The organism is Candidatus Nitrospira salsa, assembly GCF_965152625.1.
The window spans coordinates 1,295,212-1,384,931 of record NZ_CBCUCO010000004.1 but is presented as its reverse complement, the minus strand read 5'-3'; the positions used below and the strand labels follow the sequence as shown (position 1 = coordinate 1,384,931).

The 89,720-nt window shown below is 47.2% G+C and carries 82 protein-coding genes and 1 tRNA gene; 15 read left to right on the top strand and 68 right to left on the bottom strand.

All coding sequences use genetic code 11. The features are described from left to right. Window positions 1-113: 113 nt before the first annotated feature. The 22 genes from ACWQXP_RS20545 to ACWQXP_RS20440 form a co-directional block, all read right to left on the bottom strand. Window positions 114-1,385, bottom strand: coding sequence for a c-type cytochrome (locus ACWQXP_RS20545; RefSeq protein WP_454064708.1), 1,272 nt, complete (start codon window positions 1,383-1,385; stop codon window positions 114-116). Between the two features lie 120 nt (window positions 1,386-1,505). Further along, the gene (locus tag ACWQXP_RS20540) at window positions 1,506-3,491 is read right to left on the bottom strand and encodes a cytochrome ubiquinol oxidase subunit I (RefSeq protein ID WP_454064707.1); all 1,986 of its coding nucleotides are present in this window, start codon (window positions 3,489-3,491) and stop codon (window positions 1,506-1,508) included. Between the two features lie 623 nt (window positions 3,492-4,114). Then, window positions 4,115-5,017, bottom strand: a complete 903-nt coding sequence (locus ACWQXP_RS20535) for a formylglycine-generating enzyme family protein (RefSeq protein WP_454064706.1) — start codon at window positions 5,015-5,017, stop codon at window positions 4,115-4,117. A 356-nt stretch (window positions 5,018-5,373) separates the two neighbouring features. Further along, window positions 5,374-6,291, bottom strand: coding sequence for a formylglycine-generating enzyme family protein (locus ACWQXP_RS20530; RefSeq protein ID WP_454064705.1), 918 nt, complete (start codon window positions 6,289-6,291; stop codon window positions 5,374-5,376). 65 nt (window positions 6,292-6,356) lie between these two features. Further along, entirely contained in the window at window positions 6,357-6,737 is a 381-nt protein-coding gene (locus ACWQXP_RS20525) for a hypothetical protein (protein ID WP_454064704.1), read from the bottom strand. 46 nt (window positions 6,738-6,783) lie between these two features. Next, complete coding sequence (locus ACWQXP_RS20520; protein ID WP_454064703.1) at window positions 6,784-7,470, bottom strand: DUF3047 domain-containing protein; 687 nt, start codon at window positions 7,468-7,470, stop codon at window positions 6,784-6,786. Next, on the bottom strand, window positions 7,467-9,344 hold the full coding sequence (locus ACWQXP_RS20515) for a cytochrome ubiquinol oxidase subunit I (protein WP_454064702.1): 1,878 nt from the start codon (window positions 9,342-9,344) through the stop codon (window positions 7,467-7,469). The genes ACWQXP_RS20520 and ACWQXP_RS20515 overlap by 4 nt, the downstream gene beginning before the upstream one ends. Window positions 9,345-9,352: 8 nt before the next feature. Continuing rightward, window positions 9,353-10,435 carry a hypothetical protein gene (locus tag ACWQXP_RS20510; protein WP_454064701.1) on the bottom strand — a complete coding sequence of 361 codons (1,083 nt, stop codon included), beginning with the start codon at window positions 10,433-10,435 and terminating at the stop codon, window positions 9,353-9,355. 53 nt (window positions 10,436-10,488) lie between these two features. Continuing rightward, the gene (locus tag ACWQXP_RS20505; RefSeq protein ID WP_454064700.1) at window positions 10,489-10,980 is read right to left on the bottom strand and encodes a PCP reductase family protein; all 492 of its coding nucleotides are present in this window, start codon (window positions 10,978-10,980) and stop codon (window positions 10,489-10,491) included. A gap of 107 nt (window positions 10,981-11,087) precedes the next feature. Further along, complete coding sequence (locus tag ACWQXP_RS20500; protein ID WP_454064699.1) at window positions 11,088-11,804, bottom strand: DUF420 domain-containing protein; 717 nt, start codon at window positions 11,802-11,804, stop codon at window positions 11,088-11,090. Window positions 11,805-11,807: 3 nt separating this feature from the next. Beyond that, window positions 11,808-12,803 (bottom strand): methyltransferase, encoded by a 996-nt coding sequence (locus ACWQXP_RS20495; protein ID WP_454064698.1) that lies wholly within the window; start codon window positions 12,801-12,803, stop codon window positions 11,808-11,810. 796 nt (window positions 12,804-13,599) lie between these two features. Beyond that, complete coding sequence (locus ACWQXP_RS20490) at window positions 13,600-14,415, bottom strand: hypothetical protein (RefSeq protein ID WP_454064697.1); 816 nt, start codon at window positions 14,413-14,415, stop codon at window positions 13,600-13,602. Window positions 14,416-14,717: 302 nt separating this feature from the next. Next, on the bottom strand, window positions 14,718-16,616 hold the full coding sequence (locus tag ACWQXP_RS20485) for a thioredoxin domain-containing protein (RefSeq protein WP_454064696.1): 1,899 nt from the start codon (window positions 16,614-16,616) through the stop codon (window positions 14,718-14,720). A 99-nt stretch (window positions 16,617-16,715) separates the two neighbouring features. Further along, on the bottom strand, window positions 16,716-18,176 hold the full coding sequence (locus tag ACWQXP_RS20480; protein WP_454064695.1) for a HEAT repeat domain-containing protein: 1,461 nt from the start codon (window positions 18,174-18,176) through the stop codon (window positions 16,716-16,718). Window positions 18,177-18,195: 19 nt separating this feature from the next. After that, entirely contained in the window at window positions 18,196-18,702 is a 507-nt protein-coding gene (locus tag ACWQXP_RS20475; protein ID WP_454064694.1) for a hypothetical protein, read from the bottom strand. 157 nt (window positions 18,703-18,859) lie between these two features. Further along, entirely contained in the window at window positions 18,860-19,795 is a 936-nt protein-coding gene (locus ACWQXP_RS20470) for a carboxypeptidase-like regulatory domain-containing protein (RefSeq protein ID WP_454064693.1), read from the bottom strand. A 10-nt stretch (window positions 19,796-19,805) separates the two neighbouring features. Next, the gene (locus ACWQXP_RS20465) at window positions 19,806-20,720 is read right to left on the bottom strand and encodes a carboxypeptidase-like regulatory domain-containing protein (RefSeq protein ID WP_454064692.1); all 915 of its coding nucleotides are present in this window, start codon (window positions 20,718-20,720) and stop codon (window positions 19,806-19,808) included. A 165-nt stretch (window positions 20,721-20,885) separates the two neighbouring features. Beyond that, window positions 20,886-26,030 carry a LysM peptidoglycan-binding domain-containing protein gene (locus ACWQXP_RS20460; protein WP_454064691.1) on the bottom strand — a complete coding sequence of 1,715 codons (5,145 nt, stop codon included), beginning with the start codon at window positions 26,028-26,030 and terminating at the stop codon, window positions 20,886-20,888. A 228-nt stretch (window positions 26,031-26,258) separates the two neighbouring features. Next, window positions 26,259-27,122, bottom strand: a complete 864-nt coding sequence (gene dat, locus ACWQXP_RS20455) for a D-amino-acid transaminase (protein WP_454064690.1) — start codon at window positions 27,120-27,122, stop codon at window positions 26,259-26,261. A 23-nt stretch (window positions 27,123-27,145) separates the two neighbouring features. Continuing rightward, window positions 27,146-27,481 carry a protease inhibitor I42 family protein gene (locus ACWQXP_RS20450; RefSeq protein WP_454064689.1) on the bottom strand — a complete coding sequence of 112 codons (336 nt, stop codon included), beginning with the start codon at window positions 27,479-27,481 and terminating at the stop codon, window positions 27,146-27,148. Between the two features lie 62 nt (window positions 27,482-27,543). After that, entirely contained in the window at window positions 27,544-27,903 is a 360-nt protein-coding gene (gene nirD, locus ACWQXP_RS20445) for a nitrite reductase small subunit NirD (RefSeq protein ID WP_454064688.1), read from the bottom strand. A gap of 49 nt (window positions 27,904-27,952) precedes the next feature. Next, window positions 27,953-28,441 carry a DUF192 domain-containing protein gene (locus ACWQXP_RS20440; RefSeq protein WP_454064687.1) on the bottom strand — a complete coding sequence of 163 codons (489 nt, stop codon included), beginning with the start codon at window positions 28,439-28,441 and terminating at the stop codon, window positions 27,953-27,955. 414 nt (window positions 28,442-28,855) lie between these two features. On the opposite strand from ACWQXP_RS20440, the gene ACWQXP_RS20435 reads away from it, so the two are divergent. Further along, on the top strand, window positions 28,856-29,194 hold the full coding sequence (locus tag ACWQXP_RS20435) for a hypothetical protein (protein WP_454064686.1): 339 nt from the start codon (window positions 28,856-28,858) through the stop codon (window positions 29,192-29,194). Window positions 29,195-29,313: 119 nt separating this feature from the next. Here ACWQXP_RS20435 and ACWQXP_RS20430 read toward each other — a convergent pair whose 3' ends face one another. From ACWQXP_RS20430 to ACWQXP_RS20420, 3 genes are all read right to left on the bottom strand, one after another. Continuing rightward, entirely contained in the window at window positions 29,314-29,808 is a 495-nt protein-coding gene (locus ACWQXP_RS20430; protein ID WP_454064685.1) for a hypothetical protein, read from the bottom strand. A gap of 283 nt (window positions 29,809-30,091) precedes the next feature. Continuing rightward, window positions 30,092-30,598 carry a bifunctional nuclease family protein gene (locus ACWQXP_RS20425; protein WP_454064684.1) on the bottom strand — a complete coding sequence of 169 codons (507 nt, stop codon included), beginning with the start codon at window positions 30,596-30,598 and terminating at the stop codon, window positions 30,092-30,094. A gap of 66 nt (window positions 30,599-30,664) precedes the next feature. Continuing rightward, window positions 30,665-31,303 carry an MBL fold metallo-hydrolase gene (locus ACWQXP_RS20420; RefSeq protein WP_454064683.1) on the bottom strand — a complete coding sequence of 213 codons (639 nt, stop codon included), beginning with the start codon at window positions 31,301-31,303 and terminating at the stop codon, window positions 30,665-30,667. A gap of 206 nt (window positions 31,304-31,509) precedes the next feature. Between ACWQXP_RS20420 and ACWQXP_RS20415 the strand changes: the two genes are divergently transcribed. Next, window positions 31,510-32,343, top strand: coding sequence for a hypothetical protein (locus tag ACWQXP_RS20415; RefSeq protein WP_454064682.1), 834 nt, complete (start codon window positions 31,510-31,512; stop codon window positions 32,341-32,343). A 135-nt stretch (window positions 32,344-32,478) separates the two neighbouring features. Here ACWQXP_RS20415 and ACWQXP_RS20410 read toward each other — a convergent pair whose 3' ends face one another. The 3 genes from ACWQXP_RS20410 to gltB form a co-directional block, all read right to left on the bottom strand. Further along, the gene (locus ACWQXP_RS20410) at window positions 32,479-33,966 is read right to left on the bottom strand and encodes a multinuclear nonheme iron-dependent oxidase (RefSeq protein WP_454064681.1); all 1,488 of its coding nucleotides are present in this window, start codon (window positions 33,964-33,966) and stop codon (window positions 32,479-32,481) included. Between the two features lie 105 nt (window positions 33,967-34,071). After that, window positions 34,072-35,502 (bottom strand): glutamate synthase subunit beta, encoded by a 1,431-nt coding sequence (locus ACWQXP_RS20405; protein ID WP_454064680.1) that lies wholly within the window; start codon window positions 35,500-35,502, stop codon window positions 34,072-34,074. Continuing rightward, on the bottom strand, window positions 35,495-40,048 hold the full coding sequence (gltB, locus tag ACWQXP_RS20400) for a glutamate synthase large subunit (protein ID WP_454064679.1): 4,554 nt from the start codon (window positions 40,046-40,048) through the stop codon (window positions 35,495-35,497). The genes ACWQXP_RS20405 and gltB overlap by 8 nt, the downstream gene beginning before the upstream one ends. Window positions 40,049-40,358: 310 nt before the next feature. Here gltB and ACWQXP_RS20395 point away from each other — a divergent pair, with 310 nt between their 5' ends. After that, complete coding sequence (locus ACWQXP_RS20395) at window positions 40,359-41,366, top strand: polyprenyl synthetase family protein (RefSeq protein ID WP_454064678.1); 1,008 nt, start codon at window positions 40,359-40,361, stop codon at window positions 41,364-41,366. 343 nt (window positions 41,367-41,709) lie between these two features. Then, window positions 41,710-45,258 (top strand): DEAD/DEAH box helicase, encoded by a 3,549-nt coding sequence (locus tag ACWQXP_RS20390; protein WP_454064677.1) that lies wholly within the window; start codon window positions 41,710-41,712, stop codon window positions 45,256-45,258. Between the two features lie 32 nt (window positions 45,259-45,290). Here the strand turns inward: ACWQXP_RS20390 and hepT are convergent, their stop codons facing one another. From hepT to ACWQXP_RS20330, 12 genes are all read right to left on the bottom strand, one after another. Beyond that, entirely contained in the window at window positions 45,291-45,722 is a 432-nt protein-coding gene (gene hepT, locus ACWQXP_RS20385) for a type VII toxin-antitoxin system HepT family RNase toxin (protein WP_454064676.1), read from the bottom strand. After that, window positions 45,715-46,095, bottom strand: coding sequence for a type VII toxin-antitoxin system MntA family adenylyltransferase antitoxin (gene mntA / locus ACWQXP_RS20380; RefSeq protein WP_454064675.1), 381 nt, complete (start codon window positions 46,093-46,095; stop codon window positions 45,715-45,717). The genes hepT and mntA overlap by 8 nt, the downstream gene beginning before the upstream one ends. Before the next feature lie 204 nt (window positions 46,096-46,299). Further along, a complete protein-coding gene (locus tag ACWQXP_RS20375; RefSeq protein WP_454064674.1) occupies window positions 46,300-46,905 on the bottom strand; it encodes a hypothetical protein in 606 nt (201 codons plus the stop codon). A 17-nt stretch (window positions 46,906-46,922) separates the two neighbouring features. Further along, a complete protein-coding gene (locus ACWQXP_RS20370; protein WP_454064673.1) occupies window positions 46,923-47,069 on the bottom strand; it encodes a hypothetical protein in 147 nt (48 codons plus the stop codon). A gap of 83 nt (window positions 47,070-47,152) precedes the next feature. Further along, window positions 47,153-48,229, bottom strand: coding sequence for a hypothetical protein (locus ACWQXP_RS20365; protein WP_454064672.1), 1,077 nt, complete (start codon window positions 48,227-48,229; stop codon window positions 47,153-47,155). Window positions 48,230-48,439: 210 nt separating this feature from the next. Beyond that, complete coding sequence (locus ACWQXP_RS20360; protein ID WP_454064671.1) at window positions 48,440-48,871, bottom strand: hypothetical protein; 432 nt, start codon at window positions 48,869-48,871, stop codon at window positions 48,440-48,442. Window positions 48,872-48,999: 128 nt separating this feature from the next. Then, the gene (locus ACWQXP_RS20355; RefSeq protein ID WP_454064670.1) at window positions 49,000-50,088 is read right to left on the bottom strand and encodes a flippase-like domain-containing protein; all 1,089 of its coding nucleotides are present in this window, start codon (window positions 50,086-50,088) and stop codon (window positions 49,000-49,002) included. Continuing rightward, a complete protein-coding gene (locus ACWQXP_RS20350; protein WP_454064669.1) occupies window positions 49,994-51,463 on the bottom strand; it encodes a CDP-alcohol phosphatidyltransferase family protein in 1,470 nt (489 codons plus the stop codon). The genes ACWQXP_RS20355 and ACWQXP_RS20350 overlap by 95 nt, the downstream gene beginning before the upstream one ends. 102 nt (window positions 51,464-51,565) lie before the next feature. After that, on the bottom strand, window positions 51,566-52,309 hold the full coding sequence (locus ACWQXP_RS20345; RefSeq protein WP_454064668.1) for a phosphocholine cytidylyltransferase family protein: 744 nt from the start codon (window positions 52,307-52,309) through the stop codon (window positions 51,566-51,568). Next, window positions 52,306-53,403, bottom strand: coding sequence for a pyridoxal-phosphate-dependent aminotransferase family protein (locus ACWQXP_RS20340; RefSeq protein WP_454064667.1), 1,098 nt, complete (start codon window positions 53,401-53,403; stop codon window positions 52,306-52,308). Before ACWQXP_RS20340 ends, ACWQXP_RS20345 begins: the two co-directional genes overlap by 4 nt. Before the next feature lie 96 nt (window positions 53,404-53,499). Further along, window positions 53,500-54,090 carry a thiamine pyrophosphate-dependent enzyme gene (locus tag ACWQXP_RS20335; protein WP_454064666.1) on the bottom strand — a complete coding sequence of 197 codons (591 nt, stop codon included), beginning with the start codon at window positions 54,088-54,090 and terminating at the stop codon, window positions 53,500-53,502. Between the two features lie 31 nt (window positions 54,091-54,121). Further along, the gene (locus ACWQXP_RS20330) at window positions 54,122-54,619 is read right to left on the bottom strand and encodes a thiamine pyrophosphate-binding protein (protein WP_454064665.1); all 498 of its coding nucleotides are present in this window, start codon (window positions 54,617-54,619) and stop codon (window positions 54,122-54,124) included. A gap of 272 nt (window positions 54,620-54,891) precedes the next feature. On the opposite strand from ACWQXP_RS20330, the gene queF reads away from it, so the two are divergent. Further along, window positions 54,892-55,293, top strand: coding sequence for a preQ(1) synthase (queF, locus tag ACWQXP_RS20325; protein WP_454064664.1), 402 nt, complete (start codon window positions 54,892-54,894; stop codon window positions 55,291-55,293). A 71-nt stretch (window positions 55,294-55,364) separates the two neighbouring features. On the opposite strand, the gene ACWQXP_RS20320 is transcribed toward queF, so the two are convergent. The 3 genes from ACWQXP_RS20320 to ACWQXP_RS20310 form a co-directional block, all read right to left on the bottom strand. Next, complete coding sequence (locus tag ACWQXP_RS20320; protein ID WP_454064663.1) at window positions 55,365-56,492, bottom strand: DegT/DnrJ/EryC1/StrS family aminotransferase; 1,128 nt, start codon at window positions 56,490-56,492, stop codon at window positions 55,365-55,367. A 122-nt stretch (window positions 56,493-56,614) separates the two neighbouring features. After that, complete coding sequence (locus tag ACWQXP_RS20315) at window positions 56,615-57,037, bottom strand: YqaA family protein (RefSeq protein WP_454064662.1); 423 nt, start codon at window positions 57,035-57,037, stop codon at window positions 56,615-56,617. A gap of 5 nt (window positions 57,038-57,042) precedes the next feature. Next, window positions 57,043-57,279, bottom strand: a complete 237-nt coding sequence (locus ACWQXP_RS20310) for a DUF2835 domain-containing protein (RefSeq protein ID WP_454064661.1) — start codon at window positions 57,277-57,279, stop codon at window positions 57,043-57,045. A 320-nt stretch (window positions 57,280-57,599) separates the two neighbouring features. Between ACWQXP_RS20310 and ACWQXP_RS20305 the strand changes: the two genes are divergently transcribed. Both ACWQXP_RS20305 and ACWQXP_RS20300 read left to right on the top strand, forming a co-directional pair. Then, complete coding sequence (locus ACWQXP_RS20305) at window positions 57,600-58,415, top strand: inositol monophosphatase family protein (RefSeq protein ID WP_454064660.1); 816 nt, start codon at window positions 57,600-57,602, stop codon at window positions 58,413-58,415. Window positions 58,416-58,566: 151 nt separating this feature from the next. After that, window positions 58,567-59,316 carry a TSUP family transporter gene (locus tag ACWQXP_RS20300; protein WP_454064659.1) on the top strand — a complete coding sequence of 250 codons (750 nt, stop codon included), beginning with the start codon at window positions 58,567-58,569 and terminating at the stop codon, window positions 59,314-59,316. Between the two features lie 64 nt (window positions 59,317-59,380). Here the strand turns inward: ACWQXP_RS20300 and ACWQXP_RS20295 are convergent, their stop codons facing one another. Continuing rightward, complete coding sequence (locus ACWQXP_RS20295) at window positions 59,381-59,653, bottom strand: hypothetical protein (RefSeq protein ID WP_454064658.1); 273 nt, start codon at window positions 59,651-59,653, stop codon at window positions 59,381-59,383. Between the two features lie 493 nt (window positions 59,654-60,146). Here ACWQXP_RS20295 and ACWQXP_RS20290 point away from each other — a divergent pair, with 493 nt between their 5' ends. Further along, window positions 60,147-60,425: a peptidylprolyl isomerase gene (locus tag ACWQXP_RS20290; RefSeq protein ID WP_454064657.1), complete on the top strand. Its 279-nt coding sequence runs from the start codon at window positions 60,147-60,149 to the stop codon at window positions 60,423-60,425. 83 nt (window positions 60,426-60,508) lie between these two features. Here the strand turns inward: ACWQXP_RS20290 and ACWQXP_RS20285 are convergent, their stop codons facing one another. Beyond that, the gene (locus ACWQXP_RS20285; protein WP_454064656.1) at window positions 60,509-60,946 is read right to left on the bottom strand and encodes a DUF5069 domain-containing protein; all 438 of its coding nucleotides are present in this window, start codon (window positions 60,944-60,946) and stop codon (window positions 60,509-60,511) included. A gap of 44 nt (window positions 60,947-60,990) precedes the next feature. Beyond that, entirely contained in the window at window positions 60,991-63,201 is a 2,211-nt protein-coding gene (locus ACWQXP_RS20280) for a B12-binding domain-containing radical SAM protein (protein ID WP_454064655.1), read from the bottom strand. Window positions 63,202-63,648: 447 nt separating this feature from the next. Between ACWQXP_RS20280 and ACWQXP_RS20275 the strand changes: the two genes are divergently transcribed. Beyond that, window positions 63,649-64,098 (top strand): response regulator, encoded by a 450-nt coding sequence (locus ACWQXP_RS20275; RefSeq protein WP_454064654.1) that lies wholly within the window; start codon window positions 63,649-63,651, stop codon window positions 64,096-64,098. On the opposite strand, the gene ACWQXP_RS20270 is transcribed toward ACWQXP_RS20275, so the two are convergent. The 4 genes from ACWQXP_RS20270 to ACWQXP_RS20255 all read right to left on the bottom strand — a co-directional run bounded on the left by ACWQXP_RS20270 (window position 64,095) and on the right by ACWQXP_RS20255 (window position 67,808). Continuing rightward, a complete protein-coding gene (locus ACWQXP_RS20270) occupies window positions 64,095-65,294 on the bottom strand; it encodes a THUMP domain-containing class I SAM-dependent RNA methyltransferase (protein ID WP_454064653.1) in 1,200 nt (399 codons plus the stop codon). The two genes, ACWQXP_RS20275 and ACWQXP_RS20270, sit on opposite strands and share 4 nt — an antisense overlap. 52 nt (window positions 65,295-65,346) lie before the next feature. After that, window positions 65,347-65,667 carry a HesB/IscA family protein gene (locus ACWQXP_RS20265; RefSeq protein WP_454064652.1) on the bottom strand — a complete coding sequence of 107 codons (321 nt, stop codon included), beginning with the start codon at window positions 65,665-65,667 and terminating at the stop codon, window positions 65,347-65,349. 143 nt (window positions 65,668-65,810) lie between these two features. Continuing rightward, on the bottom strand, window positions 65,811-66,794 hold the full coding sequence (locus tag ACWQXP_RS20260) for a 2-hydroxyacid dehydrogenase (RefSeq protein ID WP_454064651.1): 984 nt from the start codon (window positions 66,792-66,794) through the stop codon (window positions 65,811-65,813). A gap of 6 nt (window positions 66,795-66,800) precedes the next feature. Then, complete coding sequence (locus tag ACWQXP_RS20255; protein ID WP_454064650.1) at window positions 66,801-67,808, bottom strand: sodium:calcium antiporter; 1,008 nt, start codon at window positions 67,806-67,808, stop codon at window positions 66,801-66,803. A gap of 208 nt (window positions 67,809-68,016) precedes the next feature. Here ACWQXP_RS20255 and ACWQXP_RS20250 point away from each other — a divergent pair, with 208 nt between their 5' ends. Both ACWQXP_RS20250 and ACWQXP_RS20245 read left to right on the top strand, forming a co-directional pair. Then, entirely contained in the window at window positions 68,017-68,169 is a 153-nt protein-coding gene (locus tag ACWQXP_RS20250) for a hypothetical protein (protein WP_454064649.1), read from the top strand. Window positions 68,170-68,450: 281 nt separating this feature from the next. Beyond that, complete coding sequence (locus ACWQXP_RS20245) at window positions 68,451-69,221, top strand: tetratricopeptide repeat protein (protein WP_454064648.1); 771 nt, start codon at window positions 68,451-68,453, stop codon at window positions 69,219-69,221. A gap of 153 nt (window positions 69,222-69,374) precedes the next feature. Here the strand turns inward: ACWQXP_RS20245 and ACWQXP_RS20240 are convergent, their stop codons facing one another. Then, window positions 69,375-70,052, bottom strand: coding sequence for a SprT-like domain-containing protein (locus ACWQXP_RS20240; RefSeq protein ID WP_454064647.1), 678 nt, complete (start codon window positions 70,050-70,052; stop codon window positions 69,375-69,377). Window positions 70,053-70,243: 191 nt separating this feature from the next. Between ACWQXP_RS20240 and tadA the strand changes: the two genes are divergently transcribed. The 4 genes from tadA to ACWQXP_RS20220 all read left to right on the top strand — a co-directional run bounded on the left by tadA (window position 70,244) and on the right by ACWQXP_RS20220 (window position 71,815). Beyond that, window positions 70,244-70,738 (top strand): tRNA adenosine(34) deaminase TadA, encoded by a 495-nt coding sequence (gene tadA, locus ACWQXP_RS20235; RefSeq protein ID WP_454064646.1) that lies wholly within the window; start codon window positions 70,244-70,246, stop codon window positions 70,736-70,738. Between the two features lie 43 nt (window positions 70,739-70,781). Next, window positions 70,782-71,084, top strand: a complete 303-nt coding sequence (locus ACWQXP_RS20230) for a hypothetical protein (RefSeq protein ID WP_454064645.1) — start codon at window positions 70,782-70,784, stop codon at window positions 71,082-71,084. Between the two features lie 237 nt (window positions 71,085-71,321). Continuing rightward, a tRNA-Ser gene (locus ACWQXP_RS20225) sits at window positions 71,322-71,411 on the top strand. Between the two features lie 203 nt (window positions 71,412-71,614). Continuing rightward, window positions 71,615-71,815 (top strand): GIY-YIG nuclease family protein, encoded by a 201-nt coding sequence (locus ACWQXP_RS20220; protein WP_454064750.1) that lies wholly within the window; start codon window positions 71,615-71,617, stop codon window positions 71,813-71,815. Between the two features lie 143 nt (window positions 71,816-71,958). Here the strand turns inward: ACWQXP_RS20220 and ACWQXP_RS20215 are convergent, their stop codons facing one another. From ACWQXP_RS20215 to ACWQXP_RS20135, 17 genes are all read right to left on the bottom strand, one after another. Continuing rightward, a complete protein-coding gene (locus ACWQXP_RS20215; protein ID WP_454064644.1) occupies window positions 71,959-72,372 on the bottom strand; it encodes a CBS domain-containing protein in 414 nt (137 codons plus the stop codon). Window positions 72,373-72,399: 27 nt separating this feature from the next. Then, window positions 72,400-72,672, bottom strand: a complete 273-nt coding sequence (gene nqrM, locus ACWQXP_RS20210) for a (Na+)-NQR maturation NqrM (RefSeq protein ID WP_454064643.1) — start codon at window positions 72,670-72,672, stop codon at window positions 72,400-72,402. Window positions 72,673-72,683: 11 nt separating this feature from the next. After that, a complete protein-coding gene (locus ACWQXP_RS20205) occupies window positions 72,684-73,661 on the bottom strand; it encodes an FAD:protein FMN transferase (RefSeq protein WP_454064642.1) in 978 nt (325 codons plus the stop codon). 194 nt (window positions 73,662-73,855) lie between these two features. Further along, window positions 73,856-75,079: an NADH:ubiquinone reductase (Na(+)-transporting) subunit F gene (gene nqrF / locus ACWQXP_RS20200; RefSeq protein WP_454064641.1), complete on the bottom strand. Its 1,224-nt coding sequence runs from the start codon at window positions 75,077-75,079 to the stop codon at window positions 73,856-73,858. Between the two features lie 30 nt (window positions 75,080-75,109). After that, window positions 75,110-75,718, bottom strand: a complete 609-nt coding sequence (gene nqrE / locus ACWQXP_RS20195; protein ID WP_454064640.1) for an NADH:ubiquinone reductase (Na(+)-transporting) subunit E — start codon at window positions 75,716-75,718, stop codon at window positions 75,110-75,112. Then, window positions 75,718-76,380 (bottom strand): NADH:ubiquinone reductase (Na(+)-transporting) subunit D, encoded by a 663-nt coding sequence (locus ACWQXP_RS20190; RefSeq protein ID WP_454064639.1) that lies wholly within the window; start codon window positions 76,378-76,380, stop codon window positions 75,718-75,720. Before ACWQXP_RS20190 ends, nqrE begins: the two co-directional genes overlap by 1 nt. Further along, window positions 76,377-77,186, bottom strand: coding sequence for a Na(+)-translocating NADH-quinone reductase subunit C (locus tag ACWQXP_RS20185; protein WP_454064638.1), 810 nt, complete (start codon window positions 77,184-77,186; stop codon window positions 76,377-76,379). Before ACWQXP_RS20185 ends, ACWQXP_RS20190 begins: the two co-directional genes overlap by 4 nt. Before the next feature lie 31 nt (window positions 77,187-77,217). Next, a complete protein-coding gene (locus ACWQXP_RS20180; protein WP_454064637.1) occupies window positions 77,218-78,429 on the bottom strand; it encodes an NADH:ubiquinone reductase (Na(+)-transporting) subunit B in 1,212 nt (403 codons plus the stop codon). Beyond that, complete coding sequence (locus ACWQXP_RS20175) at window positions 78,429-79,784, bottom strand: Na(+)-translocating NADH-quinone reductase subunit A (protein ID WP_454064636.1); 1,356 nt, start codon at window positions 79,782-79,784, stop codon at window positions 78,429-78,431. Before ACWQXP_RS20175 ends, ACWQXP_RS20180 begins: the two co-directional genes overlap by 1 nt. A gap of 300 nt (window positions 79,785-80,084) precedes the next feature. Then, window positions 80,085-81,308, bottom strand: a complete 1,224-nt coding sequence (gene coaBC / locus ACWQXP_RS20170; RefSeq protein ID WP_454064635.1) for a bifunctional phosphopantothenoylcysteine decarboxylase/phosphopantothenate--cysteine ligase CoaBC — start codon at window positions 81,306-81,308, stop codon at window positions 80,085-80,087. Window positions 81,309-81,319: 11 nt separating this feature from the next. Beyond that, window positions 81,320-81,688 (bottom strand): DNA-directed RNA polymerase subunit omega, encoded by a 369-nt coding sequence (locus ACWQXP_RS20165; RefSeq protein WP_454064634.1) that lies wholly within the window; start codon window positions 81,686-81,688, stop codon window positions 81,320-81,322. Further along, the gene (gmk, locus tag ACWQXP_RS20160; protein WP_454064749.1) at window positions 81,685-82,338 is read right to left on the bottom strand and encodes a guanylate kinase; all 654 of its coding nucleotides are present in this window, start codon (window positions 82,336-82,338) and stop codon (window positions 81,685-81,687) included. The genes ACWQXP_RS20165 and gmk overlap by 4 nt, the downstream gene beginning before the upstream one ends. A gap of 56 nt (window positions 82,339-82,394) precedes the next feature. Next, window positions 82,395-83,270 carry a YicC/YloC family endoribonuclease gene (locus ACWQXP_RS20155; RefSeq protein ID WP_454064633.1) on the bottom strand — a complete coding sequence of 292 codons (876 nt, stop codon included), beginning with the start codon at window positions 83,268-83,270 and terminating at the stop codon, window positions 82,395-82,397. Next, entirely contained in the window at window positions 83,267-83,926 is a 660-nt protein-coding gene (gene nth, locus ACWQXP_RS20150) for an endonuclease III (RefSeq protein ID WP_454064632.1), read from the bottom strand. Before nth ends, ACWQXP_RS20155 begins: the two co-directional genes overlap by 4 nt. 35 nt (window positions 83,927-83,961) lie before the next feature. Next, complete coding sequence (gene hflX / locus ACWQXP_RS20145; protein ID WP_454064631.1) at window positions 83,962-85,614, bottom strand: GTPase HflX; 1,653 nt, start codon at window positions 85,612-85,614, stop codon at window positions 83,962-83,964. 84 nt (window positions 85,615-85,698) lie between these two features. Continuing rightward, the gene (tsaD, locus tag ACWQXP_RS20140) at window positions 85,699-86,745 is read right to left on the bottom strand and encodes a tRNA (adenosine(37)-N6)-threonylcarbamoyltransferase complex transferase subunit TsaD (RefSeq protein ID WP_454064630.1); all 1,047 of its coding nucleotides are present in this window, start codon (window positions 86,743-86,745) and stop codon (window positions 85,699-85,701) included. Between the two features lie 203 nt (window positions 86,746-86,948). Beyond that, window positions 86,949-89,378 (bottom strand): ATP-dependent Clp protease ATP-binding subunit, encoded by a 2,430-nt coding sequence (locus ACWQXP_RS20135; protein WP_454064629.1) that lies wholly within the window; start codon window positions 89,376-89,378, stop codon window positions 86,949-86,951. Window positions 89,379-89,720: the final 342 nt, after the last annotated feature.

The following is an 89,720-nucleotide window of genomic DNA, read 5'->3' as shown; positions in this document are numbered from 1 at the left end:
CAGCTCGCTGATCATTTGCATCGGCATGTAGCCTTCCACCAGTTTTAGCCAGGTCATTCCTCTTTACTCCTTACATTTAATTTTGAGGGAATCCACCATAATCACCTTATCCACTACTCAACTGGAGGTGGATCTTGTCCCTCTTTAAGTTGGGAAAGATAATTAACAACTTTATTGACAGCCCCAGCACTTAATTTTTTGCCAAAATCTTTTGGCATTTGACCGTCGGGGTAGTCTGTTACGACATAGGCACTAGGATTAAGAATAGATTCCGTAATATATTCTTTTGTGGATGTGGCATTGCCTTTATAGCCAGCGTCCTTAATTCGGTTAGGAGCATTTGTCCCTTCCATCAGCACTGGCCCCACTTTCCCAGTCGCACCTTCAATGCCAGGAATTATATGACAAGCTACACATCCACCTTTCATGAAGATCTCATTAACTGGTTCTTCACCAGTCGCCAAGACTCCTCCTGCTGCTGCACCTGCATCCTCCTCATCATCCGTGGCGGTAATACGATCGCCTTCTGGAATAAATTTTTCGTAGGAAGCAATAATTTCATCATAAGCAGGAGCTTCGAGCCCTTCCCTGATGTACATCCAGGTATCAACTGCTGCTAACTCACCCATAGCAAGAGAAATCGGAGCCTTATGAATGATCGGCATTGGACTTTCTGTATCATTGGAACCTTTTACCCCAAAACCTGGAACCACATAACAATTCGGGCATGCATGAGATTCTGCGATATACTCTTGAGCATTGGTGGCAGTACCAGATCCCTCAAACGATTCCTTTTGTACACTGGGACGAGAGGCCGGATCATTCATGTGATAATTTGGCTCTTCAAGCCGTGTTTTTGCCCTAGCAGGAATATCGAATAAATTTGGGGCTCTTTCACTTAAGAAACCTTTTTGAAAGCCGTGGCAAAGAGGACATTGCCCCTTCCCAATGGCTCCTTGCACTTTACTTTGACCTAATCCGCCGAAGATGATTTTCTCTCCTTCGTCACCAAGTTGCTGCGAAGACATACTTTGGAAATCAAGCTTTACAACCGGTGGAGGAAACCCACCCTCGACCTGAGGAAGCCAATTCCCATAACCTGACAACGCTGCGGCAACAAAAAACATGAATCCGCCAATTTTCATTAATGCGCCAATATTTGCAAAGTACAAACTCATCACGAAGGTGACAGCCGTGATTAACACCAGCGACATCGGCAACACACCAGGATCATCGTTGAAATTGCTTGTATAGTTAGCAATGGCCATGAAAGCCAAAAGCGCACAGAAAATGCCGACAATAGTCTTAAATGTGGCATTCTTCTTCTGCACAGGATCTGAAATTGTTGCTTGAAAGTAAATGATCAAGCATACAAGGAATGCCAAGACTGGCCATCCGAGAGAAAATCCAGCACCAATAAGTTCTAACACCTTAGTTACCCTCCATCAGGAAACCGCCCAGGCTTAAATCCTGGGCGGCGAAATGGATTCATTGAAATTAATTTCTTAGCTTCCTGCTGCTGGTTGCGTGGCAGGGGTCCCAGGTACCGGCTCTTTTACTGGAACTGGAGTAGCCTTCATGCCGAGTGCCCCCAACCAAAAGACAAACATGATTGTGATCCAGAAGAACAACACATTAAATGAGATCACGTTTGCAGCAAAACCAATCGTATGCGTGTAAGCCCAAGGAGAATTGTCACGCATGACCTCATTGACATGCCAGAACAACCTCACAGATGAACGAATGTAACCCATGAGACCCATCATCCATGTAAATGCGGTTGCCAACATGATTAACGCATATTGTGATCTTGGTTGAATCGTTCCCCACTTAATAGGGCCTAATTCTTTAGCCCCTTTCAACATTGCCAGATTCAGTGGCGTCATAAAGAAGAGGCATGACAGAGTACCGGCGACCTGAGGTACCGATAGGCCGATTCGAACATTTGCTGGGATAAAATATCCATAGCATGCGAGCCAGACATTATTAATCTGACCAATCAGGAAGAAACATCCCATAAAGATATTCCCAAACTTCGACCAACTCACCGTAGGAATTTTATTCCCGCGTTGATACCAGATAAAACTGAGAATTGTGGTCATGATAATGGCATTAATGCCACCATTTTTCGCAGACATCACACCATAGTTCCCTAGCACTGGATGCTGCTGACCACCCATAGCCTTCAGCTCAGCAGGCGTCATCACAATCGTGTGGGGCGTAATAAATACCAGCAACCCGACGACGAGAATAAACACAAGATACTTAATGTACCGCTGAAATCGCTCACCTCCAGTCATCCGCCCTAATGCTTGCCAGAGGTAATAATTAGTTGTCAGGAAGAGAATTCCAATCATCGTGGCTTGAATAATAAACAACCAAGCCAAAAGACCTCCCATGAGCGTAATACCCATCTGTTGGCGATACGCATACACCTCTCGCATAAGCCAATATCCGGCAAACGGAAGAGGAATAAGGAATGCGACACCAAGGCTCATCGCGATATAACCCATCCAATCATAATGGGCTCGGTCTTCATCCGTCTTGGCCGAAAGGAATCTATAAGCAGCATAGGCAGCGACAACTCCACCGCCGAAAGCCATGTTTCCGAGAATACGGTGAACGTTAAGAGGATTCCATAAGGCAGTATGAACAACATGCCAAATGTTTCCAAGATAGCGACCCTGCTCATCAACGCCGGCAGGAGACATCATGAACGCAATCCATGAATTCGCCAAGAACATAAGAACGGTTCCAATGACGTTGAGAACCACACTCATGCTGAGATGAATCCACTTCATGACTCCTTCCTTCATTTGATTCCAGCCATAGTAGTAGATGTACAACGTTGCGCTTTCAGCGACAAACAGCAGCGCATAGATGTGCATGACTGGACGGAAAATGCTAGAAAGGTACCCAAAGAAAGCCGGGTAAAGCGTCAGGAAGGTGAAAATGAGAATCCCACCTAAAATGGCAGTCAAGGAATAAGCGGTCAAGCTAATCTTAATAAAGTCATAGGCCAGCTTGTCATACTTTGCAGCCATGGCCTTATCCTTACTCACCATCCCAGCAAACTCAATGCACATACAAAAAATTGGAACGGCGAGCACAAAACTTCCGTAATACAGATGCTGCTGATTCGCAACCCAAAGCAAAACACGGCTTTCAAAATTGTATCGAGGATAAAACGATTCGTTGTCCTCTGTCACGGGAGCGGGCATCCCCACGGCCGGACCTTCGATTTTGTAGTAGACATCACGACCCGTCTCAATCTTTTCTGCTTCTTCACCTTCCTCACCCTCTCCAGCCTCTTTTTGTGCTGCGACTACGTCAGCAGGTGGCCCACCAGCTGCCCCACCGCCACCGCCGGCAGCCAATGCGGGAAGCGCCATGAAGATGGGAAGCAGCAAGAGCCCCACCATCGCAAATAAGGCCGTACCGGCCATCACCTTTTTACCATTACGGGTCATACGACCTGATAGGTGACCCATGACCAACCTCCTTTTAAAATTGAGCAAGTCCTTAATTCCATTTCATGTCTTTCATAAACGTTTAAGTTCATAAAGAAGCACAAGAGAACTTCGACACGACAGACTAAACTAGCAAACACTTACCTGAACATATAGAAGTAGTCGAGACCCTGCGCATCCATGAGAAACCAATCCAAAAACTGGAAATAGACAAAAGAAATTATCAGCGAAACCACCACATAAACTATTTGCATGTCACCCTCCCGTGAAAATCTTTTTAATACTAGAAAAGCTCCTCAACTCCTTGCGACCATTAGCAGGGGCATTGAATTCCTGCAAACCAGTAAAAGAACCAAAAGCTCACAGCGCATGTGACGTAAAAAATTGCTTTTCCGATTTTTGTTTCAACTGAATCACCTGTTGCCATTGTCCCACCTATCGCTAAATGATTTCACCTAGTTTATTCCACTTGACAGCTTCAAGAATGTCATGCTATTCAATTGCCTTTATTTCACTTTTAAAGGAAGATTCCATGCGTACCAATGCAAAAGTGTTCGATATTATAGTTTTGGCGGGGATGGTTGTCAACATTCTGCTCGCTGTCTTTCTGATTCTTTATTACTTCGATTTTCTTTGAAAATTAACTAGATTTTCTCGGTTGAATTTTTGGGATTTCCAGTAATCTCACTCGAACTCACACATCGAAATCCAATCGTTTCATCCCTAAAATCTGGCACCATAAACATCCGACTCGTGATGCGAAGATCGACCCCCCGATTGGTGTATCCTCCGCCGCGCAGCGTTTTATATGTTCGAGAAACTGTAGAGGAATCTGACTCAACAGACTTTGCATACAGTTGCTCTACGTACCAATTCTCTGTCCACTCCATTAAGTTTCCGGCACCATCAAACACCCCAAACACACTTTGATCTTGCGGAAACGATCCGACTGGTGCCGTAAATTCAAAACCATCTTGCGCTCCACCTAAATTGGCCAAATCTTTCCCGAGCTCGTCTCCCCATGGCCACGTTCTCCCATCAGTACCCCGCATCGCCTTTTCCCACTCTGTCTCGGTCGGCAACCGTTTTCCTTTCCATTCACAGTACGCTTTGGCATCAGCCCAAGACACATACGTGACCGGCTGATTCGGCCCTCTCAGATTGGTCATATTTTTTGCGTAACGAGATGGCGGCCCAGGCTTTCGATGTCCTGTACTTTCAACAAACTCGAGATACTGATGATTGGTAATCTCAAATTTATCAATCCAATATGTATCGACATGAACCCTATTTTCCGGTCGTTCATTAAACCCCCCGTTATTCGTTCCTCGAATAAATTCACCAGCGGGAATCTTGACCATGTGATCTTTGATAAGGGTGACGTCTTCTCTTTGAGGCTGAGACGCCTGCTCGGTATTACGAGATGCCAGGAGTGCATCATCGGGATCGGGGGGAGGAGGTTTTGTTCCTTTTAAAATTCCCAGCAATGGCAAACTTGTCAGGAACAAGACCGCAATGAGAAACACAAACTTAAATCGGCCATCCATGAGTTCTATGCCATCCTATAGCGAATCCAAATATGTTCCAGTGGTGTGCTGAGGCCATGAACGTACAACGTCCCACTCGTCTTGTCTGTTCAACCTTTTATTGAGAATTCCTCTGGATACTCGATATTGTGATCATAAATGTCCTCAGTGGATATGATCGTTCATAAGACCAAGCGTAACTGGTGGGCAATCTATCGTTGAAGCTTTATTCTTTTGATGCCACCAATTTTAGATATTCAAGTAGCCCAGCGTGATTACCCACTCCAAACATCAGAGGTTAACTGAAACGGCTATAGCCTGAAGCATCCTGCATCAGATCTTCAAAAAAATCCCACACCTCCAACCTGACTCAAACATCACAGCTGTTTTTTGGGCTGCTCTGGATCTTTGGCACACCGAAAACCCACTGTGGCATCAGACCTCCACATTTTTGCAGAAAATCGCTTGGTCAATCGTGCCCCCACTCGCGACTCTCGCCAAGACCCACCGCGAATGACCTTATAGACATCATCATTGTCCGGTCCAGCCGGATTCCGATACGAAGTTGTCTGGTAGTAGTCCGGAGCATAGTTATCCAAAACCCACTCTGCGACATTGCCCGTCATATCATAGACACCAAAAGGACTTCGGCCCACTTCATAGGAACCAACCGGCGCCAAATACTGATACCCATCTTCTTGGCCATCCACATTAGCATAGTTTTGATCAAACTTCGCTCCCCACGGATATTGACGCTTTCCTTCACCCCGAGCAGCTTTTTCCCATTCAGCCTCTGTCGGTAATCGCTTTCCAGCCCATCGACAATAGGCAACCGCATCATTCCACGTGACAGCCATAACCGGATAGTCAGGACTTTGAAGTTTTGACACTTCATCTTCGAATACAGGGACAATTGGCTTTTGGTACTTGGTCATTTTCAAAAAACGATCATACTCCTTTTGGGTGACTTCTTTTAAGTCAATATAATAGGTATGGAGATATATGGGATGCGCGGGACCCTCATCAGGATCATCCTTATGACTGCCCATGGTAAATGGTCCTTCAGGCACTTCGACCATTTCACGACCTTCCTCACCAACGACAATTTTATACATGGAAAAATCTTGTACTGGGGCAGCTTGCAACACCCTGGCTTTCGCGGGCCCCTTCGAAGCCACTGCTTCCAATTCCGATTTGCTTTTATATGTCTCATACAACAACAGAACGATCATCATGATAAATGACCCAAAGACAAAGATAATCGCACCAATAAGAACTTTATTATTTTCTGGCATTCAATAACCTCAATATGTGCCTGTCCTTTGGATATACAGGAAATCTATGACATTGCTTGTGCATGTTAGACTTCATGTTTTGTCGGCTCTTCTGTTGGGACCGACGATGACGATGCAAGCCGTCGCTTCCGTTCAGCCAGTGAATCAAGAATCATAGAAACCTGAACTCCCAAAAATCCTCCCATCGCAGCCCCAGAGGCTGAGCCAACAGTTACGGCATCAATTCCACCAAGCACCCAAGCCAGCAACCCTCCCAGGATTGATCCGATAAAAATGCTTAAGAAGAAACGACGCCCACCAAACATGCCAACTCCAGCGCCCAGCGTGATACCGATCAGAACAGCAACAGGCAAATACCCGCCTCCCATGAGCATGCCAATCAACGTCCCGACTGTTCCCATGACGAGAGTCCCAATCAAGACATCAATAATTTTTGACTGAGACATACTCACCATCGTCAAGCACTTTCAAGAAAAGCAGTATCCCGGTAGATTATTTTGGATGCACTGCAAGCGACCCAAAATCTACTTCCACTCCAGGACCACCGAGAAGAGAAATTCCCCAAGCTTTCGGAGCAGGTTCATGCTCGTGAATTCCCTTAAAATCTTCATAGACATTAATTCGTTCTTCGACCCATTCTCCAGTCTGTTCAGCTCCGCTCCGGATCACAACTTCAGTTGATCCGAACATGCCCCCTTCTTTCGTGGTCCCAACCGGTTGGCTAACGCTCCATACGTATTTCGTATTCACTGGAATAAACATCAAATCGACATCCAACGAAGGATACACGGCCGCAATAAACTCTGCCCCTTTTTCAACCGAACGAACTCGCCACCGCCAGGTTAAAATCGGATGAGTCTTCGGATCCCAGGACATATTTTTCGTATACACACGCTGGCTCGAATTTTGAGAATTCAAAAACGACATGCCATCTTCCTGACCAATCACATACGTTTCCTGTGCCGTCACCTTACTCCGTTGAGCATCCCACTCTTTAGGAAATCCGTTTTCATCTGGTTGATTGAAGTCTTCGATGAGTATCGACTCAGCATCCGATTGAGCCAACACGCGCTCCGTGGAATCTACAGATAGCACCAATGCTAGCAACATCACACACCACATACCCGAACAAGTCCAGGACGTTCGACTGCTTGCGTTAGGTTCAAACCATTTCCTCATACCGATGTTTCCTCTTGTGAAAGCGTTTGCACGAGCGGAGAGGAAGGAACACGACTCCCTATTCGCTCATCAGCCGTTTGATAATCACGCCGACTGAGCCAGAACATAAAAAAGACTGAAGCCCAGAACAGCAGCATATTGATTGTCACCATTTTGGCCGCAAAACCTATTTCCGGCATATACGCCCATGGAGACGAGTCCGCAAGTAAGTCATTGACATGCCAGCCAAGACGGCCAGCTGAGCGAATATATCCCATCAAACCCATGACCCAGGTAAAGGCCGCGGCTACGCCAAACAACGCCACCATCCCCCGCAAAGAAATCTTGCCCCAAGCAATGGGTCCGATAACTTTCGACCCCCTCAACATCAACTGATTGAGTCCAATACCTCCCAACACCACCATGGCAGTCGTGACACCTTGTGGCATAGACAAGCCAACACGCACGTTGGCAGGAATATAAAATCCATAAATGGCCAGCCATAGAATGTTTGCCATTCCCAGAACAAACAATGCTCCCAAGGCCACGTTTCCCTTCCAGGCCCATGAGACCGTAATCATCCGATTGGCACGTCGATACAATAAATAACTGAGCGCAGTCAGGCAGATCATCAAGTTGATGGCTCCATTTTTGGCAGACATCACTCCAAATTGACCGATGACTGGGTGTTGAGCCGCACCCATGGCCTTCATTTCGCTCGGAGTCATCGCAATCGTATGCGGGGTAAACCAGACAATAAAACAACCCAATAATGCAAAGATAATCCCCTTAAAATATGGATGAAACCGCTCGCCTCCCTTGATTCGTCCCAAGGATTGCCAAATATAATAGTTAATGCCCAAAAATAAGACGCCAACCGTCACCGCTTGAATCACGAACATCCAAGACAACAACCCGCCCATCATCGTACCACCCATTTGTGAGCTGAATTGGAAGACGGCTTTCATCAGCCAATACCCGGCAATCGGCATCGGCAGCAACGCACAGACGACCACCAGCATAAACACATACCCAACCCAGTCATAATACGCACGTTCGTTTTCCGATTTTGTCGTGAGAAAACGATAGGCTGCATACGCCACCACGACAGCACCACCGGACATAATGTCAGCTAAAAAACGATGCGTGTTGAGCGGATTCCATAACGGCGAATGCAAGAGATGCCAGACATTCCCTAAAAACCGGCCATCACTATCAACCCCTGCAGGCCCCATCATGAACGAGGCCCAGGCATTTGCAATAATCAACAGCAGTGCTCCCATCGCATTCACGAGGACTCCAATTGACATGTGCACCCACTTCCTCGCTCGAGACGCCATGTAATCCCAACTATAGTAATACAACAGTAACAGGAACGAGACACCAAAGAAGACACCCGCATAGACTGGCATCATACTCTTGAATGTTGCGCCCATGTACCCCATAAACCCTGGGTACATCGTGATAAAGACCCCCAACATGAGAGCACCCAACAGGGCGGTAAACGATAAGGAGACGACGGCCACCCGCACAATGTCATGCGCCAGCCCATCATAACGACGAGCAGACTCTGGGTCTCGGCGCGCCAGCCCTAGAAACTCCAATAGTACAGCAAAGAGCGGAAGGGCAAGGACAAAACCTCCAAAGTATGTATGCTGTTGAGCCACGACCCATACCAATACACGATTGTTCACATATCGAATATCAGGATACGAGGATTGAAATTCTTTGGCTGCAGGCCCAACGGGATTACCTTCAGTTTGGTAGTAAATGTCTTTTGAATCAACTGTTGTGAAAGAAGATTCAGCATGGACATACTGACTATCACCAATGACTTGCCAGCCCCAAACCGCCAACACCACCACAAGTACAATTTTCAATTCTTGCGAGACCATGAAACTCCTCATCCCACCTTTTCAGGTTGCGTGGTAACACCAACAACGGATGTCGACGTTGTACCGGCGGGTACGACACCCGCCTTACTTAATATGCCCATGACAAATGGACAGCTTTGAATATTCGCAGGAATACCGTGAGAGGTTTCAGCTTCAAGCAGCTGACAGCGTCCCAAATAAAAACTATACCCCGTCATGATGGCTGCGGTTGTTGCGGCGATCAAAAGTTGAGCGATACTCTTGAGCTCTTCATGTTGCACCAAAAACGTGAAGAAGCCAGCTTGCACCAGATAGTAGGTGAGCGCAAACGTCAAACAGGGCCATAGCCAAAACCTCCCTAACGACCACCATCCGCGTTCCTGTATTCCTGAGCGCCAATCGCCAGTCCGGGATTTACCAGCATAAAATGCCACGAGGCCTAAACATGCTGAAAGGATCGATAACACTATGGATTGGGTGAGATCATGCTGTCCCACATAGCCGAATGCCATCAAAAAAAAGGCTGCCCCCATAGAGACCACTGCCGCTCCTCCCGTCCATCGCCCCATCGTCCCTAGCTCTAACTGAACCCAACGCCGAAATGGGGCGCCATCGGGAAACGTGACCACCTTCTGCCCGTGCTGTTCTTTCCATCTCACATACCCCAGCTCAAAGGCATCTCGCGTCACAGAAGAACTTGCAATAATGATGGCCATCATCGCCGGCCCTTCTGGATGAAGAAGGAAATCATAGGCCACATACACTTTTAGCAACATGAGCACGAGAAGGGAGAGCTGAATACCGTAGACCATGCCGATCCAACCGACCACCCAGGCCACACGTCTCAGCCCATCTTCTTGAAGAAAGTTGGCCAGAGTGTCATTTCGTCCCATTCGGTAGGACCACAATGCCGTCAAAGATGCCAGGAAGCCACTAAAAAGAAGGAGGACGAACGGGTTATCCAGTGGGAGAGAAGACTTCAGAAGATGATAGAGACCAAATGCAACCAGCCCTGGAGCAAGCATGACTAATCGCTTTCGCTTTCGAACGGCGGGTTCTGTCACTAACGCGTTAAGTTGCGGAACAACTCTGAGGGCTAACCGATGAAGCATCGTATCTCCGTTTTGCCTTCTTAGACCACGTCTTTATTCACTGACGGCTTTGCTCAGTTTTTGAATGCAGGCTGCGCAGCCCCTAATCCAAAGTAGCGAGCCTTAATTTCTTCCATGAGTGCAACCGTCACTTCAGTCATCCCACGCTCTAACGCTGTTCGTTCAAGCTCAATGCGGGCCATAGCCCGAATAGCAGGCGGTACTCGCTCTAACCGTTTCAGCGTGTCGACACTCCATGCCACGGTGCCCTGGTTTTTGGCTTCGCCAAGAAAATCAAAGGTCACGAGCTTGGTTCCTGTCGTCTGCGCATAACGCTCAACATCGTCGCGATAGAACGGGACAACATACGGAGGCATTCGATCTAACACATGCTGTGCTTCATCAGACCAACAGACTTGACCCAAAAAAGGAGTCACTTCTTTCTGCTCACCTTCAATACCGACATACTCCCCACATGGCACACAAGCAAACCGCGCTAAATAGGTCGTTGCGTCGACTTCATCAACCCCGCAGAGCTCGAGCGTTTTTCCACAATCACATTCCATAGACGCGTCATATCTAGTTAAACAGTGAAAATGAACAAATACGTATAAGGAAACCCTGATTTCTGATCATGAGAGATTGTTGATTTCACGTTTGGGCGCGGAGTGTCTCACCCGATTTTTCCAGGATAGAGAATATACAACATCGCATACGTCACACTTCCAGTCACAAATAAGACGCAATACACCACCATCGTAAACTGACCAAGTACGCGATGCCGTCGTGCTCCATTTGGCCACATTCGTTGAATCGACATTTCAAGAATCATGACGATGCCAATGATCACTAACAGACTGACCCAGACCACCAGCTTCCCCATCCCAAAACGATCGAGCGCGACTAATGTCAATAAATAGGCCGCAACGATTCCCGCTAACACACCTAAGATCCCAAGCATTTTTGTCCAAGCAGTTAGAAGGATTTGCTCTCGAAGTAAGCGCCTAGCTCCGGAGAAAAATTGGGTGCGAAACCCGAGGACGATCATGTACACCGCCATAATCAACCCAATCACAACCAGAATAATGTGAAATGTCAGAATCGGAACAAAAACGGTGTCATACAGCCACTGAGAACCGCCGAACCCTTCCTTGCCTTCAAATGCCAGAACCCCGAGATTTCGGAATAAGTAATAACTGACAAAAAAGGACAACATGGCAATCATCCCGCCAAACATCAACCAATGATGCTTGGTTCCTTCACCTTTTCTGGCCTGCACCCATCCAATGATGAAAAGCGTTGTAAATACGGCTGCCATCAATTGACTGATATCAGCGCCCATCGTCGCATGCGTCCCGACAAAACCAGGTTCCCTCAGCCATTCGGCCATGAACTATATACCTCCATCTTTCTTCTTGGTCCCCTGAACCACCGCACACGGTTCAAGTTCATGGACCTCCTGAAACCCTGCATCCGTCATCCACTGCAAGGCTTCGTGAGTAGTGAAACACTGACCATGTTCAGTATTGACCATAATATGAACCGCAAACGCCGTCGTCCAGGCAGGACTGGTTCCTGTTGGATCCAAAAATCGATCTTTGATGACCAACTGCCCACCATCCGACAAGGCATGATAAATCTTGGCAACCAGCTTGGCATTGACCTCTCCGTCTTGATAGTGAAGGATATCAGACATCAGCGCGACATCATATGTCCCGTCAAAGGAATCGACATGAAAGTTACCCGATGTGGTTCGAATACGATCCTCAAGACCCACTTTCTTAATCACCTTCTCTGTCAAGACTAATGTCTGTGGCAAATCAAAAACTGTCGCGTTCAGTTCGGGATATTCCTCACAACACGCAATCGCATTCGTCCCCGCACCACCTCCAACATCAAGAAGAGTTTTGGCACCATTCAGCTTCATACGTTTCGCCAAGCTTGGCCCGCTTTCTCGGCCAATTCGATGTAAGACGGAAAGTACATTCGCGCCCATATCCGGGTTTGTTTCAAACACATGCTGCGATACGGGTGAGATGCCGGTACGAATCGTCTCTTCAAGTTTCCCCCAGTTTTCCCACTCGGCATCATGCAACAACAAAAGATGACCAACATATTCTTCCTGAGTTTTGACAAGATATCGTTGAGCCACGTCTGTATTTTTGAATACCTCACCCTCTTTCTTCAACACTCGCATTGCCACAAGAGCATTGAGCAACAAAGCCAACGGACGACCCGCAAGGGTTAGATCCCTGGCAAGTTGAGAAGAAGAACAGGGATTTCCATTTAATGAAGAAAAGAGATCAAGCTTTACCGCTGTGAGAAGAATTTTCGTCTCCCAGTAGTAGCCAGACTGGAAGATTTCGGCGAGAGAAAGTTCACGTGACACTCAGAGCCTCAACTGACAAAAGATTCTCCAAAATACTCATAATTCACTGATCTTAACGGCCCCTGACTGACAAACGCAAGTTTGAAACGTTGCGTATGAAAAAGGGAAACATGGTCTTGTGTCTGAACGTTTTTGGCTTGAGAATGATGATGGCGGTCGCAGGTATTTCATGAACATTGATCAACCGAAAAATCTGGAATGCAGCAGAACTCCAACGGAAGATATTCTTACTATTTCAGTCACAGCTCGTATCCCATAAATACACTGTTGACCTCTATACTCGGTAGAGCATCACTACGTTCGATTCATATCGACTGGAACCTTCCCCACGATAACTCAACTTTCACATCACTCATCGACTCCGATTCTTCGTTTGAAACGCTCGACAACATACATGCGGTACGACAAGTGTCCAAAGTACCGACGGCCGGTGTGGGGCCAAGGGGTTCGAACTACAATTCAAGCATTGAAATTTCACGGAAATTGATGGCCGCAGCTAAACATTTCAATGCCTAGAAACTTCCATTTATTCTTTAGAATTGCTCGACAACATGCCTGCTGAAGTGACAAGGATTCGAAGTGTCGACGACCGTTGAGGGCCACGATAATGCGGTTAAGATATCTTCATCTTCCATTGAGATTTGAAGTCCCTCAACAACACGAGCCCTGAGAAGCAATCTAGGATAAGGGAGAGAGGAAACGCAACAAAAATGACCTAGGAACATTCACAAACACAACGAGGGCAACCCGGAAGAACCCGAGTTGCCCTCGTGAGAGGAATCAGAATCTGAAGAACTTACTTTACATCAAAGTTGGCTTCAACGGTTGCGCCATCTTTGACATCAACTTCGATTTCAACGGCTTTTTTACCCATAGCGCTCTTGGCCACGGCAGGGTGCCAAACCAAGAGCTTGTGCTTTCCTGCCGGAACATCTTTAATTTCGAATGTGCCATCAGCACCGCTCGTTGCGTAAAACGGGTTGGTGACGGGAAGAAACCACGATTGCATAAATTCATGTTGATCACATTGCAACCGCACGACTCCGCCTTTTCTGGCCATACGAAGTTTCAGAGTTTTCTGTAATGAATCGCCTTTTTTGGCCAATCCGATGTTAAACAGAGTCGATGACTTCGCACCCAAAACATCAAAGCTATGAGGATTGTGCAATACACCCTCTTTGGACTTTGGATCATCAGGATCAGCATCCTCATTCACGACTTTAAACTGCCCCTTGCTCACCGCAATTCCGGTAAAAGGAAGAAACTCGCATAATTCCGCCGTAACCTCTTCCGCTGGCTCCTTTTTAAACTTCCCCATCCAGGCCTTATCCTTAATATCGCGAACGGCCACAACCGCGTCCTTCAGCCCCTTGCTTCCATCAACTTGAACTTCTTTTAATAAACGAGTATTCCCATCCTCACTTTTGCTTGTATTCTTTTTACAAAACTCCGTGTTAGGAAACTTGGAAAAGGCAAATTCTTTCGGAGCAGGAACTTTTCCGCCAAAAGTGACTTTGCCTTTAATGGTTCCACCGGCTTGCGCAATCATTGGAGCGGCCAATAGGGCGGCTCCGGCAAGGAGACACACAGTAAGAGACTGACGATTCCTCATAATACTTCCTCCTAGTTGAGAATAATTAGTGTGCTAACGAGGGTGGGATTAATACTCGGGGCTGAATGAATCTCCCACGCACCATTATGTTGGACTGTTGAGTGAGCAGGGAAACTGTTGAAACCTCGTTAATGCGTTCACCTTCTTATATACCAAGAAGGAAAAAAACGTGTCAAGATAACTGCCGGCAGCCTCATTGAGATGCCATTTTATAACAATTTGACTTTTCATTACTTTTAGACACAGAAGCCTTTCCCTCCTGTAATAAAAAACATGCAGGTATGCCAGGGACTCACACATGCTTAACTGGCTTGCTTCATAACGTCTTGGTATCGCATGAAAAACTCTGTTGCCTGATGAAACGGCTGAGAACAGATCGTGTCTGTACAAATATAGGCTGTCGATTCTTTTATTCTGGGAAACGTAATATCTCCAATTGTCAACGAATCAACCTTCGGGTCGAGTAATCGAACGATCTTTCCTGGCGCATACAACTTGAGCCCTTCCTCAAAAAGCCGACCTGTTTGCTTATCGCTTCTTGATCCGACGACAACAACATTGACCGGGTATCGAACAAAGCGATCAATGGCCAGACCTGATAATCCTAGCGGAAGTTGATCAGATGAACTCAGTACATACTGAAGCGTTCGCTCCGCGACATCTCGATAGAAAGAATCTTCAGTCACATAGTAGAGGTCAAGTAGCAGCATGACAGCCCTAAGGTTTTCCTTCAACGATTTGTGTGGAAACTTTAACAGCCCCTCAGCGGATGAACGGTCAGGTCGATCATAAAACCCACCTCCCTGCGTATCTTCTAAGAGGGCGACAAAATCCTTGGTTAGTTGTTCGGCCTTTTCGATATAGTCTGTTTTACCTGTTGTCATAGCCGCTTCGACAAGAGCTCCAGCAAACCAGACTTGATCACGAAGAAACCCAAAGTCTTGGGGCTGCCCGTTGACTTCACGATGAGCTATCCCCTTCCCTGCTTCATAGCGATGACGATATAAATGATTGACCATCTTCAACGTGATCGGCAGGAGATTTTGGCTCGGAAACACTTGATGCACCTTCAGAAAACTTTTTAGCATGATCCCATTCCACCCGGTGTAGATGGTCCGATCAACAGAAGGAGTCCCGATCGCTAGACGTCCCTCAATTCCAAGTTTAAAGTACTTCTCACCTTCCATGACCAGACGTTGGGAGCCTGTCATCTCTTTGATATCCGCATCCTGGCTAGCCCAAAACCCTGTCTCCTGAGGATCCATGAGAAAACGCCTGGCATAATGAATGGTCTCTTCAACTACTTCTCGATAGACGATATCGCCCGTTACTTGATAGGCCTCCAGATAGTTTTGAAGATTCATTGCCTGCAAATGCAGCATTTTCTCGAAGTGGGGTTGAGTCCAATTGGCTTTTTCTGCATAACGATAAAAACCTCCCCAGACCGGATCCACGAGTTTTCGCTGTTGCTGTAAAGTCAAGAGCGCCATACGCTTCAATGCGTCATCCTGCGACTGGTGATAACGACCAAAAAGAAAGGTAATGGCATCGGGTTCAAAAAACTTTGGAAAATCCTGAAAACCACCATTCACCTGGTCAAAGTTTTGCTCAATCATCACCCTCATTTGATCCGCCATCTTAGACTGAATCACCGTTGTAGGCTGTGATCGAGCTTTTCTTGCCGCATTGACAGACGCCCAAATATTGGCGGCCTGACTCAATAATGTTTCCTTATTCTCCCGATAGAGTTTCTCTGATTCTTCCAGGGCCTGCTTGAGATCCTCCGGCTCCAAATAGTTCCCTTGAAAGACGATCTCTCCTGTCGGCAACAAAATACTAGTGGTTGGCCATCCTCCATGACGGTACCGCGCTTCGATATCTGGACGTTGGTCCGTATCAACTCGGATGGAAATAAAGCGGGAATTCAATACGGCAACGATCGATGGATCCGAATATGTTGTCTCATCCATGACATGACAGGCATGACACCAGACAGCAGTTAAATCGAGAAGAATAAGGACATCCCGCTCTTGCGCGGCTCGAAACGTTTCTTCCTGCCATGATGCCCACTGAATTTCGGGGGTTTTTCCAGTAGCGGAATACAACCCAGCATTACTGACAGACCGGGACGGTTGACATGACGCACAACTCAACAAGAACAGGATTGAAATGAGTCCATTTGAGAGGAATCGAATAGGCATAACCCAAACGCTACCTGATTCCTACGAGGAATACTACCAAGAGGTTGGAAATTCTTTGCCCACGAAATAGAATGCGGGAAACATAAAAACACCCATCAATTATAATTTGTTGGGATCAGCCAGGATACGAACAATAGCTGCCGCAACTGTCGCACGCACGGCTTCGTCTTGTTCACGCAGAACAAGTTTCAGACGTGGCAGAATATCCCGATCACCAATACGGCCCAACGAACGAGCTGCCATAATTTTTGGCTTCGGTACAGGATCATTCAGCAAAAGAAACAATGTTCCGACCACATCACGGCCATACCCATTCTCTAAAGCCTTGGCAACGCCGGATCGTATACCAGGATTTCGGTCCTGCATTAACACTCTCACAGTTGGAGACACGACACTAAACGGAGTACTAAGTTTGAGTAATGAAGCCACTGCGGCAACCCGGACGCCAGGATTGGCGTCTTCTAACATGTCCGTCAGAGCCGGGATAGCCTTCTCAGCTTTTAAATTTCCAAGGCTCACAGCCGCAACACTTCGAACTGCTGGACTTTTCTCTGTCAGCGCAGTCATTAAAGGCTGAAGGGCCTCTGACATGTGAAGCTTCCCAAGCGAAGACACTGCCGCAGCACGGATAGATGGTTGCTGATCCCGCAATCCTTGCTGAAGAATTTCTATTGCCCGTGCATCACCTAATTCTCCCAAAACCTGATACGCAGCACCCCGCTCATACCCTTCATCCTCGAGTGCACTTTTCTTCACACGTTCCCAATATTCCGGATGTCCAAGTTTAATCATGGCCCCTGCTGCAGCCACTTGAACCACAGCTTGTTCGTCCTTAAGAAATGGCCGTATGAGCGTACGTGCGGCTTGATCACCCGTACGACCTAGCCCCGTTAACACTGTCGCTCGGACTAACCCGGCGTTATCCTCCAGCGCCTGTCTAAATCTCTGAGATTTTCGCCCAGACTCCAACCTCGCCAAGCTTTCCGCTGCCAACGCTCGAACCATTCCCGACTTATCATTCAACCCTTCCTCCATAAACAGAATGATATCTTCCGAACCGATCTCCTTTAAGGCCGTATAGGCTGCACCACGCATTTGCTCACGCATGTCAGCACGTAATGGCAAGATCACAGCAATACACAGCTCTCGTAATAATGGTTCATCTTCTCGACTAGCTTGCGTGACGCCATGTTCATAGGCATCGAGACTTTCGGCCGTCTTCCCAAGTAAAGCTAAACTCAAAATCTCGAGCCGATGGACAGCAGACAGTTCCCGCTCTTCCTCGCTAAATTCGGCAAGAATATCAAGCACTTTTTGAAACTGTAAATTTCTAAAGGCCTCTTGAACTTGTTGCCATTCCGGCTTTGACAACGGTTCCGCAGCCCATAGACGATCCCCAATTATCGGACTCCACACATAAACCACGGCAATAAGAAACAAGAGCCCTATCGAATATCGAGTCATCGATAAGAGAACACCATACGTTAAAGGTTGGCGTTGCTTACCTATCTTTTCGTAACGACAGTCACTTTTCATTTGCGGTGTGTGCTCCATCTGCATCCATCAATTCCTTAGCCAGCTATCCGGTTTCTGACAGCTTGTTTTGTGCTTCAATTTTACGATATCCAAGAGGTGGTTGAAAATAGTAGTCAGGTTGCGTGGAAAGAACCACATGTCGAAACTCTATACGCCAATCTCGATCTTGGCTTACTAGCTTGAGCAGAACTTGCCGTTCAGGATCTACCCATTCATAATATTTTTCACGTTGCCCAGAGGAGGACAAGACTTCGACTTCATATAACTGTGCGGGTTGCGACCCGACTTGTGCATCGCCGATCAACGTCCGCCCGACTTCTCCATCAAGGATCACCGAAACAGGCAACACATCGTTGAGGCCAGACGGCACACTCAAGACAAGACGTCGTTTGGAATAGACATACCAGACTTTGTGTAAATCTAAACGAACAATGGTAACTCCAGCGACACCGAGATCCGTTTTGATTCCACTCCAATGTTCAAGTCGATATCGATCGCCTTTCACGAATAATTGCGCTTTCGATATTTTTCCGTCTTTTCGCCAAACCATTCGTGCCGAAAATTCTATTGAGGACTGAGATGAGTCCCTTACATCCTGAACATGACGTTCAGCTGAATCAACCGAAGAAGGCAAGCCAACACACAAGGCTATCAAGATTAAAGAAAAATAAAGAAAAGCCATTCGCCGGTTGCCGTGTATGACTCATTCATGGACGTTGAAGTTCAAGCAGCGGTTGAATATCGATGGGACGACCCAGCACCGCAGGAGTATATCGCGGTGGAGTTCGGATTTTATGAGCCGTGTGCCGTTCAGTAGGCGCGGGCAGTTCGAATGTAAGCGAGAGGTTTTGTCCAGGCTCAATCACCACAGTTTTGGCAATCACCGCTTTGACACTGGGATGCCACGCTTGCACCCGATACGTTCCTGGGGGAATGTGGTCAATCTCAAAGGTCCCAGTGGCATCTGTAAACGCATAATACGGATTCTCCACGGCAATGGCCCAGCTTTCCATATACGCGTGAAACCCACATTGCATCACAAACGTTTTTCGTCCTTTGCTAAGATCAAATTGCCGGACAAGAGATGTGCTTGGTTTATGATCATGATCGGCATGCATATCTCCCCGATTGTGCCGATGATTAAACGGCAAAGGAGAATTGAATAAAACGCGGGTCCCCTGTTGCTGAGAAGTTTCATAAGCCTGAATATCATGCATGACGGGATCCATATTGATCACTTCGATCCCATGCCCACTTCGTACAATCGTGGTAAATGGTTGAAAGCGACAGTCTCTGGCCTCGACTCGAGGAATAGATATTGAAAACGGCTTCCCAGCCTTGACCTCTTCAAAGAACACGACAACATTTTTCACTTGCCGCTGATCATTCACTAGAAAATCTTGAAGCAAGCGCCACCCATTTCCGGTTGAGATTCTGCCACAATATTCAGGGTCAGGAAATGTAATCAAATTATACGCCTTTGGATCAGGCGGAGGTCCCAACAGCGTCACTACGCCTGAGAGAGACCCTCCGTTTGTCACATCCTTTACTTCATACGCAAAGCCTGGAGGAGCGCCGCCCACACACACAATGCAACTCACAAAGAACGAAACCCATAAACCTTTGAATATAGAATCAGCCATTGTTACCTTCCTAAGGTGTCTGAAGACGAAGAGAGGGAACAATCTCTACGCCTTCTCCCAACAGTTCCAATCCAAAATGTGGATTCTCATGCATTTCGTGAACACTTCTCCTCCCTTTGACGGCCGTATATTCAAAGTTTGTTTCCAACGTCTCATTCGGGGACACCGTAATCTTACGCTCAAGATATTGCTTCATTCCCGCATGCCAAACCGTCAACGTGTAATCTCCAGGAGGAACATCAGAGATTTCAAACTCACCGGGCTCCTTAGTAATGGCATAATACGGATTTTCCACGATCACACCCCATGAAAACATATACGGATGAAAGCCACATTGCATGACAAAGATATTCCGTCCCTTCCGAAGATGTACATTTTCAATCATGGGTTTGCCGGGCATATGTTTGTGACTATTCATCATTCCCAGAACCTTATGAAATGGGTTCATGGGAAGAGGACGATTGAATAACACGCGAGCGCCGCGCTCCCGAGCCGTTTCATATCCCTGAATGTCGTGTTCAATCGGATCCATATTCACGACCGTCAACTCATCTTTTTTCTTGAGGACATTAATGAAGGGAGAAAAGTCACAATCAATCGCTTCGACTCTAACCTTCTTTGTTTCAAATGGCTTCCCTTTCGCAATACCCTTTAAGATCACAACGGCATCCTTTAGCCCACCATCTGGCGAAACAATGAAATCCTCAACAATGCGCCAACCTGTTCCCGTCGAGATTCGACCACAATAGACCGGATCAGGAATTGTCACTAAATTAAAGGCCATCGGTCGAGGCAGTTCTCCTGCCAAGGTCACTTTCCCACGAATTGTTCCGCCATCTTCTACTGAAACTTCTTCATAGGTCCAGGCTGGAGGTGCCCAGAAACCAATAACGAAAAGCCCAATCAGAATTTTCAGCAATCCCATCTCAATCCCCTCCCTCCCACAGCGCAACATTGATCAACATTGATGAATGATAAATATGATGTTCAAAAAATCTTGTCTATCTCTCTACTATACTACACGTAAAAAAGCGGGGAAGCCAAATTTTGGCTCCCCCGCTTTCAAGCGTACCGTATCAAGCAGTAAAGTTTATTTAAATTTTACTGGCTTAATTGCTGCACCTTCCAATGCCTTCGCTTCTTGCATACTACCTTTCTTACCGCTTAAAGGCAGAATACGCTGATCACCTTCAGGTAACACCCGTAAATAACCCCATTGCCCAGACTGGGAATAAGGAAGTCGAGCATTACCATAAATATAATCACCAGGAAGGGCATAGTTACCGCCCGCGGAAGGAACAAACGCATCAATACTCTCTGATCCTGCAAACTCGACAGTACTGATCATATCCGCACCTTCCATAAATGGCTCAATTGGCCACTCATGTTTTTCCAGTGTAAACATCCCGTTTTGTTCACTGCTTGCTCCGAACACATGGATGCGAACAGGGTCACCTGCATGGGACATAATAACTGGCGTTGCAGGATCCTTTGGATCATCAACCTCACAAGGTTGGAACATACGACCCAATGAACACCCCTCTTCTTCACGATACAGATATGGTTCATTTCTATAGTTGATCCCAACAAGCCCTGCGACATTTTGAACATATGGCATGAAGCTGGTTCCGATGATGTTGTCTTCATCCTGGAAGAATAAAGCCACATCCCGATAGTTCTTACGCTTCTCATTACCTTGAATCGTACGGTCCACAATCACATCAGCTGACCACGCATTCTTCAAGGACACGTCAGCCCCTGTCTTCGGATCACGATATTGAGACCCTTTAGGACCAACGATAATGGCACCAAATAATCCATTTCGTGGATTCATGGCCACGTTTCCGAAATCCCATACCAAAGACTGTGTTTCGCCGATAAACGGATCGGCATAGTAGGTATAGGTTCGCTTCTCACCAGGAGCCACAGTTTGCTCCCCTGGGTTATTCCCAAGGTTCAGGCCTTGCGAATCTTTGGGATCAAAGGCTAACCCAAAGGCTGAGAACGAAGCACGGCTTTCCTTCATCTTGTTCGTAAGATTCACCTTAATGCAATCACCCACATTTGCCCGCAACGTGAGCGGCATTGGATGGTAATCACCAGAGACTTTGCTCACCTCTTCTTCTAGAACATAGATTTTCGCATCTGGATTTTGCACTTCTATTTTACGTTCGAAGTCCACTTCAATAGCTTCTTCAACATTCGGGTTAAAGGTCATTGATGGAAAATCAATGGCTGCCACATTAAAGACCTTTTCTGTTGCATCTTTTGGACACACAGGAAGTGGCTTCGGCATCCCTTCCTTGCCATAGGCTTTATTTGGAAGAGGCTGTAAGTCATCTACAGGTTCATCAAGAACTCGAATGAGCCCCCATGAACCTTCAGATAACTTTGAACTTCGACCGTTGAAGTACATGTAATCACCAGCTTGATGGCGAGGCCCTCCGGCTTCAGCCACAACAAGGTCATACCGTTCAGCTATGGTGATATGAATTGAATTCTTTCTATTTGCATCATGCGCATACCGTTCCGTCCAGAACGTGTGCCCAGACACCGTAAATACATTACTTTCGTTCTGCGTTACATCGACCAAACGAAAGACAATCGCATCTCCCAAATAAGCACGAATCATCGGCGTGCTTGGCTCACCATGGACCGTGCTGCTAAAGATTTGCGACATATCCGGATTGTTGGCCAATCGTTGAGCAAATGGCTCAGCGCGGAAGTTAAAAGCGCCACCGGTTGTGTGCGTTCCACCATTCAAGAATGGCATGGGCGTCATTTTAATTTTTTCATTGGGCGGCATAATAAACGATACTGTCCGTCCAGCTTCCAATGCCACTTCAATGGGTTGACCAGGAGGATTCCCAGCCGTCACCACATTCACCGTATGTGGAACCGTATCCATGATATGCACAACCAACTCACGGAAACTTCCAGCTACATCATGTCCGACACGTTCAATGGTATGAATATCTGCTACTGGTCCCGTACGAGTCGGTTTCCCAGTCTTTGGATCATGCCAAGTTGAACCAAACGGTTCGATCAAGAACGTACACACCGCTCCATGAGGCCAGGTTGTTCCACCAAATGCGTGATCGTGACAGAACACCGAACCGACATCTGAGTCTGCCCAGAAGCGTTGACGAACAAATTCGACTGTCACGATATCGTCGACGGGGTGATCGTGCGCCAACGGCTTATCGAACGTCAGCGTTTCACCACCAGAAGAAGCAGGGGCTGACGAGCTATCTCCCCCACCCGGGACTTTTAACTTTTGTCCGACTTTTATGACATTCGCATCTCCAAGATCATTAAGAGACTTCAATTCACTAACCGTTGTTCCAAGCGAACTAGCTATGGCTCCCAGGGAATCACCAGGACTTACTGTGTAACTATCAGCACTCGAGCTTCCCCCAGAGGCCGATGCACCATCTCCCCCAATAGCTACGATCCGCTTGATCTCATCATGCCCGACATTATCGACTCCAACCAGGATTAAGGTCCCTACATGATATTGTTTGGCATTCGTGAGGTGAATGGTTTTGTCGCCTTTCTTGGCGGCTTTTGTCAGTTTCGCATTCATTGGTACCGGCAACCCTTTTTTCGTTTTCTTTTCAAACATCGTAAAGGGCCGCATGGATTGCTCATACGAAAAACCTGAAATCACACCATCTGAAGACTGATTGTCAAATTGTACAAAGTGAAAATGGGTGTTGATTTTCGACGATTGGAAATTCGTAATATCGTCATCTTCCCATTCACTAGTTAATGTCCAATCCATACAATCGTACATATTGGCACGAATGACCAACGGTAACTTCAAATCATTATTCGCTCGAATAGCTTCCTCTTCCTCATGAACAACATACAAAAGGCCATGAGGGTCGACAATCGGCTCCTCCTTGCCTTGTGCCGCTGACAATTCAATCGGCAATTTAATAAAGTGGATATTATATTTTTGAGACCCTGCTCGGTCTGGGCATAAGCTCCAACGGCCGTTTTCTCCAGGTTTTGCTGGATTCACCGTCCGCTTACCCTCGTCGTCAAAACGGATTGGCTCTAACCATGGAGCAGGATTATGATCAGGTGAAAATGGTGGCCGCTTTCCAAAGTGCGGAGTCAACCATGGCCATGCCACTTTTCCTGTTTTCGGTTCAAACCAAATTGGTCGACGCTCCCCCGCCTTATACCCCTGCCATTCAGGTTGATACTTGGGGTTCGGCCCAATGTCGGCTTCTTTTTCACTCATCGCTTTATTGCCGTCCCAAACCCAGTCCATGACTGTGGCATCGTAGGATTGGAGTTGACCTTTTTGATCATCTTTGTGACCAGGTTTCCCTTGATTCACGAGCTGCATTTCTACCCAGTCGTTAATATTGACCACTCGTGGATCAGATTTCCAATTGCTTTTTCCGGTTTCAACAATTTTAAACTTGGTACCAAACCAGTTGACCGTGGTGCCAACGAGCTTGTCTGAGGTGACAGGCTTATGAATACGGTCCACACGATCTGGCAGCTCACGAAGTGGCGGCATCACGTCGTTGTGAAATCCAGGGACTTGTAAGGTATTGTAAACACGCCAATATCCCCACATTCCAGCCACATAGTGATGGGCAACATGACAGTGGAATAAAAAGTCCCCGGCAAGCCATTGACACAGACCAGAACCACATTCGGTCTCAAGATCAAGGGCTTCAGACGGTCCAATACCTTCAACATCTACTCGGTCGGATTTGGTTCGAATAACTGGATACTTCACCGGTCCATTTTGTCCGGTATTCCAGACAGGCATTTGCGTAGCCCGTGGGCTGCGTTGCCAACGGATCGATCCGCCATGGGGGTGATGAGAATGAAACACCTCAGACCCACCATGAACAATACGGAACTTTGCGGGATCCCCAAGATAACTCCGTGGAATCGTAGGGGAGGCATCCCCATAGGTATAACTGCTATATCCTTCTGATTCATCTTCAAATCCAAAATATTCATGCTGAACGTGCATATTGTTGATGCCGAATGGTTCGCTTCTGAAATTTAGAGCACGGGCTCCGGGGCGATACACATCCGTTAATGGGTCACGTTGCGGCAAGAAATCACCGTGCTTGTTGACCGGTCGAAATGCTTCATCGCCGATTTCGTGATAAATTAGAATGAACTCTCTAAAGTCAGGTCCATTTGGCGTGTCAATCATGACTTGCCAACCACTTCTGGCTTCAGTCGGTTCGCCTTCGCCAAGTGGCTCCCAGTACTTGGAACCAGCGGGCTCGACAACAAATGTCCCCATCATTCCTAGCACCGTTAATTCTCGGTCATTGCTGTAGCTGTGGAACTGCTTCGCGCCCTCTTGCATATCAGGCTTAATATACCACTCCATCTCTATAACAGAGGATCCTTTTGGCCCTTCACTTTCTTCTTCTTCCTCAAATTCATCGTCCATCTCTCCAACAGCAATAGCATCGGGATTGGTCGTGGTGGCTGGCTGCCCGGTCTTGCTCATCACCATGTCGGAGCCATTGATGTGCAAACTCACATCTTCGCCAAACTCTAATTGATTTCTGAGAGTAAACTTGACGCAATCTCCTTGATTTCCTCTTATCACCAAGGGTTGAATCCACTGATCTTGTATGCCGTTTTTCACTCCACCTGGATCAGTGTGTCCTTCAGACTCCCGCGCTTCAGCATTTTTCGCTTCTTCTTCTCTTACTTTTTCAATGTTCTCTGTCAGGACATACATATACCCGGGATAGTAGTCTAACCATTGATTCAGGGTTACTTCTGCGTTAATCGCAGAAATATCATATTCCTTGACAGGAGCGGACTTGGGACACAGCCCCCCAGAGCCGGAGACAGGCTCTCCACCAGGGTTGCTCATCAGAAGACCGTTCTCCCTTCCGGCACCATACTGATGCATCATTGACATCGAATTGAAGGCTCCGCTGTTCGGCGTATGAGCCATCTGCTTTTCCATCTGCTCCATCATTCGTTGATGTTGAAGCTCAACTAAGGCAGCACGTTCGGCTCTTCCTTCCACCGAATTCTCGACAATCGTCTGCCCTTTGAGTTTCTCTGCCCAACCAGGAGAATTTTGATGAGTCATCCCAGCCTTATGAATCATGGACTTCGTGTCCGATGTTTCAGCTCCAACGAATGCAAGCGGCATGGAAACCAAGGCAGCAGCACATACACCTAACCACCTGAGTGACGGATTCAATGAAAACTTCTGATAAAACATTGACCGGCCTCCTTAACAGCGAAAGAAATGTCAACAACCATAGACAGTAACTAAATTTTTAAGTATGAGAGAAACTCTGAATTTCGGATACACATAAGACCTACTTCTAATGGCGAGAAGGAAAAAGGTACTTAAAAAGTCGTATGAGAGTCAAGTCCACCTTAAAAACTAATGGAACAACCTTCGACAGCTATAAAACACAGACCAAAAACGCCTGCATTGGGAAATTTACCGTAGCGGAATTGTGAATGTTTTTTCAACAGTTTCGGAAAACAGCGTCATTAATGATTGAGTCACAGGTCCAGGCGATCCATCACCCACGGTTTGATTATTGAGTTGAGTCACAGGCAAGACTTCGATCGTCGTTCCCACAAGAAACATCTCATCGACATCATCAAGCTCCGAAAGCCGTATGACCCGCTCCTGAACTTCATACCCATGCGCTCGAGCAAGCTCGATGACACACAAAAGCGTAACCCCGGCAAGAATTTGTTGATTGAGTTCTGCAGTACTAATCACACCGTCTTTCACAATCATGAGATTACTGGCAGCCCCTTCGGTCACAACTTCATCGCGAACGAAGATCGCTTCGAAAGCTCCAGCCTCTGCCGCCTTTTGCTTTGCTAACACATTCGGAAGAAGATTGAGGCTTTTAATGTCACATCGTCCCCAGCGGATATCAGGAAGGGTAATCGCATGCACACCCTTGGCTCGTAAATGTACATCAAACTCAGGCAGTTCTCGAAAAGTCATCAGGACGGTGGGAGAGAGAGCCGCAGGAAATTGGTGTTCGCGTGGTGCAGCCCCTCTTGTCACTTGTATATACACTTTACAATTGGCATAACCACTTTGTTTGACTCCCAGAAGAATAGCCGGTTCCCATTCATGCCGTTTGAGCGGAAGCGGAATATGAATCTCGCTGGCACTCCTCTCCAATCGAGCTAAATGTTCTTCAAGATAGAAGAGACATCCCTGATACGTCCGAATCACTTCATACACCCCATCTCCAAACTGATAACCCCGATCTTCCGCCGAGACACAGACCTGCTCTAAAGGCATAAACTGACCATTTAAATAACCAATATTTGGCATAAACTCTTTAACGTCTCTCGCGGTTACTCGTCGACAGTCACTGAAAAAACTCGACGGTCTTCAGCGGTAAATTTCCACGCCATTCGTTTATTAAATTCGAGGAAATACCGACCAACCTCTCGCGCTTGAAACTCAAATGATCGGCTACCGGAATCAACGGCATTATTACTCGTCGTACGGAGAAAATCATCTTCAAGCAGCACTAATGCCTTTGCATCATACGCAGGCACCCACTGCTCCCCCCGAGTACGATCCTCCCACAACTTGACCGTAAACGTCTCTCCCTTTTTCACCTGAAGAAGCTTAACGCCGTCTTGTTTCGTTGTATCCGTTACCCCACTGTCTGATTGCTGATCCATGCTCTTTTCCCTCTACCCGTGATCACGAAAAACACGTCTCGAAGCCTTCGTCGGCACTAAAATTACTCTAATGACCACACATCCCGCGTTTGAAGACACACATAAACTTGATCGTCCTGCACCCGCACTTGATAACTTGCCACACAGTTGCCGCCGCCATCGCCCCCAAACCCACTTCGGATATCAAATTGCAAATCATGCCAGGGGCACGTTACCAAATACTTTTTGACCTTTCCTTTTCCGAGCGGCCCTCCTTGATGAGGACAAATATTATTAATCGCATAGAATTTCCCCGCTACACGAAAAAGTGCCACAGACTTATCATTGACCTTAATCACGCGCCCCTTTCCTTCGGGAACCTCATCGATACGCGCAATGGGGATAAACTCCTCTAATTTGTTTTCGTTACGTTTCGATTCCACAGATAATCCTTAGAAGAGTGAATCACATCAATCTTTTGCGTCATATTCACTACATACGGAGAATAAACTTTAATGGTTCACCCAACTTGACTTCAGTTTTTTTGATAAACCCCGCATTGGCTTCAATCACATAGCGAGCATTCTGAGGTGGAGGGCCGTACCAAGGACAAGGATCACTTGAACAGGGAGGAGCGGCCTCTACGATATGCACGACTAATTTACTTTCATCGACCCATAGTATATCAACCGGAATACGAAATTCTTTCGTCCAAACTTGATGGCTTGCCGATTCATCAAAAATATACAGCATGCCTTCGTCATCTTCTAAATGATTGCGAAATGCAAGACCAAACAGTAGTTTCTCTGGCGTATCGGCCACTTCGGCCTTTAACACCTGACCGTTGGGAAAGGACACATGAATGCTTTTCGTTTGTTCAGGACGATTAAAAAGAAGGGCTCCGCTAATGAGAAGCAGAGACATAATGATCAAAAAAAACAGTCGTTTTTTATGCGGTTGATCCTGAAAAAAAGCAGACATCGTACCTTCAGCTGGATTGGCTTATACGGTGTGAATAAAGAACGTTTGGATCATGGACGACAACACATACTACAGACTTCAATGATGTTTATTGGCAATCTTCCGCAAGGAGATATTCAACCGACCAGAATCGGAGCAGCACAACAAAATAGAATACATGTACAAGAACAAGAAATTTTCCAGCATCAAGGCAAGATTTCAGTATCGACAAAGCCCCTGACAACTCAGAAGCCTTCATGCTGACTGTAGCGGAAAGGCATGCAACAACTCTCACAGCCACCTTGCCCTATTGCTCATAATCTGGATTATGGCTATGATGTTATTGAGTTTTTGTTCTATAAGTCCGATAAATGAATGATAACAACAAAAGGTCTCTGCTGAATAAAAACCCGATTCTAAAAAAGGAGGCTCGTAATGAAGGGTACCTTTTTAATGACCATAACCCTGCTGACTTTGCTATTTGGGCAAACCTCAACAAGCATTGCCAATCTCACCAATGTCTCTCAAGCCATTAATGGCTTCGTAGAAAAAATCTATCCCAAAGGAAGCCATTACTTTTGGGTCATTAACGATACAACAACAGAATCTCAACACGAAATGGTGGTTGATATTAACACGACCCTTCAAGGTGAAGCCAATAAAGAAAAAGACCAACACCGATTCTTGATTCTGATCGTCAATGGTGAGTTTTTTGGCGCACAGAAGATTCCTCTTAATGCTGAAGTCAAATGCAAAAAAGAGCAAGAAGTTTAAACATCATTCCTTCATTCTTTCAATAGACACTTCCAATAAAAAAGCCCCATTCTCCTGATGAGAATGGGGCTTTTTCAACACGTATCTGCAACGGCTCTCATCCGAGAGCCAAGCGTTTTCTAACGCAAAATTAACAATTGCCCGCCAAGGTGACTATCATGTAGTTGGCACGAATACTTCAACGTATTGCTTGCAGTCACATACGTCAGATCGCTGGTTGGAACACCAATGTATTTGGTCTCCCCTGGCTTTAACACAATTTTGATATCCATCACCCATGGTCCAGCCTGCTCAGAATCGGCTGATAAATTAAAACCATGTTCGGTATCAAGCGAGTTGGTGACTTTTAGCAACACGGGTCGACCAGCTCGTCCCCCTGTTCCCGATTTTGTGAGATTCAACACGGAAGTTGGGGGATACCACACCTTTTTACCACCAACCATCATTGCGGTGAACTCGAGATCAACGTCTAAGGCCTTAAATGATTGCCCGACGACTGAGCCAGTTTCAAGGTCACCGATTTCCACACCACCAGACTGCAGGGCTAGTGCACCTGTTGATCCAGCCGCAACTAGCACAAGACTTAAAAGGACGGATAGAAGCACTCTGTGCATCGCCTACCTCCCCATGAAAAGCTTGTTAATAATAAAAGAGTTACCAGTTCTAAAACGAAGGGCCTTCCAATTACCCTAATGCTCATTCTCAAAAAGAGGGTCCGTTATAGCATATGCCATCGCAGGACGCAAGAAGGATCTTCCACGATCTGCCCTGAAACCACCGATGAAAACAAGCCCTTATCCTACTAGAACAAGGATGAAGGACCTAGTCGAGAAAATCGATGACGACGATCAGAAACTTTTTCCTGTACCAACGGTAAAACGGAGACCAAAGGTCAACTTACAATTGCACTTGCCCTTCTTTTTTATCATCTTCATCATCGCGAGGATTTCCCGCTGACTCAAGCAAGGTTCGTGATACCACAATAGGGGTATGAAAATGAACTGCCAAGGCAATCGCATCTGACGACCGACTATCAAATATTTTGAGTTGTCCATTTAAGGACAACGTCATGGTCGCATAATAGACTCCATCTTTTAAGGAAATAAAGACTCTGTCTACTTGGATACTATAGGCCTCTAACATCGTATGCATGAGGTCATGGGAGAGAGGGCGAGGAAATTTAAGACCATTTAATGCTCCTTGAATCGAACCGGCAACCGTTGGGTCAACATAGATCGGGATAGCCCTTTCTCTCGCTTCCAGCAGAACCACAGGACCTTGGGGTGTCACACGTACTTCGACGTTTTCAATTACCACCTCCTCGTCCTCGCTCTCAAACTTCTCTTGAGCATTGACGCCTACTCCCATTCCGACACTAAGAAGCAAAACCAACGTCCATCTCATCACGGGTACACCTCACATAGGGGTTCTCCTTGAGATTTCGACTATCAGGTACCGACTCAGCAACCCTTAGCCCGTGATAAATGCGTTGGATTGCCGTTCAATCCCAATCTGTGTTTCACGACCATGCCCTGGCACAACCACGGTATTTTCGTTCAATGTATACAGACGCTCTCGGATGGACTCTTCTATTGCATAGGGATCTCCACCCCACAAATCCGTCCGACCAATTCCTCCACGAAATAAGGTATCCCCAGAAAGAACTAAATTATTCTGGGAAAAGTAAAAACACAGAGAACCAGGAGTATGACCTGGCGTATGCATGACAGTCCCAGCAAATTCACCAACCTTGAAGGACTCTTCATCCACCAACCAGGCATTGGGGGAAGGAACAGGGGTATACGGCACTCCAAACATTTGGCATTGAACCTCTAGCATGTCCCAAAGTTGCCGATCATCTTGATGAAGCCCAATCGGAGCCTGAGTGGACTGCTGTATCGCCCCAGACGCAAGAAAATGATCAAAATGCGCATGGGTATGGAGAATCAAGCTAACCGTTAACCCAAGCTCGTTCACCTCTCTCAGAATTCGTTCGGCATTCCCTCCAGGATCGACCACCACCGCTTGCTTCGTTTCTGAATCTCCAAGAATTGAACAATTACAGGATAACGGAGGAACGGAAAAGGTTTTGCGTATGAGTGTTGCCATAGAAATGTGTCACACCGTATCCAAAAAGATAAGAACCAAAAGCATAGCCCCTCACCTCTCGAGGGTCAATATGTCTTTGCGACCTTTACATACCACAACATTTGAAATAGTCTGGTAATCAGCATACAATAAGATTCTGCAAGCACATTAGGCTGGATTCTTTCCTCTAGACTCATCCACATGGCAAATCTACTGATCCGGTGAACGTGACAAAACTTTGGTCATTCTTGACCGATTACCAATTGCTCACACGCTACCCTCAGAAACTCAACCTTTCTCGTCTTACCTTCTGTATTGCGTGTACTGGAATGCTGTTTCTAGTCGGCTGCCCAACGGACAACACGGGTTCGCTCAAACAAGAAAACCTGCAGCTGAGAAAGCAGGTGGCCAAACTCGAGTCTGTCCTCTTTTCCCTCCAGGAAGGCAATAAGGCTATTCAGCAACAAATTGACTTATTAAACCGTGAAGCTCGACAAGCTCAGGAACAATACGAGCAAAAACTGAAAGAAAAAGAAGAGACAATCAAGAATATCTCCGTGGGCAACACAAATGAGACGACTCACCTAAAAACACTCGAGCAGGAAAACAAAAAGCTCCGAGGAGATGCCAGTTGGTTACGGACTCAGCGAAAACAATGGCGAGCAGGACTTATGGTACAGCGGCATGAGGGAAAATCAGAAACCCTAGATTACCCGTTCTCCACTGTTGTTGACGTGGCTCGGACAACGTTGGCCGGGAACGGATACACTATCTTGGCAAGCATGAAAACCGATCAAAAAGCCGTGTATATCACCAATAGGAAAACGTCACCGCCCGCATCAATTGAAGTCACAGGATTTAGGAATCAGTACATTCTCACTATCGACAAACAAACAGAACACGATTCACAGGTATGGGTGAAAGCCGGATTTGAAAAGCTTTCCCAACGCGGACAACTTCTCGATGCCAGCAAACTTGAAGTCAAAGAAATCGAGAGTCGATTAATCAGAGAAATTCAACAGCACCTAACCCAGCCTCCAAAACCTCTCAAAAAAGAGTAGGAGTTCTCCCCAAGAATTTCCGGACTCTCTTTGTTCACCCATAGGTGGCCTCACTCCTTACCAAAACAACAAGGAACTCAATAACGTGTGAGAAGCTGGACGCGATTCACTGCCACGAACACTCTGAGATCACAGTCATCTGCCTCGATCATAAAACATCGACGATTCATTCAACTGACATGACAAGGCATAGCCATTACGTAGTTCCATGGCTTCCAGAGAAACCTGGTCCGCTCCTTGCGGATACATCGCCTGAATATATTCGACAAAGTATTGAATTTTTAGGAGGAAAAAATCATACGGTTCGCAAACGCGCTGCGGATGTAAATACCAGTAGTCCTTAAAACCTTCAATCTCCAGACCCAAGCCCTCCAGAGTACGAAAGGAGCGGGGAAACATATCCTTAAGCTGCCCGCCCCATTCTGAAATTTCGTGCGGCAAATAATAGCGGCGATAACTATCCAACTCATTGACATCATGGATATTGTTAGTGTTCAAAATTACCACATCGTCTTTTTCTAGGCACGTCACCAACCGAACATAGTCCTCATATTGATACGAAAGGTGCCTATCGGTTCCGCACGCAGAAGGATGTGTCCGATGGGCAAACGGTTCGATCTGAGGCCTCGACTCGAACACCGGCTGCTGCTTTCCGCGTTCTTGCTGCTCCCACGTTGCAAATCGCCCACGAAGCCACGCATACTCCCGCACAATGAGATCAATGCCTTTTGTATCGACTTCCATGGCCAATCCCTTCACATTGCTCAATTCAGGATGAGACAGCACTTGCTCGAGCATTTCAAATAACATAGAAGGAATTGGGGCGTGATGTGCGTCAATCCAGTTTGGCAAACAGGCATGCCCCCGAGCTTCATGCGGTACAGCAGGGTGGCAATCTAAACCGGCAATGTGAATCTGCACGACACGCTCCATCGGGAATTCATTGAGAAATTCCTCCAAAAATTGCCCGAGCGTCTGATTCTCCCAAACCCCAGTATAGCGATAGACCGTCCAGATATGCCCAATGTCCAAAACAAACCCGCAGGCACACCGATCTGCAATCATGCGGAAAAAATCCGCGTATCCCAGATTTCCAAGGATAAAATAGGTGAGAGGAGGAGTCTCGAGCAGAAAAAGAGGAGAATGCAAAGTATTGTCTCCAAAATGCTCATCCAGGTAACGTTGAGCTAGCTCAACGTTGCTTGCCGTCATACACGCTGAAGATTCCAGCAATAGTGGAGGAAGATACGTCCCAAACGAATGCCCTCCAATCTGCTTCGTGGCACATTCTTGGTTGATCCAGAAACAGCCCATACTGCGAAGATGAGCCGTAGCCGTCCTTAGCTCATCTTCATATGGATACACATCGGTCCAGTCAGGTTGCGTCACCCATAATCCATCAGCATGATACTCCAGGAGAGCAGAAGGTCGACAGAAACGGACTTTGTCGAGGGCGCTCTGATCAGCTTTAAACACTTCCAAATACCCATACGACAACCCGTGGTGGATTAATTGATCTGTTAGTTCAAAGATGTCAGGTGTATAGACATCAACAGAAAGACCAATCCCATGAAATGGAATACGACCAACGCGCTGAAAAAACTCTTTGTTATTTTCGCTCATTTGAGCATCTATATGACAAATAGATTCATGATCGACCGAGTGGCAAGGAACAAGGGGAAATCAGGAAGGGCAGACTCAATAATCAGATTAAGAGAAGAGGCAGGGCTAACGAGAACGACTCGCTTTATCAGACATGAGATATTGATGAATGCCGGTCGCCGCTTTACGGCCTTCTGCGATGGCCCACACAATCAGAGACGCACCTCGCTTGGTGTCTCCGGCAGCAAATACCCCATCGACATTCGTCATAAAATTTTCATCCACGTCCACACTTCCTCGAGCCGTATACTGCACTCCTGCGGCATCAAGCAGGCCCTGCTTGACTGGCCCGGTAAACCCCATGGCTAACAGAACTAAATCGACATTCATCTCAAATTCTGTACCTGCAACAGGCATGATCTTTCCATTTTCAAATTGCACTTGTTGCGCATGAAGTTTTGTCACATGTCCATTATGACCGGAAAAATTGGTCGTCGACACACTCCATTGACGGTCACACCCCTCTTCATGAGCATGAGATGTTCGCAATTGCATAGGCCACAAAGGCCAAGGAGTCGTAGTCGCACGAGTGGGTGGTGGTTCGGGCAACAGTTCAAATTGATGGACATCGATACATCCATGCCGGTGCGAGGTCCCGAGGCAGTCGGATCCGGTGTCTCCCCCTCCAATGATCACGACTCGTTTCCCTTTGGCTGTAATCGGCTCATCGGTAATCGTATCACCTGCCACACGCTTATTTTGTTGCGTGAGAAAATCCATGGCAAAGTGGACACCTTGTAATTCACGACCTGGAACCGGTAAATCCCGAGGTTGCTCCGCTCCAAGCGTCAGCAGAACGGCATCAAAATCTTTCCGAAGCGCCTCGATTGTCACATCGTGACCAACATGCACATTCGTTTCAAAATTCACACCCTCGACCAACATTTGATCAAGCCGGCGATCAAGCACCCATTTCTCCATTTTGAAATCCGGGATGCCGTACCGTAAAAGACCACCGATCCGGTCAGCCTTTTCATAGACCGTGACGTGATGACCCGCTCTGACTAATTGCTGAGCAGCCGCAAGGCCGGCCGGCCCAGAACCCACAATGGCCACTCTCTTTCCAGTCACGACAATCGGCAGAACCGGTTCCACCCAGCCTTCGTCAAATCCTTTATCAATAATGTTCCATTCGATCACTCGAATCGAAACAGGATCTTGATTAATCCCCAGCACACAAGCGGATTCACAGGGTGCGGGACACAACCGGCCGGTAAATTCTGGGAAATTATTGGTTGTATGCAGAGCCTTCAGCGCATCTTTCCAGCGGCCTCGCTGGACGAGATCATTCCATTCAGGAATCAAATTGACGACAGGACAACCCGAGGGACTCTGGCAAAACGGTACACCGCAATCCATGCATCGTGCCCCTTGATTCTTGAGTCGTTCATCAGGAAATGGCTCATAGAGTTCTTTCCAATCCAAGACACGCAGCTCAACAGGACGCCGTTGCGGCCCCTCTCGAGTAAATTTCATAAAGCCTTTAGGATCAGCCACGACCAGCCATCTCCAATCCTCGTTGTGCATGAGCCTTGGCAAACGCCGCCTTCCGCGCTTGCAACACACGCTTATAATCGGTCGGCATCACTTTGACAAATTTCGGAAGCATGGAATCCCAAGATTCTAAAATCATTTTGCCCTTTCGACTCCCTGTATAGTGAACATGGGATTCGATCATGGTCCGTAAGACTTTCTTATCATCAGGCGTTGACACCGTTTCGAGTTCAACCATCCCCAAGTTGCAACGAAGCTCAAAGGTTCCCGCTTCATTCAGGACATAGGCTTCTCCACCGGACATTCCTGCCGCAAAGTTTCGCCCAGTCTTTCCAAGGACCACGACGACACCACCAGTCATGTACTCACACCCATGATCACCCACGCCCTCAATCACCGTCCGCGCGCCACTATTTCGAACGGCGAAGCGTTCACCCGCCATCCCATAAAAATACCCTTCTCCACCCGTTGCTCCATACAGAGACGTATTCCCAATCAAAATGGTTTCTTCCGGCACAAAGGTCACCCCCGGTGGCGGCATCACAATAATTTTCCCACCAGACAACCCTTTACCAAGATAATCGTTGGACTCACCCACTAGGGTGAGGGTAATCCCTGTTGAGAGAAAGGCTCCAAATGACTGCCCGGCAGATCCTGCAAATCGAATCTTGATCGTATCCTCAGGAAGACCCTTCACTCCGTATTTTCTGGCCACATGACTGGATAAGACGGTTCCTACCGTTCTGTTCACATTGCGAACGTTGAGTTCATGGGAAACGGGTTTACCCTCATCAATCGCCGGACGACACAACTCAACTAATCGATTGTCTAAAATGTGAGTTAGCCCATGGTCCTGTTTTTGAACACAGGAGGTCGCCACATCTGGGCTGACGTTCGGCTTCGTTAACAATGGAGACAAATCCAGCCCTTTCGCCTTCCAGTGATCAACCGCCGCCTGCACGCGCAACTTATCAACTCGTCCAACCATATCCTTCAGAGTTCGAAATCCTAGCTTGGCCATGAGGGCTCGAATTTCTTCTGCCACGAAAAAGAAATAATTGACGACATGATCCGGGCTTCCGGTAAATTGCTTTCGTAATTCAGGGTCTTGCGTCGCCACACCAACAGGACAGGTATTCAGATGGCATTTCCGCATCATGATACAGCCTTCAACAATCAAGGGGGCCGTAGAAAATCCAAACTCCTCAGCTCCAAGCAAAGCGGCAATCACAACATCACGCCCTGTTCGCAATTGACCATCCGTTTCCACTCTGATTCTTCCGCGAAGATCATTCAGAACTAAGGTCTGATGGGTTTCCGCCAACCCTAACTCCCAAGGGATCCCGGCATATTTGATGGAGGAAAGGGGAGAAGCCCCTGTTCCCCCAGAATCTCCACTGATTAACACCTTATCGGCATGCGCTTTCGACACCCCCGCAGCCACAGTTCCGACGCCAACTTCGGAGACAAGCTTTACGGAAACGGCAGCTTCCGGATTGGAATTTTTTAAATCAAAGATTAATTGCGCAAGATCTTCAATCGAGTAAATATCATGATGGGGAGGCGGAGATATGAGCTGCACTCCTGGAGTCGAATAACGCAACTGCGCAATCACCTCATCAACTTTATGGCCCGGCAACTGCCCGCCTTCTCCAGGTTTAGCGCCTTGCGCCATCTTGATTTGCAGCTCTTTGGCATTGACTAAATAATGGGCGGTCACTCCAAATCGTCCTGAGGCCACTTGCTTAATGTAGGAGTTTTTGGAGTCTCCATTGTTCAGCACGCCAAAACGCTCTGGGTCTTCTCCCCCTTCTCCCGTATTGCTTTTGGCCCCCAGACGATTCATCGCAATGGCGAGCGTTTCATGCGCTTCCTTACTGATCGCGCCAAACGACATAGCCCCGGTCGTAAATCGTTTCACAATGTCTTTGGCTGGTTCAACCTCGTCAAGAGAAAGAGGGGTCTCTGCAAAGAAAAAGTCAAACAGCCCGCGAAGCGTAGACCGCCGCTTTTGCTCTTCATTCACGAGTGTTGAAAATTCAGCAAACGTCTTCGGATCGTTCGTCTTCGTAGAATGTTGGAGTTTATAGATAACATCCGGATTCCAATTATGGTGTTCCCCCTGAATCCGATAGTGAATTTCCCCTCCAAAATCGAGTTGACGAAGGGGCACAGGTTCATAGGCTAGCGAGTGCCGTCTCAATGTTTCTTCTCCAATATCTCGAATCCCAATCCCTCCTATTCGAGAGGCAGTCCCAGTGAAGTACCGGTCAATGAGTTCAGGGTTTAAGCCCAACGCTTCAAAAATTTGTGCTCCACAATAGGACTGGAGTGTCGAAATACCCATTTTCGAAAATATCTTTAGCAGTCCCTTGTCCACTGCTTTCACGAATTTCCCTTCGGCCGTTTGAGCATCAACCCCCTCAGGAAGATATCCTTCCCGTTCCATGTCAACGAGGGATTCAAAGACCAGATATGGATTGATCGCACCTGCACCATAGCCGATTAAACACGCAAAATGATGAACATCCCGTGGTTCACCGGTCTCTAATATCAACCCAACTTCCGTACGAGTTTCTTGCCGAATCAAGTGATGATGTACGGCAGACACTCCAAGCAAACTGGGAATCGGAGCCCACTCACTGTTGACCCCGCGATCACTCAAAATAAGAAATTTTTCTCCGTCTTGGATAGCCTTAGAAGCTTGAGCGCAGAGTTGATCTAACGCAGACGCCAAACCTTCAGGACCTTCTGCAACTCGAAAGCGCAAGGAAAGTGTCTTACTTTTAAAGTTTGGATCTCCAAAGTCTCGAATTTTTTGAAGTTCCGCATTCGTCAAAATTGGTTGCTGCAATTTAATCCGTCGACAAGCCTCTGGGACTTCTGCAATCACATTCGGTTTCGGACCGATGTTGGTCACGAGCGACATCACAAGATGTTCGCGAATCGGATCGATCGGAGGATTGGTCACTTGGGCAAAGAGCTGCTTAAAATACTTAAAGAGTAATTGCGGTCTCTGTGAAAGCACAGCTAGCGGTGTATCCGTGCCCATGGAAGAAATGGGTTCTTCCCCAGTGACCGCCATCGGAATCAACACCATTTTTAATTCTTCGATGGTGTAGCCAAACGCCTGTTGGCGCTGGCGAATGGTCGGATGATCGGGCTGAGGAACGTTAAAGGGCTCTGGCAACTCGTCTAATGACACTCGATACTCTGTGAGCCATTGTCGATAGGGTTTCCGTTTCACCATATCCGACTTTATCTCTTCATCATCAATGATCCGACCTTCCACGGTATCAACGACAAACATTCGTCCAGGCTGTAGCCTTCCTTTGGAACGAATATTCTTTGGTTCAGCAGGCAGCACTCCGGCTTCGGATGCCAACACGACCAAATCGTCTGTCGTCACTTGGTATCGACAAGGACGTAAGCCATTACGATCCAACGTTGCCCCAATGAGTTTTCCATCGGTAAAGCACACGGCCGCAGGGCCATCCCACGGTTCCATCATGGCCGCATGATATTCATAAAACCCACGACGATCTAGATCCATTTGCGGATTCCCGACCCAAGGCTCAGGAATGAGCATCATCATGACATGAGGAAGCGGACGGCCAGCCATCACAAGAAATTCAATCGCATTATCCAGGCAGGCTGAATCGCTTTGCATCTCATCATCTGTTATCGGAAAGAGCTTCTGAAGATCATCACCAAATAATTTTGACGCTAAGCGACCTTGTCGCGCCCTCATCCAGTTCACATTACCCTTCAGGGTATTAATTTCACCATTATGGACCGTAAACCGATAGGGATGGGCCAAGGACCAGGTTGGAAAGGTGTTGGTACTAAACCGAGAGTGCACTAACGCCAGCGCAGAAACAAAGGCGGGGTCGGCCAGATCAGGATAAAACATCCCAACTTGCTGTGGAAGCAACATGCCTTTGTACACAATCGTCTGACCTGACAGACTACAGATGTAGACATGTTCACGATCTGCAATGGCCGACTCTCGAATCGCATGCGTGATACGTTTTCGTATGACATACAGCTTTCGCTCAAATTGTGCTTCATTGAGGAGATCACGTGCGACAAAAAACTGGCGAATAACCGGAAGAGTCGTCCTCGCCTGAGCACCGATGGCTTCCTCTTTGACTGGCACATCACGCCATCCTAGAAATTCCTGACCTTCTTCCCGAATGATCTTTTCTATCAACACGTCACACTGCCGTCGGGATTTCTCTTCCTGAGGCATGTAGACCATCCCTACGCCATAGCTACCAGACTGAGGCAAGGTCGTTCCCTGATCTTTCAAGACACGGCTAAAGAATTGGTGCGGAATCTGAAGAAGAATTCCAGCCCCATCTCCTGTACATGGATCACAACCTTGAGCGCCTCGATGATATAAGTTTTCCAGGATCCGTAGACCATTCTGAACAATGCCGTGAGATTTCACACCTTTGATGTGTGCAATAAAGCCGACTCCACACCCATCCTTCTCATTTTGGGGATTATATAAACCTTGAGCTAGAGGGAAACCTGGGATGTTCATGGGTAAGTCATATCCTTCGCTGGGAATCAACTAAATCGATTACTCTCCCTAGCCCTTGAATGTAGAGGTCCCTCCCTCATTATCAGAGGGTTCATCCATCATTCGTCATAAAGCGAAGCGAGGGAGTAAATGAGAATTAAGCCCTTGAAAACTAAGGAATAACATTAATTGAAGAATTCAGACACTGTCAAGACGAAAGGTGTGATGAAAATTCGAACAAAATTTCACAATTCCTTTCAGGTCCAACGGCTCGTTGAATAGTCCTCATTTTGCTTGACAATCTGTCAGATACCGCCTAGTATCGCCCGCCATGAGTGGTAACAGCCCAACTCTTCAAAACCTCACCAATATGGCTGATGTATGGGATGCCTATCGAGAGGAGTTGAATGAAGTTGAATTACAAGTCCACAAAAATCTCAATTCTGAAGCCTCTCTGATCAATACCATCTCAAGCCAAATCATGGCGAGTGGTGGAAAACGGATTCGTCCGTTATTGCTCATCTTAAGTGCCAAACTCTGCGGGTTCATTCAACGAGAATATCTCCTTCTCGGTAGTTTGATTGAATATATCCACACAGCAACATTGCTCCACGATGACGTCTTGGATGAGGCAGATATCCGTCGCGGTGAAAAAACAGCTCGACGAATCTGGGGAAATCACGCCAGCATTCTTGTCGGAGACTACCTCTATTCCCAAGCCATGACTCAGATTGCCTCATTTCACAATCATGGCTTCAATGAATCGCTCGCTGATGCCTGCCGGAAAATGACTGAGGGTGAAGTCTTGCAATTGTGTGCGAATAGTCGTCCAGAAATTACCGAACCGGAATACTTGCAAATTGTCGAGTATAAAACCGCAACCCTCGTTGCTGCCTCGTGTAAAATTGGAGCCGCCATTGGTGAAGGCACTCCAGCAGAACAGGCCGCCCTGTCTCGTTTCGGTTTAAATTTAGGAATGGCCTTTCAACTGACTGATGATTGTTTAGATTATCTAGCAGACGGAGCACGACTGGGCAAGACTTTAGGGAAAGATATTCGGCAAGGTATGGTCACCCTGCCTCTCCTTCATCTCTTTCAAACATGTGAAGATGACCAACGGCAGTGGATTAAATCAAAGGTGCAAAGTCGCGCCATTACTGATGAAGACTTGACGACCATCATTAGCCTCATGCATGAACACCATTCCTTGACTTACGCCACACAGAGGGCTGAAGAATATGTCAAGGCTGCGAGTCTAGACCTAGAACCGTTTGCTGATGGAATGGCCAAACGATCATTGGCGATAGTGTCCCAGTATATGGTTAAACGAGATCAATAAGAAATTTCCAGCTGAACACCTCCCTTCGGTTCCAGCTACCATCTCCACACCGCTTGCGTCGTATCATCACAGCACCACTTTGTATTATTGGGCGGACAATCGCATACCCACGCCTGAGACAAGATGACTGCAATCGCTGCTTCAATGAATTTCCGACGCTGACATAATGTGACGGGCCTCTCACCGAACCTTAACTCAGCTGACTGGCAATCATCGTATGTTTACGATACTCTTTGCTCAACGACAATATTTTTGTTTACGATGAACTTCAATGACATATTGTGTCGAACAGCAGGGTTGACCCGCCATCAGCGCGGCCACCACAAGATTTTCCCCACATATTATGCATAATGAAGCTTCCTATATCCTCGAAAGACTTAAAGCCCTTCCACCAAACCATATTTACGCTCTGGCCCCCAAAGACTATATCCTTCGTGGATATGATTACTATTCGCGAGAACGGTTGGAATCCTATAAATGGAATACCGATCAGACATTGCTCACCGCCTATGTGAGGGGCACCCAGCGATACTCAGTTCAATTTTCTGCGCACGAGCCTGATCTTCGATATACCTGCGACTGTCCAGCATGGACCTCGACCTCTCAATGTAAGCATGTCATTTGTGCGCTCCTGACGACCATCAACGCCCTCGTGCCTGAAACCTTTTCACTCCCGGGAAACCATACAGCTCGTCGGAACCTTTTACGAAAAGAGTTACTGCCGCCATCAGCGCCTCACATACTTCATACGCAGACTGCGCCATCCGCCTCAGGGCTGGAAGTAGTATTGTCCGACCATGAATCATTGCCGGAAATCGCCATAAAAAAAGACGGGAAATTGTGTCGGTCCTTTTATGGTATCCCGACCGAACTGACACTCCTCATGAGGGGAACCTTTGACCCAGCATGGTTAGCCTATGAAAATTTTGTCACATACCTTGAGCAATATGGCAACACGCATCCACTCGTCTTTGATACACAGGAACAACAGACCACTCTCACGTGGCGGCCGTCTCGTCACTATCAATCCGCAACAGAACTTGATGTCAGAGAAGACCATATCAACGTCCATAACCGCTGTCTCTTACGCGGCACCGTCCAGCCTCAAGCTCGCCCATTTCAACGTCTCGTCGCCGACCTTGAAACTCAAACTCTCGCTCCTCTCCATGATGTCAAAGGCTGGGAAATCTATACTCTTGTCGAAAACATGCTCGACGCCGAAGCCTGGCGACGGCCATTAGGGCTCCGACCGTCTCCCACAGTATCAGTAGCTCCGCAACAGACGGACCGCATGCGTACTCCATCTCGAGTACCGGGAACAAGAAGGCATCGTCAGTCTTTGCAATTATCCATGGACGCATTTTATCAACTGCATTTTAATTTCAATCGAAAAGAAGATGTTTCCCAACATCTGATCTTAAAAGTTCATGGACGCGATGTGACACTGCAGGAATGTGACCTGAACGAAAATTCCACACCGTCGCTCACCTATCGGCTCAGCATACTTCCGCAGGATGATGTCATGGCTCCAATTCAAGCCAATCTGGGAGAACCACTGGCGGTCTTACAAACGGAATGTCGTCTCGACGGACAGAATATTGAAACCCACGCTCAACTGTTTCAATGTATTCTCAATATCGAACAAGCCAAAGACCTCCCTCAAACGTTCAAATCTCGTAAGCGCAAGACGCTACTTCTTGAAGCATTATTTCGACTGTTTGGCACGTTACAACCCACTGATGCAAACCGCATCATTAAAGACGCGATGGCAGTCAACGAGTTTCAAGCCTATGCCGTCAAATCCGAAGCTCAGCATTTACTCAAAGATTGGCACATGCTTTATCGAGAACAAGACTTCCGACTCACCTATGCGAATAGCCAGTGGATCTTTCTCCCAAACGATAAAGCGAAACAGGCACTCTTATATGCCATTCCTTGCGAAATTTTCGGACACCACATCTTCCGGAATATGGATAGGCATGACAGAATGACCATGCCGCTTTCCACGCTTCACTCCAAATTGCCAGAACTACACGCGAAACTGCAGGCAGCAGGCATTGAACTGTTTTACCATCAGAAGCCTATCCTCACGGCAGAGTGGGAATTTTCATTCGATGCTCAACGTCCTCCTGACATTGACTGGTTTGAAATACGGCCTGAAATCAAATGCAATGGTGAGGTGATGTCCGAAGCCGTCTGGATGGAAACCATACAGAAAGGGAGTATTTCCGAGACCGAGGACGGGATACGGATTCTTGATGTCTCGGCCATGGAAATCCTACGCACACTGTCGTCACTCTATCCGGCAATGAGGAATACTCCAAGTAAAGATCAGAAGAGTAAAGTGGTTCGCGTTCCAACGTTACAAATTTTAGATTGGATGGTATTACGTAAACATGGCGTCAAAGTTGTCCTCTCGGACAATGATGAAGCCTTATTTCAACGTCTATTGAATTTTGAAAAAATAGACCCGCGCTCGTTACCGAACAAGTTGCAGGCCAAGCTTCGCACCTATCAACGAAAAGGATATCAATGGCTCAGCTTCCTCTATGAACATCGTTTTGGAGCCTGCCTTGCGGATGACATGGGATTGGGCAAAACCATACAAGCCATTAGCCTCTTGGCGGGCATTCATGAGGGTATCGTGACGCAACCGCCCAATACGGCCAACGCGCCACATCTCATTGTTCTCCCCCCAAGTTTGCTCTTTAATTGGGAACATGAAATCACGCGATTTTATCCAGACTTTACTGTGCGATGGTATAGCGGAAAAGACCGGTCCGCCATCTTCCGCGATTGCGATATTGTGCTTACGACCTATGGAATCATACGGCGAGACATTGCTGTACTCGAAAAAATTCATTTCAATGTCATTATTTTTGATGAAGCACAAGCCATTAAAAACATTACGGCGCATTCCACGGGAGCTGCCAGACGCCTGAAAGGGACCTTCAAGTTGGCAATGACCGGCACGCCATTAGAAAACCATCTTGGGGAATATTATTCCATCATTGACCTGTGCCTTCCTGGATTACTCGGCGATTATGATGCATTTAAATCGCACATAAAGACGCATGAACCTCCGAAGGTGGAACAACTCCTCCAACGAACCAAACCATTTGTGCTCCGTCGCACCAAATCGGAAACACTCAAAGAACTTCCACCTAAAATTGAAACCGATGTCTATCTCGACCTCACTGACCGACAAAAAGCGCTCTATCAGCAAACCATTGCGCAGATTCGACCGACTATTGAAGATGCCTACCGGACAAAAACTGCCGCCCAAGCACGGATTATTGCCTTAACGGCCATCTTGAAACTTCGACAAATCTGCTTGTCACCTCGCCTGCTTAATTCGACAAGCACCGACTCTTCCCCAAAAATCACCTGTTTGCTCGATCGATTACACGAACTGCTGGATGAAGGACATAGCGCATTAGTCTTTTCCCAGTTCACCTCATTCTTAGATCTCGTTGAACAGGAGTTTAAGACACACCACCTCCCCTACAGCCGGCTCGACGGCTCGACGCCAACCAAAACCCGCAAGAAATTAGTACAAGAGTTTCAGGAACATGAACGTCCATCTGTTTTCCTGCTCAGCCTCAAAGCTGGTGGGCAAGGACTGAATCTCACCAAAGCCTCCTATGTCTTTCACCTCGATCCCTGGTGGAACCCCGCGGTCGAAAATCAAGCCTCGGACCGCGCGCACCGAATCGGTCAACAACAAAAAGTCTCCATCATGCGTTTTTTAATGCATCACACGATCGAAGAGAAAATGATGGACCTCAAAAAACACAAACTCGCCTTGTATGAAGCCGTCATGGAAGGCTCAACTCAACGAGGTGCCGGCGCCGGCATCAGCAAATCCGACTTTGATTTTTTATTGGGATAAAAAGGATCGGTAAGTGGGAAGAAAAGCTTTGCTTACTTTTGGTCGAATTTCTGTAGAGTTTCAAGAAAGGTCTTCTTGAGAGTGCGAAAATCCTGAAGTCTTGTCGTCGCGATCCTATAGACAACGGCATCATCGATCCCGCCGTATTCATGGACCACAATATACCGAAATCCCCTGATCGATCGCAGAAGTTCAGCCTGGTCTTTTGAGAGCACTTCATTTTTTTCGAGTTTGCCAAACAGATCGTTGTCTTCATGAGGTAAGCCGAGCTGGAGACCACTGACAAAGAGCCCACAAATATCTAACACAACTTCTACTAAAATTTGCAGCAATCGCTCACACGCACGGCGTTTTTCGATTGAAGCCACATACTGTGAGAATTTTTCAGGAACGATTTGCTCAAGTTCCTGCAAATATTCATCCAACGCTGAAATTTTTGACAAAATCCGGTCGCGATCAAGCATTGGCAATCTGATTAAGATACAACTGATAGCGTGGACGAAAGTCGCGATATTCGCGAATTGTTCGAAGGGCAATGTCGTAGAGTTGATCACTATTTCGGCAAAAGAGAACTTCCCCATCCTTTAGGACACGAGGACGAACAGGCAATGGCAAAGCTTGAAACACATGAAGGTCGAGATCAAAAGAAGACACATACGTCAGGCGAACGTTGGCTGACTCATCGGGCGTGTCAGAGTTCGGAGCAAGCACCAGACAGACATCAGTATCTGATCGTGCATGAGCTTCTCCCCTAGCCTGACTCCCGAAGAGAAGGACCGCTAAGACACGTTCATCAGTTTTAACATTTTCCACTAATTGTTTAAGAGCAAGACTCATAAAATATCTTTATTTAAATAGACCTCACCCCCCTCATAGTCTATCGAGAGCCTCTTCAAAACACAAACTGTAAGCAGAAACTCACGTCTTTGAAACGCTGGCACTTGGCGTGTAGTCGGGAAGCCCAAACACTTGAGCGTATGCCACGGCTAATGTACACAACCCAATGGCATATCCAACAGCCATACCTACGTACTCTAAAAGTCATATAAACAGGTTTAACGTTACCTTGCCTGTGTCATCGGAAACATCTTCTGCCAAGTTGCTTAGTTCCAATGGACTTTGTAACGTGATGACAAATAAATTTTCAGGAAAAACAAAGGCTGCAATTATACTCCCCAGCCCTCCAATTACTATGGCCAGAATAACCGTATTGAGCCCCCATCCCAGGTATAGAAGGAATATTTTTCCAAACAGATGCTTAATATTCTGAAGACCAACTATTAATCCTGCTTGAACACTCACCCCACGATCAGCAATAAACAGAATGCTGATTGAGCCACAAATAAGAAGCCCAAGGGCCAACACACCGAAAAAGCCGATGCTGAGTGCAGATAATAATTCCCTGATGACCTCTTCTTTCCCAGACAATTCTTTCTGAAATAACCCATGAAGCCAATCAAATACAAATCCGGCAAACGTGAGTATAAGTCCACAGAACAAAGGATTCTTGAATACTGTCCAATGCGGAACGCTGGCAGCAAAATTTCCATCCTGATCTCGTAAAATTTTCCATGTCAGGAATGCGATACAAACAGGAAGGATTGACCAGAAGATTGCTTCACCAATAAACCCATACATTGGAGACAATGTGGACCAGATGTTTCTTAGTAGGAGTGCTGAAAAGCACAATAGAACGAATCTAAAATAATATTTCTTAAATACTCGCCACCTTCCTTAAACACCTCATCGAGATAAAACGTCCGTTTTTCTCGAACGATTTGATCTTTAGGGAGGGGAGCTGAATATTCCATGTGAAGTCCTAGTTAGACGAAGTATGGTCTAGAGAAAAATAGACGGAGGTACATGGTGGTCAAAACATGATTAACGTCGGGGCCTAAAACCGATAGCTGATGCCAAACGTGGCGCCATGTCGGAAGGTACGGAATTCATTGAGATTGGCGGTAGAGCCTCCGCCTGAAGCCGGAAAGTTTTCCCAATCACCATCTTGAACGGTGAGCCACCAGTAACGATAGCCGCCATGAATGAAGAATTGATCGAATATCCGCAATCTCACCCCACCTTCTAAGTTAAAACCATATCCGAGACCACTCATCTTAAAACTTGGACTGCCTCGGAGATCCGTTCGTAAATGATGAATATCTTCGTTCTTCAGCCAGGCAAGCGGGAGTGCAATCGCCTCCCCTTCGAGCGTCAGACGATCCCAAAATGTTATTGCTCCTTCGCCACCGACCCGTAATGACGTCCATTGAACGGTGTTCGTAATGGCCTTCGTTCCCACAAATGATTCCGTTCCAGCCGCACGACAAAATGTTCCAACCGACGTACATTCAAGCTGCCTGACGCTCCGAGCCACATACTTTTCCCGCCAATATTGAAACCCCAAAACCGCGTTCAGTAAGCCTTTGTTGCCCGCAAAACGATAAAACAGGAGCCCAACATCGCCGTTCAGGTAGAAGACATAGCTGTCACTGACGTCACTTTCTGTACGTGATATGCGGTGTGGGCCATTCACCGATGTTCCATAGAATGTGGCACCGCTCGCACTCACAAAATCGTCATCGATTAACGTCCCGTCAGTGATGGCCCCATACCCGAACTGTCCCTTAAGCGAAAATCCTTTTTTATGAACGAGTTGAGCGTTCAACTCCACAATATTGCTCCACATGTCTTTATAATCCAATGCTGAAGTAGGATTTCCCAACAACGAACTCAACGTTGAGGCATCGTGGCTGAAGTTGGAACGACCCTGGCTCAGCCAGCTAGCCAGTCCGACATCAATATTGGCCTTGCCTCCCATACTGCGATAGACAATTTTTTCATTTCGATTCAAAGATTCGTTCGCCATCACCGCATCCACCAAGACAAGCGAACGGCACACGAACATGAGACCAACAAGACTTATGACCCCAGCCACGACAAAGCCATTTACATTGTTTCTGGAGCAATCCATGGCTATCCTCAGTTTATAGATTTGAACGAAACCTACGCCGTTCGTATTTTTTCGGAAAATGTTTAGAGGAACTGTAAAAATCCACACCCTAGCACGAGTGACGCGAATACGATTGTCGTAATCATCGCCTAAGGCTAAAGGCTAAACAGTGCAGTCTGGGGAATTTAGGAAGGAAAGATGAATGAAGTAGATTAATAAGAAAATGAGACATTATTCGGGCATAGTGATGTCCCCGCCTTCGAGATCCATGTCTATTCCATTGAGCTCTAATTTATTACCGACGCGCCACCACTCTGGACTCACTTCAGACAAGGTGCCTTTTGATGTATAAAACTTTGCCTGCCCCACCGTGAGACGTGTGTCTTCTTCAGCTTTAAGCTCAATTACTACATTTTTTAAGGTATTATCGACAATTTTCAGACTCTGCGGTTCAGCCGTGAGTTCAAATCGCTCTCCATCATTGGATATCCACACATTGCGCTCAAGTTTGGCTACCTGAGTCCCTGTAGGCATGTACATATCCATGGTAAGAAATATTTGACTATTGTCTTCATGAATCTCTAGACATAATTGTTGCTGCCCATGCGCGGTCACCACGCCAGTTGTATTTCTCAACACATTTGACCCAATCACAATATCCACGACTCTGTCTCCTTTAACTCACATTTATCAGTAAGATGATAATATGTCATGATTTTGCCAGCATTCGACACATCAATCAACTCTCAACACCAGTCTTCTCATAGTCGAAACGACCAACTGGAACCCAATCATCTCTTCGAAGCCACGACTCCGTGGGGATGAAGCGGCTCACGTCCTTTGAACATCAGCAGACACACTAACCCCACAAGAATCCAGAGTATTTCCCGAAGACGACGAATGAGCGCGAAGGTAATGCCAGTCACATCAGGATACCCATACGCCAGCAGAAGTAACACATATCCGCCTTCTTGCGCACCTAAACTGCCAGGAATAAAAAATGTACTTCCTTTAATAAACACGGTTAAGGCCGCAATCGATAGCGAGGTCAGCATATCCACATGAACATCTAAATAGTACAAAATGGCATAGACTTCTAGCGTCTCCAATATCCAGGCAAAGAAAAATGTGAGCAAGGCCACATAAAAGGTTCGCCGGTGCTGTGTGTAAAACGTTCTGATCGTAGAATCTAGTTCTTCAAGTGAGGCTTTCCGTTCTTCCAGAAACTTCAATCGGATTCGGCATGCCTGTAATACGCGCAGACAACCCATGGCCAACCCATATCGTTGAACCATCACAAACAACAGCATCCCAAACGCCAATAATCCAACACTGATTAACGCCGCGGTCAGATAATGGTCAGATGCACCGAGAATCCAAAATGACAGACCTATTCCCAGTAGAATAAATAAGACCTGCGCAATGGTCATGGTCGTTTTAGCCGTAATCACAGAAGCCAACCCTTCGACCAATGGGACGCCATAGGGCTTGAGAAGATAGGCCTTGAGCGGCTCGCCTCCGACATAGGCAGCCGGAGTGGTGACGTTGACAGACTCTCCCGCCATTCGGATTGCAAACAATTGAGCAAACCCGATTCGTTGGGCATGAGAACCAAGAGTCAGACGCCACCCAAGTGCCTCCAGGGTATACACCAGCAGCATGGGAAAAAGAATAACCCCAAGCGCCACGGGCCCTAATTGAGAGGCCGTATTCATGATGGAAGTTGGGCCGATGTGCCAGACAATCCCAGCCAAGGCCAAAGAGCCAAAGATCAGGAAAATGAGCTTAAGCACGAGAGAGAAGGGAATGGCGGAGAATCCACGCCATTGAGGCGATAAAAACCCATGAACCGATTGCCGCAATCCACAGAAACCAACCAAGGATATCCATACAGGCAAACAGCAGCACAACAACGGAAAAATCTCGATTGGTCACATTGCCAAGCATAAACTCCATCCGCGTTCGAGTGGCTTCACCCAGACGACGCAATTCACGAGGACGGGAGCGAAGAAAGCGTGCTCGATTCACAAGCCAAAGTGAAATCATATTGGCAACAACCGCACAGGTTCCAAGAATCAGCGGCAAATTCATACCTTCCCACGACCCGTGTAGATAGGCTCCAGAAGCAATCCCCGCAAAGATTGACATATGGACGACATTATCAGCCCAAATATCTAATTCTTGACCAAAGCGTGACTCAGAAAATGTTAATCGTGCCACCTCTCCATCACAACAATCAATCACGACGGATAATTGAAAGAGTAACGCGCCAATAATACCGAATTGATAGGAGCCCAACGCAAAAAACCCAGCCGCCATAAGTCCAATGACCATTGATGCCATGGTAATCATGTTTGGCGACACGCCAAATTTTAAAAACACGTGCGTGAAAATGCCTGATAATTTCCGATTCACATATCGATCAACGATACCGTCCATCCCTCCCTTCAAAGACTGAAGGGACTGATACAAACTGCGTTCAGCTAACTGAAGCCCATTGGGCCCTCGAATATCCTTAAATTGAGTTGTCGAACTGGGAATGGGCTGAATGATACCCTCGATCGCGGCTTGCTCTAACGCTAAACGGATCGGGTTGCCTCCACCGGCTTGTAATACGCCAGACACTCCCAACAAGCGTGACGGCAACACGACGAGATCTTCAGCAATAAACGATGCAGGCAAGGAAGGTGAGGTCGATTGCGCAGGTATAACGTCACTATGGTCATGAAAGACGACAGTCGTCCCCAACGTACTCGGCTCAACATCTTCTTGGAAGACGACTCCAGGATTGCCCGTGTGCCGGCTTTCTTCTGACTGCCCCACAACAACCAAGACACGACCATCTGAAGCAACCATTCGTAACGATTGAATCAATGAAGACGAGAACACGACATGACAACCGATAATCAAACAGGAACCTTTGACTTCACCGGACAAGGCTTCCCAAGTTTGAGGATCCGTCGGGGGAAACTCTCGAACAGGCAACCAACGAATGGCCGCTTCAATACGGTCATCCCCCTGGATCATCGCTCGCAACGTTTTTTCTTCTTGACCGGCTAACACCCAAATTTGCGAAATTCCAGCCCGCTGCAGCGTCAAGACCGCCCGCTGAAACAGGGTCAACCCACTGACCTTCGTTAAGGTGCCAGTTCCACGTTCTCCCTGGTTCGTGCCTAACGTAAAGACGCCGGAAGAAGCCAGAAGAATGGCTGTATCGATAACACTCGTAACAGGTTTAGGTAATGTTCCATCCATGATGACACAAAGTTTGAGGGTTGGGCCCTATACGATGAACTTCATTATTATCGAGAACGAGGGTCTACACGCACCATCATCAAGCATAATTACGTTTCGATTCTAGACAACTTCCTTCCCATGACATGACAACATCGGGAGAATGTCACGTTCGGCTCTCTGCACATCTTCAGGAAAATCAATTTCGATCCAGGGCAATCCACCAATCCGCTCATATCCGACGTTCACCTTCTCAAAAAATCCTTTGAGTGCATCTTCATATTCCATATCGAGATGCCCAGCTTCGATAGGTTCTAGCACCGATTGGAAAAGAACGGCGCTATCCGATTTGGCCACCTTTAAAAATCCCACGCCTTCTCCGGTGAAATCATACCGTGCGGGAAGCGTTTTACTGAGGCTCGTCACTCGCTCATCCTGAATCGCTACCATACATTCTTCTGTTTCTTGAGACACGGATTCATCAACGAGCAGTGCATTCCGGAACCTGGACTCGACGAGACGACGAAGAATGTCCGGATGATACAACACATCCGCATCCATAATAATGACATCGTCATCAACTTCCTTTCGCGCTTCCCACAATGAAGTAATACTTCCTCGGATGTATTGATCGTTCGTCACAAACTGAACAATACCAGGAAACGACGACGAAGCCACGGCCTCCCGAATCAGATGTTGCTGATATCCAACAACAAGCACGACGGTCTGAATACCAAGACTTGAAAGTTGCTCCAAATGTCGTGACAGGAGCGATTGGCCGCCAACTTGGACAAGACACTTGGGACGCCCTTCAGCGACAACACCCAGTCGCTTACCAACCCCAGCCGCTAAAATGACAGCCTTCATCCGGGTTCGCCACGTTTCTTGATAATCTGTTCAAAGGCATCAAGAAATCCTGAAATATCTTTGTCTGTGAGGGCGCCAATGTTGGCCACTCGAAAAATCTTGGATTCCATATGCCCCTGCCCCGCATAAATGACATACCCCTCCTGCTTCAACTGATCATGCAGCCACTCATACGACATCTGTTCTGGAAGATAAAAAGCTGTTAAGGTATTCGACTGATGTTCCGGTTCGAGAACGGCCTTAATACCAAGCGATGACATTCTCTTTCGAATAGTCGTTGCATACCCTCGAAATCGTGCACAACGCTTCGTGACACCTTCTTCCAGTAACTCGTTGAGGGCTTCCCGAAATGCATAATAGACTTGTACGGCTGGCGTAAAGGGAATACTTCCTCGCTCCTGTTCCTCGTAATAATTAGCTAGATTCAGGTACCAACTACGCTTAGGATAGGTCTTGACGCTCTTTTCCATGAATCCCTTGCGAATAATAACAAACGCTAAACCAGGAAATCCTTGGATACATTTCTGAGAAGCACTCGCCACCATATATATATGCGGGGTCGCAATATCCAATGCTTCACCTCCGAGTCCGCTAACGGAATCGACGAGAAATACACGATTGAGCCCATCAACGACTTCCGCAACTTTCTCAACCGGGTTCATGAAACCGAGTGTGGTTTCATGGTGAACCATGGCCACGGTATGAATTTCTCGATGTTGCCGAAGCGCCAACTTGATCTTATCAAAATCAGGAGCCTGTCCCCAGTCCAGGCGCATCTCCACTCCACCAAGTCGTTGCGTTAAGGCCATGTTCCACAAACGTTGGCCATACACCCCATTGATAATCACCATGATGCGTTTACCCTGCGGTAAACTTGATAACAGAGCCGCTTCAACGGCTGCAGTCCCTGAACCGGTCAACAAAATCGCTGTATACTCAGATTCCTTGCCGGGGACAAAGGCCTGAAGCAACTTTTGTCGGATATCAGCTAAGAGCTCTGAACATTCAGACTCACGATGACAAATATCCGGTTCAAGCAGTGCTCGTCGTACTCTTTCTGAAACATTCACAGGACCAGGATTTAAGAGAATCATAGTACAACTTTCATAACGTGTAACGTGTTGAGGGTGGGAAGTACAAAATGAAAGAAACGAATATACTTTGTCTATTCACGCCGTCGGCCTCACCGGTTACGGATTAGAAGAATTGGCGGCTTTAAACCGTCGAGTCATCTCAGCAGGTTCAATCGCAACTCGATCGGCATCTTCGATTTGTTCATTGACCTTAATTAACAGAAAACTTGGGCCTTCGCTCGCCAGCATATCTTTAAACTCATACACAATGTCTTCACGTTCACGAACTCGCTCGACGTTCACATACCCAGCCGCTTTTGCCACTTTGTCAAGATTGACTAATCGGGAATAGGTTGGTTGATTTCCAGTCGTCCCATACACCTCATTATCAAAGACGACATGCACCAAGTTCTTCGGCTTCAAGGCTCCAATGGTCGCAAGGGTTCCCATACTCATGAGCACATTGCCATCTCCATCAAAGACGACTATTGTTTTTTCTGGTTGACTCAAGGCCAATCCCAGACCGATGCCCGCCGTCGCCCCCATGGACCCAATCATGTAAAAATTGCCGTCACGGTCTCGCAATTTCTGAGCTTCGCGCGAAGGAAATCCATTGCAGATAATCAACGGTTGGTCAGTGATCAGCTCTAACAGCGCACCCATAGCCTGAGCACGGCTCTGCATCACGCCTTCTTCAGGACCAATCATGTGTTAAGTCCTTCTGTTTTCAACATTTCCATCATGGCTGTACGGTTTTGACAATGCCTTTTTTCAACAACAAAGCAAGCGGAATTCGTTGCTCCATGAACGTGGTGGCCGTCCATTTCAGGTCATCCACCATGGTTTCAGCCGATAACGTTCGGTGGGGAACTTTGACGGTATCTAACAACTGCGTCATGGTCTCTCCCATGACCAGATGCTCTGGAGCATCTTTCCCCTCGAAACCACGCCAGGAAATGAGGAGGACACAAGGAATTCGGTAAATCAGATTGAGTGATTCAAGGATATTGAGAGAATTGCCTAATCCGGAATTTTGCATGAGGACCGCGGGAATTTTCCCCCCAAGATAGGCTCCGGCCGCCATTGCCACCGCTTCATCTTCACGAACGGCAGGGACATACAAGCGCGCTTCAGTCAGCGCCGCAATGATACCGCCCAAAATGGTATCGGGAACTCCCGTGAAAAAATCTATACCGATATCTTGTAACGCTCGAACAAAGTCGTCGCTGTCAATCATGGTTCAATTTCTTTAAACACAATTCATACTCACAGGCTTCAACACACAACGGCACACATCTCAAACAAGGCCAAAGACAGCGAGCAGACACTCTTCAATTGTTAATCGGAAAAACAAATGGCTGGCCTGTAAAAGCCAGCCATTAGATGAGCGGATTATAGCGGAGGGGAACAAACATTCTCAACAAAGAGGGCAATCATATTGATAGGCTTTAGTCGAAGACGTTACACTCACAACACATGTGTTATTCTACTAAATCAGGGAGTTAGGTCATGAAATCCACACGTCGCAAAGCCGCGACCCGTTACACTGCAGAACATGCGAAAAGTGGCTTACGAACTAAGCTACCATCAATTGAAACATGGCCGAATCAGTACCAAGGCTATGAAATTACCATTGAAATTCCTGAGTACACCGCCATTTGTCCCAAAACGGGATTACCAGATTTCGGCATGATCCGACTGAGTTATACTCCAGATCAATCCTGTCTCGAGTTAAAATCTCTCAAAGAGTATATTCATGCCTATCGAAACCTTGGTATTTTCTACGAAAATGCCGTGAATCGCATTCTGGAGGACCTCGTGAAAGCCTGCCATCCCATCTCTGCCACCGTCACAGGTGAATTTACCGCCCGTGGAGGACTCAGCAGCACCATTCACGCCTCGTACCCGTAACTTCTCCCAGTATTTCAGACGAAAGGATCGGTGAGTCGAGAAGGATCGGTGAGTCGAGAACGAACAACCTCTCACGCAGGTGAAGAAACCGCAAAAAACTGCTTAATGGTCTGCACAACATATTCGATCTGTTCTGTTGTCAGTTCTGAATATATGGGAAGGGAGAGGACCTCTTGAGCGGCCTGCTCAGAAACTGGAAGTTGCCCTTTTTGATAACCCAAGACTTGGTAACATTCTTGAAGATGGAGCGGGACGGGATAATAAATTTTATTGCCAATGCCCTGTTCGGTCAGGTAAGCGCTGAGTTGATCGCGTTTCGGGGTTCGAATCGTATATTGGTTATAAACATGATAATTGGCCGGGTCAGTCACGGGCAGGGTGATCACGTCTAAGAGACCAGCCTCACCAAAGAGACGCTCATAGGCTTGAGCATTGGCGCGACGTTTTTCGGTCCATTGCTCAAGATAGGCGAGTTTGACCTGAAGAACGGCCGCTTGCAAGGCATCAAGCCGGCTGTTCATGCCAATGGCATGATGATGATAGTCAGATCGACTTCCATGAACACGGAGAGCTCGTAACCGATCGGCGATGTTAGCATCATGGGTGGTCACCAATCCGCCATCCCCAAACCCACCAAGGTTTTTCGAGGGGAAAAAGCTGAAACAGCCCGTTGTTCCCAATCCACCAGCCCGCACACCATTTCGCGTAGCCCCAATCGCCTGACACGCATCTTCGATAACCGGCACGCCACGCTCAGCTGCCAGGTAGGAGATTTTTTCCATTTCGGCACATTGGCCAAACAAATGGACAGGAAGAATTGCTTTGGTCCGCTCAGTGAGACGATCGGCCAATTGCTCAGGATCCATATTCAATGAACCTGCTTGAATATCAACAAATACCGGAATGGCTTGTAGTCGTGAAATCACTCCTGCTGTGGAAAAAAAGGTAAACGGCACCGTAAGAATTTCGTCCCCGGGCGTAACGCCTAAAGCCATCAGCGAGAGGAGTAACGCATCACTGCCAGAAGCGACACCCACAGCGTGACCAGTCCCGACGTACTTCCCAAGGTCTTGCTCTAGACGCTCCACTCGTGGCCCAAGGACAAACCCTTGCTCGTCACACACGTCTTCTATTGAAGCAAGCACCTCGTGGCGAATCGATTGAAATTGAGCTTTCAAATCGAGAAGTGGAACATTCATAAAAGCCTTTCTTATTTGCCTATCACAACAATAATTTCAATAATATCGGTCATGCCTATCGAAAAGCTGTCAGACCAACAAAAACGATCCACATAATCTTTCATCAATTTTTGCCCCTGCAACTACATCACGGCGATAATCACAGCGTATCGAAGAGCTTTTCCAATTCCGATAAACAGCAGTGCAATCAACCCATTCACACGCAACCACCCGGCAGCCACACACAGCGGATCTCCAATCACCGGCACCCATGACAGGAGCAACAGGGGACTGCCCCACTGCTGCACTCTTTCTACAGCCTGCTGATGACGCACCTTCGTTAAACGGGAAACCGGGAAACGCCAACTCATCACGAATCCAAGCCCCCAAGAAGTCATTCCTCCTAACGTATTACCAGCGGTAGCCACCCCCCACAACATCCATGGGTCATAGGTTCGTTGTGAAACCAAGACGGCCAGAACGACTTCAGATCCTCCTGGAAACAGGGTGGATGAGAGAAATGCACTGAGAAAGAGTCCGCCAAGGGTATATTCCTCAGCAGACATCGGCCTCAGGTCGCAGACCCAACAGGAGCACGCTCAATGGACACAAACTTCTGTTTACTATCATATGTGATTAAAAACGACCCGACGACTCCATGGTGAGTCATGAATGGCCGCAAAACTCGAGCGGGAAACCGTATTTTCCGTCCATCCGAAGCACTCGCCACCACTTCATCGACCGCCCCTTCATAATAGGCCAAAAACCGATGAGGTGGGAGGTTGAGAGAAACACGGATTTTGGGCATGGCAACACACAATCACACGCCACAATGGATGAATATGGTGTGGTCATGATGTACAAAAAAAATTATCACAAACACCGACAAGATTCTGGTAAAAAAACAAAGCCACGTTTCATGAATAGTCAAAACCTGTTATTCATAGAAGAAGCAGGCACGAGATGATCAAAAGATGCATGCTACATCTCAACAGCATGTCGACATATAAAATCTTACCTTTTTCAAGGCATTAGGACAATCCTAGAAAATGTGAACGACTTTGACTCATTTTCGATTCAAGACTATAGTGAAAGAAAGGAAAGCCAACAACACCATGACGAGAGACCATGAAAACAGATAGATCAACAACTAACACCACACACGATCACACGACTTCCACATTCCTTCAAATGGCCGTTCGAGAAGCTGGAGCACGAGCCTTGGAGCTTGCCGAAAAGGGCTTCGAGATTTCTATCAAATCCGATTTGTCTCAGGTCACAACGGCTGACTTAGAAGTCGATCGAATGTTGCAAGATCGATTACTCACCAGATATCCAGAAGATGGATGGCTGTCAGAAGAAACGCCAGATGATCGGAAGCGGTTAGACAAAAAACGTGTCTGGATTCTTGACCCCATTGACGGCACACGAAACTTCATTTCCAAAATTCCACAATATGCCATCTCCATCGCACTGGTCGAAAACCACGAACCTATTCTTGGGGTGATTTACAATCCAGCAACGAATGAGATGTTTTTCGCTGAAAAAAATGCTGGGGCCTATCTCAACGACATGCCAATTCACGTCAATGCCACGCACGATGAGCAACTCATATGCTTGGCGAATATTTCAGCACAGACTCAAGCAGAACTCGAATTAATCGAACCTAATGTCGAGTATACCGGATTTGGCTCGATTGCCTATGCACTTGCACTTCAAGCCGTTGGCCGCGTTGACATCACGCTCAACCCTGGCAGTCAAAATGAATGGGACATTGCGGCCGGAATTCTCTTGGTTCAGGAAGCAGGAGGTACAGCCAAAGACCGACATTGGCAATCCATCCCATTGAATCAATCCAATACCACGACACAGGGAGTGATTGCGACTCGTCCAGACAAAACAGAAACCGTTCAAAAACTACTCGAATCCCTAAAAATCCCATAATCTCCCATCATCTTCCTAAGCGGAACAACGCAGAATCAACACTTCCTTCCTTCGCGTTGACAACCATGACGCCATTAGGCCAGGTCAGTTCAATGACTAACCCGTATTCCCGCTTGTGCCCTCAGGAAACCAGAATGATCAGGTCCGACAAATGACGAGTATCCTCTCTGACTTCAACGCTACCCAGCTACTCCTTGTGGGACTCCTGTTTATCTGGACAGGGTTTGTTCGCAGCGGACTGGGGTTTGGCGGAGCCGCACTTGGCTTGCCACTCATGCTGTTTCTGTATGATCAACCTCTCTTCTGGCTCCCGATTATTGGAACCCATCTCCTCATTTTTTCTGCCCTCACCTTACGAACCAGACTTCACCATGTCGATTGGAAGTATTTGCGGCATGCCAGCCTCTTCATTATTCCTACCACATTGATTGGTGTCCTCGGCCTAATCACCCTACCCAATGAATGGCTCCTCATCTTCATCTATTCCGTCGCACTCGGATACGGACTGATGTGGCTTCTCAACCTTTCCATAACCAGCAAAAAAAACTGGAGCGATACACTATTGCTTGCCTTCGGTGGGTATGTCGCGGGAACGTCACTGACCGGTGCGCCGCTGATGGTCGCCGTGTTCATGAAAAATGTGTCGGCCGATCAACTACGGAATACGTTGTTCGTCCTCTGGTTTACCATTGTCACCATCAAAATGAGTACCTTCGCGATGCTAGGAGTGGAGCTGCATCTGCTTGCAGCCATGGCTCTTCTTCCCATAGCCGCAATTGGACACCTCACAGGCCTCAAATTTCATGATGCGATATTAGAAAACGATCAGTTGTTCAAGCAGGTCATCGGCGGAGTCCTTGTGCTAATAAGTGGGCTCGGATTAGCGAATATTTGGATATAAGCATGGCTTATCACAATTGAACCGTGTTATAGAAAAAATCGACCAAAAAGAATCATTGGATCCCCTACAAAAACATTGAAACCGTACAGTCTGGCCAGACGTGTACTGTAGTGTCGTCGATTCGATGAAATGCTCGTATTGGTCCATCTTGTGAGAGGACAAACACTATCGAGTCAGGCTGTGCTGCTGCAAAATCAAAGGCAGACCGATGACGCGTACCATACCGATTGATTTCAAATTTCTCGTTTTTAGTCGCCCCATTTCCATCCGGACCAATAATAAGTGATAAGTCAGTGACACGAGGTCCCAAAACAAGTAACGCCCAGGCCAGACTCATCGGATGAAGTGAACACCTATAGCCGCTTCAAATGACTTTCGATGTTTGAGGCGTAGTATTACGTTGTGGCAGTCTTAATAATAAACTGGAAATTAATTGGATTCGCTATAGTGGTAGGGCAGGCCAACTCGCTGCGCTCAAACAAGCCCCGCCCACGATGAGAGGTGTTCACTCAGAGGACTCTAGCGAAACCTCATCTCTCCTCACGGTATACACATGCCCGGTAGAACGCAAGAACACACATGGAACACATAAAAGAGTCGTGGCACGGCTAGAGCCTGCAGGCGTCGGGGCAGAGGTACTGAGAAAAAGTTAAAAGACTATAGAATGAGAATATGCGTAAGCGTCTCATTGGATAATATTTATAAACCGTAGATTGCCGTAATTGACACCTCTCAGCTTCTTTGATACTTTTTCCTCATCCTCCAAAGGCTGTGAAAATTCATACTCACAACCCTATTCTTTAATTTAAAACCATAACGAAGGAGAGCATATGGAGTGGAGAGCCAGTCATATATTAGTGAAAGAAAAAGGGTTAGCCGACGATCTGAGAAAACGTCTGAAAAGCGGTGGGAAGTTTGGAGACTTGGCGAAAGAATTTTCGACCTGTCCCAGCAAATCCAAAAGCGGTGACCTTGGGTGGTTTGGTCCGGGAAAAATGGTGAAAGCCTTTGAAGATGCGGTCAAAAAAATGGGGCATGGCAGTCTGAGCAATGTGGTGAAAACTCAATTCGGGTACCACATTATTAAAAAAACTGGGCAGAAGGATTAATTGATCTTTCCCTTGCCCTGGATTCGTGGAATTCTGAAGTCACACAGCTTTCATGAATTGAAAACCACCCCAGAGCCGTACCACTACAATCTCCCCTCATCACACTCGATCACATCAACCCAGGTTGATAATTTAGGTAATTGGTCTATCGCGACACCTCGACTTTTCGCCAAGGTCTCAACTAGCCCATTAAATCGTTGCTGGGCTTGTTCGTTTTGAGGGCTGCCAGTCAGGACCATCGTATTCCATTGCTCGCGTTCCTCATCGGTCAGCACCTTTCCATTCCCCTTAATCCATTCCAAGAGTTTATCGTCCGTACCTTCTTCCAGGACTCGTGTTTCTAATTCTTCGCCTTTGATCTGTAAGGTCTCAAGAAGATACTTATCAAATCCGGTCGTCAGGTAATGATAGTCCTGGATCAATCCCTCGTTGCGCATACGAATTTTGTCGAATAATCTGCCAAGGTGACAAAGTCCGCCGACCTGAATTTTGGGACTCCGTGGATACTGCTGCATCGTCATATCGTTTTTCCTTTCATCTTCACAAAAAGAACTACGTTACCTCGCTATACCTGTAACAATCCTATATTTCGAGCCATGAGAAACCCTCGTGTTTGCGAAAATGCGTCAAACCCTTCGGCTTCACCAAACGGAAAGGTTGAACGGACATCTTTGTACGAAGGATAGCCTTGTTGAACCTTTTCGCTACCGGGAGTGGCAGATTGAATGAGATTCATCAGCCAGTCAGCATGCTCACGTGACAATGTCACTTGGCCATCAGCAGATCGACTGGGAAAAATAACCCGGCACCGCTTGGCCCCATTAGATTCGTTCACCGGTGTTCCTCCAATCCAGACAAACTTTCTCTCCAAGAGAGACGGATCTTGGGGAGGACCGGATGCGAGCAATCGCTTCACCCAATCTCGTCGAACACCTGGCCGTGGGACATGTTCAGAGAACCAAGTCCGAACATCCTGGTCCATCCCTTCACCTTCCTTAAAATGACGCAAAGCATCATGAAGCCCATGACCGAGCCACTCAGGCACCTCACCAACAGGATCGTCATGCTTGAGATCATTCTCTGCAAATCCACTAAAAGTTGGTTTGATAAGACGTATTCCGTAGTGAGCTGGCTGAAGCCCGATCGGACTATGTGCTGTGGCCGTAAATCGATGCCAGAAAGCTGATTGAATCAAGTTGTGTGCAAATAATTGACGCACACGTTCTAAGCTTTCCACCGTTTCCTGTATCGTCTCACTGGGCAACCCATACATCAAATACGCATGAACCAGAATGCCTGCCTGCTGAAACGCGGCAACCACTTCAGCGGTCTGATCGACCGTGATGCCTTTTTTGACTAACTCTAAGAGTCGATCCGAGGCTGCCTCTAAGCCAGCGCTCACGGCAATACATCCGGATGCCACCAATAACCTGCAGAGGTCCGGCGTAAAGGCCTTTTCAAAACGAATATTTCCCCACCATGAAATCACGACCCCTCGTTCCAACAACGACAAGGCCATAGCTTTCAGTCCTGCGGGGGGAGCAGCTTCGTCCACAAAGTGAAACCCTCGTCGGCCGGTTTCTGCAATCAGCGCTTCTATTCGATTCACTAACATCTCGGTCGGCGAGGCCTCATATCGACCGATATAGTCAAGCCCGACATCACAAAAGGTACATTGCTTCCAATAACAACCATGGGCCACCGTGAGTTTGTTCCAATGACCGTCAGACCACAAGCGATGCATCGGGTTCAATGTATCCAACACCGTCAAATATCGATCTAAGGGTAAGCCGTCGTATGTCGGCGTGCCAACGCCTGCTTGTGGAATATCGCCCTCCTTGGAGTCGTTACACCACTTGACCTTTCCCTCTGATCGAACCAACGTTCGGCATAACGGCGATTTCTGCTCCGCGTCAGCCAGATATTTCAAAAGACAGAGAAGAGGCCGTTCGCCGTCATCCAACGTCATATAGTCAATCAGATCAAAGACTCTTGGATCATTCAACTGCCGCAATTCTGTATTGGTATACCCACCACCAAGCATAACTTTGATGTCGGGTCTCTTGGTTTTCAGATCACGAGCCATTCGAAATGCTCCATACACATTTCCTGGAAACGGTATCGTAAATCCCACAATCGATGGTGAGGCTCTGTCTATATGTCCCCAAAACCTCTCCAACATCAGTTCATCTGTCAAACTTGGTGCCTTATCCACTGCCTGACGAATGCCTTCAAATGACGTGGCATTTCTCACAACTGATTCAGCATATCGGCTCAAGGCAAAATGTGGACTCACCGTCGCCTGAACCAGATCTGCCAGGTCTTCCAAGTACAACGTAGCTAAATGCTTCGCATGATCGGTTTGATTGTTTGGTCTGGGTTGTCCCTCGTCATCACTCTGCATTGCAGACGAGACAAAACGTGGGCCCTGAGGAAGAAACTCACCTTGACAGATACGCGGGGCAAGACTGGCGTCATGTCCCTGTAAAAAACTAATCACCGAGTCAATGGTATCGATATATGCCTGCTCGAAACTCAACATTTGAAGCGCTTCACCTGGAAGCTCTTGCTTATCAAGCCGAAGTTGGGCAAAGACTCTCTGAAGACCGGCACGCGAGAAGAGTTGCAAGACCATTTCGATCCCGACGTCTGCCTGCTGAACTCGATAGCCGTGAGATCGAAGAAATCCTGTCAGGTATGCGGTTGAAGGATACGGTGTATTCAGTTGTGTCAACGGAGGGATCACTAAGAGAAGGGAAGGAGGAGGCGTTACCACAAGAACCTACCAATCTTTTTCTTGACTCATCACAGGATCCGGCATCACAACACAATATCGAATAGCAATGAACGGGAATCGAACCATGCATTTCTTATCCCAGATATTCCCATCGTCACAATGATCAAGTTGAAAGACCCTTCATCAACGTGACATGAATTCCTGAGAAATCTTTCTGAATTCCATGAACACACACCACTGCAATCGTTCATGCTTCTTCATCGATCAATGCTCGTGTTCCTGTACGTTCCCGGAACTTTCGACACCTTTACAACTCCTGGTTGGCATCTCAACGGATATTCATTTTCAGCCGATACTATAGCGAACCCCAATAACAACCAGCAGACTTTCGTCACAAGAGTTGGTGATACCGAAATTGTATCTATAGACACTCATTGGTTAGGGTCGCGCCTCATTTGAAATACCTAACAACAGGCTTAGCTCGCGATGACGAGTCACACGATAAAAGTCTTATTCATTGAAAGCGATCACGATGAGATCCATTCCTTACAGGAAGCCTTAAGCGTTGCTCAAATTGTGAGTGTCGAAATTCAGGAAGTGGAAGATGGCGAACACGCCCTCGCCTACCTTCGCCAAGAACATCCATTTCTCGACGCTCCTCGCCCTGACCTCATTTTCCTCAGACTGAAGTTGCCTGGCATGAACGGATTTGAGGTGCTGGAAGAAATTTATCAAGACCCTCAAATCAGAAGCATTCCAATTGCGGTGTTAACACATGCTACGAATCCACGAATACTCGCCAAAGTTCATAAACCTTCGCTTCCTCGTTATGTCTTTAAGAAACCCACCAATTGTAATGAATGGATCTATATCCTTCGTTGCGTCGAAGACGTCTGGCTCACCATTACCAGCATTCCTGGGAAACGGGATTCTTAGTTCACTGACTCTTCAATCCGGTTGGTCGAACCCCCGACTCGACGACTTTTTCGATGGCCTCCCTGAACCAGTTTAAATTCATACAGCCGGCACTCAAGATCACCGTTGAATAACGGCACTTTTCTTGTTGGCAACAAACGAATCATTTTCGGAACTCGTCGATCAGCGGTGAAAATATATGCACACCATCCGAAAAACTTTTTCTTGAGCACATCCCCAAATTTCGGATAAAACGTGGCCAACTCAGCATATTCACCAAGTCGCACCCCATACGGAGGATTGGTGAGTAAGATACCTTCACCTCGTGGAGCATCAAGCATCAGGACATCAGATTGTCGTAAGGTGACCAACTCCGATAGGCCCATTGTTTGACAGTTCTTTTCAGCAATTTGTAAGACTTTCGCATTTCGATCCGATCCAAACAGAGAGACCGAGGGCGCGGCATGTTGCTTCGCCACACTCGCAAAACAGATTTTCTCCCAAAGTTTTGCATCAAACCCGCGAAATTTCTGGAACGCAAAACGTCTCCCAAGTCCTGGAGCAACTCGCTTCGCCATTTGTGCTGCTTCAATAAGAATTGTCCCACCGCCACACATGGGATCTAACAACACCTGCGCCTCAGTCCAACCTGCCAACGCAAGAAGTCCGGCAGCAAGGTTTTCTCGAATCGGCGCTTCAGTCCTGATCTGAGACCACCCGCGCTTAAAGAGTGGCTCTCCAGAAGTATCCAAATAGACGGTCACCGTACGTTCGTCTAGAAACCCAACAATTTGTATATCAGGAGTACGAGTATCGACATGAGGACGAGCCTTTTTCCTCTTCATAAAGGCATCGCACACCGCATCTTTGATTCGTAAGGTCACAAAATCAAGACTGGGAAGGGGACAGCGTTTGGCTTGCACTTTCACTTTTATCGTCTGCTGAACAGTGAACCATTCCCACCAGGGTAGATGAAGCACGATGTGATAAATGTCTTGTTCATTGACGTATTCTCGTTTCGCAAGTTGCAACAACACACGGCTCGCAATTCGGCTTTCTAGATTGATGTGATAGCCAAACGTAAACGACCCCTGAAATTCAACGCCTCCCTGCGTAACCTCAATGGCCGATGCTCCTAAATGTTCCAACTCGTCAACTAAGGCAGATTCCAAACCTGTTGGACAAGAAGCAAAGAAGGTATGGTGTTGTGCACTCATAAGGAAAAGAGGTAGGCAGAATTAATTATGCTCATAAAATGAACCGATCGCGTTAATTGAGATTAATGATATTCAAAGGAAAATCATCGTGATGGCCAGGTGTTTCTGGGTGTTCAAACGAAAAGCCTTGACCTTCTTGATAGTCGAGGACGACCCCCTTCATGCGTGGGGCACTGTTCGCATCGACAGCAATCATGAGTTGATCAATTTCTTGCACCTCATCGTCAGGCTGGACCTTGTCTTCCAATGTAATGCTGAACGTGATTTTCTGTTCATCTTGATCCTGAACTTTAATGCGGACGATAGGATCTTCAGGATGCTCGACAACTAAGTCTTTGAGCTTGGTGATCGCTGATTGAGTCACTTTAACCATAATCATATCCTTATCGTTCAGAGTTGAAGCGTTGTGTTTTTATTCCTCATCTTCTCAATTCATGGAATTGACATGTCATTGTCTCATTCTACCTATATACGGAACCGTGTGCACGAGCAACCGCGTACATTAATGACACGGCCTCAGGCATAGACTTCAGGATTCACAACAAACGGCAATCGTTTTCCATGCAGCCCCGCGAGAAGATTTTCCGCAGCCATGACAGACATTTTCCCCCGCGTCGCAAACGAAGCACTGGCGATGTGCGGAACAATCAAACAATGAGGCTCATGAAACAGTGGGTGCTCCAAAGGAACTGGTTCAGGGTCGGTCACGTCTAACGCCGCATAGGTAATGTCACCTGCCGCAAGAGCCAAGGCCAGAGCCTGTGAATCAATGACACTTCCTCGTGATGTATTCACAAGAATCGCACTGTTTTTCATCCGTGCAAGTTCAGATTTTCCAATTAAATGATGAGTCTCTTGAGTCAATGGTACATGAAGACTCACAAAGTCCGACTCAGTCAAGACCGTCGGAAAATCGACAAACTCCACATCATCATGTGCTTCACCCTGAGTTGGCGCTTGAGTCGTCGAACGACAGGCCAACACTCGCATTCCAAAACCTTTGGTTCGCCTGGCGACCGCCTTCCCAATACGGCCAAAGCCCACAATACCCAATGTCGCGCCAGACATGTCCTGACCAAGGAATAATGTGGGACTCCACGTCTTCCAATGGCCTTCTTTGACGTACCTCGCACCATCCACGATTCGCCGAGCGGCTGCCATGAGAAGGGCAAACGCAAAATCAGCCGTGGTTTCTGTCAGGACGCCTGGGGTGTGTCCAACAGGAATTCCACGTTTAGAGCATTCATTGACAGCAATATTGTCAAAACCCACAGCCATGGTACTCACGACTTTCAGAGATGGTGCCGCATCAAGAACTCCTCGATCAATGGTATCGGTCAGAAGACAGAGCACCCCCGATGCCTCTCGAATATGCTCAAGCACCCAGTCGCGGGGAACAACGGAATCTTCCTCCCATAGGGCAACATGACATTGGCCTCTCAAGAGATCAAGTCCTGCATCCGGGATTTGCCGGGTCACCAATACGAGGGGCTTCGACATACAAAGCTACGCTACGCGTAAGACCGAAACGAGAAAAATCAGATAGCACAATCCATTGAAGAGCAAGTGATAGGGTTTGACTGTACCAGACCTGACGACCATGGACAGGTACGTAGCAGCAAGCATGGTGATTGCCATACCGATAATGGTCTCCGGCTCAGGGCTCCAAGGGGTGAGGAAAATGCCTAATGCCGGCAAGAGACTTCCTTGAAAGACCATGGCACCGGTAATGTTCCCAAATGCCAGTGTATCGCGGCCTCGCCTGATCCACAGGACACTATTTACTTTTTCCGGCAATTCTGTCGCAAGGGGAATGACCAATAATGAAAGGGCTAAAGCCGATATTCCCAACAGTGGAGCCAGATGTTCCACTCCATACACAAATCCCTTTGCCCCTAACATAATTAGAATAAAGCCAAAACCCAATTGAAAAAGAATAACCAACATGTGATTCGGCAACCCGATTTTCGTCACGTAGAGAGGATGATCGGCCTCCGTTCCATGCCCGTCGTCAACAAGATTCGCCGATGCACGAATGGTGACTAACAAATACAATCCATATGACATGACTAGCATCAAACTGATACTGCCTCTTACCATGGTCCAATCTTGCGGCACCAGAGCCGCGATCACTCCCAGTGCAAAGACATAGTTAAACCATGTTAAGTCCCGCGTGAGCCCAGACATTTCAGGCTGCAATGTCCCCTGCCAACCCCGCTTCTTCGCAGCAAACCCAGCCATAAGGACAAAAGCCAACGTCGAAAGCATGAGTGGAGCCCCTAAAATAGCCCCGACCCCGACTTCGTGTCGCACTTCCAACGAGCCCGAACTCGACAAGATGGCAAAAATCGGTACCATGGTTTCAGGCAACGCGGTCCCCACTGCCGCAAAAATTGACCCAGTCACTCCTTCAGAAATTCCCAGCCGCTCACCCAAATGCTCTAACGCATTGGTAAAGACCTCCGCCCCTAAAAGAATGACCACCAACGCAATGCAAAGTATAAGAATTTCCATGGTTTAGACTAGAATACTTCTCATGCAAAGGTTCAATATGGATTGGGGAAAACCAACGAAAATAATCAATCGACTATGGAATTCAGAACGACCGTGCTCTAGAATACCGTTACGACAAAGATGACGTACTGATTGCTCAAGACCAAGTGAAAGAAATACCTCAAGCAACCACGGCCTTCAGCATCACCATATTTTAGGATATCGCCCCGTGATGGACCTCTCTGAAATCCTTATTGTGGCATTTATCGTGTCCGTCATTTATTTCCTCACTCACCGGTGGTGGCGCCATCGGCAAGCGGCCAAGCTGGCCGACAAGCTCCTTCAGGAAGTGGTGAAGGGAAAAGATTCATTTCGTCGTTAACAGTTCATCTTATAGCACGTCGCACGGCCCTCACTCACGTGTTCTCCCAACATAACACAACAATTCTGCTCTTCTAGCGAAACTGACAAGCCTCTTTCTCGCATCACCGGCCAGACTTATTCATATACCCACGAGTGATTGAAGGGGTATCATAGGTCAAAGGCTTAGGCTTTTTGGTATAGAGGATTATGTTTGCCCGACCTCCAGCGGGAGGACACGACATCTAGCTTCGACATATCTCAGAACACGTCTAGAAACGGTAGTCGATAAGGAGACCCAGAATGTCCGATAACGCAGCTCGCCTAGGAGAAATATACTTACATCGCGGCAATCTGCCCAAAGCCCGTGAGTGTTATCAGCAGGCCGTCCAGGAAGCACGGCAAAGCGGATCACCAGAAGAAATATCACATGCTCTGGGAAATCTCGGCAACATCTATGCGTTACTCGACGACCTTGAGACCGCAGAACGTCACTACCAAGAGGTGCTCACAATACAACGTTCTCAACAAGCCGGAAATGCCATTGGCACGACTCTCGCCAATCTTGGCAATTTACAAGCTGATGCCGGCCGACCAGAACAAGCGCTCGCCTATTATCTCGAAGCCATCGACCTTCTTATTCCTCTCAGCAATGAGCAAGCCTTGGGAATTCTATATACCAATCTGGCACTCCAAGAACTGCAATTACATCAGTCAGAACAAGCCATCAATCACTTTCAATTAGCCCTGGACTATCATCGAAAAGTGGGAAATGAGGATGGACTTGCCACGACCTACGGGCAACTTGGGAAAACCTTTATCTCAGTTGGTCACTTCAAAAAAGCTGAAGCCTGCCTGAATAATGCCTCAGAACACTTCATCAAACTCGCCAATAAACCTGGTGAAGCTGGTGCCCTTCGCCTCCTCGTGAATATCTACCAAGCACGAAACGACACCACATCGGCACTTCGATGCATCGAACAAGTGGTTCAGATTGATCAACAATATTCCTTGCCTCAATACGAAGACGATCTTCAGCTACTTCGCCAACTTCGTGATGCACTCACGAGTTAGAAAAAACCTATTTAAGACAAGGTGTCCTGTCTCTCACGAAATCGAATTGAAGCATATGAAGAATACAGAATATGAGTTGTCCATTCATTGCATGACGCATGGGATAGGAAAGAACAGAACAAAAACCAACAGCCTGTAATCGCGGGTAAGTGATTAAAAATCAAAGACCAGCTGTTGAGGTTTCACATACTCTGAATTTTGTGGTGTCTGCTGGCGGGAAGATGGGGTGAAAAAACAAACAGAATCTGATGAACGTTTTGGCTCTGCCACCGATACATTCAGCAAGACCTCCTCTAACCGTCCGTAACATTGTCCACAGCGATGACGACGAGAAGAAATTGTTCGCCGTTGCCGACGATACGACGTGCCACAGGCACAACATCGCCACAAATATTTACTAAGTTTTTCCACTTCGTGGTCAAGCGTATGGCGAACCGTAATACCCAATCCATCCTGATTCATCCGTGCCATCACCTCATAAAAATCCTGCCCATGATTTGGGTATCGCTTTTTAATATCGTATTGCCACTGATGTATCATTTCATGGGCCAAGGTTCGGACGATTTCAGATTCAGGCTGATCACGTAGAAGTGGAGCCGAGAGACGAATTCGACGCGCTGCGCCATGCCGTTCTTCTTTGCTCACACATTGACTTCGTGGTCCGACTTGACTGATAAACATCCCCGTCGAGGCAGTCAATCGAGTACTCCACTCGATAATGATAGGAGGTAATTTTCCGTTAAAATACCGATGTGCCACACGAGCCCACTGAGCTTGGAGGTATTCAACCGAAACTGGACCGGTTCGCAAAGAGGACTTCGTAGATTTCACAAAGACTCGTTGAATGAGGTTCTATACAAGACGAGAATGCCCATGATAGCATTTTTTCCTCCATTATATCCAAAATACCCTTCATTATTTGACGTCACCATCCGAAAAGATGGGGAAGCGTATAGGATGCTTCCCTCATCGACGATGAGACGGTCGAATGACTTCTGAGAGTGCTCTCAACCACACATCCTATGAATAACGCTGACACCACGTATCACGATGAGCACTATATGCGGCTAGCTCTAGAACAAGCGAATCAGGCCTTTGAACGAGGGGATGTGCCCGTGGGAGCCATTATGGTCAAGGACGAACAAGTCATTAGCCATGGGTATAACACTCGGGAACTCGATCAAGACCCAACAGCCCATGCAGAAATGGCCGCGATTCGTGCGGCTGCCTCACATTTGGGAACTTGGCGGCTCAATGACACCACCCTCTACGTCACGTTAGAACCCTGTGCCATGTGCGCAGGCGCGTTAGTCCAAGCCAGAGTGGGTAGAGTCGTCTTTGGCACGTCAGACCCCAAGAGCCGAGCCCATGGATCAATCGCTGATTTTCTTAAAGAACCACACTTCAATCATCTTGTTGATGTACAAGGCGGAATATTGGCTAACGAGTGCAAGGCCATACTCCAATCATTTTTCCAACAATTGCGGGATCATCATGCAACAAACACAGACTCATAAAAGCTGGAGAACCAGATTTTTGGAATGGCGGTGCATCAGTGAGATGAACGCATTTTTAGCTATTATTTGGCTTGCCATTGGCGGGATGGGACTCACTGGCTGTTTCGGCACGAATTCGGCACTTCAATCATGGGTTGGCAAATCTGAGATCGAACTCATTAAACAGTGGGGCAAACCCGACAGCATCAACACCTTCGACACCGGCGAAAAGATCTATACGTGGATAGACCTGAATATCAATACTGATGGTCCTCATACCTGCCAAAAATCAGTCACGATCAGCGTCAAACATACGATCACCAAAAGCATATCGCGTGGTTGCCCTTCCGTCGTGTCCTACCATTAATCACTCAGACTTTGCGCGAACCCCTGGAGATAGGGTAGTATCTCGACCATTGAACGTCAGCATGTGAATGTGATATTTATAGCGAATCCAAATAAGTTCCAGCTAAGGCACATCAACTAACCCCGCGCGATTACTTGCTTCAAACATGCGGAAGTTATTTGAAACGGCTATAAAAGATACGTCCCTTGCCCAACAACCCTTCAACGACATACGACGAATAACTATCCCTTCATAGACGGAGAGGTGCTGGAGTCCGGTCGATCAGGACGGTCTCGAAAACCGTTGTCCCGAAAGGGACCGTGGGTTCGAATCCCACCCTCTCCGCCAGCCTTCGCCAAGGCTTCGGCTAGCATGCCAGCTTTGGGAATAGCAAAGACGTCATTAAGCCTACCAACATGAGGACAGGAAGTGAAGGCTGTCCGCCGAAGTCTTGCGACACACAAACGATAGCTATGATGACTGGTAACCAAGAATTAGGTGTCATTGCACACAGGAAGTTCTGAAGAAGGAGGACTCTTCTCCCTCATGAAATATGTCTACCTCATCAAAAGCACATCGCACCCTCAACAAACCTTATCGGCATCACTTCTGACTTAGAAAAAAGACTGGCCGTTCATAACAGCGGAGGCTCTATCCACACATCAAAGTTCAAACCTTGGGAACTCATAACCTCTATCACCTTTTCAGATACCGCAAAAGCCATTGCGTTTGAGCAATATCTCAAAAGTTGATTAGGAAGGGCCTTCGCCAATAAAAGGCTTTAGTAATCAGGGTATCCCCCTTTCATGTGGTGACCACAGCACAGCGCAAAGACACAAGAGGAATAAGACGAAAACGAGCCTTAACTGGAAACCGTTTATCCTATCAAGTTCCCTTACCACACACCCTGCTGATGAAGTTTAACGAAACCCTTCATCACATCACGCCGACTGAGCTGGCCCACCAACCGATTTTTTTGTAAGACGGGATATCTTCGATAGGGGGTTTGGGTAAATAACTCAGCGATTTCGACGATACTGGAATCAGCCTCGATGGTTTTGACTTCTCGGGTCATATAGTCGCCAACGGTCCCCCCCCATTCATCATGGTAGGCGGCATTGAGGCCGACTCGTAGACAGTCTGTTTCCGAAAGCAAGCCCACAAGGTTTCCCCTCAAATCGATGACGGCTGCTCCAGAAAGCCACTGCTCAACCAGAACTTTCATGGCTTTGTGAATATCCATATCTGGGGTAAAGGTCACCGGATTGGCCTTCATAAAGTCTTTGACGAGGACCGAATGTAATTGCATACGCTTCCTCCTATGACCACGAGATTCTTATGAAAGAATCGTTTTCTTTGGAAACGGTATAATGTGATCAGAAACTCCACGAGAACTCACTGAAGCCAAATGGCTGTTGGTATGGGGACAGGGGCCTTCTTGTTGTTGCTGTGTTTCACAAGGGGTTGGGCAGACCATACAATCAATTCCCTGGATTGTCTTGAGACCACCGCAACTTCCCTCTAAACTGTTTCGCCCCGTAAGCACACCGACGGCCATGGCAAGAACCGTGAGGACCATCAACACAAATACAATTGTAAATATCATCATATTGACCTCGATTATGATTCCGAATATTGAGTAAATGTTGTCGTGGCTTTTTCACGAAACCCTTCGTCGTCCATAATCAAAAACAATGAAGCGACCTGCTCTTGCTCGGCAAGTTCAAAGCCTTCCTCCGGACCAAGCACGAGAAGCGCCGTGGCCAAAGCATCGGCGTTCATTGACGATTCGGCAATGACGGTCACGGAAGATAGGTTGTGCGTTACCGGTTTGCCAGTTGTCGGATTTATCGTATGTGAAAATCGTGTGCCGTCTCGTTCGAAAAAATTCCGGTAGTCTCCAGATGTCGCCACACTGTGATTATCTAATCGAACCAGCCGATGAATAGTTCTTTTCGTCGACATAGGTTGTTCAATGGCCACATTCCAAGGAACACCGTGAGCATTCCGTCCGTGCGCTCGAAGCTCGCCGCCTATTTCAACCAGGTAATTCGTCAGATCAAGCGACGCTAAATATTCAGCCACTTGATCAACAGCATACCCTTTTGCAATCGCCGAGAGATCCACGGAAAGTGCCGGGATCTCTTTTCGGATAGCGGGAGGATCATCCTGAACGTGAAGGTGATCATAGCCAATGATCTGTAATCGTGAATGGATTGTCTCTTCAGAAGGAATCGTATTGTGACGAGGAGTTGGGCCGAATCCCCAAAGATCCACAATCGGACCGACAGAAACGTCAAAGGCACCGCCAGATAACCCTCCAACCCGTAAGGCTTCCTTCACCACTCTGTGCAAATCTGGAGAAACGGATACCCACTGAGTCGTCTGATTTCGGTTGAACTGCGAGAGTTCAGAATCGACCTGGTAGGTCGACATGCTCGAATTAATTCGAGCAAGAATCTGCTCAGTCTTTGCTTGAATCGTGCTCAGTGAAGTCTGAGATGAAGGATGAACAATGGTGACCTGATAGGTCGTCCCCATTGTTGGTCCGGAAAACTGAAGAGGAGCTTGATCTCGTACAGAGGAACTACACGACACCAAACTGAATAAAACTCCACTAGCCAAAAGAAAACATGTGAGGATACGGTCCTGAGTTATGAGAAGATGTTGTTTCATGTAGTGTAGTGTTTCAAAAGTTCGTGAAATTGGCTAAGTAACGAGCCTATGGCATGCGAAAGGGTCGTGAGCAAAACATCCCATCCTATTTGTTACGATATTTAAGATTCACTACACTAGCCTCCAAAATCATCCAGAAATATCTGAGATCGTTCAACACCCAAATCCTCGAGCATTTTGATGACCGCGGCATTCATGACCGGAGGACCACACATGTAATATTCACAATCTTCCGGAGCCGAATGCCGTTTAAGATACTGCTCGTATAACACTTGATGAATAAATCCCGTGTACCCGGTCCAGCGATCGACCTCTTTCGGGTCAGACAGGGCCACATGCCATTGAAAGTTATCATGTTCTTTCTGTAGCTGATCAAAGTCTTCCTGATAAAATATCTCTCGCTTGCTTCGCGCTCCATACCAAAATGAAATCTTTCGCTTGGAATGTAGGCGTCGTAATTGATCGAAGATGTGAGACCGCATCGGGGCCATCCCCGCTCCTCCACCAATAAAGACCATTTCATTATCCGTTTCTTTGGCAAAGAACTCCCCAAATGGTCCAGAAATCATTACCTTATCGCCAGGCTTGAGATTAAAGATGTAGGACGACATTTTCCCTGGAGGAATAGAGTTCTGGGCCCCAAAGGGCGGGGTGGCAATACGGACATTGAGCATGATGAGGCCTTGTTCTTCTGGATAGTTGGCCATAGAGTAGGCACGCATCACCGATTCGGTGACATGAGACTCATAACGCCAAAGGTCGGCACCATCCCACTCTTCTCGATATTCTGGCTCGACATCAATATCAGCGAATTTGGTCTCGTAGGCAGGACATTCAATTTGAATATATCCCCCGGCTCGAAAATTTACATGCTCACCTTCAGGTAAGACAAGAACCAGTTCCTTGATAAAAGTCGCAACATTGGAGTTTGACCGAACCGTGCATTCCCACTTCTTGACGCCAAAAACTTCTTCGGGAATTTGAATCGACATGTTCTGCTTGACCGTGACCTGGCAGGAAAGACGGTCGCCTTCAGCCGCTTCACGTTTGGAAATGTGAGAGGTCTCAGTCGGAAGAATGGAACCTCCACCCTCAAAAATCTTCACTTTGCATTGCGCGCATGTTCCACCACCGCCACAGGCTGACGAGACAAACAACTTGGCATCCGCAAGAGACCCGAGTAATTTTCCACCGACAGGAGCATGAATCTCTTTTTCACCATTGACTCGAATCGTCACATTCCCTGACGGGACGAGTTGAGCTTTCGCTCCAATAATCATCATGACCAACGAGAGGACAATGACCGTAAAGAGGGTGACCCCTAATGCGATTTCTATCATGCGTAAGCCTCAAGAAGAATCATCATGATGTCACAATTGAATGCCTGAAAACGCCATGAACCCCAACGACATAAGACCGACGGTAATAAAAGTGATGCCAAGCCCTTGCAGGCCTTCAGGCACATCACTGTATTTGAGTTTTTCACGAACTCCAGCTAACGCCGTTATGGCCAAGGCCCAACCGAGCCCACTGCCAATACCATAGACCACACTTTCGCCAAAGTGATAGTCACGCTCCACCATAAACAGTGTGCCGCCAAGAATCGCGCAGTTGACGGTGATCAGTGGAAGAAAAATTCCGAGCGCGTGATACAGCACTGGGAAGAAACGATCTAACAACATCTCAAGAATTTGGACCATGGCGGCAATCACACCGATATAACAAATTAAGCCTAAAAAACTGAGGTCAACCTCAGGCAATCCCGCCCAGGCTAATGCTCCATCCTTTAATAAGAATTGATACAGAAGGTTATTGGCCGGAACGGTAATGATTTGAACCACCACCACTGCAATACCCAACCCCAAAGCCGTTTCAATTTTCTTCGAGACCGCTAAAAACGTGCACATACCTAGAAAAAAAGCTAAAGCTAAATTTTCAACAAATACGGATTTGATTAATAAATTGATATAGATGTCCATTACAACACCTCAGTTCGGTGGACTTGATGAATCCGATACTCAGATTTTTCGACCTGCTCGGTTTTCCAGGCTCGCAATCCCCAAATAAATAGCCCAATAAGAAAAAATGCACTCGGCGGAAGCAGCATGATCCCGATTGGTGTAAACCAGCCTCCCTCAGATACCAGTGGGAAGATTGTATACCCTAAGAGTGTTCCCGCTCCGAACAGTTCACGAAATGTCCCCACAAAAATCAGTATCACGCTGTAGCCAAGACCGTTTCCTATCCCATCAAGAAAACTGAGACCAACCTCATTTTTCATGGCATAGGCTTCCGCACGTCCGAGCACAATACAATTCGTGATGATCAATCCCACGAATACGGAGAGTTGCTTGCTGGTCTCAAATGCGAACGCTTTCAAGAGTTGGTCAACCACAATGACGAGAGACGCAATGATGGTCATTTGCACAATGATACGAATACTGCTGGGAATATGATTTCTGATCAGACTGATTGAGGCATTGGAACAGGCCGTCACCGCGGTGAGGGCAATACACATAATCAAGGCTGTGGCCAGCGAGGTCGTGACCGCAAGTGCCGAACACACTCCCAAGACTTGAAGAGCAATAGGATTATTATCGAACAGTGGATCTTTGACGACTTTTTGTACTTCCCGACTCATAGTTCACCCGTTGTCTGGCTTCGGATTTTTTGTAAATACGGACCAAATCCGTCCTGACTTAACCAATAACGCAAAAGATATGTGACGCCACGACTTGTCAAAGTCGCTCCAGCCAACCCATCAACCTGGTGAATCGATTCACGCTTGCTCGGATCAACCGTTCCTCGTACGACTTCGATGTTTGGTGTCCCCTGCGCATCGTAGGCCAGCTTACCTGACCATTTGGCACGCCAATTGGGATTATCAACTTCCCCTCCGAGGCCAGGAGTTTCGGCATGTTCATAAAATTGAAGACCATGAATGGTATTGGCATCTTCCTGAAGCACGACAAAACCATAGAGCGTCGACCACAACCCATAGCCATGAACTGGAAGAATGAGGAATTTAATGTCTTCGTGCTCTTTGACCAGATAGACCGTGGCATACTTGGCCCGTTGCTTAATGTGCGCGATATCGTGGTCGGATGGGATGCGCACGTTTCGTAACGGATCTTTAGCCGCTTGCCGTTGGTCAAATTCCTCCGGAAGAATATCATCCGCATACTCTCCAGTGGCCAAATCCACAACCTTCGGCTCTACCTGCTGAAAGAGCGTTTCAATACTTTGACCTTCTTGATACAGCCCCGCGACTTGAAGAATATTGCGTTTCTTGTCGAGGCTTTTATTCTTGAGCTGAAACGGTTTAAGCGCCACCGCAGCGCTTGAGACAATGATTGAGCAAACGAAGCAGAGCAAAAGGGCCACAAGAATAGTCTTCGCCGTACTATCATTGGGTAAACGCAAGATATTTAAGATTTTTGAGACCACAGAATTTCCCTTCTGGGAACACATCGTGTTGTTAGGTATTTCGTAAGACTCTTTTCCGGACATTCGTTTGAATCACCATGTAATCAATGAGCGGCGCAAAAATGTTGGCAAACAGAATGGCCAACATCATCCCTTCTGGAAACGCCGGATTGGCCACACGAATCACAATCGTCATACATCCGATGAGCAGACCAAACATCCACCGCCCAACGGTCGTCATCGATGCCGAAACAGGATCCGTGGCCATAAACACCATGCCAAATGCCGATCCTCCAACGACCAGATGCCAGTACCACGGAATGCTCACCATCGGGTTTGAGTTCCCCCCAAACACATTGAACAGTAGGGTCGTTCCGATCATACCCAAGGCGACCCCAGCCATGATCCGCCAAGAAGCAACCCGCGTATAAATTAAAAACACTGCGCCAAGAAGGCAGGCCAACGTCGAGGTCTCGCCCATGGAACCTTGGACGGTTCCTAAAAACGATTGTGTCCAGGTCAGACCCATTTCTTGTATTGCGGCCAACCCGCCGATTGCACCAACGCCCAACGACGTGGCTCCGCTAAACCCGTCTACGGCGGTCCACACGGTGTCGCCTGACATTTCTGCAGGGAAGGCAAAGAACAGAAACGCGCGGGCGGTCAACGCCGGGTTTAAAAAATTCTTTCCTGTTCCCCCAAATACCTCTTTGCCAAAGACGACGCCAAATGAAATACCCATTGCCACCTGCCACAATGGAATATCAGGTGGAAGGGTCAAGACAAAGAGAATGGAAGTGACCAAGAATCCTTCATTGACTTCATGGTTACGAACAGCCGCAAACAGCACTTCCCACAGTCCGCCGGCAACTAGCGTCATCAGATAGACAGGGAAAAAATATAAAAATCCATGCCATACACACGCAAAAACATTACCTGGGTCATAACCAATCCCTAAACTTTCAAGAATCGTCCCTCTCCACCCCTCAATCGACGACAACCCTGATTGTGCCATCCCGAGATTGGCTTGATAACCAGTGTTGTACATCGCCATTGCGATACAGGGTGTCACCGCAACGAAGACATACATCATGACTCGTTTGAGATCGGCTCCATCACGAACATGCGGCGCCGAGTGCGTCACCGTCGAAGGGGTAAAGAGAAATCCATCGACCATCTCGTAGACAACAAAATATTTTTCGTACCGTCCTCCTTTTTGAAACAGAGGATGCCAATGATCCAAGAGTCGACGGAGCCACGACATCAGCCTTCCCTCTCAATGTGTTCAAGACTGGCTCGAAGAAACGGACCGAAATTATATTTGCTCGGACAGACAAATGAACACAACGCGACGTCCTCTTCATCCAGTTCAAGACATCCGAGCGCTTGTGCAGAATCTGTATCCTTAACCACTAACGCTCGCAGTAAGGGCGTGGGAAGAATATCCAACGGCATGACATCTTCATACACACCCACCGGCACCATCGCACGGGGGCTGCCTTGTTCAAGGGAATTCAGTCGGAATATTTTGTTTCGGAAGAAACTGGAGATGAACACATTCAAGGTCGAAAACTTATCCGGCCCTGGGGACAGCCATCCCAAGAACGTTCGTTCCCCTCCCTCCGGCAACACCGTCAATTGAGAATGATATCGACCGAGAAAGGTCGCCCATCCAATGGCCCAATGGCCAGACAGTAACGATCCCGATATGACACGACACCGAACCGGTTCAAGTTGTTCCTCAACAAGATCCTCTGTTCTGGCTCCGAGTCTTGTCCTGATTAATCTAGGCGCTACCACGACTGGCCCGGCAAACGCGACAATACGTTCCGTCCAAATCCTTCCCGTTGTAAATAATTTTCCAAACGCAATCACATCCTGATACCCAAGATGCCATACCGTTTTTTGGGGACCGACAGGATCAAGAAAGTGAATGTGAGTCCCGACCAACCCTGAGGGATGAGGGCCAGAAAATTCAGCAACAGTCAATCGTTTTGCGGAAATAGTTGGAATATCTTCGCCAAGTGCCTTACAGAGAAAGACGTGTCCGTCGGTTAAATGACTGATAAGACTGAGGCCATAGAAGAAGTCATCTTTATGTTCTCGAATCACCCGTGAGGCTTGAGGGGCCAGAGGATTCGAATCCATGGCTGTGACAAAAATAGAATGTGGGGACGTGTCTGGTGATGGCACTTTGCTATACGGTCGTGTTCGCAAAGCTGTCCACAGTCCTGAGTCCACAAGATTATCTCTGACTTGGTCTCGAGTTAACCGAGAAAGCTCCTCGTGACGGTATGACGTAAAGATCTCTTCGTCGTTGCCTTCAAGCTGAATCACCACCGACTGAAGTGCACGCTTCGCACCACGATTAATTGCCGTGACCATACCACTTCCCGGAGAGGTATAGACGACCCCAGGATTGGCTTTATCTAAAACAATGGGCTGCCCCAGTTTGACCCGAGCGCCTTGCTCAACTAATACACTTGGCTTCATGCCAATATAATCCTGACCAAGCAAGGCCACGGACTGCACCGGCGGCCCATCATAAATCAATTGCTCAGGTTCCCCAGATATGGGGATGCGCAATCCATGTGTTATTGATATGTGCACAGAGTTCATACGTTAAAACACCTAGGCTATAAGGCAAGGTCAAGAGTAGACCTCTTTATCTCTTTTTCGGTCATATTCGTTTCATTCTTTAGGCAATGACATTTAGGAAGAGAGATCGGGGGAAGGGGGGGGGATTCTTACTTTTTCTGATCTAATGAGGGCGGTGAATGATGAGATTACGCTCGAACATTGAGCTTGTGCGTAAGATCAATCATGAAGAGAATACCGATGGATAACGAACGAAGCCAAGGATTCCGGCCATATCGGTGAACGGAAAATCGAACAGGTGTTAGTGCTTTGAAAAAGGGACTACGAAGGAAGAACTGAGGAGAGCATAGGGAAGTTCTGTAGTTCATCTAATATTCGAGCAGCAACCATGTGTTTTGACATTCGAGGCATGGGCGTCACGCTTCCATTTCGAGTCAAAAGAATGACTTCGTTGGTATCATTATCAAAAGCAGACTCAGATCCCCCAACTTGATTCACCACAACCATATCTAAGCTTTTCTTGTGTAATTTTTCACGTCCGTTTTCTAGAAGATCGTCTGTTTCAGCAGCAAATCCGATTAACAACTGATGGGTTCGCTGGGCAGACAAGGCCGCCAAGATGTCAGTCGTCTGTTCAAGCTGAATGGGTTCGCCTTTCCAATCACGCTTTTTAAATTTCTCTTCGCGACAATGTTGTGGTCGAAAGTCACCGACTGCTGCCGTCATGATTAACACATCGACAGTGCTAAACCGGGACCGTAAAGCATGATACATGTCCTCAGCCGTTTGAATCGAAACACACTCAACACCAAATGGCGGCTCGAGACTTGTTGGACCACTGACTAAAATGACCTCGGCTCCCCGTAATTGCGCGGCCCGCGCCAGAGCATAGCCCATTTTCCCGGATGATCCATTTGAAATAAAGCGAACGGCATCAATCGGCTCTCGCGTGGGACCCGCTGAGATGAGGATTCGACGTCCAACCAGCTCCTTCGATGCATGGACTTTTTCAACAACTGCCTCGACGATAGCCTCTTCACTCGGAAGTCGTCCACGGCCCACTTTCCCAGATGCCAGCTTTCCAATTTCAGGCTCCAACACGATCACCCCGCGTGCGCGCAAGGTCTGTACATGCTGTTTAATTTGAGTTTGCTCCCACATGTCTCCATCCATCGCCGGCGCGATAATGACAGGACATTGCGTGGTGAGTAACAGGGTACTTAAAAGATTATCAGCTAATCCTAATGCATAGGCAGCAATCGTATTGGCAGTACACGGAGCAAGAAGAATCACATCTGCCGATTCGGGTAACGAGAGGTGTGGCATGTCCTGATGGCCAGAAAACGTATCAGTGGCAACCGGATGGTTCGATAACACTTCAAATGTAAGTGGCGTCATAAATCGTGTCGCCGAATCCGTCATGACCACCGAAACGTCTGCCCCATGACACATGAGCGTCCGAAGTAATCCCACAGCCTTATATGCCGCTATACTTCCCGTGATTCCAAGAAGCAGACGTGTCCCCTGTAATTTCAATGCAGCCATCGGTGAGTTCCCTAGGATTCTTCTTCCGCAACCGGTTCCTCAGTTTTTGGACTATCATCGATATAGACGCTTAATTCTTTCTGAATTTCCTGAGCATTTGCATCAGTTTGCGCTAAGAGTGCTGGGTCAAACTCACGCTCATTTGCCCCCTTTGCTTTTTTGATCGCCTCACGAGCATCTTCTCCTTTTAAATAGTTGACCTCGCCATTCAAGACTTCTTCCAATGCTGTCGAAGTTTCTTTGATGTACTTGACCGACCCGGAGGTCGGCGCACCACGCATAATTTGCTTCGCCCGTTGCGCTGCAATCAAGACAATACGAAAACGAGAATCAAATTGCGTTTGATGATGTTCGGGCAGTAATGATAACGCATCCATCATGAGATCACATTCCTTTCTCTTTCAGTTCGTGAAGACACAGGGTTACTCTCTTGACGAGCCAAGCCATGACGAGACATCCACGCGTGATCAAGACGTTTTGTTCGAACATGTTCGGCCACAATAATAGACTCAAATTCCTTGATGGCTTGATCAAGGCAACCATTTCGAATGGTATAATCATACTCAACATAGTGCGCCATTTCTGCTTGAGCTTTCTGGAACCGACGATCAACCACATCGGACTTGTCAGTTCCGCGCGACTCCAGTCTGGCCTTCAAGACCTCAAGCGACGGAGGCAGGAGAAACACGGATACAGCATCCGGCATATTTTTCATGACATTTCTTGCACCCTGAACATCGACATCCAAAATGACATCAATTCCTTGATCAATTCGTGTCACGAGTTCTTGACGTGGGGTCCCATAAAAGTTCTCGTACACTTCTGCCCATTCAAGAAAGGCATCCTGCTCAATCATTCGACGAAATTCGGATTGATCAACAAACCAATATTCAATCCCGTGCGTTTCGCCTTCTCGAATCGGTCGCGTTGTATACGAGACTGAAAGCTGAACATCTGGAATCGAAGTCATGATCCGTTTGCATAACGTCGACTTCCCCACTCCCGAAGATCCCGACAAGATAAACAACATCCCGCTATGCGACATCCGTCATAACTTTCATCATTGAGAAACCGTTAGGGCCGTCATCATTCAACATTCTGGACCTGTTCACGGATTTTTTCCAGTTCACTCTTCACATCAATTACATGCAGGGCGATCTTCGCGTCATTCGCTTTCGATCCAATGGTATTAATTTCTCTTCCCATTTCTTGAAGCAGGAAGTCCAGTCGTCGGCCAATAGCGCCTTTGGTCTTACTTGATTCTTGAAATTGCCCAAGATGGCTCTCAAGCCGTGTTAATTCCTCTGTTATATCACAACGATCAGCATAGGTCGCTAATTCTTGATTGAGTCGATCAGGATTAGAGGGATTGTCACCGAGTAATTTCATGACTCGTTTCTGCATTCGCTCAAAATGTTCTTGAACACTTGAAGGCACTCGTCTTGCTATGGTTTTTAAGGCTACTCGAACTTTTTGAAGGCGCGTCGCCATATCGTCGTGCAACGCTTTTCCCTCCCGTGTCCGCATCTTATCCAGATCGGCCAGTGCCCCTTTCGTAAGACGGCGGACGACGCTTTGCGTATCTTTTCCATCAAAGCTCTGCTCTGCAACTGTAAACACGTCTCGAAGGCCGGCAATTAAACCAATATCGATTGGGCCATTAATACCAAGCTCTCGCTGAAGCTCTTTCAACAACTGGTGATAGTCACGTGCAGCCGATCGGTCAAGCACTAAGGACTTCTGACGATTTCCCGAAATATTAAGCGAGACGGTGAACTCAATCCGCCCGCGTTCACATTGCTTGTGAATCAGTTGCTTGAGCTCTTCTTCTAACCCAACCATGCTTCGAGGAATCCTCGAAACCACTTCACAGAACCGATGGTTGACGGATCGAAGTTCGACCCCTACGGCCAGGCCCTTCCACTCCGTTTCGCGTTTACCAAATCCAGTCATACTTTTCATGCGATCGATAACTTTCCGTCCCAAGCACAGGTTTCATAAATGGCACACTGTTCACATTTTGGTAATCGCGCTTGGCACACATACCGGCCATGCAAGAGCAAACGCTGAGTACCCACAGTCCATTGCGCTTTCGGTAAGATCTTTTGAATGTCATGCTCAATAGTTGTTGGATCATCGCTTTCGGTCAAATGCAAGCGATTCGCGACTCGCTTGACATGGGTATCCACTACCACGGATGGCTTCCCATAATAGCTCCCCAATAACACATTTGCGGTTTTTCGTCCTACCCCAGGCAACGTCGTCAAGTCATCCATGTTATTGGGCATGGTGCCATTGAAATGACCAGCAATACGCTTGCCGCATGCAATAATATTTTTTGCCTTACTTTTGTAGAACCCCGTCGATCGAATCAGCGCTTCTAATTCAAGCGGCTCAGCTCCAGCATATTCTTTCGCCGTATGATAGCGTGCAAATAATGCCGGAGTCACTTTATTCACCCGTTCATCCGTACATTGCGCTGAAAGAATCGTGGCAATTAATAACTCTAGAGGATTGGAAGACGCAAGCTCAACCTCAGGTTTCGGAGTAACCTTGGCCAATGTCGCAAATATCTTTCGGACCCTGGCTTTGGAGAATGGGAGACTTTTAGTTCTCATTCTTCGAATCCTATGAGCAATCGTTTGAGAACCTTTCATGATACTCTCATAATAGGCGTCTTCGCCATATGATCGTCAGAAGATTCGCTCCATGCCCCCTTCAATTCCCCATCACGACCTAAGCGATTCAGCATGTGCCCCAACGCTTCTCGGACCTCTCCAACGGTTTCGCATTGCGTCGCCGTAATTCCAACTGCTCGATACCGGTGACACAATTGTTCAACATGACCAACTGGAAGTAAGTCACATTTATTCAACACCATCAGGCGGGGAATAGTATCAAAGCCTAATTGTGTGAGAATATTCTCAACCGTATCGATATGTCGATCTGGGTCAGGCGTCGCGGCATCCACGACATGGACTAATAAATCGGCATATTTTAATTCCTGTAAAGTGGTGTGGAATGCCGTCACAAGGTCTTCAGGTAAAAGCCGAATAAATCCGACGGTATCGGTCAGAATAACTTCACCACGATCCGGGATAAAGAGCCGACGACTCACCGTATCTAGCGTTTCAAACACCCGGTCCTTTGCTGGCTGCACACTTCCCGTTAAGGCGTTCAGTAATGTTGACTTTCCTGCATTGGTGTACCCCACCAATGAGACCACCGGTATCGCTTGGCGAGAACGCATGTTTCGTTGTTGCTGACGACTGCGAGATACCGCATCCAACTCTTTTTCAAGACGTCGAATCCGATCTCGTGCTCGCCGACGATCTGTTTCCAATTTCGTTTCGCCTGGTCCTCTTGAACCAATTCCGCCAGCTAAGCGGGAAAAGGCCGTATTGGATTGGGATAAACGTGGAAGCCGATACCGTAATTGAGCCAATTCAACCTGGACCTTTCCAATTCTTGAATGCGCCCGTTGAGCAAAGATATCCAAAATGACTTGCGTTCGATCCAGGACTCGTAGTTCCGTCATCTCAGAAATCCCATGAATTTGCGCCGGGGTCAGATCTCGATCGAAGATCAACCAATCAGCACCAGTTTGTAAAGCCTGGATAATCACTTCCTTCAATTTTCCAAGACCGAGAACATACTTTGGATGAAGCGCATGGGGTCGTTGAATAACCGAATCGACAACATGAATATTGCTGGCTCGAACCAGTTCACGTAACTCGTCTAAATGTTCTTGTCGGCGCGAAGCCCGTTCTGTCGACACACTCACTAAGATGGCGCGTGAAGATTCCTTCCCCTTCCGTAACCCAACATTGGTCCGTGTACATTCGTTTTCCAGCGAGAGAATAAAGTCTTGGCAATCAAGTTCAAACCCATGCCAGGGATAGGGCTTCCATTCTTGATATGACTTCCCATTAATCGACTGCGGCAGCACATGTGCGAGATACACGTCTCGCACACCTCCTTCTTTACCGACACCAATCGCCATCATCAGGTCTAACCGGAGCAGCGCCAGGTCGGTTAAATCATCACGGGTTAGCGGTTGATTATTCAGGTGGGTATGCACCAACCGCACACCTCGTAACAACCTGAGCCCTGAGCGACTGCGTGCTAAATTTGGAATAACAAGCTCATGATCATTACCAATAATGACCGATTGAACATGTCCTTGCCGGTCAATGAGTAATCCGATTTGCCGCCGTGTTTCAAATGAAAGCTCTGCACAGATTCGAGCTAGGTCGTTCGTGATAACCTTTTCAGTCGGAACCCGTCGTCGGTACAGTCGTTCCATTCGACTGATCTGATTGGCTTTCAGTCCATGAAGATTTCCAAAAACGACAGGAATCGTTACACCTCCGTTGGCAGTGGCTTAACCCTACGCAATGGTCTGCACTGAATGCGTCTGTAAGTTTGTCACAGCTGCTTGCCCGACCTCAGTATCTAAGTCCCAAGTGGCGATCACTCCTGATCGAAATTGCTCCCAACCCGCAGCCGCAATCATCACCGCATTATCAGTGCAAAGCGACAACGCTGGCATTGCGACGAAAATTCCCAGTTTTTGGGCGCGCTCAATGATCCGCTCTCGAAGCCGACTATTAGCCGCTACACCCCCAACGACGGCAATGCCTTTGGCTCCATATTTCCGAACGGCTCGAAAAGATTTCTCGACTAAGACATCGACAATGGCTTCCTGATAGCTAGCAGCAACATCTTCGATGGCTGGCATGACGTGGTCATTTTTTTTGAGGTCTCTTAAGTAGTACAACAACGACGTTTTGAGCCCACTAAAACTAAAATCTAGCCCTCCTCGATTCAGGTATGGTCGGGGAAAATGAACGGCCTTGGCTGAACCTGTCCTGGATAAACGATCAATGAGTGGGCCTCCTGGATAGGTCAACCCCAACATTTTCGCTCCCTTGTCAAACGCTTCACCAGCAGCATCATCAATGGTTTTGCCTATCAATTGATACTGTCCCGTACGTGTTGCAAAAAATAAATGCGTATGTCCTCCCGAGACCACTAACATAATCGACGATCGAGGAAAGTCCGGTTGTTCAACCCATGTTGACGCTAAATGTCCTTTGAGATGATTGACCGCCAGCAACGGAATCTGCAACGCATAAGCAAGAGCTTTTCCAAAATTCACTCCAACAAGCAATGCTCCAGCAAGACCAGGACCATGAGTCACAGCAATAGCTTGTAATGCTTGATACGGAACCTGAGCCTCAGTCATGGCCAATCGGACAATTGATTCAATCGTTTCAATATGACGACGGGAGGCTAATTCTGGAACCACGCCACCATACATTGCATGAACATCAATCTGGGAATCCAGAACATTGGCCAGAACTGTCCCTTTATCTGTCACGACAGCCGCCGCCGTCTCGTCACAGGAAGTTTCAATGCCTAGGATTGGCCCCATGCTCATCATCGAAATTTTACTCATCAACGTGAAAGTTTTTAACAGAAAACCAATACATGATAGCTGCGTTGTCCTGCTCAAATGAAAAAAACGAGTGAGGAATTTGGGGCCTTATCCTTATGAAAAACACAACGACCCTCAGGACCAAGGATCCTGAGGGTCGTCTATGTCTTTAAACTCAGTCAGTGTGTTCTACTTAACTTTTATACGCCGGCCATTGCCTCTTCTTCCACAAAAGCAGGCTCTTGCTCGTTTAAGACAACCTTAATCTTTCGAGCGTCTTTAAATTTTCCTCTGATCAGTTCTTCAGAAAGAGGGTCTCCTAACCGTTTTTGTATAGTACGCCTCATCGGCCTTGCACCATACTGCGGATCATACCCTTCCTTAATGAGCCACTGCTTAACCTCGTCACTGACATCCAATTCAATGCCTCGCTCGGCCAAACGGACGTTCAGTTCCTTAATGAGAATATCGACAATTGTCACAAGATGACTCTTGTCCAATTGATGGAATACGACAAAATCATCGATACGATTTAAAAACTCAGGGCTGAAGTTTCGTTTCAATTCACTCATGACTTCCCCTTGAAGCCGACTTGTTTGCGCCGACTCTTCCTCTTTTTGAAATCCGAGGGATACACCTTTTTGAATCAATTTCGTCCCAAGATTAGAAGTCATCACCAATATAGTATTTTTAAAATCAACTTTTCGCCCTAAACTGTCTGTTAAGACTCCATCGTCCAATACTTGGAGCAGCACATTAAAGATATCTGGGTGAGCTTTTTCAATTTCATCAAACAGAACAACTGAATAGGGACGTCGCCGAACTTTTTCTGTCAGCTGTCCACCTTCTTCATAACCTACATAACCTGGAGGAGCCCCGAAAAGGCGGGAGCTTGTAAACTTTTCTTGATATTCTGACATATCAATACGAACTAAGGAGTCTTCGGTGTTAAATAAAAATTCGGATAGAGCTCTTGCCAATTCCGTTTTCCCAACACCTGTAGGCCCGAGGAAGATGAAAGACCCAATAGGCTTCTTCGCCTCTTTCAGGCCAGCTCGAGAACGCCGAATGGCCCGAGAAATCGCTGAGATAGCTTCCTCTTGTCCCACGATACGTTTATGAAGAAACTCTTCCATATGCAAGAGTTTCTCAGACTCTTCTTCTTCCAGCTTAAAGAGAGGAATACCCGTAATTTTGGATACAACAAATCCAACATCATCACCCGTTATCACAGGTTTATTTTGCTCTTGATTCTTTTTCCAATCACGTTTGGCATCTTCAAGCAACTTCCTAAGCCGTTCTTCCTCTTCTCTGAACTTCACGGCATCTTCAAAGTTTTGGACACCGATGGCAACTTCCTTTTCTCGAGCAACACGTTTGAGCTCTTGTTCCAATGATTTCAATTCAGGAGGCAAGACATACGATTGCAGTTTGGCTCGTGATCCCGTTTCATCAATCAGGTCAATAGCCTTGTCAGGTAAGAATCGATCTGTGATATAGCGATCCGTCAGCTTTACAGCCTCGGTCACCGCTTCATCAGTGATTTCGACCCCATGATGTTCTTCATATCGATCACGAAGTCCTTGAATAATACTAATCGTTTCTTCCACAGATGGTGGTTGGACATAGATGGGCTGGAAACGCCGCTTCAGCGCCCCATCCTTTTCAATATGCTTTCGATATTCATCCAATGTTGTGGCGCCAATACATTGAATTTCACCTCGAGAAAGAGCAGGCTTGAGCATATTGGCCGCATCAATAGAGCCTTCTGCAGCTCCTGCACCAACCAAGGTGTGCAACTCATCGATAAACAAAATAATATTACCAGCTTGGGCAATTTCCTTCATCACGACTTTGAGTCGCTCTTCAAATTGGCCGCGATATTTTGTTCCCGCAACCAGAGAACCTAAGTCTAACGCAATTACCCGACGATTCAACAAATTGTCAGGAACGTCCATGGAGACAATCCGCTGAGCTAATCCCTCAACGATCGCTGTTTTCCCAACGCCTGATTCTCCGATCAATGCAGGATTATTTTTAGTTCGCCGGCTCAGGATTTGGAGCACTCGCTCGATCTCATCCTGACGTCCGATGACTGGATCTAATGATGCTTCTTGAGCCAATTGCGTCAGATCTCGACCAAACTCATCGAGAGCCGGAGTACTGCTTTTCTTATCTCGCTCTCGAGACCCAGACTTGCGTAGAAATGTGACGGTGAGCTGGCGCGCAGTCAACAGATTAGCGCCCAGACTCCGAAGCACTTTTCCACCGATGCCTTCTTCCTCACGAAGTAGTCCCAGCAGAAGATGTTCACTTCCAATGTGATTATGTCCAAGAAGTCTGGCTTCTTCGACTCCGTATTCAATGACTTTTTTTACGCGTGGACTAAACGGAATTTCACCAAATGTAACCGTCGTCCCACCCCCAGGCAAATTCCGTTCGATCTCTAATCGAATTTGCTCAGGTGATAGTCCCATCTTCTTAATGATCATCAAGGCAATGCCATCAGATTCACGAAGAATCGCCAAGACTAAATGTTCTGTTCCTAAATAATCATTCTGATGACGCTCGGCTTCTTCTCGAGCTAGAATGATAATTTTTCGACCTCGGTCCGTGAATCGTTCGAACATTTTTCCTCCCTTCTCTCACATCCACAAACATAATAGATGTGCTGGAAGAGCCCGGTTAAACTACAAACCACTTCTCATAACTGTTTATAAAGTAAGTCTATCCATGGAATAGTAAAACTGTCAAGACGAAAGTGCATAACCAACAAGTCATAAACACGAACATGAGATAGAACTCTTGACAAATCAGATTTTATAGCATTTGGAGTATTTGTGTGAAAAGCCTGGGACTTCGGTGTAATCTTTCGTCTTAGATAATTGGATGAAGACATTCAGCCAACATGAAATTGTGCCTGAGCATCGTTATAGGCTATTTTTCTTCGTTCCATTCCGCTTGCCTTCTCT

Excerpts from the sequence above, each read along its gene's own strand:
- ACWQXP_RS20540 (WP_454064707.1), bottom strand. The coding sequence starts at position 3,491 with ATGGGTCACCTATCAGGTCGTATGACCCGTAATGGTAAAAAGGTGATG.
- ACWQXP_RS20535 (WP_454064706.1), bottom strand. The coding sequence starts at position 5,017 with ATGGATGGCCGATTTAAGTTTGTGTTTCTCATTGCGGTCTTGTTCCTG.
- ACWQXP_RS20530 (WP_454064705.1), bottom strand. The coding sequence starts at position 6,291 with ATGCCAGAAAATAATAAAGTTCTTATTGGTGCGATTATCTTTGTCTTT.
- ACWQXP_RS20525 (WP_454064704.1), bottom strand. The coding sequence starts at position 6,737 with ATGTCTCAGTCAAAAATTATTGATGTCTTGATTGGGACTCTCGTCATG.
- ACWQXP_RS20520 (WP_454064703.1), bottom strand. The coding sequence starts at position 7,470 with ATGAGGAAATGGTTTGAACCTAACGCAAGCAGTCGAACGTCCTGGACT.
- ACWQXP_RS20515 (WP_454064702.1), bottom strand. The coding sequence starts at position 9,344 with ATGGTCTCGCAAGAATTGAAAATTGTACTTGTGGTGGTGTTGGCGGTT.
- ACWQXP_RS20510 (WP_454064701.1), bottom strand. The coding sequence starts at position 10,435 with ATGCTTCATCGGTTAGCCCTCAGAGTTGTTCCGCAACTTAACGCGTTA.
- ACWQXP_RS20505 (WP_454064700.1), bottom strand. The coding sequence starts at position 10,980 with ATGGAATGTGATTGTGGAAAAACGCTCGAGCTCTGCGGGGTTGATGAA.
- ACWQXP_RS20500 (WP_454064699.1), bottom strand. The coding sequence starts at position 11,804 with ATGGCCGAATGGCTGAGGGAACCTGGTTTTGTCGGGACGCATGCGACG.
- ACWQXP_RS20490 (WP_454064697.1), bottom strand. The coding sequence starts at position 14,415 with ATGAGGAATCGTCAGTCTCTTACTGTGTGTCTCCTTGCCGGAGCCGCC.
- ACWQXP_RS20485 (WP_454064696.1), bottom strand. The coding sequence starts at position 16,616 with ATGCCTATTCGATTCCTCTCAAATGGACTCATTTCAATCCTGTTCTTG.
- ACWQXP_RS20480 (WP_454064695.1), bottom strand. The coding sequence starts at position 18,176 with ATGCAGATGGAGCACACACCGCAAATGAAAAGTGACTGTCGTTACGAA.
- ACWQXP_RS20475 (WP_454064694.1), bottom strand. The coding sequence starts at position 18,702 with ATGGTTTGGCGAAAAGACGGAAAAATATCGAAAGCGCAATTATTCGTG.
- ACWQXP_RS20470 (WP_454064693.1), bottom strand. The coding sequence starts at position 19,795 with ATGGCTGATTCTATATTCAAAGGTTTATGGGTTTCGTTCTTTGTGAGT.
- ACWQXP_RS20465 (WP_454064692.1), bottom strand. The coding sequence starts at position 20,720 with ATGGGATTGCTGAAAATTCTGATTGGGCTTTTCGTTATTGGTTTCTGG.
- ACWQXP_RS20460 (WP_454064691.1), bottom strand. The coding sequence starts at position 26,030 with ATGTTTTATCAGAAGTTTTCATTGAATCCGTCACTCAGGTGGTTAGGT.
- dat (WP_454064690.1), bottom strand. The coding sequence starts at position 27,122 with ATGCCAAATATTGGTTATTTAAATGGTCAGTTTATGCCTTTAGAGCAG.
- ACWQXP_RS20450 (WP_454064689.1), bottom strand. The coding sequence starts at position 27,481 with ATGGATCAGCAATCAGACAGTGGGGTAACGGATACAACGAAACAAGAC.
- ACWQXP_RS20440 (WP_454064687.1), bottom strand. The coding sequence starts at position 28,441 with ATGTCTGCTTTTTTTCAGGATCAACCGCATAAAAAACGACTGTTTTTT.
- ACWQXP_RS20435 (WP_454064686.1), top strand. The coding sequence starts at position 28,856 with ATGAAGGGTACCTTTTTAATGACCATAACCCTGCTGACTTTGCTATTT.
- ACWQXP_RS20430 (WP_454064685.1), bottom strand. The coding sequence starts at position 29,808 with ATGCACAGAGTGCTTCTATCCGTCCTTTTAAGTCTTGTGCTAGTTGCG.
- ACWQXP_RS20425 (WP_454064684.1), bottom strand. The coding sequence starts at position 30,598 with ATGAGATGGACGTTGGTTTTGCTTCTTAGTGTCGGAATGGGAGTAGGC.
- ACWQXP_RS20420 (WP_454064683.1), bottom strand. The coding sequence starts at position 31,303 with ATGGCAACACTCATACGCAAAACCTTTTCCGTTCCTCCGTTATCCTGT.
- ACWQXP_RS20410 (WP_454064681.1), bottom strand. The coding sequence starts at position 33,966 with ATGAGCGAAAATAACAAAGAGTTTTTTCAGCGCGTTGGTCGTATTCCA.
- gltB (WP_454064679.1), bottom strand. The coding sequence starts at position 40,048 with ATGAACATCCCAGGTTTCCCTCTAGCTCAAGGTTTATATAATCCCCAA.
- ACWQXP_RS20395 (WP_454064678.1), top strand. The coding sequence starts at position 40,359 with ATGAGTGGTAACAGCCCAACTCTTCAAAACCTCACCAATATGGCTGAT.
- ACWQXP_RS20390 (WP_454064677.1), top strand. The coding sequence starts at position 41,710 with ATGCATAATGAAGCTTCCTATATCCTCGAAAGACTTAAAGCCCTTCCA.
- hepT (WP_454064676.1), bottom strand. The coding sequence starts at position 45,722 with ATGCTTGATCGCGACCGGATTTTGTCAAAAATTTCAGCGTTGGATGAA.
- mntA (WP_454064675.1), bottom strand. The coding sequence starts at position 46,095 with ATGAGTCTTGCTCTTAAACAATTAGTGGAAAATGTTAAAACTGATGAA.
- ACWQXP_RS20370 (WP_454064673.1), bottom strand. The coding sequence starts at position 47,069 with ATGGAATATTCAGCTCCCCTCCCTAAAGATCAAATCGTTCGAGAAAAA.
- ACWQXP_RS20365 (WP_454064672.1), bottom strand. The coding sequence starts at position 48,229 with ATGGATTGCTCCAGAAACAATGTAAATGGCTTTGTCGTGGCTGGGGTC.
- ACWQXP_RS20350 (WP_454064669.1), bottom strand. The coding sequence starts at position 51,463 with ATGGATGGAACATTACCTAAACCTGTTACGAGTGTTATCGATACAGCC.
- ACWQXP_RS20345 (WP_454064668.1), bottom strand. The coding sequence starts at position 52,309 with ATGAAGGCTGTCATTTTAGCGGCTGGGGTTGGTAAGCGACTGGGTGTT.
- ACWQXP_RS20340 (WP_454064667.1), bottom strand. The coding sequence starts at position 53,403 with ATGATTCTCTTAAATCCTGGTCCTGTGAATGTTTCAGAAAGAGTACGA.
- ACWQXP_RS20335 (WP_454064666.1), bottom strand. The coding sequence starts at position 54,090 with ATGATTGGTCCTGAAGAAGGCGTGATGCAGAGCCGTGCTCAGGCTATG.
- ACWQXP_RS20330 (WP_454064665.1), bottom strand. The coding sequence starts at position 54,619 with ATGATTGACAGCGACGACTTTGTTCGAGCGTTACAAGATATCGGTATA.
- queF (WP_454064664.1), top strand. The coding sequence starts at position 54,892 with ATGAAATCCACACGTCGCAAAGCCGCGACCCGTTACACTGCAGAACAT.
- ACWQXP_RS20320 (WP_454064663.1), bottom strand. The coding sequence starts at position 56,492 with ATGAATGTTCCACTTCTCGATTTGAAAGCTCAATTTCAATCGATTCGC.
- ACWQXP_RS20315 (WP_454064662.1), bottom strand. The coding sequence starts at position 57,037 with ATGTCTGCTGAGGAATATACCCTTGGCGGACTCTTTCTCAGTGCATTT.
- ACWQXP_RS20310 (WP_454064661.1), bottom strand. The coding sequence starts at position 57,279 with ATGCCCAAAATCCGTGTTTCTCTCAACCTCCCACCTCATCGGTTTTTG.
- ACWQXP_RS20305 (WP_454064660.1), top strand. The coding sequence starts at position 57,600 with ATGAAAACAGATAGATCAACAACTAACACCACACACGATCACACGACT.
- ACWQXP_RS20300 (WP_454064659.1), top strand. The coding sequence starts at position 58,567 with ATGACGAGTATCCTCTCTGACTTCAACGCTACCCAGCTACTCCTTGTG.
- ACWQXP_RS20295 (WP_454064658.1), bottom strand. The coding sequence starts at position 59,653 with ATGAGTCTGGCCTGGGCGTTACTTGTTTTGGGACCTCGTGTCACTGAC.
- ACWQXP_RS20290 (WP_454064657.1), top strand. The coding sequence starts at position 60,147 with ATGGAGTGGAGAGCCAGTCATATATTAGTGAAAGAAAAAGGGTTAGCC.
- ACWQXP_RS20285 (WP_454064656.1), bottom strand. The coding sequence starts at position 60,946 with ATGACGATGCAGCAGTATCCACGGAGTCCCAAAATTCAGGTCGGCGGA.
- ACWQXP_RS20275 (WP_454064654.1), top strand. The coding sequence starts at position 63,649 with ATGACGAGTCACACGATAAAAGTCTTATTCATTGAAAGCGATCACGAT.
- ACWQXP_RS20270 (WP_454064653.1), bottom strand. The coding sequence starts at position 65,294 with ATGAGTGCACAACACCATACCTTCTTTGCTTCTTGTCCAACAGGTTTG.
- ACWQXP_RS20265 (WP_454064652.1), bottom strand. The coding sequence starts at position 65,667 with ATGGTTAAAGTGACTCAATCAGCGATCACCAAGCTCAAAGACTTAGTT.
- ACWQXP_RS20260 (WP_454064651.1), bottom strand. The coding sequence starts at position 66,794 with ATGTCGAAGCCCCTCGTATTGGTGACCCGGCAAATCCCGGATGCAGGA.
- ACWQXP_RS20255 (WP_454064650.1), bottom strand. The coding sequence starts at position 67,808 with ATGGAAATTCTTATACTTTGCATTGCGTTGGTGGTCATTCTTTTAGGG.
- ACWQXP_RS20245 (WP_454064648.1), top strand. The coding sequence starts at position 68,451 with ATGTCCGATAACGCAGCTCGCCTAGGAGAAATATACTTACATCGCGGC.
- tadA (WP_454064646.1), top strand. The coding sequence starts at position 70,244 with ATGAATAACGCTGACACCACGTATCACGATGAGCACTATATGCGGCTA.
- ACWQXP_RS20230 (WP_454064645.1), top strand. The coding sequence starts at position 70,782 with ATGAACGCATTTTTAGCTATTATTTGGCTTGCCATTGGCGGGATGGGA.
- ACWQXP_RS20215 (WP_454064644.1), bottom strand. The coding sequence starts at position 72,372 with ATGCAATTACATTCGGTCCTCGTCAAAGACTTTATGAAGGCCAATCCG.
- nqrM (WP_454064643.1), bottom strand. The coding sequence starts at position 72,672 with ATGATGATATTTACAATTGTATTTGTGTTGATGGTCCTCACGGTTCTT.
- nqrF (WP_454064641.1), bottom strand. The coding sequence starts at position 75,079 with ATGATAGAAATCGCATTAGGGGTCACCCTCTTTACGGTCATTGTCCTC.
- nqrE (WP_454064640.1), bottom strand. The coding sequence starts at position 75,718 with ATGGACATCTATATCAATTTATTAATCAAATCCGTATTTGTTGAAAAT.
- ACWQXP_RS20190 (WP_454064639.1), bottom strand. The coding sequence starts at position 76,380 with ATGAGTCGGGAAGTACAAAAAGTCGTCAAAGATCCACTGTTCGATAAT.
- ACWQXP_RS20180 (WP_454064637.1), bottom strand. The coding sequence starts at position 78,429 with ATGTCGTGGCTCCGTCGACTCTTGGATCATTGGCATCCTCTGTTTCAA.
- ACWQXP_RS20175 (WP_454064636.1), bottom strand. The coding sequence starts at position 79,784 with ATGAACTCTGTGCACATATCAATAACACATGGATTGCGCATCCCCATA.
- coaBC (WP_454064635.1), bottom strand. The coding sequence starts at position 81,308 with ATGGCTGCATTGAAATTACAGGGGACACGTCTGCTTCTTGGAATCACG.
- ACWQXP_RS20165 (WP_454064634.1), bottom strand. The coding sequence starts at position 81,688 with ATGATGGATGCGTTATCATTACTGCCCGAACATCATCAAACGCAATTT.
- gmk (WP_454064749.1), bottom strand. The coding sequence starts at position 82,338 with ATGTTGTTTATCTTGTCGGGATCTTCGGGAGTGGGGAAGTCGACGTTA.
- ACWQXP_RS20155 (WP_454064633.1), bottom strand. The coding sequence starts at position 83,270 with ATGAAAAGTATGACTGGATTTGGTAAACGCGAAACGGAGTGGAAGGGC.
- nth (WP_454064632.1), bottom strand. The coding sequence starts at position 83,926 with ATGAGAACTAAAAGTCTCCCATTCTCCAAAGCCAGGGTCCGAAAGATA.
- hflX (WP_454064631.1), bottom strand. The coding sequence starts at position 85,614 with ATGGAACGACTGTACCGACGACGGGTTCCGACTGAAAAGGTTATCACG.
- tsaD (WP_454064630.1), bottom strand. The coding sequence starts at position 86,745 with ATGGGGCCAATCCTAGGCATTGAAACTTCCTGTGACGAGACGGCGGCG.
- ACWQXP_RS20135 (WP_454064629.1), bottom strand. The coding sequence starts at position 89,378 with ATGTTCGAACGATTCACGGACCGAGGTCGAAAAATTATCATTCTAGCT.